The organism is Bradyrhizobium sp. McL0615 (assembly GCF_049993905.1).
In the GTDB taxonomy this organism is placed as follows: Bacteria; Pseudomonadota; Alphaproteobacteria; order Rhizobiales; family Xanthobacteraceae; genus Bradyrhizobium.
On record NZ_CP188254.1, the window covers coordinates 2,358,770 to 2,469,614 of the forward strand.

Sequence of the window (110,845 nt, forward strand, 5' to 3'; positions counted from 1 at the left end):
TAATTGCAGGTATAATCGTGTGCAATCTTGGATTTCACACTGTGTCGTTCAATTTTCAGCGATCAGACACGGCGCGCGAACAGCCGTGACCTGCGTCGGGTGGTGCGAAGGTCCGGCAGGGGACTTGCAGGAGCGTAAGGCGGCGGATCCGGCGGAACGATAGCGATACGGCGGAAGCCTCGGCTCACACCGCCCGATAGCCGCCGTCGACCATCACGATCGATCCGGAAACGTAGGCCGACAGATCGGAGGCGAGGAAGATCGCAGGTCCCACGATGTCTTCCGCGGTGCCGGCGCGCCCGAGCGGAGTGTGATCGATGAATGTCTTCACCAGCTCCGGATTGTTGGCGCGGGCGTTGGCGTTCAGCGGGGTTGCGATGAAGCCGGGGCCGATCGCGTTGACGCGGACGCCCTCCTTGCCGAGTTCGGCGGCGAGCGCCTTGGTGAAGCCGAGCACGCCGTGTTTGGAGGCGGTGTAGGCCGGCGAGCTCGGCGTGCGCACATGCACAAAGGACTGGATCGAGCCGATATTGACGATGCGTCCCTTGCTGGCGCGCAAGGCTGCGAGGAACGCATGCGTCACGTTGAAAACACCGGTGAGGTTGATCGCGATGATGTCTTCCCAATCCTTGATCACGTCATCGGCCGCGCCCAGCATGCCGTTGCGGCGGACGATGCCGGCATTGTTGACGAGGATCGAGACCTGGCCAACCTTGTCGGCGATCTGTTTCGCCATCGCGACGCAATTTTCGCGGTTCGCGACGTCGAGCGCAAAACTTTCGGCTTTGGCGCCGGCGTCGCGGATTTCCCTCGCGGCTTCCGCCGCCGCCTTCTCGTCCCTGTCGAGCAACACGACCCGCGCGCCCTCCCGTGCGTAGCCGTTCGCGATCGCGCGCCCGATGCCGGAGCCTGCACCCGTGATGACGGCGATGTGATTTTGGAGAAGGGGCATGGAGCGTTTCCTCTGCTTTTGGTTTTGGCGGAGGATAGCAAGCGTGCCCGTTAGTACAAGGTGGTAGCCATAGTTGCGTTCGTAGGATGGGTAGAGCGAAGCGAAACCCATCATTTGGTGCTGATGAGCGAAATGATGGGTTTCGCTTCGCTCTACCCATCCTACGAAATCCCGTTTGGAACGAGCAGGTTTCGCGACGAAGGCAACAATTAAAGGCGGGAACAACGGAATAGCTTAGCGAATTCCCTAAGCGTGCTACAATTTGCTAACTTCGGCAGGCGGTGATTGCGGCCATCGGGCCAAGGAGAACGTGCATGATGCAAGCAATAACCTCGTGGTGCGTGTCGCGGCGGCATGACGTCGCACTGGCCGCGCTGCTGTGCGCGTTAGCCGCGCTGTCGTTTCCATCGGACGGATCGCTGGCCGCCGCGCCGATCGCGGTGGCGGTAGCGGATTTCGATTATTTCGATACCTCCGGAGAGGTCGTGGACCAGAGCGCGGAGCATCGCGCCCGCGTGGCGTCGTTTGCAAATCTGCTGCGCGACAATCTCGCGGCGCAGGGCGATTATCGCGTGGTGACGATCGAATGCCGCGATCATCCCTGCACCGCCACCAGCATGTCGCAGGACGTGTTCGTCGCCGCCGCGCGCAAAGCCGGCGCGCGGCTCGTGGTCTATGGCGGCATCCGCAAGATGAGCACGCTGATCCAATGGGGCGAGATCCAGTTGCTTGATCTCGAAGCCGAGAAACTCCTGTTGCAGCGAACCGTGACGTTCCGCGGCGACAACGATGCCGCCTATCGCCATGCCGCGAATTTCGTCGGCGATCAACTCAAGGAAACCATGCCGAAGCCGTGAGAGGTCCGTAGGATGGGTAGAGCGCAGCGAAACCCATCAATTGACTCGCGGAAGCGATGGGTATCGCGGAGCCTGTCATCGGGCGCGCCATTCGCGCGACCCGGTGGCTCCGCCCTACGCTTTCTGAAGCTGCGCCACGCATTCGATCTCGATCAGCATTTTCGGATCGGGCAGCGCCTGCACCACGCAGGTGGTGCGGGCGGGGTAGGGCGCGGGCCCGAAGGCCGACGCATACAGCACGTTCATCGTGGCGACGTCGGAAGCGCGCGTCAGCAGCACGTTGACCTTGACGAGATCGCGAAACGTGCAGCCTGCCTCATCGAGCACGCGCTTGATGTTGGCGACGACGAAGCCGAACTGCGCCTCAAAACCATCAGCCAGCGTGCCCTTGTTGTCAAAGCCTGGAATACCCGAGACGAACAGCAGGTCGCCGGTGCGCGCGGCGAACGAGAGCGGTGGGGACTTGATGCCGGCGGGCGGCGCAAAATGCTGGATCGGGGGCATGGGACACCTTCATGAACGGTTCGGTGTTTTGAGCCTAACGCGCCGCTGCCTCGCTGGAAAGGCAGCGGCGCGGCGCTTGCGACCCGCCGATAGGATTGGAAAGCGTGATGCCGTTACGAGGATATCCCCGGATGAGGTACTAGCGCGAGATGATCGCGGCGTAGGTAATGCAGTTCACAGGAGCAATAATTTTCTTTCGCTTGTGCAGAAATCTGTCGTATCGGTATCCGACAGATCTTGATGAAATTGTGTCATGCTCGGCATCGTGCGCTGTAGCGCAGGCCATCAATACGCTTTTCCCATCCGGCTGATAAGATACAATCGTCAAATCACGACTCAATCGGCGCCACTCGCCGGCCTGCCACTTCTCCTGGAGAAAATATACATGAAGATGCCATCCACCCTTCGGGCCGCCATGTTCGCGCTTGCGGCCTTCGCGGGCGTCGCGCTGTCCTCCGCCGCGCGTGCCGACGAGGGCTTTGTGCAGCTCACGATCTACAAGGCCGGATGGATCATCGGCGGCTCCGGTGGCGGCGGCGTTTTGAACTTTCACGGGCGGCGTTATCCGCTGTCGACCGGAGGCCTGGACTACGGCCTGGTGTTCGGCGGCTCGAAGACGGTGCTGCGCGGCCGCGTCAGCAACATCTATCGCCCGTCCGACGTCGCCGGCGTCTACGGTGCTGCCGGCGCGGGCCTTGCGGTCGGCCGCGGCGCGCGCGCGATCGTGCTGACCAACCAGAAGGGCGCGGTGCTGGAATTGACCGGGCAGCAGGTCGGCTTGATGGCGAACGCCGATCTCAGCGGCTTGGCGATTACGATGCGGTAAGGCTTCGTAGGGTGGGCAAAGGCGCGCAAGCGCCGTGCCCACCATCTAACACCTCGAACCGAATGGTGGGCACGCTTCGCTTTGCCCACCCGACGGCTGATCAAAATGGCGGGCACCTGGTGATGAACCGCGAAGAGTTGGTTGCCGCCTACACGGCCTCTGGCCGCCACTACCACAACCTGACGCACATCGAAGACTGTCTCAGTGCGCTCACGCGCGTGGAAAATCTTTCACCGCTCGATCGCGAAATTCTGTCCGAGGCGATCTGGTGGCACGATGTCATCTACGACGCGACCCGCTCTGACAATGAAGAGCTCAGCGCGCGTTTGGCCGAACAGAACGTCCGCGAGAATCTTCGTCAGGAAGTCGGCCGCCTCATCCGCCTGACCAAAACGCATGACGTCCAGCCCGATGATCGGCTGGGCGCCATCCTGATCTCGATCGACCTCAGCATTTTGGGCGCGGAGCCCGCGCGCTACGACGCCTACGCCGCGGCGATCCGTCAGGAGTTCATCCATGTCCCGGGGCGGGACTATCGCGCCGGCCGCGCCAAAGTGCTCAGCCAGTTCGCCGCGCGGCCGGTCATTTTTCCCGATGCGGCGTTTGCCGCGAGATATGACCGGCCGGCCCGCGACAACCTTGCGCGCGAACTGGCTTCGTTGAGCGGATAGCGCCGTCGATTACCTCGCCCCGAGGAAATCGCGTTTGCCGATCTCCACGCCGTTGTGCCGCAAAATGCCGTGCGCGGTGGCGGCGTGAAAATAGAAGTTCGGAAACGCGAAATTGACGAGATATTGCTGGCCCTTCATCGTCATGCTGTTGCTCGGGCCGATGGGGAAGGTCACCTCGCGCGTGTCGCCGCCGTCGAACTGCGCCGGCTTGAACGATTTCACATAGTCGGCCGCTTTCGCGATCCGCTGCTGCAGCTCCTCAAAACTCTTTTCGGTATCGGGTGTGGAGGGCACCTCGCTGCCGGTGAGGCGCGCGCAGGTTTTCATGGCGAAATCGCAAGTCGTCTGCACCTGCCGCATCAGTGGATACATGTCGGGATAAAGCCGCGCGTTGAGCAGCACTTCGGGCTGGATGTTCTTTGCCTTGCAATGCGCTTCCGCCTTGGTGAGCAGGCCGGAAAGGCTGCCGAGAATCTGCAGGAAGGCGGGCACGGTGGCGTCGTGGAAAGACATGTGATGCTCTTTTCGTGATGTGGAATGGTGCCTCGGGAGGATGAGGCGCCTTCCGACATGGGGAGCTGCGAAAGGAAATACAACGCTGGGAGCATGCCGAACGCGGTCAAATATTCTCTGGCTGTCATCGCCCGGCTTGACCGGGCGATCCAGTATTCCAGAGCCGTTGCGATTGAGCCGATAGGCCGCGGCGTACTGGATTCCCCGCCTTCGCGGGGAATGACAGAGCGCAACTACCGCGCCGCCGGCATCACCATGCCGGCCGGCTGCGCCTGTGCGCTGGGCCCGCGCATCCGCGCCAGTAATTCCGCCGTCGGCCAGGAATCCGCCGGCAGGCCGTATTTCACCTGCATCGCCTTGACCGCGGTGCGGCTCAGCTGCCCCATCACGCCGTCGACCTTGCCGACACTGAAGCCCGCGCGCACCAAGTGCTGCTGCAGCTCCTTCAGCTCGTTGAGCGGCAGTTGCGCGACCGGTGTGGCCGGCTGCCGCATCGGCGGGGCGCCGGCGATGCGGCTCGCGAGATAGCCCGCGGTCGTCGAATAGATCAGCGAGTTGTTCCACTCGGTGTAGGCAGCGAAATTCGCGTAGGCCAGGAACGCCGGCCCGCTGCGGCCCATCGGCAGCAGCAGTGAGGCCGGCAGATCGTCGTTCGGCAGTGCGCGGCCGTCGGGATAGGTGACGCCGAGCTGCGCGAATTTTGCGCGCGGTAGTTTTATCGTCAGGTCAGCCTGCTCCCACGGAAAGTTTGCCGGCGCGCGCACTTCCTGCAACCACGGTTCGCCGCGCCGCCATTTCAATCCGGTGGCGATGTAGTTCGCGGTCGAGCCGATCACATCGGGCGCACTGCGCAGCAAATTGCGGTGGCCGTCGCCGTCATAGTCCACTGCATAGTTGAAATAATGCGTCGGCAGAAATTGCGTCTGGCCGAGTTCGCCGGCCCATGAGCCGATCATTTCGCTGGCCGTGAGATCGCCGCGGTCGACGATCTTCAGCGCCGCGATGGTCTCCTTCTGGAACATCTCCGAGCGGCGGCAGTCATAGGCCAGCGACACCAGCGACGGCAGCGTATGCAGCTTGCCCAGCTCGGCGCCAAAGCTGCTCTCCAGCCCCCAGAACGCGGCGATCACCGCCGGCGGCACGCCATATTCCTTTTCCGCGCGCGCGAACGCCGCCGCATGCATCTTGATTCGCGCCTGCGCATTTTTTGCCGCGCCTTCGGACGCCCGGTTTCGCGCGAATTCGGTGAACACCTGGCCGAACACGCGCTGGCCGCGGTCGCGGTTGACGATGCTTTGGTCGTAGACGAGGTAGGGCGCGGCCTCGGCGAGCGCGCGCTGCGACACGCCGTCCGCCACGGCCTGCTGTTTGAGGTCGGCGAGGAAACGGTCGAACGGCATGCCGTTGTGACAGGCTGCCGCACGGGGCGCGCGCGGAGCGGCGGCCGGTGGTTGGCCCGGCACCGGTCTCGGCGCCGCCACGGCCGGCCGGGTTGGGCGGACGGGAGCGGGGGCTGGTTGGGCTATGGCGAGGGAGGAAACGGACAGCGCCGCCGCGGCAGCAACAAGGAATCTGTAAAGCGGCATCCGCGTCCCCGGCAATCGTGAATCCGACGTCGCGTTTTAGACCGGTCGGCCGGATTAGCCAACGCCGCCAGCCCCGTCATTGCGAGCGCAGCGAAGCAATCCATCTATCCTCGCGCTGAGGCATGGATTGCTTCGCTTTCGCTCGCAATGACGGCGGATGGGCCTCTGCCCAGCTCCCGCCTCGGAGCAATCCGGCCGCGCAAGCCCCGCCGCGCGCATAGGAGCATGCCGTATCAACCTGATCTCACAGGCTGTTCCAACCGCCTCCCGCCGTGTAGGCTTGCCTCACTGCCGGGCCAGGATAAGGCCTCGTCCATATGGGGCGGGCAGACAAAATGGGAGATGGCGGAAGACCATGACGGAACTCCGATACCTGGCGCCCACCTCGCTTGATGAAGCGATCGGCGCATTTGCGAAAGCCGGCAGTGCCGCGCGTATCCTGGCCGGCGGCACCGATCTTCTGGTGCAGATGCGTTCAGGCGTGCTCAAGCCCGGCGTGATCGTCGACATCAAGAAAATCCCCGAAATGACCGCGATCGAGCAGACCGCCGATGGCGGCTTTTGCATCGGCGCCGCGGCGTCCGGCATGGCGCTCGCAGAACACAAGAGCTTTGGCAAGGTCTGGCCCGGCGTGCTCGAGGCGGTGAATCTAATCGGTTCCAAGCAGGTGCAGGGCCGCGCGTCCGCCGGCGGCAATCTCTGCAATGGCTCGCCCGCCGGCGACAGCGTGCCCGCGATGGTCGCGGCCGGTGCCATCGTCACCGTGCAGGGTCCGAACGGCCGCCGCGAGCTGAAGGTCGAGGACGTTCCCGCCGGCCCCGGCCGCACCACTTTAAAGCCCGGCGAAATCCTTGTCAGTTTTGCATTGCCGCCGCGCCCGCCCGGCTCGAGCGATGCGTATTTGCGCATGATCCCGCGCACCGAAATGGACATCGCCGTGGTCGGCGTCGGCGTCAGCCTGACGATCAAGGACGGCACCGTCACCGCGGCCCGCGTCGGCCTCGGCGCGGTGGCGCCCACAGTCCTGCTGGTCGAGGACGCCGCAAAAGCGCTGATCGGTTCGAAACTCGACGACGCCGCGCTGGCGAAAGCAGCTGCCGCGTGCTCCGCCGCCTGCCGTCCGATCGACGACAAGCGCGGCACCATCGCCTATCGCACCAAGGTGGCCGGCGTGCTGCTCAAGCGCACCGCCGCGATCGCCGCCCAACGCGCTACAGGGAAATAAGCTTCATGGCCAAAGTTCACGTCACCACGTCCATCAACGGCGAGCCGATGGAATTTCTGTGCGAGCCATCGGATACCATGCTCGATGCCCTTCGCGGTCCGCTGGCGCTCACCGGCTCCAAGGAAGGCTGCGCCTCCGGCGATTGCGGCGCCTGCTCGATCACGCTCGACGATCGCCTGATCTGCTCCTGCCTGATGCTCGCCGTCGAAGCGCAAGACCACGAGATCCGCACCATCGAGGGCATGGCGAACGGCGAGAAACTGCATCCGCTGCAGCAGAAGTTTCTGGAGATGGCCGCGCTTCAATGCGGCATCTGCACCTCGGGCATGCTGGTCGCCTCGGACGCGCTGCTGAAGAAGAATCCGCAGCCGAGCGAGGAGGAAGTCCGCTTCTGGCTCGCCGGCAACCTCTGCCGGTGCACCGGCTATGACAAGATCGTCCGCGCGGTGATGGACACCGCCGCCGAAATGCGCGCCCAATAAACGCTGGAGCAGCCCAATGAACCTCGTCACCAACAACAAGTGGATCGGCCAGCGCACCATTCGCCCTGACGGCATGGACAAGGTCACCGGCCGCGCCCAGTTCGCCGCCGACACCACCATGCCCGGCATGATCTGGGGCAAGGTGTTGCGCAGCCCGCATCCGCATGCGCGCATCAAGTCGATCGACACGTCCAAGGCCGAGAAGCTGCCGGGCGTAAAAGCCGTCGTCACCGCCAAGGACATCGTCGATTTCACGATCGAGAAGGGCGCGGTCATGCTCGGCATCCAGGACATGCGCTGGATGTGCCGCAACGTGATGGCGCGCGACAAGGCGCTGTTCCCCGGTCACCCCGTCGCAGCCGTGGCCGCGACCACGGAGGCGATCGCGGCGGAAGCCTGCCAGCTGATCGAGGTCGATTACGAGGTGCTGCCGTGGTCGATCGAGATCGACGACGCGATCAAGAGCGATGCTCCCATCCTGCACGAGTTCAACAAGTTCGAAGGCAAGCCGTCCAACATCGCCGGCCGCATCGAGCACAAGAAGGGCGACCTGGCGGAAGGCTTCAAGCGTGCTGACGTCGTCATCGAGCGCACTTTCACCACGCGTCCCGTGCATCAGGGCTATATCGAGCCGCATGCCTGCCTGATCTCCGTGGCGCCCGACGGCAAGACCACGATCTGGAGCTCCAGCCAGGGCCAGTTCATGGTGCGCGCGATGACGTCGATGCTGACGGGCATTCAGCAGAGCGACATCCGCGCCATCCCCGCCGAGATCGGCGGCGGTTTTGGCGGCAAGACCATCGTCTATCTCGAGCCGCTGGCGACCATGCTGGCGAAAAAATCCGGGCGTCCGGTGAAGATGGTGATGACGCGCGAGGAAGTGATGCGCGCCACCGGCCCCACCTCAGGCTCGAAGAGCACGGTAAAGATCGGCGCGACGAAAGACGGAAAAATCGTCGCCGCGCACGGCACTTTCTATCTGCAGGCCGGCGCCTTCCCGGGCTCGCCGATCCGCGGCGCCGCCGGCTGCAGTTTCACGCCCTACGACATCCCGAACCTGCTCTCCGAAGGTTTTGACGTCTGCTCGAACCGCTCCAAGGTCGCGGCCTATCGCGCGCCGGGCGCGCCGATCGGCGCCTACGCCGTGGAATGCGTGCTCGACGAAGTCGCCGAAGCGCTGAAGATGGACCCGCTCGACTTCCGCCTGAAGAACGCCGCGAAGGAAGGCACCAAGGCCGCGCATGGTCCGGTGTTTCCGCGCATCGGCTTTATCGAGACCGTGGAAGCGGCAAAGAATTCCGATCACTACAAGGCGCCGCTCGGCAAGTTTCAGGGCAGGGGCGTCGCTTCCGGCTTCTGGTTCAACGCCGGCGGCGAATCTTCCGCGCAAGTCAACATCACCGAGGACGGCAACGTCGTCGTCACCACCGGCCATCCTGACATCGGCGGTTCGCGCGCGGGGATCGCCAACATCTGCGCCGAATTGCTCGGCATCGACTACAGCCGCGTGTCGGTCCTGATCGGCGACACCGCGACCATCGGTTTCTCGAACCTCACCGGCGGCAGCCGCGTGCTGTTTGCTTCTTCGATCGTGGTGACACAGTCGACCGAGAAGATCATCAACACGTTGCGCGAGCGCGCGGCAAAGATCTGGGAGATCGATCCCGAAGCGGTGAAGTGGGAGCAGGGCGCCGCGCACCCGGTCAGCCCGAACGCCGGCCAGTTCGAGCCGCTGACGCTGAAAGAACTCGCCGAGAAGGCGCCCGCGATGGGCGGACCCATTGGGGCCGGCGTGCAGCTCAACACCACGGGCGCCGACGGCGGTTTTGGCACGCATGTCTGCGACGTCGAGGTCGACGTCGATCTCGGCATTGCGCGCGTCATCCGCTACACCGCCGTGCAGGACGTTGGCCGCGCCATCCACCCCGGCTATGTCGAGGGCCAGCTCCAGGGCGGCGTCGCGCAAGGCATCGGCTGGGCGTTGAACGAGGAATACATCTATACGAAGGAAGGCAAGGTCGATAACCCCGGCTTCCTCGACTATCGCATGCCGGTCTGCTCGGACCTGCCGATGCTCGACTGCATCATGGTCGAAGTGCCGAACCCGAAACACCCGCAAGGCGTCAAGGGCGTCGGCGAAGTGCCGCTGGTTCCCGTGATGGCCGCGGTCGCGAATGCCATCTACAACGCGCTCGGCAAACGCTTCTACGCGCTCCCGATGTCGCCGCCGAAGGTGCTGGAAGTGCTGGAAGCGCCGACGCAGCAGGCCGCGGAGTAGCAGCGGGATGCGTAGGGTGGGTTAGCCGCAAGGCGTAACCCACCTCCCACACACCGGCGGATTGCGCTCCGCTAATCCGCGCTACGGCATGCCATGTTGAATCACGGGCGAGTTCGTCGGCAACCCGTCATTGCGAGCGAAGCGAAGCAATCCATCGCGCCGCAAGCTGAGGCATGGATTGCTTCGTCGCTTCGCTCCTCGCAATGACGGCCCGAGAGTGCGTAGCCCGGATGAGCTAAGCGATATCCGGGACCTTCATCGTTCCCCCGCATATCGCTGCGCTCATGCGGGCTACTGGTCGGCACTACCAATGAATGACCTGCTTCCAATGAATGACCTGCTTCCCTACTGCGACATCCCGCACTTTGCAGCTCCGCCCCTCTGCCGCTACGCTCCTGCAGGAGGGGCGGGAGAGAGAGGTGACGGCGTCAATGAATGATGTGCTTCCCTACCGCACGATGGCGTACAACAACGCCTGGGCCAACCACCGGCTGCTCACCGCCTGTCTCGGGCTTTCGCCGGAAGAATTCACCGCGAAACGAACCGGCTTCTTTCCAAGCCTGCGCGCCACGCTCAACCACATCCTGATCATCGACCATTTCTACGTCGACGCGATGGAAGGCGGCACGCTCGGCCCGGCGGCCTTTGCGGATCCGGAGCCTTGTGCGACGGTCGCAGCACTGAAGGAAGCCCAGGCCGCGGTCGACCAACGTTTGCTCAAGGTCGTCGAAGCGCTCGACGGCGCGGGATTGCTGCGCATCGTCTCCGTGCATCGCGGCACCTCCATCCAGCGCGAGCGGATGGACCGCCTGCTGCTGCATCTGTTCCAGCATGACGTGCACCATCGCGGGCAGGCCCACAGTATGCTCTCGGGCACGTCGGTGAGTCCGCCGCAGCTCGACGAGTTCTTCGCGGTAGGCGAAGCGCCGTTGCGGGCTGTGGAGTTTGCGGAGCTTGGCTGGACGGAGGAGCAGATCTGGGGCGGCTCGTAGGGCGAATTAGCGCAGCGCAATCCACCGACTATTTACGAAAGGGAGGCGGATTACGCCTACGGCTAATCCGCCCCACATGAACGCCACGGACGCCTTACGCAATCAACGGCAGCCTAATTCGAAAAACCGCTCCATTCCGGTTCTCAAATTCTATCTGGCCATCGTGTGCCGTGACGATCGTGCGAGCGATCGAAAGACCCATGCCCATGCCGTGATCCTTGGTTGAAAAAAATGGTTCAAATATCTTGGTCGCGGCTTCCGGGGCCACGCCCGGTCCGGTGTCCTCCACAAGGACCTCGGCAAACCGCCGATCTCGTGTTGTCGTCACGGTCACGGTGCGCTGAGTGTGTGGCGTATCCAAAACGGCATCCATCGCATTGAGAATCACGTTGGATAGGATCTGTTGCAACTGGATCGGATCGCCATTGATGCGCAGCGGCATCTTCGTCGCTTCGATTCGCATCGTGATTTCGCCAGACTTGGCTTGCGCCGAAAGGAATTTGACCGATTCGAAAACCAGATCGTTCAGGTCGAATTCCTGCCTCTGAAAGGGAGCCTTGCTGACAAAGCTGCGCAGGCGCCGAACGACTTCGCTGGCCCTTCGATTGTCACGCCAGATATCGGCAAGAATCGCCTTCACTTCGCCGAGGTCGGGAGACGGCGACGTGAGCATAAGCCGGGCAGTTTCTGTATTGGTCAGGATCGCGCCCAGCGGTTGATTGATTTCGTGGGCGATCGATGCGGACAATTCGCCCGCCGTCGAAAAGCGATTGACATGGGCCAGTTCGATTACCCGCTCCCTAGACTCCATCTCTGCCAACTGCCGCCGCCGCCGCTCGAACAGAAGCAGCGTGATGAGGCCGCCTTGGAGCGCAAGCGCTGCGCAGGTCGTCACAATCTGCCAACGATAGGATTCCCAGGCGGTGCGCGGCCTGAAATGGATACTGCTCCCCGGCGGAAGGTCGCTCTCGCTGATTCCCCACCGCTGCATTTGCCGCCAGTCATATCTGGGCGATGCGTATTTCATCGGTGGGGTTTTGATGTCACCTGCTTTTTCACCGTCGAGGATGCGGGTCGCGACGGTCGCCGCTATTCGGCTTCCCTCAAGCACGGAGAACATTGGGCCGCCGACGATTGCTCCGTCGAAATAGGAATCATCGTAAGAGAAGATCGGCGCGTTGGCCCTGGAAGCGACCTTGTTCAGAGCATTGCCGGTCTCATGCACGACCCCGGCCGCATCGACATTCATGAGGACCGAGAAGATCGCGCTATCGGGTGGAAGACGCTCTACATCCCTTAGAATGTCTTCGAATGGAAGTTCATTGTACCATCTTAGTTCGACCCGGCCCTTCAATGGTGCGAGCCCTCGGCGTAATTCCTCCGTCCAGAACCGTTCGATTGGAGAAGCGCCAATGAGAATTGCGATGGTTTTCGTGCGGGGCAAGACGTGCAGGATATTCTCGAAAACGGCGGGAATATCGTTCGTAATTGGGACTACAGTATCGTTCTCGGTCAGTTTTTCGTATTGGACCCGGCGGTGGTCTACGGCCGTAATGACCATCGGCACCCTTGGAAAGAGCTGCTGGCGATGCTGCTGGACGAAGGTTGCTGCCGGCCCGCCGAAGGCGATGATCAGGTCGAGCGGGTGCCCGGCGTAAAGCGCGCTCAGATAGTCCACGAACGGCGCTTCTGACTGTTCATCGCTGACGCGCGCGTTCACGAGCGCGTGGTCTACAAAGTCCACGGACTTGCGCGACTGCCGGTTGATCTCCGAACGAATGGTCTCGGCGTAACTGCCCCAGGGCCTGAAGCGCGGACCAAACGAATGCAGCATCATGACGCGTCTGGACTCGCTTGCTGCCGCACCGGACGCCGTCGTTCCCAGAAAAAATGCGACGGCGAATAGATAGAGGACGGGCAACGCAAGGAACGTCAGGAGCGATAGAGCGTTTCGACGGTGGCGCATCGCGCATCTCACGGGGGATACCGGCTCGTATCCGGCCATGATGAACCCGATCGGTCGCTTATGGCAACACCGCGCGATGCCTGGAGTCATTTGCGACCCATTGGCTCATGCGGGCTGTTCGTCAAAAGATGTCGATCGGCGGTCAAGACCGCATTGACGTGATACATTCAAAGGTAGCTGTAAATAATAAAGCAGTCTTAGAGTGTATTGAACCGACATCACTTGACCGAGTTGAGTGCACGGGCAGGCGAGCGACAGGCTCTACAGAATGAGCGGTTGTTGATGCGGCGGCCGCCGTGCGACACTTGCCGATGCAAGTGGCTCAAGATCTGTCGGACAACAATCGTGAACGATCAAAACCAACCCTCCACTTCACCCTTCCAGTCCATCCGCACCATCGACTATACCGTCATCTTCGTGCGCGACATGGCGGCGATGCGCGGCTTCTATGAGGGCGTCCTGCGCTTCTCCCTGACGCGCGAACTGTCGGCGGGATGGATCGAATATCAGATCGGCGGCAACACGCTCGCGCTGTCGCGGCCGGGCCGGACGGCGAAGGATGCGCCGACGCCCACAGGCAGCGCGTCGCTGCAGCTCGCGTTCAAGGTTGCGGTTGATGACGTCGATCGCTGCGCCGACGAGCTGGCGCGGCACGGCGTCGATCTGCTCGAACCGCCGACCAACCAGCCGTTCGGCCATCGCACGCTGTTCTTCCGGGATCCCGATGGGAATCTGCTGGAGGTGTATGCGGAGATTTGATGCGGGCGATAGCCGTAGCCCGGATGAGCGAAGCGATATCCGGGGCCTTGGCGCGATCCCCGCATGTCGCTGCGCTCATGCGGGCTACGGGTGTCGTAAAAACCGGTAGGGTGGATTAGCCGAAGGCGTAATCCACCGCGGGACAGTCCGCGCGTCGAGACCTTGGTGTGTTACGCTTCGCTAACCCACCCTACGAATGCCGCGCCCTAGTTCAGCGTCAGCCACACCAGGTTGCCGTCGTGGTTGCAGGTATTGCAGTGTGCCGGCTGGTTGAAGGTGTTGGCGAGCTGCCATTCCTGCGCCTCGTTGCTCCATTGCGCGGTGGCGTGGCAGATGATGTCGTCGGAACTGCAGGCGACGCAGACCGGCGTGGCGCGGGCGGCGCAATTCGTCGCTTTCTGCTCGATCGGCTGCGGCCGGTCCTGGGGGGCGCGATCCTGGGTGCCCCAGTCCTGGGTCGTTTCAAATGGGTTGACCAGTCTGAGGCGTCGCAACATCGGTCCTGCATCCATCCGCGAGTTCTGGGAATCTCACCTTTCAAACTAGCGAATCGGCTTGGCCGTTCCATCGCAAAATTAAGGAATACCCACGTTTTAAGTGTGATCGTCACCAGCGGGACACAGAAGCAGCTTTCCGGTGAGAAGGCGGTTCATATCGCGCTGCGTCCATGACGAGAGGTATTTTTGAAGGCTCGCATCCGTGAACGCGCGCACGCAAACGGCTCTGCATCGATGCCCGGCCGCGGTGCGAGAACGTGTCAGCGCTTTCTGTCGCGATCCGCTTCGGCCGACGCAGTGGTCAACGCCCTCCGCGGCGCGCTCTCCGAATGATGGGGCCGTTGCGCCCAAACGAAAAGTTTCTCAATTATTTCAAGCTGATTTGCCCGGTCCAGCCTCGCGCGAAAAAACAATCCGCTTCGCGCGAGACCCAAATCAGTCCTAGAACTCCCGCCATCCCGGCCCGCAAGAGGGGCGTATCGCGATCGTCACGGACGTTGGGTCGGGCTGCAGTGGACGCGAGAGCGCCCGGCGCGTGATTGGAATCGCAGGGCGGGTTTCCCGTGAGCGATGCCGGCGCGCCAGACGAATGGCGCAGTTGCGTACGGCGAAGGCGTGTGGTTCTGGCACCCGTGGCTGGTGTCAAGCTGGCGGAGATTTGCCGGGCCCAACCGGGCGTCGGGGAATCGTCAATTCGTCGGCGATGGAGGCAAGAGGAATTCGTCTCCAGGGAGAGCGCGTTATAAGCCGTCAAACCATTGCGCAGGGAAGGCCGGATGCCTCGGTTGATACCTGTATGCTCGTGTGCGTTTTTGTTTGCTCATTGCACACGAGACCTCGGGTGCCAGCCAGCACCCGGTCTTCCCTGCGCCCTCTAAATTTTCGGGGGCTTGAGAATTCAAGCACAACTCGGGCGCAGCGCGTCGCGGGAATGCTTTCACTCGTCATCGTCCGCGAAGGCGGGCGATCCAGTATTCCAGAGACGCCAGTGATTGAATCGATAAGCCGCGGCGTACTGGATGCCCCGCCTTCGCGGGGCATGACGAATGGTGGTGGGGCGACTGCCCCCTCACAATTCCCGCGCATTCGAAAACGCAAACGAGCTCACCCGCCGCGTGTTCTCATCCAAAATCAGCGTCCGCGTGATCGGCGGCTCGGCGCGCTGGCTGCAGTTTTCGCGTTCGCAGAGCCGGCAGTTGACGCCGATCGGCGTGCCCTGGGCCTTCTCCAGATCCATCCCGGCGGCATAGACGAGCTTTGCGGCATGGCGGATTTCGCAGCCGAGGCCGATCGCAAAGCGCGGCTGCGGCTGCGGGTGCGGCGCCACCGGCCGGCGCACCATCTGCGCGATCGAGAAATAGCGCGTGCCGTCGGGCAGTTCGATCACCTGCTTGAGCAGGCGGTCCGGCGTATCGAAGGTCGAATGCACGTTCCACAGCGGGCAGGTGCCGCCGAATTTCGAGAACGGAAACGTACCGGAGGAAAATCGTTTCGAGACGTTGCCGGCATTGTCGACGCGCAGCAGGAAGAACGGCACGCCGCGCGCGTTCGGCCGCTGCAGCGTGGTGAGGCGATGGCAAACCTGCTCGAAGCCGGCATTGAAACGCTGTGCCAGCACGTGCACGTCGTAGTTCAGCGTTTCGGCCGCGCTGTGGAACGGTTGGTAGGGCATCATCGCGGCGGCGGCGAAGTAATTCGCCAGCGTAATCCGATAGAGCCGCCGTGGGGTGTCGTCGAGCGGACCCGCGCGGTTGACGATGGAGTCGATGGCGGCGCCGCATTCGGTAAGCCCAATCTGCAGCGCGAGCTGGAAGGCGCGGCCGGAGCCGTCCACCAGTTCGGAGATCAAAAGCTGCCGGCGATGGCGGTCGAACCGCCGCAGCGTCTCGCGCATCACGTCAACCGGCATGATACGGGTCACGATCGAATGCCTTTCGCGCAGCCGCGCCGACAGCGCAGCAAACAGCTCCTCGGCGGAAACGTTGAGTTCGTCGCGCAGGTTTTCCGCGGCCTGTTCGAGTTCCGGAAAATAATTGCGGTTGGCCTCGATCAAATCGCGCACGCGCTCGATCGGGTTGGCCTCGAAGCGGGTGCCCTCGTCGCGGTCGGCCATTTGCGCCGCCACCAGCGTCTCGCCGCGGCGGGCCTCGGTATAGGCGGCGTAAAGCCGTTGCAGGGAATGAGTCACACCGGGGCACAGTTCAGCCAGATCCCGCAGTTCCTGCTTCGGCAGGTCGATCTGCCGGAACAGCGGATCGGAGAAGATCTCGTTCAGCTCGGCGAAGAAGCGGTCCTCGTCGGCGGTGGCGAGGTCGCGCAGATCGAGGTCATAGGTCTCGGCCAGCCGAAGCAGGATCTGCGCCGTTACCGGGCGCTGATTCCGCTCTATCAGGTTGATATAGCTCGGAGAAATGCCCAGGCCCTCGGCGATCTGAGTCTGCGACAGGCCGAGCTGCTGGCGGATGCGCCGGAAGCGGGGGCCGACGAAAAGCTTCTTTCCGGAGTCGGTGGCCATTTGAGTTTCCCAGCTCTTTCAACGGGTTCGGTTAGCCTCGCCCCCTTCTTAACGGGGAGAGGTCGGCGCGCAGCGCCGGGTGAGGGGCTCCTCCGCGAGTCGACTGCGTGGAGAGAGCCCCTCACCCCGACCCTCTCCCCGCAAGAGCGGGGAGAGGGGGAACAGGCAGTTCCGCTGCCTCATTTTGTGACAAAATTGACAAAATGACATCTATGACAAGTTTAGATGTTACATGACATCACCATTCGAAATCAAGCCATCTATACGAATTACGAAGTTTAGCGTTTAGCTCTCAGCACGTTTCGCGATGCACTGTCACGAATGTCGATTGAAGGATTATGCAAATGAACTACCAGCCACGCGGGATTGACCAGGCTATCCAGGGACCCGCTTCCTATGCGAGCGCGATCAGCGCCGCCAAGGCGCTCCTTGAGACCCAACCGACCTGGAACGGCGTCACCGCCGAGGCCGTGGCGCGTATGCGTCTGCAGAACCGCTTCAAGACTGGCCTGGACATCGCCCGCTACACCGCGGCGCTGATGCGCAGCGATATGGCGGCCTATGACGCCGATCCCACCAAGTACACCCAGTCGCTGGGTTGCTGGCATGGCTTCATCGCGCAGCAGAAGCTGATTTCGGTCAAGAAGCACTTTGGCAAGACCGATCGCCGCTATCTGTATCTGTCCGGCTGGATGATCGCTGCACTGCGCTCCGAGTTCGGACCGCTGCCCGATCAGTCGATGCACGAGAAGACCTCGGTGCCGGCGCTGATCGAGGAACTCTATACGTTCCTCCGTCAGGCGGACTCCCGTGAAATGAACGACATCTTCCGCGCCATCGACGCCGCCCGCAAGGCAGGCGACAAGGCGAAGGAAAAGGAACTGATCGAAAAGATCGACAACTTCCAGACCCATGTCGTGCCCGTCATCGCCGACATCGACGCCGGCTTTGGTAATGCCGAGGCGACCTATTTGCTCGCCAAGAAGATGATCGAGGCGGGTGCGTGCGCCCTGCAGATTGAAAATCAGGTCTCCGACGAAAAGCAGTGCGGTCACCAGGATGGCAAGGTGACGGTGCCTCACGAAGTGTTCCTGGCGAAAATTCGCGCCTGCCGCCATGCGTTCCTCGAACTCGGCGTCGAAGACGGCATCGTCGTGACCCGCACCGACTCGCTCGGTGCTGGTTTGACGCAGCAGATCGCCGTCAGCCACAAGCCCGGCGACCTCGGCGACCAGTACAACAGCTTCCTGGATTGCGAGGAAGTGACCGCCGCCAATGCGAAGAACGGCGATGTCATCATCAATCGCGACGGCAAGATGATGCGTCCGAAGCGGCTTGCCAGCAACCTCTACCAGTTCCGTGCCGGAACGGGCGAAGATCGCTGCGTGCTCGACAGCATCACCTCGCTGCAGAACGGTGCCGACCTGCTGTGGATCGAGACCGAGAAGCCGCATATCGAACAGATCGCCAAGATGGTCGACCGCATTCGCGAAGTCATTCCGAACGCGAAGCTGGCCTATAACAACTCGCCCTCGTTCAACTGGACGCTCAACTTCCGTTGGCAGGTGTACGACGCGATGAAGGAAGCCGGTAAGGATGTCAGCAAGTACAACCGCGCCGACCTGATGAAGGTGGAATACGACGATACGCCGCTGGCGATTGAAGCCGACGAGCGCATCCGCACCTTCCAGGCCGATTCAGCCAAGCGTGCCGGCATCTTCCACCATCTGATCACGTTGCCGACCTATCACACGGCCGCGCTGTCGACCGACAATCTCGCCAGGGAGTATTTCGGCGACCAGGGCATGTTGGGCTATGTGAAGAATGTTCAGCGCCAGGAGATCCGTCAGGGCATCGCCTGCGCCAAGCATCAGAACATGGCCGGCTCCGATATCGGTGACGAGCACAAGGAATATTTCGCAGGTGAAGCCGCGCTGAAGGCGGGCGGCGCCCACAACACGATGAACCAGTTCGGCTAACACACAGCTGACGACAGCAGGAGACTAGTCATGACGAAGAGCAATTTCTGGGTGATTGGCGGCGAGTTCGGATCGATGAACTTCCACAAGCTCGTGGAAGGCTCCGCCCAGGTACAGGGACCCTTCAAGACCCGCGCAGAGGCCGAGGACGCCTGGCGCACGGTCTCGGAAGAGAACCGCCACAAGGCCGGCGTGCGCTTTTCGATCGTTGAAGAGCCCTCCCGCGTCTCGGCCTGATACCCTTAAGAAACGGCCCAAGGACAGGCGGCCCCATCCGGACAACCGGGTGGGGCCGCCTGCTTTCTCAAGGTGGGCATCGAGGGAGCCGGGGTGGGGTCCCGCTGCTGACCCAGAACCCGGTGGATCGCTAACCCATTGCAAATAAACAGCCATTGCGCGCGAGGTAGTTACTGATAGGTTAACGGGGCCCACCTCTCAGGATAAAGGCGGCTACCGATGGCAGAAGCGCAAAACACCGGCAACGAGGCCCGCGACATGCGACCGACGCGGCTGCGCGACGCGCTCCGTCAGGCCCGCATCGAGGCCGCCGACCGCACCGGCGTCGTGGTCGAGCTTCGCGATGCCGAAGTCGCCCGGCTCGAGATCCTGAACGAGGCGCTCGATCCGCTGTTCGCCCAGGTGCCCGAGCAGATCGACCTGTTCGATCGCGGCGTCAGCCAGGGCGAGACCCCGCGGCTGTGGATCGACGTGGTGGCGCATGTGGTGATGGGGCGCGACAAGCGCATCTATCGCTTCGTGCAGGATACCCGCTTCGGCCGCATCGTGATCGCGGAGTCGCATGACGTGCCTGTCATCGTCGATGCCGTCACCGGCTATGTCGCGCGCCGCATGATCGAGCGCGAGCATGCGATGGTGGCAACGTCGGTGGCAGCCGAGCCGGCCGTGGAGAAAAAGCCGCGCCGCCGCGGCTTCGGGGCCTTCGTGCTCGGCTTCGTGCTGGGCGCGGTGGCGCTGTTCGGATTGGCGCTGTATGCGAGCCTGAAGAATCTGTAGGGGACGGCGGCTCGGCATTCGGGGGCATCGTGGCAGCGTCAACTTCGCCGGTACCGTTCGTCATCCTGCTTGCGGCCGCGCTGTTCGGAACGTCCTGGCTCTACGGCAAGTGGCGCACGCTGCGCCGCGCCGAATTCATCCGCACCTTCCGCTGGCCGCGCGGGTTGCTCGAGCGGCTGGAGAAGCATCATTCAGGCTTTGAGCGCAAGGACAGCGCCCTGGTCTCGCGCGGCTTGCGGCAATTCTTCCTCGCCTACCTGATGAGCGGCAAGCGCCCCGTCTCGATGCCCTCGCAAGTCGCCGACGATCTCTGGCACGAATTCATCCTGTACACCCGCGACTACGACGCGTTCTGTCGCCGCGCCTTCGGCGGCTTCCTTCACCACACCCCGGCCGTTGTCCTCAGCGAGCACCGCAAGAGCAACGAGGGCCTGCGGCGTGTCTGGTGGTATTGCTGCAAATACGAGAACATCGATCCGGTCCGCCCGACGCGCCTGCCGCTGTTGTTTGCGCTCGACAGCAAGCTCAATATCGCAAACGGGTTCGTCTATCGCCCCGACTGCGAAGAACTGCGCAAGAACGGCAGCGGCGCCGCGTATTGCGGCGGCGATTTCGCGGATACGTCGTTCGACGGCAGTTCGGACGGGTTTGGCGATAGCGGCAGCGACGCAAGCGGTGATGGCGGCGGGGACGGTGGTGGTGGCGGCGACGGGGGCGGCGGCTGCGGCGGCGGGGATTGAGGACTTCGCTAGAGCAGCGTCGTCTGCTTGATCTGCTTGACGCGGAAGTCGGCGTCGATGGCGCGCACGGTCTGCACGCAGCGCCATTGGTTGCCGTCGCGCGCGATCGAAAACAGATTGTAGGCCGCGGCCGGATAATGCCGGTGCGCCAGCGCCGACGCCGACGGCACGCCAACCGCGGGGATCTGGCGGTCGGCGCCTTCGAACCACATCGTCGAATGGATGTGGTCGTGGCCGTGCAGGACCAGTTCGACGCCGCGCCGCTTCAGCACGGCGCGGAGCGCCTTCGAATCGGTCAGCCGCTTCATCCGCGAATTCGAGTGCAGGGGGTGATGAACCAGCAGCACCCGGAAGGCCTCATCGGCAGACATCTGTGCCAGATCGCGATCAAGTGCGTCGAGCTGCGCGCGGCCAAGCCGGCCGGTCGCCATCAGCGGCGGCGTCGGCACTGCCGAGGACACGCCGATCAGCGCCACCGGTCCGCGCCGGCGTACGAATGGAAACGGCGTGCCGTCCGCCGCGGCATCGCCGCGCAGATATTGCCCGAACGCGCCGGCGAAACGATGCCGCGTCGCCCGCACATAGGCGTCGTGATTGCCGGGAACGACGGTGACCCGTTGCGGCGTGCCGACGCTTTCGAGCCAGGCCTGGGCCGGGGTGAATTCCGCCTCCAGCGCAAGGTTGACGAGATCGCCAGTCACCGCGATGTGGTCCGGCCGCTGCGCCTGCATGTCGGCGACCAGTGCGTCAAGCACCTCGCGGCGGTGATATTTGTGGCGGTTGCGGGTCCAGTTGAGATAGCCCAGCGCGCGCTTGCCCGCGAGATCCCGAAGCCGTGCCTCGGGCAATGGTGGCAGATGCGGATCGGACAGATGCGCCAGCGTGAAAGGTTCGGTCATTCGCGCTCCGCCGCCTTCGCCGTGATATAGAGCCGTCGCACGATCATACCGGCGATATAAGGATCAAACGTGATAGCTGTCCATCCGAGGTTTGCGTGACGGCGCTGCAGCACTTGCGAAAACGCCTCGAACCGCAATTGCGACGGGCGTTCCACCTCTATTGGCGGATGGCCCGCGGCATGACGCTGGGCGCCCGCGGCGTCGTGCTCGACGGCGATAACAAGGTGTTTCTGGTCCGGCACAGCTATGTCGCCGGCTGGCATTTGCCGGGCGGCGGCGTCGAGGTCGGCGAGACATTCCTTGAGGCGCTGCGGCGGGAGCTTTCGGAAGAGGGACGGATCGAACTGACCGCGGAGCCGGTCCTGCACGGCCTGTTCTTCAACGGCCACGTCTCCCGCCGTGACCATGTCGCCGTCTACATCGTCAGGCATTTCCGGCAGGACCGGCTGCCGGAGCCCAACCAAGAGATCGTCGAGTGCGGATTCTACGATGCCGGCGCACTGCCGGCGGATACGACCCAAGGTACGCGGCTACGGATCGCCGAAGTGCTCGACGGCGCGGCGCCGATTGCGACGTGGCGCTAGGACCGATCGACATTCAGGATTCCCAAGTGGTTTGATCGCTGATTCATAGAGTTCCGTGATTCGACACGGAGCAGATGATGGCGGCGAAGCGATATGAGCTGACCGAGGTGCAATGGGCGAGGATCTCGCCACTGCTGCCGGGGAAAGCTGGCGACCCGGGACGTACGGCTGCGGATAATCGTCTGTTCGTCAACGGATGTCTGTGGGTTTTGCGATCGGGGGCACACTGGAGCGATCTGCCAGAGCGGTACGGCAAGTGGAAAACGGTGCACCAGCGCTTCAGTCGCTGGTGCCATGCTGGCGTCTGGGAGCGCGTATTCGCTGCTCTGACCGCCGATCGCGACAACCATTACCTGATGATCGACAGCACCATCATTCGCGCCCACCAGCAGGCGGCGAGCGGAAAAGGGGGGCCAAAGATCAGGCGCTGGGGCGTTCCCGAGGCGGACTGACTACCAAGATCCACATGCTGGCCGATGCCCTGGGCCGTCCGCTCCGCTTTATCGTCACGGCTGGGCAGGTCAATGACATCACCCAGGCGCCCGCCCTGCTGAATGGCCAGAGCGGCGATGCCGTGCTCGCCGACAAAGCCTATGACAGCAATGCCCTGCGTGCGATCATCGCGGAAATCGGCGCAACAGCGGTGATCCCGTCAAACCGCACCCGCAGGATCATCATTCCGCACGACGCCGACGCCTACAAACAGCGCAACCGTATCGAGCGCTGCTTCTGCCAACTCAAACACTTCCGACGCTTGGCAACCCGTTACGACAGGCGAGCCACCAACTTTACCGGCTTCATCCATCTCGCTGCCGCAATAATCTGGATGCAATGAATGTCGATCGGTCCTAGGGTCTGCTCGTGCTAGTAAATCCAACAGCGCAGATGTCAGATGCCGGGGGGCGGCCAGACAAGAATGCAAATTCTGAAGATCCTGTGCGCAATCGGCTTCCTCACCGTGGTGGCCAGCAACATCTGGTGGATATCCGGCTGGATCGAGGCCCGCGGAGTCTATGACGATATCTGCTATCTTCGCCAGGCGCATTTGTTCGAGAGGTTCGGTCTCCGTGGCATCGACACCAATATTGTCCTGGATGACGATCAGTATTTCGTCGGCAAGCTGAAGGCGATCGGCTTTCCGGAATGGAAAGACGTGAAGCGATTTCCCTGCCACACTTGGATTCCGGGCACCGAAAAATATGTGCTGCAATATCCGCCGGGGACGGGCTTTATCCTCTCGCTGTTTCCCGCTGGATTCCAGGTTATCCCGCTCTACGTACTGACGTCGGTCGCCGCCGTTGCCTTTTCGTTGATTGCGCTGGCCTATGCGGCTACTTTCTACCGCCTGCTGCTGGTGACCGCATTCGGCGACAGCGCGATCTATCTGATGATCAATCCGACGAAGGCGAGCTACTCGGTGGCGCCCACGATGATGGTTTGCGCGCTCGCGGGTTTTCTGACGGCGAAGTTGTTCAAGGCCGAGCCGCGGAATCAGGTCTTGCTATGGGCGCTGCTGGGACTCTTGATCGGCCTCTCCGTCAATTTTCGCCTGCCCAATTTGTTTCTGGCGGCGGGCTATTGCCTGTATCTTGCCGGCGCATTCCTGCTGGCGCGCAGCAAGGAGACTTTCCTGCACGGGGTATCGTTCGGCATCGCCTTCCTGATCGGGATCACGCCGACATTGATCGCGAATGCGATCAATGCGGGTAGTCCGTTCTCGACCACCTATGGCGGCGTCGACCTCGCGCCGCCCGAGCTGAATCCGACCGTACTGTTAAGCTACCTCGTTGACGTTCAATTCACCTTGCTGGCGATCTCGGTCGCCTGGACCGCCTTGCTCTGGCGCTTCGGTCGGGGCTACGCCCGACCGGTTGCCCTCCTGGTCGCCGTAAACCTCGCGGTAAACCTGATTTTCTTCATGACCCATCCGATATTTACGCCATATTATATCATTCCGATCGACATGCTCTCGCTCTGGACTTTGCTGTTCGCAACGCTCGATCTGCGCGGCGAACGGGCCGCGGACAGTGCGGCCTTCCCCCAACCGGCCAACGCCTGATTGCGGTATGACGCGCCATGGACGGATTTAATTCGGTGAGCCGGCGATGACGACACCAGCGCTGCGGATTGCGGTTCTGGTGCCGTGCTTCAACGAGGAGGCGGCGGTAACGACCGTGGTCTCCGACTTCCGCAAGGCACTGCCGACTGCCGAGATTTTCGTCTACGACAATAACTCCAAGGACCGCACCATCGAGGTAGCGCGCGCGGCAGGCGCCATCGTGCGCAGCGAGCGTCGCCAGGGTAAGGGGCACGTGGTGCGGCGCATGTTCGCCGATGTCGATGCCGACATCTATGTGCTGGTCGATGGCGATGCGACCTATGACGCGCCGAGCGCCCCGCGCATGATCGATGCGCTGGTCGGCGACCATCTCGATATGGTGGTGGGCTTTCGCGTCGACCAGTCGGTCACCGCCTACCGGCCCGGCCACCGCACCGGCAACTGGATGCTGACGAGCTTCCTCTCGGCGGTGTTCGGCCAGGCGTTCAAGGATATCCTTTCCGGTTACCGCGTGTTCTCGCGCCGCTTCGTCAAATCCTTTCCGGTGCTGTCGGATGGTTTCGAGATCGAAACCGAGCTCAGCGTGCACGCGCTCGAACTGGCGCTACCGGTGGTGGAAATCGAGACGCCATATTTTGCCCGTCCCGAGGGCTCGTTCAGCAAGCTGAACACCTGGCGCGACGGTTTTCGGATTCTCGGCACCATCCTGAAGCTGTACCGGTCGGAAAAGCCGCTGCGGTTCTTCACGGTCATCGGCGTGTTCCTGATGCTGGTCTCGATCGGCCTCGCGATTCCCGTGATCATCACCTATCTCGAGGAAGGTATCGTGCCGCGGCTCCCCACCGCCGTACTGTCGATGGGCCTGATGATTGTGGCGGTGCTGTCGGTAACCTCGGGGCTGGTGCTCGATACGGTAACGCGCGGCCGCCGCGAGATGAAACTGTTGGCCTATCTGTCCCAGCCGGCCATCAAAAGGGACTAAGGCAATTCGGGGATTGCCGCCTCCGGCGGTGGACCGCGCCGCCGCCAGATGCTATCTGGCGCCCCATCATGAGCGAACTTGACGTCACCATCCTGGCCGAAACACCCAAGGACGCGCAGGCGATCGAACGCCTGCACGAACGCACATTCGGTCCTGGCCGTTTCGTGCTGAGCGCGTACCGCCTGCGCGAGCATGTCGATCATCTGCTCGACCTCTCGTTCACGGCGCGGATCGGCACGTTGCTGGTCGGCTCGGTGCGACAGTTGCCGATCTGCATCGGCGATACACCGGCCCTGATGCTCGGGCCGTTGACGGTCGAGCCGCCATTCCGCAGCCGCGGCGTCGGCCGCATGCTGCTCGATCGCTCGCTGCAGGACGCCAAGGCCAAGGGCCATCGCCTCGTCATTCTGGTCGGCGACGAACCTTATTACGGCCGCGTCGGCTTCAACGTCATACCGAAGGGGCGGGCGATCATGCCGGGTCCCGTCGATTACAGCCGACTTCTGGTGGCGGAGCTGGTCGAAGGCGCGTTCGAGGGCGTCTCCGGCGATATCCGGCCGGACTGGAGCAAGGCGCGGTAGCGTAGCGCACCGGCCCGTACGGTCGGGCCGCCCGTCGTCGTTCGCAGGTCAGTGAGACGATTTCCTTCGGACGCCGGTTGTCTCTCCGGCAGGCCGGGTACCTCCCGCGGCCTGCTGCAATTCGTGCCGGAATTCCTCGCGCTTTTCGTGGATGGAGGCGACGACCAGCCCCATGGCCACGCCGAGGCCGATCAGGGCTGCTTCCGACAACAACAAGCTTGCTTCGATGGTCTCGGGAACGGCGTCGGTGACGCCGATCTGATAGAGATGCCGCGCATGGTCGGCGTCGCGGGCGCGCGACACCACCAGCATGTCCTGCCTGAGCGCGCGGACCTGCGCGACAATTTCGTCGATGCCTTTGGCCTCGCCGATGGTGACGATGACGGCCTCGGCCTGCATGAGGCCGCAACTCTTCAGGAATTCCGGATTGGTCGCGTCACCGTAATAGACGGTGCGTCCCTGCCTGCGCTGCTCCGGCACGGCCGCGGCGTCATTGTCGACGGCGATGTATTGGAACTGGTGCCGATCGAGCATCGCGCAGACCACCTGTCCGACCCGGCCGTGTCCGATGACGATGGCATGACCAGCGCTCGCGCTGGGTGCGACGGCAAGTTCGGGGTCGAGCGGCTTGTCTTCGCGCACCATTGGCGCGAGCCGCCGCGCGACATGGGAAAGTGCGGGAATGAACACCATGGTCAGCGACGTCAGCGCGACCGTGAAGCTCGACACCTTGGCGTCGATCAGGCCGAGCGTCGTCGCCATGCCGATAGCGACAAAGGCGAACTCGCCGCCCGGGCCGAGCAGGAGGCCCGTTTCGATCGACGCGCGCCAGGACAGGCGAAACAGCCGGGCGAGGGCGGTGAGGATGATGGATTTCACGGCAACAAGCCCGATGGCGCTTCCAAGCAGCCAAACAGGATCGCGGGCCAGTTCGCGGAAATCGATGTTCATGCCGACTGTAAAAAAGAACAGGCCGAGCAGGAGACCTTTGAAAGGATCGATGGCGGTCTCGATCGCCTTGCGAAATTCGGTCTCGGTGAGCAGCAGGCCGGCGACGAAGGCGCCAAGCGCCATGGAGAAGCCGGCCACCGCGGCGGCCACCCCGGTTGCGACGATTACGAACAGCGTGGTGGCCACGAACAGGTCGCTCATGCCCACGGATGCGACCAGACGGAACAGCGGCCGCATCACCACGCGGCCGACGATGACGATCACGCCGAGCGCGATGACGGCGTTGGCGATCGCCAGCATGAGCGCGCCGGCAACCGAACCGGTTTCGCCGGCGCCGAAAATCGAGATGAACAGCAGCAGCGGCGCCACCGCCAGGTCCTGCGCCAGCAGGATCGCGAAACTGGCGCGGCCCGCGCTCGTGTTCAGCCGTCCCTGCCTGGAAAGCACGTCGATGACGATGGCAGTCGACGACAGCGCCAGGCAGGCACCGACGATGAGCGGCACCGGCGGCTTGCCGCCCGCAAGGATCACGACTGCGCCGATTGCGGTGGCGGAGAACACGATCTGCAGGCTGCCCAGTCCAAAAACCAGGCGGCGCATCGTCTTCAACCGCTCATAGGACAGTTCCATGCCGATCAGGAACAGCAGGAACACGATGCCGAGGTCTGCGAGACCTGCGACGTTCTTGGCGTCGACCACGGTGAACCAGTACAGGAACGGGAATTGGCCGATAAACGAACCGAGCCCCAGGGGACCGAGGATCGCGCCCGCCCCGAGATAGCCGAGGACGGGATTGAAGCCGAACCGGCGCACCAATGGAATGACGATGCCCGCAGTGCCGAGCAGGACGAGGGCATCGCTGTAGACCGCAATGTTGATCGGCGAGGGCATCTATCCGTGTTCGTCAGCGCGCGTCGGGCAAGGCATGTCGTGAGCGGTGCGATATCCTGGTCCGGTATCCACCGTCATCAATGCCGACGTTAGCTGGTACCACCAGCCAACGCCACCCGTCGGCGCCAGCTCTAGAACTTCAGATTGGCGAACGCGCGCACGCCGATGCCTGGCATCAGAACCTGGTCCTTGGTGTAGGACACAGAATTGCGGATGTTCTCGTTCAGCAAATTGTTGCCGACGAGGCCGACCGTCATTTCCCGCGCGCCGAACCAGGACGGATCGAGCTTCGTCCTGTAGCTGACCTCCGCCTTCAGCAGATTATAGCCCGCGGTCGGCGTCTCGCCGATCGGGGCGATATCGTTCTGCGCAAACGCGTGCAGCAGGTTGATCCGCGTCAGCCAGTTGGCGTCGCGCCAGAAAAATCCGCCGCCGACACGCACCGGCGGGATGCGCGGGACGTTGGTGCCGTCGCTGAAGGTCGCGCGCACCACATCGAACTGGTTCTCGATGCCCCAGATGCCGCCGTTGAGCGGGCCGATATCCAACTGGCTCTGGAATTCGCCGCCGCGGAAGGTGGCGTCGCGCTGCGAATAGATCGCCTGATTCAATTCGAGCGGAGCGGCCGGATTGGCGGGGCTGACACAGGCGACATCCTCGCAGGTGTTGCCGGTGAGGCGGCGGTAAATGAAGCCGTTGAATTTGGTGTAATAGGCGGTCGCTTCGAACCTGAAAGGCCCTGTCGCCTTGCGCAATCCAACCTCGATCGTCTTGGCGGTTTCGATGCCGAGGTTGGGGTTGCCGATATCGAAGGTGCCGGTGGCGTCGTGTGCCCCGCGCGAGAACAATTCCGCGGGCTTTGGCGCGCGCTCGACATATTGAGCGGTGATGCTGGCAACCAGTTGGCCCGGCAGATTCTGAATCATGCCGATGCTCGCGCTCTTCGGTGTGAAGTTCAGGTTGCGTGCGGTTGGTGGACCAATGGCGGCGGGGTCGACGTTGAGGTCGAACAGGTCAGGAATGAACGCCGGCGTCGTGCCACTGAGGCTGACATGCTCGATACGGCCGGCGATCTGCGCCTTGGTGGTGTCGGTGAACTTGAGTTCGTTGAAGACGTAACCGGCGACCTTGGTGTTCCTGTTCGGGTCCCACAATCCGTTGAGCGGGCTACCGGGATCGTCCGGGCTCGGCGCCGTCAGTTGCTGGTGGCTGGCCTGCAATCCGAGCGCGGTGGTAACGGCGGCGAAGCGCGCGTTGAACGGCGCCATCTGTACTTCGACGCGGCCTTCCTGCTCCTTGTTGGTAAAAGTCTGCCGCACGCCCAATGACGAGAGGTCGGCGGGATCGGCGAGGCCGATCTCGTTGTGCTTGTAGTCGGTCGCGCTGGCCCAGAACCTGACGGCATCGATCGCCGCCGCGTCCGGCCGGTATTCGCCCCTGGCCGAGAACTTGGTCTGGTGTGCCTCGATCCGGGTCTGGTGATCGGCTCCGTCGATGCCGGGGATGCGATACAGCGCGTCGTTCTGCGTGATCGCGGCGCCGATGAAGCCGCCATGGAAGATGTAGGAGCCGCCGACGGACGCACCGTCGGCCTGCGCGGCCGAGTTCGGTTGCCTGCCGTTCACCGGCCGCGTCTGGTCGAACAGATAGGGGTAGCCGGGAATGGAGTAGTCGCCGGCCTTGCGGCCATAGGCATCGGCGTGGACGGCAAAATTGCCGCCACCGGCATCGAGCAAAATGCCGCCTTCAACGCCGCGATCGACCGAACTGACGGCCGTGCGGGTTTCGACGGTGACGCATGATGCTGATTGCGCATCCGCCAGCGGCGCCTTGACCGGCAGCCCGTAGCTCTGGAACGGCGCGGCGGGGCAGGAGGGCAGGGCCTCCGGAATGCGGTTGTTGGTGGCGCTGACGACGCCGCCGATCGAGGTCGAGCCGTAGCGCAACGCTGCGGGTCCGCGCACGACTTCGACCTGATTGGTGGCCAGGGGATCAATCGGAACGAAATGATCCTCGCCGAGGTCGGAGACGCCGCCGCCGCCGGTACCGTTCTCGACGATGCCGACGCGGTTGCCGTCGAGGCCCCGGATGATCGGCCGGCTGGAGGCGCCCGGCGCGAAGCTGGAGCCGGTGATGCCGGGTTTTGAAAACAGGAGATCGCCAAGCGTCGCGCCGCCGGAGCTGCGGATTTCCTCGTTCGGCACAACGGTCACGGTCGCGAACGGATCGGTCACGACGGGCAGCACGCCTTGTTGGGGCGCGGCGGCGACGGGCGCGGGTTGTGGTTCTGCTGCGCGTTCGCGATTCTGGCTGGGCGCCGCGCGCGCGACCCGCGAGGGTGTGCGTGAAGGCACCACCGGTTTGCGCCGCACGATCGGGCTTGGCGCCGTCACGGTGATTTCAGGCAGTTGTGTCGATGCGGATGGCGCTGCCGCGTCCTGCGCCAGTGCACCGTCGGCCATCGCGCATAGCAATAGCCCGCTTGCTCCACCGAAATGGAACGCTCGTTTCTTCTTCGATGTCATTGTTCCGATCCTGATCCCGTCGATGTGCGACGGGTCGATTCCGATTTTCCCTCGGCGGATCGGCCGCATGTGCGGCGATCCCCTCAGGGTGCATCAATCAATCGAGGTCAGGAGACGGGAGGCGCGCGGGACTGGAACGCGCGATGGAGCGAGCCGAGATGCGTGAACTCGGCGCCAGTGGTCAGGTGCAGAAGCTCGACCGCCTGCGGCAACTCCAGCAGCGGCGGTGTGGCGAACAGGAAATTGTTGGCCAGCGAGATGACGGCGCAGATCGCGCAGTCGGAGGTTGGCTGATCGGTGTCGTGGCCGGAAGGCTGCTGTGCGGAGCGCGCCTCTTGCGCGGCCAGCGCCGCCGAAATGGCGAGGTCCGTATCGGCCAACCCGGCCTGAAATGCCGGGGCGGCGCGGGCGATCTCCCCATGGAAATGCCCGAACGACAGCGCAAACTGGATCGCGAGCGCAAACAGCGCCAGCCGCGAGCCGTGCTTGAGGTGTTTCCGGAACCAGTTCACGACGAATTGCGCCTTCCCCGAACGGCCAAGGTGCGTTTCAAGCTCCCTTGGCCGCCAATGTTATATTATAACATCGGAAGGATCGGGCGATGTCAACCGTAGGTCAGGCGGGCGCCGTGAAATCGGTTGATGCTGTGGGATTGGCGCAACGGCGGAGCAAGCATTCCGTCAAAACTCTTGCTGTCATCCATCGTTCGCATCGTCATGAACCGAAGTCCGATTGCGGTTACTCCGGTAGGCCGTCCAAGAACGGATCGTTGAGTAGGCGCCTACGAGCGAGCCTAGCGATAAGAGCACCGCACCATCCGTTCGCCCCGCAAAATAACAGGCCAATGCGAAACAGAGTGCGGCGAAGCAGAGGCCTGCCTGAGATGTCACATAATCCCACTGCAACTCAGACGGCGTCGAAGGACTGAGGAGGATCACGCCAAATGCATGCCGCGAGATATCGCCGCGTTGGAATTCAGGGGGCATTGAAGAGATCAACGTCGCATAAGCCGTCTGGTGTTTAAAGATTGACCAGATCGTGGCCAAAGCGCCGGCAAATACGAGAACCCCAACCACGCCTCTCTCCCAATCGGCAGTGCCGTTCGTCTTGTGCAACGAAAGATAGTAAAACTATCACCGTCAGAAAGGGCTACGTCTAAGAAAGTTAGAGCCGCCTACCGCCCCTCGCGCACCCAGGTCGCCGCGAACGCGCCGAGCAGCAACAGCAGCCCGACCAGACCGGCGAACATCGGCAGCACGCCCACGCCCTTGACGACGCTGGCGTCGCGCATCTTGACGCCCATCCAGCCGTCGCCGTGGAAGATGCCGGAGGCGCGCACCGGCACCACGCGGGGCAGGTCGATGCTGGTGCCATCGACCACGCGGCGCGCATCGCCGCCGGTTGCCTGCGCCAGCGGCTTCAGCATGTCGGTGGTCGAGGTGACTTCGGAAAATTCCTTGGGGTTGGTCGGCCCGACATTGATCAGGGCTTTCAGCGTGCCGTCGGTTGCCTGCCACAGCCCGAGTTCGTTGGCGGGAAGGGTGGAGCGCCAGGTACCGGGCTCGCTTGCGGTCAGCTCAAGCTCCTTGGTGGCGCCACTCGGCGACGTCACGGTCACCGGCGGCACGGTGTCGGCCATGGTCTGGCGCAGCACCACGAGATCCTTGCCCTGGATCTGCAGGCGCAATGCCTCTTCGTCGAGGTCAGGCTGCTTCATCAGCCAATGCGACATCCGCCGCAGCAAATCGAGATGCGGGCCGCCGCCTTCATAGCCGCGCGCCCATAGCCAGATATGATCCGACAGCAGTAAGGCGACCCGGCCTTCGCCGACCCGCGACAGCAACAACAGCGGCTTGCCGTCGGCGCCGGTCATGACAGGCGCGCCGGTCGCGTTGCGCGTGTCCACGGTGCGGAAGAAGCGGCTCCAGCGCGGCGGCTCGCTGGCGGAGCCTTCGAGGCCACGCGTCACCGGGTGGCGTTTGCCGGCGTCGCTCAGATGCGCATAGAACGGTTTTTCAGTGACGCCGACCGGTTCTGCCGGCAGCACCGTGTCGAGCGGCGTGCGCCAGATGCTGGTGGTGGAGGCGTAGTCGGGGCCGGCTGACACCAGCACCGCGCCGCCGGCGCGGACGTAGCGCGCCATGTTTTCGAAATAGGGGATCGGCAGCACGCCCTGACGGGCGTAGCGGTCGAAGATGATCAACTGGAATTCGTTGATCCTCTGCTGGAACAATTCGCGCGTCGGAAACGCGATCAGCGACAATTCGTTGATCGGCGTGCCGTCCTGCTTCTCCGGCGGGCGCAGAATCGTGAAATGCACGAGGTCGATGCTGGCATCGGACTTCAAGAGATTGCGCCAGGTGCGTTCGCCGGAATGCGGCTCGCCGGATACCAGCAGCACGCGCAGCCTGTCGCGCACGCCTTCGATCGCGACCACGGCGCGATTGTTCACCAATGTCAGCTCGTTCTCGAGCGGCGAGGCCTCGATCTCGACGATGTTCGACCCGGCATGCTTGATGTCGACCTCGACATTGGAGGTCTGGCCGCTCACGAGCGTGCGCTCGCTGATTACCTCGCCGTCGCGGCGGATCACGATCCTGGCGCGCTGGCTGCTAACGCCCTGGTCGTCGAGCCGGTAGGTGATGGTCTGGGGCTGTCCGACGATGCCGAAACGCGGCGCCGCTGAAATCGCGATACGGCGGTCGCGCTCGTCCTTGAGACCGGTGACGAGTGCGTGCACCGGCGCCTGGAAACCGAGCGCGCCGGCGTTGGCCGGAATGTCGTGCACCCGGCCATCCGTGATCAGGAACGCGCCGGCGACGCGGTCGACCGGGACGTCCGACAGCACCGAGGACAGTGCGCCGAACAGTTTGGTGCCGTCGGTTTCGCCGTCGGCCTGGCCGGCCTCGACGACGCGCACTTCGAGCCCCTTGATCTTCTTCAGTGTATCGACCAGCGCCTCCTGCGCCTTGGCCGTCTCCTGGTTGCGCGTGCCAAAATTCTGGCTCGGGCTCTTGTCGATCACAACAGCCGCGACCGAGGACAACGGTTCGCGGTCCTCGCGCGTGAACGAGGGATTGGCGAGCGCCAGCAGGATCAGCGCCAGCGCCGCGACGCGCACAGCGGCGCCACGCGACCGCCCGAGCAGCAACAGCGCGGCGATCACGACGATCGCGGCCAGTGCGACCCACAGCACGATTGTCGGAACGAGGGGGGTGAACGCGATGCCGTACTGCATGGCCTATTGCCCCAACCGTTCGATCAGGGCCGGCGCATGGACCTGATCCGCCTTGTAGTTGCCGGTCAGGGTGTACATCACGATGTTGACGCCGGAGCGGAAGGCGAATTCGCGCTGGCGCGGCTCGCCCGGCGTCAGCGGCAACATCGGCTGTCCGTCCGGGCGGTGCGCCCACGCACCTGCGAGATCATTCGAGGTGATGATGATGGGCGAGACGCCGTCGCCGCCGCGCGCAGGCCGCGAGGCCGCTTCGTCGTCATCCTCGCGCGGCAGTGTCTCGACCCAGGTCTGGCCCGTGTTGAAGCGGCCGGGAAAGTCGCGCAGCAGGTAGAACGTCTTGGTCAGCACATGCTCGCGCGGCACCGGCTCGAGTTCGGGCACGTCGAGGGAGGAGAGAATTTCGCGCAAGGTGCGCATGCCCGGCGTTTGCGCCGCGCCGTTCTCGCCGGGCGGCGCCTCGATGGCGTCGCGGGTATCGAACAGCACCGTGCCGCCCTGTTTCATGTAGGCGTCGATACGGTTGATGGCATCCTGCGGCGGCTTCGGCGCACCCGGCACGATCGGCCAGTAGATCAGCGGAAAGAACGCCAGTTCGTCGCGCGCGGGATCGACGCCGACGGGATCGCCCGCTTCCAGCGCCGTGCGCTGCGCCAGGAACAGCGTCAGCCCCGCCATGCCGGCCTTGACGATGGAATCGACGTCGGCATTTCCCGTGACGACATAGGCAAGGCGTGTCTGCGACACCGACTTGATCGCGAAATCGTCGTTGCCTTGATTATTCCCTTGGGCGCGCGTCGGCGAAGGCGCAATCGTGCTCGCTGCCAGGATCATCGCCAGCAGAACGGCCGCCGTCGCCGTGCGCCGCCGCCACAGGGCGGCGAGCCCCGCGCCCAGCATCGCGACCACGATCGCATCGATCAGGAACAGCACCAGCGACGACGACAGCAGAATGCCGCGCAAGTCGCGCGGTTCGGCGTTGGTGTAGCTGGCGCGTTGCGCGCGCAGGGATGATGTGTCGAGCGACGCGATGCGATCGGCCGCGGCCATCGTGTTGACCGCGATCGGGCCATCGGCCGGGCCGTAGAAGCCCGGCGGGTGATCCGCCGTGGCGCGGTCGCGATAATCCGCCGGCATCGGCTTGGCGGTCGAGGGCGGCGGTCCGAATGCGCCGAAGCCGTCGAGGGTGCGCAGCGGCGCCACGGTCTCGACGTTGGTCGTCTCGCTTGCAACGCCCGCGCCGGGCTTCGAAGTGTAGCCGGACATATCGACCATCCGTCGCAGCATCTCAACGAAGCTGCCGGACATCGGCAGGTCCGACCAGCGCGAGTCGGCGCCGACATGGAACAGGCTGACGATGCCCTTGCCGCGATGCTCGCCGGTTACCAGCGGCGTGCCGTCTTCCAGCGACGCCCAGGTCTTGGTCGCGAGCACGGCGTCCGGCTCGGCCAGCACCTGCCGGTTCACGGTGATGTCCTTGGGCACGGAAAGGCCCGCGAACGGACCGTCGGCGGCGAAGGAGGCCAGATGCTGCGGCTTTTCCCAGGTCAGGCTGCCGCCGAGGGTGCGGCCGCCGCGACGCAGTTTTACCGGCACCAGATCGTCATCGCCCTGCGCCAGACGGGGGCCTGCGAAACGCAGCAGCACGCCGCCCTGATCGATCCATGCGTTCAGCCGTTCGCGGATTTCCGGCGACAGCGTGCCGACATCGGCGAGCACGATCATCGGCAGCCGCTGATCGAGGAATTGCGCGATCACCTGCTGCGCCGCGCCGCGGTCGCCCAGCCGGATGTCGGCGAATGGCGACAAGGCGCGGGTGAGATAGAAGGTCGACGCCAACAGCGGCTGGGCGGTGTCGCTGGTCGCGCCGGTGACGACGCCGACCGCGCGCCGCCGCCATCTCTTGTCGAGCAGTTGCACCGCGCCGGCTGATCGTTCGCCCGATATTTCCAGCCGCGAAATGTCGTTGCGCAGTTCGACGGGCAGATCGAACGCCGCTTCGCTCTCGCGATCCTGCATGCCGAAAGCGTAGCGCGCCTCGCCGATCGGCGAGCCCTTGGCATCGATCGCGCGAACCACACCCGCGGCGACGCCGCCGGTGGTGCGCAGCACCTTGACCGTCATCTTGGCCGCGGCGTTTTCGGCGGCGACCAGCGCCTGTGCCGGGGCCGCGCCGCCCTCGAACACCGTCAGCTTGCGGTCGCCGATGGTCTTGGAAAGATTCTCGACGAATTCAGTGCCGCGCCCGGTGTCGACGCCGTCGGACAGCCACGCGATCTCGGCATCGCCGGTCGACTTCAGGAAGCGGTCGAGCGCGCCAAGCGTGTCGACTCGGTCGACCGAATAGGGTTTTGGCGAAATCTGACGCAGCGCGACCCGCGCGGTGCCGGCCGGCATCAGCGTGACGTCGCGTGCGGTCTCGGAGAGCGGAACCAGCGCCACGCCGCGGCGGTCATTGTCGGCGTTGGCGATCAGTTCGTCCGCGGCCTTGACCCGCGTGTCCCAGCTTGCCGCGGCGCTCCAGCCGTCGTCGAGCAGGATCACCAATGGCGCGTTGCTGCCGCCGACCCCGCTCTGTGGATTCCAGATCGGGCCTGCGGCGGCAAAAATCACGAGAGCGGCGGCGGCGAGGCGCAGCAGCGTCAGCCACCACGGCGTGCGCGAGGGGGTTTCTTCCCTGGGCCGGATGTCGAACAACAACCGCGTCGGCGGAAACTCGATCCGCCTCGGCCGCGGCGGCATGACGCGCAGCAGCCACCACAGCACCGGCAGGCTCAACAGGCCCAGCAGAAGCAGCGGTTGCGCGAAGGTAAGGGGAAGCCCCGCTATCATGCGCTGCGCCCCGCCTTGACGGTTGAGCCGCGCGCGCTTCCCTTGGCTGCCATCATGCCCGAATGCAGGAACAGCAGGAGTTCGGCGGCGGAACGGCTGGTGGTGTGGGTTGAGAACAACCAGTCTAGGCGGTTGGTCTCGCTGCGGATCTCGTCGCGATGCAGGGCGACGCGGGCGACATAGTCGCTGGCCCAGCTCTCGGCGCGGCCGGCGGTGACGACGCCAAATCCTTCCGGCTCGACGAATTCGACCCGGCCGGAATAGGGAAAGGTTTCTTCGGCGGGATCGACCACCTGGATCAGCGAACCATGGGCGCCCGAGGCCGAAAGCCCGGCAAGCATCAGCCTGATCTCGCTCATCGGCGACCACAAATCGGACAGCACGACAATTTCGGCCAGCGCCGACGGCACAAAGGACGGCGGCAGGCTCGCGCGCGCCGCATCGTCATGCAGCATCGCCTGCGCCATCTTGTCGATCACGTTGCGGCTGGCGGTCGGGTTCATCAAACCGGGAATGCCGACGCGTTCGCCGCCCGAAACCAGCAATTCGGCGAGTGCAAACGTCACGATCAGGCCGCGCTCCAGCTTGGAGTCGCGCGCGCCCTTCGAAGCAAACGCCATCGACAGCGAACGGTCGGGCCACAGCCACACGGTATGGGCAGCCTCCCATTCCTGCTCGCGGACATAGAGATGATCGTCGCGCGCCGAGCGGCGCCAGTCGACGTTCTGCGACGGCTCGCCGGAAACGAAGCGGCGATATTGCCAAAAGCTCTCGCCGGCGCCGGCGCGGCGCCTGCCATGCAGGCCATGGATGACGTTGGCGGCGATCCGGCGGGCTTCGAGCACGAGACGGGGGAGCGAAGCGGCGAGCGTTCGGCTTTCGCCATCGGCACGTCGGATTGCTAAAATCTCCCTGGTCTCGTGGCTGGTCTCTGCGGCCATCAACCGATCCGCGTCTTCAATTGTTTGATCACGTCGGGAATGGTGCGGCCTTCCGCGCGCGCCGAGAAGGTCAGCGCCATGCGGTGCTTGAGAATCGGTTCGGCGAGATCGAGCACGTCGTCGATCGAGGGCGCGAGGCGGCCGTCGAGCAGCGCGCGGGCGCGCACCGCCAGCATCAGCGACTGGCTGGCGCGCGGGCCCGGGCCCCAGGCGATCAGCTTGTCGCCGCCATCCGGATCGGGCCGCGCGGCGCGCACCAGCGACAGGATCGCCTCGACCACGCTGTCGCCGACCGGCAGGCGCCGCACCAGGCGTTGTGCCGCGATCAGGATCTCGGCGTTCATCGAGGCCTTGGCGAGCGTCTCATCCGCGCCGGTTGTCTCGAACAGGATGCGGCGTTCGGCGTCGCGATCGGGATAATCGACGTCGATCTCCATCAGGAAGCGGTCGAGCTGCGCTTCGGGCAGCGGATAGGTGCCTTCCTGCTCCAGCGGATTTTGCGTGGCGAGCACGTGGAAGGGTTTTGGGAGATCATGCCGCGCGCCTGCAACGGTGATGTGCTGTTCCTGCATGGCTTGCAGCAGCGCCGATTGCGTACGCGGGCTGGCGCGGTTGATTTCGTCGGCCATCAGGAGCTGCGCGAACACCGGTCCGGAGATGAAGCGGAACGACCGCTTGCCGGAATTGCTCTCGTCCAGCACCTCGGCGCCCAGAATATCCGACGGCATCAGGTCCGGCGTGAACTGGATGCGCTTAGCGTCCAGCCCGAGCGTGATGCCGAGCGTTTCAACGAGCTTGGTCTTGGCGAGGCCGGGAACCCCGATCAGGAGCGCGTGGCCGCCGGACAGGATCGTCACCAGGGTGTTTTCGATCACCCGTTCCTGGCCGAAGATGACGGTGGAGATCGCCTCCTTTGCGGCGCGAATCTGACCGGCGACCTGTTCGGCCGAACGGACGATCGCGTCCTCGAGTTTCTCGACACCGTCTGCACTCGCCATGTCTTTCTCCTTCAGCCGTCTAACCGCTTCATGACACCGCCGGTCGCGTCGTCATGCCACGAGCCTCATGCTAAACCTGTGCAAAGGCCATGTATTCGTTGAATTAAACTATCCCCACATTATCGGCGTTTCGGGGTATGAACGGCATCACGATATGGCGACCTTGATCCGCAATAATACGGACCCGAATCGTCCGGACAGTTCCGAACACGTGCACCAATCGTGCCAGATGAGGCGATGACACTCAGGGCAAACAATGGCGAAGCAAGGGCAAACCGGCGCTGAAGGCCTCGAAGGACTAACTGTCGCTGCGAGGGAAGCCGCCAACGCCACCCCGGCGGGCAAGGGATTGCCTCCGGTACATTTGTGGAATCCGCCGTTCTGCGGCGATCTCGACATGCGAATCGCCGGTGACGGTACGTGGTTCTACATGGGCACGCCGATCGGGCGGCCGGCGCTGGTGCGCCTGTTCTCAACCATCCTGAAGCGCGAGGACGGCAAGCACTTTCTCGTGACCCCGGTCGAGAAGGTCGGCATTCGAGTCGATGACGCGCCTTTCCTCGCGGTGGAGATGCAAAAGGAGGCCGATGATCGCGGGCGGCTATTGCGCTTTCGCACCAATGTCGACGATTGGGTGCCATGCGATTCCGGACACCGCCTGCGATTCGAGATGGCCGCCGATGGTGGGCTGACGCCCTACCTTCACGTCCGCGCCGATCTGTGGGCAAAGGTGACCCGCGCGCTCTATTACGATCTGGTTGACATGGGGGAAGAGCGGGTGGTCGATGGTCAGCCGATGTTCGGCATCGAGTCCGGCGGCGAGTTCTTTACGATGGCGGACGCGAAGCAGGTGAGGGACGCGGTTTGAACGAGCCGATGCTGAAAAAAATGCAGGCCGCTCCGATCAACTCGGCGGAGTTCTTCGCGCGGAGCCAGGCCAGGCTGAATTTCGACGTGCCTCCCGGCCTGGTCGATCCCGATATCATTCCGAAAACCGGCGATGCGGGCAACGACCACATGCTCGAGATCGTGGCGCGCGAGCAGCCGGTGCGTCCGGCGGCGGTGCTGATCGCGGTGGTCGATCACCAGGAGCCCACCGTGTTGCTGACGCAGCGCTCGCCGCATCTGTCCAGCCACGCCGGGCAGATTTCCTTTCCGGGCGGCAAGATCGACGCAACCGACGCTTCCCCGCTCGACGCAGCCTTGCGCGAGGCGGAGGAGGAGGTCGGCCTCCAGCGCGACTTCATCGAGCCGATCGGCTATCTCGACCTCTATGGAACCGCCTTCGGGTTTCGCATCCTGCCGACGGTGGCGCGGGTCAAACCCGGCTTCAAGCTGACGATCAACGAAGGCGAGGTGGTCGACGCCTTCGAGGTGCCGCTGGCATTCCTGATGAACCCCGAGAACCATCAGGTCCATTCCAAGGAATTCCGCGGCATGGAGCGCTCCTATTATGCGATGCCGTTCGCCGAGCGTTACATCTGGGGCGCGACGGCAGGAATCCTGCGCGTGCTGTATGAACGGATTTATCTCGCATGATCCGTCCGGTTCTGACCGAAGTCGGAATTTTCCTGATCCCGTTCGCGGTCTATGCGGTGTTTCTGATTGCCACCCGTTCCGGCGTGCTGGTGTCGTCCTCCTGGCCCGTGCATCTGGTCGCCAAACTGGTGCTGGGATCGCTGCTGCTGGTCGTGATCAGCTTCGTCCTGCTCGCGCAATTCTCCGGCGCGCCGCCGGATTCGACCTACGTTCCCGCGCATATCGAAAACGGCAAGCTGATTCCCGGAGTCGAGAAATGAGCGAGGCGCGCGTGCTGTCGGACGCGCCCTGGCTCAGATCGGGTCCGGCTGCACGCGTGCTCGCATTGCTCAATGGCGATGGTGAGGAAGCCCGCGTGATCGGCGGCGCCGTGCGCAATGCGCTTCTGAAAATTCCTCTCGGCGACATCGACATCGCGACCACGGCGCTGCCCGACGAAGTCGCCCGCCGCGCCAAGGCGGCCGGCATCAAATGCGTGCCGACCGGCATCGACCACGGCACGGTCACGCTGGTCGTCGAAGCACATCCGTTCGAGGTCACGACCTTGCGCGAGGATACCGAGACCTTTGGCCGCAAGGCCCGGGTTGCGTTCGGGCGCGACTGGGTTCGCGATGCGGAACGGCGCGACTTCACCATCAACGGGCTTTCCGTCGATGCCGACGGCATCGTGCACGACCATGTCGGCGGGCTTGCCGATATCGAAGCCAGACGCGTGCGCTTCATCGGCGACGCCAGCCAGCGCATCGCCGAGGATTATCTGCGCATCCTGCGCTTCTTTCGCATGCATGCCGCCTACGGGGCGGGTGAGCCCGACCGTGCCGGGTATCTCGCCTGCATCGACGGCCGTGCGGGGCTTTCGAGCCTTTCCGCCGAGCGCGTGCGCATGGAAATGTTGAAGCTGTTGATCGCGGAAGGCGCTGCGGTCGCGGTGCAGGCCATGGCCGATGCCGGGCTGCTGCTGCCGATCTTCGGTGGCGTCGGCTATATCGGCGCGTTCGCGGCGATGATCGTAGTCGAACGCGCGCTGGGGCTGCCGCCGAACGCGGTGCGCCGGCTTGCCGCGCTTAACGTCGCCGTCACCGAGGACGCCAAGCGCGTCTCGGCGCGACTTCGGCTTTCCAACGCGGAAACCAAGGCGCTGGACTCGATGGGCCATCGCTGGTGGCGGCTCGCCAGCAAGGACGACGCACGGGCGCGGCAGCTTCTCTATAGGCTCGGCGAGGATCCTTACCGCGACCGGCTGATGCTGGCATGGGCGCGAGCAGGTGGCGTCAGTGATGGCGCTGCGCGCTGGCACGATCTCGCGACGTTGCCGCAGCGCTGGAGCGCGCCGAAATTTCCGCTGCGGGCGGCCGATTTCATCTCCCGCGGCATTGCCGAGGGCCCGGCGCTCGGGCACGTGCTGACTCTGGCAGAGGACGCCTGGCTGGCCGCGGATTTTCCGCTTGAATCATCCGTGCTTGCCGCGATCGCCGACCAGACCGCCGCCCGTTTCACCCGCGATCACCGTCTGTGAGCATTCTCGCCGGCTTCGCCGACATTTCGCTCGGCCAGCTCGTGCTGGTTGGCGGCATGGCGCTGCTGGCCTCCATCGTCGGCGGTCTTGCCGGCTATGGCACCGGCGCCTTGATGCCGCTGGTGCTGGTACCGCTGATCGGGGCCGAGCCGGTGGTGCCGATCATCGCGATATCGGCGATCATCACCAATATCAGTCGCTTCGTGGCCTATTTCCGTTACGCCGACCGGCGGCGCGCGCTGATCGTGATGGCGGCGGCAGCGTTGACCACCGCGCTCGGCGCCTACGGCTATACGCGGCTCACCGGCACCGGCGCGGCGCTGGTGATCGGCAGCATGCTGATGCTGAGCGTGCCGCTGCGCCGGTTGGCCAAGAAGCGCGATGTCAGGATTGGCGATACCGGCCTTGGTGTGAGCGCGGTGGGCTATGGCGTGCTGGTCGGGGGCACATCGGGCTCCGGCGTGATCCTGTTGTCGTTGTTAATGGCGTCGGGGCTCGAGGGAGCGGCGGTGATTGCCACCGACGCCGTGATCTCGGTCATGACCGGCCTGATCAAGATTTCGGTATTCGGCCTGGCTGGCGTTGTCACCGCGCAGGTGCTGGCCTTTGCGCTCCTGATCGGCGCGATCGCGATTCCCGGCGCGTTCCTCGCAAAAGCCTTCGTCGAGCGCATGCCGGTGCATATCCACACCGCGATCCTCGACGCCGCCGTGATGGTTGGCGGCGTGGTCATGATCACGGCGGCGCTGCGGCATTGAGCGAGGTCATCGCATCAGCGAGGCCGTGCGGATCGGGAAGCAGTTTACGCTTGGTATGTTGCGGACGAGCGGCACGCTGCACAAAAAGCCGACCGGACGATATTTCACCCGGATTCGCTCCATCTGATGCAGCGCCAGGCTGCTGAATGCATTGACCCGCCCAGCCAGATCATCCAGTTGGGCGTTGATCTCTTTCTCGCGCTCGACGATTTCCTTTTCCTTCGCGGCGTCCCGGTCGCTCCGGGAGGCCCATTGCCGCGCCGCCGCCAGCCTGTTGTGCGTGGCCTCGAAGCAGTAGTGCATCGTCAGGACGTGGTGCTTGGCGCTGTACCAATAGATCCGCTTGGCGTCCTTGTCGTTGGGGCCGGCGCAGATCCGGACGAATGCATCTTTCGGCTTGGTCTTATCGTCAACGCCCCGTTTCTCGGCGATTGCGCAATATTCGTTGTCGGCAATTTCCTTTGCGGGCGTGTCGTCGTCCTCGAGGTTCACGTTTCCGAACGCTGGAAAATTGTACTTGTCGGAACAGTCGAAGGCGTAGTCGCGCAGCACCTGCCGTGACAGCGGATCGCCATCGACATTACGTTTGTCGGCCGGATCGCGCCAGGTGTCGCTCGCCCAGTCGATATAGACTTCCGCCTTTCGCGTCAGCACATCGATATTTTCGCGCAGCGCGATCCGCGCCTTTTCATAACGTTCGGAAATCGCGCGCGCGTTCTTGGTGGCGAGTGACTGGTCGCTCTCGTCCGACCTGTCGCGGACGGCGCGGGTGAAATCGGAATACAGGGTTTGCTGCAGGGCCTGCGCTTCGGAGAATTCGTGCGAGATCTCCGTGAACGTGGCGGTCGCCGCCGCCATGTCTTCCTTGGCCTGGCTGCTGACCTTGTCCTGATAGGCGTTGAGGTACTGAAGATAGCCGATCGCAAGGCTGCTCAGCACGGTAACCGCCGACAGTCCTTTGACGATGTCGAGCCCGTGATTGAACTTCCAGAGCCACCTCAGCGGGGCGGATTTCGGTGCAATGTCGTCCACCTCTGGCGGCTTCTGCGTGTCGTCGCTCGGCATCGGTGAACTCCCCAACCCATGGACTTCAACCTTGAACCAACGTCGACACAGTCAGGGATTGCAGGCTTCCGCACTGTGAGGCAGCTCACATTACAGGTGATCGTGCGATGGCGTGGCGAATGGAACCTCAGCCGCCCGATCAGCGCTCGCGGGGCAGCAGTTCTGTCAGCGAGCGGATGATGCGATCGGGCTTCACGGTGGAGGCAGGGGGCAGGCCGTCGCCGTGCACGTCGATCCAGATGGCGTAGATGCCGAGCCGCTGCGGCGCTACGACTTCCCATTCCAGATTGTCGCCGATCATCCAGGTCTCGGATGCAGTGACGCCCAGCGTCTGCATGGCGTGCAGATAGGCGCGCTCGTCCGGCTTGCCGAAACCGTGCTCGCCCTCGATCTGGATGTGATCGAAACGATCCGACAGCGCAAAACGTTCGACCTTGGCGCGCTGGGTGCCGGCGGCGCCATTGGTCACCAGCGCCAGCTTGACGCCGCGCGCCTTCAATTCGTCGATGGCGTCATGCGCGCCGGGGAAGACGAACATTTCCTCTTCGCGGTAGGCGGTGAAGCGATTGGCGAGCCGTACCGCAAGATCCTCTGATAGCGCGTGGCCGCCTGCGGCAAGGCCGGCAAATCCGCCTGTGACGGTGATGCGCCGCGCCTCATCCAGCTTCAGCCGCCATTCGGCGCCCGCGACCGCCCAGAATTTGCGCGCGGAATCCAGAACGGCGGTGGCAACCTGTTGCGAGGTGAACGGCCCGAACTCGCCGGCGAATTCCGCCGCCACGTTGTGCCAGGCGATCTCGGGGCGTCCATAGGCCGACAGGATGGTATCGTCCATGTCGATCAGCATGGCGCGGGGGAGTTCAGTCATCGTCTTACGGCCATTGTGCTCTCGGCGCTGTCGACCGCGGACAATCGCGGCCGATCTGCCGCGAATATCAGATCCTCCGCATGGGGTCCAATTCCGAGAAACGACGCCGCCGGGCTGTGGATGCCGGGCGACGCCGAAATTCGCTCAACCTTTCTTGCCGGCGTCCTCGTCCTCTTCCTCTTCCTCTTCGTCGTCATCGTCTTCTTCGTCTTCCTCTTCGTCATCCGTATCGTGCTCGGCGAGTTCAAGCACCGCCAACGGCAGCGTCTCGCGAAAGAGATCGCCTTCATTGCCCATCCACACGCACGCGACTTTGCCGTCGTTGACTTCCACCACGCTAAGCGGATGGCCGCCGGACTTCAGAATGACGACATCGCCTGGTTTCAAATCCATGATCTGCTCCTTGGTAATGCATGACGCGATTCGCACCCTAGCGACCGGTCATGACAAGCCGATCATGACAGTCCAATCATGGCCACTTTACCTCCGGTGGCATCGACGAGAGGATCGAATCCACATTGCCGCCGGTTTTCAGCCCAAAGATTGTGCCGCGGTCGTAGAGCAGGTTGAACTCGACGTATCGTCCGCGCCGGATCAATTGCTCCTCGCGGTCGGCGGCATTCCAGGGATGCGCGAAATTGCGCCGGACGAGGTCGGGATAGATTTTCAGGAAGGCGCGGCCGACGTCCTGCGTGAAGGCGAGGTCGGCGTCCCAGTCGCCGGAATCGTGCCAGTCGTAGAAAATCCCGCCGATGCCGCGCGCTTCCTTGCGATGCGACAGATGAAAATATTCGTCGCACCATTTTTTGTATTTGTCGTAGTCGGCAACGCTGTTCGGTCCCCCGCAGGCTTCCTTCATCGCCTGATGGAAGGCCAGCGTGTCCGGGTCCTCCTGGGTGCGCCGCCGGTCCAGCACCGGCGTCAGGTCGGCGCCGCCGCCGAACCACGCCTTGGTGGTGACGACGAAGCGGGTGTTCATGTGCACGGCCGGAACGTGCGGGTTCCGCAGGTGGGCGATCAGCGAAATGCCCGACGCCCAGAACCTGGGATCGTCGGCCGCGCCCGGAATCTGCGCACGGAATTCGGGCGCGAACTCGCCGTGCACGGTGGAACAGTGCACGCCGACTTTCTCGAACAGCCGCCCGCGCATCATCGACATCACGCCGCCGCCGCCGGGCTTGCCGGTATGGTCGGTGCGGTCCCAGGGCGTTCGTGCAAAGCGTCCGGCGTCGCCGGGATAGAGCGAGGAGGGGGCATCGTCTTCCAGCCGCTCGAAGGCCGCGCAGATGTCGTTGCGCAACGCTTCGAACCAGGCCGTCGCGCGCGTCTTGCGATCTTCGATCAAGGACATGTCCATGTGCGATTCCGAAATTTTCTGTCGTCATTGCGAGCGAAGCGAAGCAATCCATCGTGCCACGAAAAAGAACTGGATTGCTTCGTCGCTTCGCTCCTCGCAATGACGGTGGAAGTTACCTAGCCCTGTGGTCCGAAATAAGTGCAGCTCTCGTTGCAGCTGTCGCGGTGAACGCTGACGCGGGTGATCCTGCCCGCGTGCTGGACCCGCTCGAAGATGTAGCGCGAGATATTTTCCAGCGTCGGCGTGCCAAGCGCCTCGATCTTGTTCAGGAACTTGTGGTCGAGGGTCTTGCGGACCTCTTCCATGCTGCGTTCGAGCAGGCCGAGATCCAGCACCATGCCGGTTACAGGATCTGGCGTGCCGCGCACGCTCACCTCGGCGCGGAACGAGTGGCCGTGGATTTCCTCGCTGGCCGCGCCGAAGGTCGTCCCCTTCAGCGAATGCGCGGCCTCGAAGCGAAATGATTTCGTCAGTTCCCACATCTTGAAAATCTGGTTCCTATCTGATGCCGAGCTACCTGATGCCAAGTGCTTATCTGATACCAAGCGTCTTGTGTGTCTGCAGGCTGAGCCGCCACTGCGGATGGCGCAGGCAGTAGTCGACCGTGCGCGCGGTGTTTTCGATCAATTCGGGCCCGTCCATCGGCTGCAGCGAAAACCGCTCGAAATCCAGCCCCGCAAAATCTTCCGGCGCGGCGCCGGCTTGCGGATACACCAGCTTCAATTCATGGCCGCGGCGCACCACCAGTTCGGCGCCGGCTTTCGGGCTGACGCAGACCCAGTCCATCCCGCCGGGCGGTTCGATCGTCCCGTTGGTCTCGATGCCGATGGCGAAGCCGCGCGCATGCAGCGCATCGATGAAGGGGGTATCGACCTGCAGCAGGGGCTCGCCGCCGGTCAGGACCACATAGCGGTTGGTATTCTCGCCGGTCCATTGCCCGGCGATGGTTTCGGCGAGTTCATCGGCCGTGGCATAGCGGCCGCCGAGCGTGCCGTCGGTGCCGACAAAGTCGGTATCGCAGAACTGGCAGGTGGCGCCGGCGCGGTCCTGTTCGCGGCCGCTCCAGAGGTTGCAGCCGGAAAAACGGCAAAACACCGCCGCGCGGCCGGCATGCGCGCCTTCGCCCTGCAAGGTCAGGAATATCTCTTTGACCGCGTAGCTCACACCTTCTCCCTGGAACCGGTCTCGCCCGCCACCGGGTGATCCGTCTGCCGCAGCGCCTCGCCCAATGCCATGGCGGCCGCCATGGCCACATTGAGCGAACGCAAGCCCGGCCTGATCGGGATCGCCAGCCGCGCATCGGCCGCGGCGGCGACTTCGGCGGTGACCCCTGCGGATTCCCGCCCGAACAGCAGGACATCGTCCCGCCTGTAGCTGAAATCCAGATAGGAACCGGCGCCCTTGGTCGTAAACAGCACCAGCCGGAAACCCGCCTCGTTACGCCATTGCTCGAATTTTTGCCATGAGTCGTGGCGGGTCAGGGCGACGTGATCCAGGTAGTCCATTCCCGCCCGCCGGAAATGCCGGTCCGAGATCGGAAAGCCGGCCGGCTCGATAATGTGGGCGGCCGCGCCCAGGCACGCGCAGAGGCGCAGAATCGTCCCGGTGTTCTGGGGGATATCCGGCTGGAAGAGCGCAATCTGCATGGTGTCGGCTTCGGAAGTATGGGTGAGATGTATTGAATAAATCACGGCCGGGCGCGGATTTAGTGCATTGCACGATTGCGAGCCGATAGCGGGCTTGCGCTCTTACGGCAAGGGTGCCAATAGAACGATTCTGGACTGCTTGTTCCGCCGGATTGGGGGAGGAAAAGTGGTTTTTCTGCCGCCGCGGGGGCCGCGGGCGCCGGCAGCCTCTTCAGGTCGCGTGTTCAGCGTGTCCGGGGCGGTTCCGCCGGCTGCAGACAAGAAAGGGCTTGGAATCGTGACGACAGCGTCTTCGGCGGACCATCCAACACGCCGTGATTTCCTTTTTGTTGCAACGGGAGCCGTCGCCGCCGTAGGCGCAGCTGCCACCGTGTGGCCGCTGGTTTCCCAGATGAACCCGGATGCCTCGACGATCGCGGCCGGTGCGCCGATTGAGGTCGACCTGACCCCGATCGCCCAGGGACAGGACATCAAGGTGTTCTGGCGCGGCAAGCCGATCTACATCATGAACCGCACCAAGAAGCAGATCGACGAGGCCCGCGCGGTGCCGGTCGCGAGCCTGCCTGATCCGCAGACCGACGAGGCGCGCGTCAAGGCGGGCCATGACCAGTGGCTGGTCGTGATCGGCATCTGCACCCATCTCGGCTGTATTCCGATCGCCCATGAGGGCAATTACGACGGCTTCTTCTGTCCCTGCCACGGCTCGCAATACGATAGCTCGGGCCGCGTCCGCCAGGGACCTGCCCCGGCAAACCTGCCGATTCCGCCCTACGCATTCGTTTCCGACACCAAAATCCAGATCGGCTAAGGGCTCGGACGCCAGTCCGAGACCCCTCAACCCGTCGCGTCGTTTTACTTCCTCAGGATCGCATCAATGAGCGGACCATCCGATTTCCAGCCGACCAATCCCGCCTTGAAGTGGATCGAACGGCGCCTCCCGATTATGGGACTTATGCATTCGTCGTTCGTGGCGTATCCGACGCCGCGTAACCTGAACTACTGGTGGACCTTCGGCGCCATCCTTTCGATGATGCTGGGCGTGCAGATCCTGACCGGCGTGATCCTGGCGATGCACTACACGCCGCACGCCGATCTCGCGTTCAAATCGGTCGAGCTGATCGTCCGCGACGTCAATTACGGCTGGCTGCTGCGCAACGTCCACGCCAGCGGCGCTTCGATGTTCTTCTTCGCCGTCTACATCCACATGTTCCGCGGCCTTTATTACGGATCGTACAAGGAGCCGCGCGAAGTGCTGTGGATCCTCGGCGTCATCATCTACCTCCTGATGATGGCGACCGGCTTCATGGGCTACGTGCTGCCGTGGGGCCAGATGAGCTTCTGGGGCGCGACCGTCATCACCAACCTGTTCTCGGCCGTGCCCTATGTCGGCGACAGCATCGTGACGCTGCTGTGGGGTGGCTATTCGGTCGGTAATCCGACGCTGAACCGCTTCTTCTCGCTGCATTACCTGCTGCCGTTCGTGATCGCGGGCGTGGTGGTGCTGCACATCTGGGCGCTGCACGTGGCGGGCCAGAACAATCCGGCCGGCGTCGAGGCGAAGACCGAAAAGGACACCGTGCCGTTCACGCCTTACGCGACGATCAAGGATGCGTTCGGCGTCTCCTGCTTCATGCTGTTCTTCGCATGGTTCATCTTCTACATGCCGAACTATCTCGGCGATGCCGACAACTACATCCCGGCCAATCCCGGCGTGACGCCCGCACACATCGTGCCGGAATGGTACTACCTGCCGTTCTACGCGATCCTGCGCTCGATCCCGAACAAGCTCGCCGGCGTCATCGGGATGTTCGGGGCGATCGTCATCCTGGCGTTCCTGCCCTGGCTCGACAACGCCAGGACGCGCTCGTCGAAATATCGGCCGCTGGCCAAGCAGTTCTTCTGGATGTTCGTCGTCGTCTGCATCGGCCTCGGCTATCTCGGCGCCCAGCCGCCGGAAGGCATCTATGTGATCGTCGGCCGCATCCTGACCGTGTGCTACTTCGCCTATTTCCTGATCCTGCTGCCGCTGCTGTCCCGGATCGAGAAGCCGCGTCCGGTGCCGAATTCGATCGCCGATGACGTGCTGGCAAAGTCCGGCGGCAAGAGCGCGACCATGGCTTCGGCGGTGATTGCACTGCTCGTCGCGGGCGGTTTGTTCGCCGGCAGCGTTCAGGACGCGCGCGCCGAGGATCATGGCACCTCGCCGCCCGGACAGAAGTGGTCGTTCTCCGGTCCGGTCGGCACGTTCGATCGCGGCGCATTGCAGCGCGGTCTCAAGGTCTACAAGGAAGTCTGCTCCGCCTGCCACGCTTTGTCCTATGTTGCTTTCCGCAACCTCGCCGATGCCGGCGGCCCCGGCTATTCGGTGGCGCAGGCTGCGGCGTTCGCCTCCGACTACAAGATCAAGGACGGCCCGAACGACCAGGGCGAGATGTTCGAGCGGCCGGGCCGGCCGGCGGATTATTTCCCGTCGCCGTTCCCGAACGAGCAGGCGGCCCGCGCGGCCAATGGCGGGGCGGCACCGCCCGACCTGTCGCTGATCACCAAGGCGCGTTCCTATAAGCGCGGCTTCCCGTGGTTCCTGTTCGACTTCTTCACCCAGTATCAGGAGCAGGGCCCGGACTACGTCGCCGCAGTGCTGCAGGGCTATGAGGACAAGCCGCCCGCCGGCTTCTCGCTGCCGGAAGGGGCCTACTACAACCACTATTTCCCCGGCCACGCCATCAAGATGCCGAAGCCGCTGAACGACGGCCAGGTCACCTTTGACGACGGCTCGCCGGCGACCGTCGCGCAATACGCCAAGGACGTCACCACGTTCCTGATGTGGACCGCGGAGCCGCACATGGAAGCGCGCAAGGCGCTCGGCCTGCAGGTGTTCGTGTTCCTGATCCTGCTCACCGTGCTGCTGTACTTCACCAAGAAGAAGGTCTGGGCTAACGCCCACTGATCGCCTCTTCATCGCGAATTTCGGAAAAGCCCCTGCGGGGGCTTTTTTGTTGCCCGCAACATGGCTTTGGCTGCCTTGCTCCTCGCAATGACGGGATTGCGCCCCATCTCTACTGCGGACAAAATGGCCGCCAATCAGTCAGAAATCTTTCGGAGGAGCCCCATGGGTACCAGCATCACTTTCAAGCGGCCGGACGGCAAGGATGCCGGCGGCTATCTCGCCAACGCCGCACGCGGCAATGCGCCGGGCGTGGTCGTGATCCAGGAATGGTGGGGCCTGCAGGACCAGATCAAGGGCCTGTGCGACCGCTTCGCGGTTGCGGGCTTCGACGCGCTGGCGCCCGATCTCTACAAGGGCACGGTGGTGCCGTATCACGACACGGACGCGGCCGGCAAAGAGATGAACTCGCTGGATTTCATGGACGCCACCACGCAGACCGTGCGCGGCGCCGCGCAATATCTGTCGCGCAACGGCGCCAAGGTCGGCTTGACCGGCTTCTGCCTCGGCGGCGCGGTGACGATCATCGGCGCCACCAAGATTCCGGAGCTTGCCGCCGGCGTGGTGTTCTACGGCATTCCGCCGGAGCAGGCGGCAAAGCCTGCGGACGTGAAAATTCCGCTGCAGGCGCACTTCGCCAACAAGGACGACTGGTGCACGCCGCAGGTGGTCGATGCGTTCGAGCAGGGCATGAAGGCCGCCGGCAAGTCGCTCGAGCTTTTTCGGTATGACGCCGAGCATGCCTTCGTCAACGAGCAGCGGCAATCCGTCCATGACCGTCAGGCCGCCGAACTGGCCTGGGGCAGGGCGACGGAGTTTTTCAGGAAGCATCTCGGGTGAGATGTCCGGCTTGACCGACGCCGCGGTGGATTAATCGATGCCGACCGGAATCAACACTCCCGGTCTCGGCTATACCACCTTTTGCGCGATCAAATTCGCTGGTTACACGGCCGCCGCGCATTTCCTGTCGATGAGTTACAACCGCGACGACCTCGCTTCCTGGAAGGTCGGCGCGGTTCGGACCCTGATCGGAATGGTCGCAGGCGCCGCTTATTTCGGGCTGTGGTTCCTGATCGATCCCTCCGCCCGTCAGCCGGGCGGCCCGTTATCCGGTTTTCCATACCTCTATCTCGCCGGCCTGCTGCCGGTCCGGATTGCCGAATGGTGGCTTCTGATCTGGCTGTTCTATGATCGCAAGCTGCGCCAGCCGGCCAAGGGCTGGCGCATGGTGGGGCTCGGCACGATGTGGTCTTATGTTCTGGATGCACCGGCCATCGTCGGCTTCATCGCGACGGCAGGCTTCTGGGTTTGCTGACAATTCGCCGCACGGCATGACCGACTGAGGAATGGGAATGAAAATCTTCTGCACGGGCGCGTCGGGCTATATCGGCGGATCGGTGGCGGCGCATCTCATGGCCGCCGGACATCAGGTGACGGGCTTGGTGCGCTCGCCTGAAAAGGCCGAGGCGGTTCGCGCGCGGGGCATCCAGCCCGTGTTGGGAACGCTCGACGACGGAGAAATTCTGGCGCAGGCGGCGCGGGCCGCCGACGTCGTCGTCAATGCGGCGAGCGCCGATCACAAGGGGGCCGTCGTCGCGCTGCTCGATGCTCTTGCCGGAAGCGGCAAGCCGTTCATCCACACATCGGGATCGAGCATTGTCGGCACGCGTGCCAAGGGTGAGCGGTCAGATGCGATCTTCGACGAAGACACGCCGATCACGCCATCGCCCGCGCGCGCGGCACGGGTCGCGCTGAACGAGTTCATTCTCGCTCATCGCGACAAGGGCTGCCATCCCGTCATCGTCTGTCCGAGCCTGATCTACGGCGCAGGCCTGGGCGCCAATCCGAACAGCGTGCAGGTGCCGCTGCTGATCAGGCTGGCCAAAAAACGCGGCAACGCGGCGCATGCCGGGCCCGGCGAGAACGTCTGGTCGAATGTGCATATCGACGATCTCGTGACCCTCTACGCGCTTGCCATCGAGAAGTCGCCGGCCGGCGGCTTCTACTACGCCGAGAACGGCGAGCACTCGATGCACGAGGCCTGCGTATCGATCAACCGCATGCTCGGCTTTGCGGGGCCGCCGACGGCGATGTCGATGGCCGAAGCCGCCGCCGAATGGAGCGAGGGCACGACGGAAGATACGATGGCCTCCAACAGCCGCGTCCGCGCCAAGCGCGCGCGGCAGCTAGGCTGGAAGCCGCAGGCGCGCGGCTTGATCGAAGAGATCGAGCAGGGGTGTTACCGGGAGTAAATCTCTCTGTCGTCCCTGCGAACGCAGGGACCCATACGCTGCGGCCTATCGCTTTGGGAAATGCTGTTCGACGACTTCGCCCAACAACAACTTCCTGTGGTTATGGGTCCCTGCGTGCGCAGGGACGACGCGGGTCGCTGGGCGACACTTCCGACCGCCTAACTCTTTCCGCTCACCCCGTCCCACCACGCGCACGTTCCCGACATCAGCTTGTAATTCCCCTCCATCACCTGCACCGGCGCGCGCAATCCCGACGCCGCCGCGCGCAGGCGCATCTCGCGGGCGACGACGCGGTCTTCCGGCGGCAGCCAGACGCGCTCGTGGCCCCACAGGCTCGGGCCGTCATGCATCTCGACCGGCTGCCACGTCGCGGGATCGATCTCGCGGCCACCCCAGCCGCATTCGATCATGAAGGACGACGGCGTCTTGGCGTAGAACGAGGTCATGAAATCGTTGGTGTGGCGGCCGAGCGTGACGCCGACGCGGTCCCCCTCGGTCATCGCGATATCGTAGCACTGGCCGACATCGTCGAGCGAGAACAGCTCCACCATCAGATGATGCATGCCGTTCCGCCCCGTTTCGATCAGGGCGAGGCTGTGATGCCGCGCGTTGACGTGGAAGAAATAGGCGCGGAACGGCTTTGTGATGTAGTCGGACAATCCGAAGCCGAGCACGTCGACATAGAAGGCCATGACCGGCTCGATATTCTCGACCGTCAGCACGGCATGCCCGAGCCCGAGCGGGCCGGTGCGGAATCCCGAGATCGATCGTCCCGGCGCGAACGGCGTGTCGTCGATCTCGGGGCCGTAAAACGCCTCCAGCCGGTTGCCCGCCGGATCGTGAAACGAAATCAGGCTGCGGACGCGCCGGGCATCGGCCAAGGTCTGCGGTTCGGCGGTGACATTCACGCCGGCTTTTTCCAGCCGCGCCGCCAGCGCATCCAGCGCCACGCTGTCTGCGACCTCCCAGCCGAAAAAGCGTGTGCCTTCGCCCATCGCGCGGTCGATCACGATGCGTTGCTTGCGGTCGTCCATCCGGAATGCAAGCAGCGAATTGCCGCGCTCGACCGCCTGCAGCCCGACCAGGCCGGTCCCGAACTGCCGCCAATCCTCGAGGTTATCAGCTCCGAACCCGGCATATCCCAGACCCAGCAATGCCATCGCCCGCCTCCTTCATTTGCAATCTTCGCGCATTGGATGCGCCGCTGCTTGCTCAAATCCTACGCAAGTTTTCCGCGTTCCGACACCCCAAGATGGGGCCGGGAAGGGGCTTCCCGGCCGGTCCAGTCCCTTGACATCATCAGCGGCGGATGTGATTAGGCTCTCATGAACACCGTTGTCAGCCCATCCCGTCTCTGGTGGCGCACCTCTTAAAGAGGTGGCCGGTGCGATTTCATTTTTCAATCGTCGAAGGTCGCCATCGCAGTGCGACGGTCCCTTCGTTTGTCCTGTGTGGCGCTCCCTCCCGAAGTTTCGTAAGAGGATCACATGAACAGGACAGCCTTCTCACTGCCCGAGCATAGCGAGTACCGGACCAGCGGCGGCCTCGCGATTTCGCGTGCCGTCGAGCAGTTCACCGGCAATGCCAAGCGCCTCGATGACCTGATCGAGCTGCTCGACCGCCGCCGCGGCGTCGTGCTGTCGTCCGGCACCACGGTGCCGGGGCGCTACGAGAGTTTCGACCTCGGCTTTGCCGATCCGCCGCTGGTGCTGGAAACGGTCGGTTCCGACTTTTCGCTCTCTGCGCTGAATGCACGCGGCGAGGTGCTGATCGCGTTTCTGGCCGATGTGCTGCGCGAGCCTTGCGTCGTCATCTCCAAGAAAAGCCCGGCGCGGCTGGCCGGCCACATCATTCGCGGCGCAGCTCCAGTCGAGGAAGACCAGCGCACGCGACGGGCCAGCGTGATGTCGCTGGTGCGCGATCTCGTCGCCGCCCTGTCGGCCAATGATGATCCGCTGCTTGGCCTGTTCGGCGCGTTCGCCTACGACCTCGTGTTCCAGATCGAAGACCTCGTGCAGAAGCGGGCGCGTGAGAGCGACCAGCGCGACATCGTGCTGTACGTGCCGGATCGCCTCTTGGCCTATGACCGCGCCACCGGCCGCGGCGTGGTGCTGAGCTATGACTTCACCTGGAAAGAAAAATCCACCAAGGGTCTGCCGCGCGATACCGCCGAGAGCGTTTACGCCAAAACGCCGCGGCAGGGCTTTGCCGACCACGCGTCCGGCGAATATCAGGCCACCGTCGAGGTCGCGCGCGCGGCATTCGCGCGCGGTGACCTGTTCGAGGCCGTGCCGGGGCAGCTCTTCGCCGAGTCCTGCGAGCGTTCGCCGGCCGAAGTGTTCCAGCGGCTCTGTCGCATCAACCCGTCGCCCTATGGCGCGTTGATGAACCTTGGCGAGGGTGAGTTTCTGGTGTCCGCCTCGCCGGAAATGTTCGTGCGCTCCGACGGCCGCCGGGTCGAGACCTGTCCGATCTCGGGCACGATTGCGCGCGGCGTCGATGCGATCGGCGATGCCGAGCAGATCAGGCAGCTGCTGAACTCGGAAAAGGACGAGTTCGAACTCAACATGTGCACCGACGTCGACCGCAACGACAAGGCGCGCGTCTGCGTGCCCGGCACCATCAAGGTGCTGGCGCGTCGGCAGATCGAGACCTATTCAAAATTGTTCCATACCGTCGACCATGTCGAAGGCATGCTGCGCCCGGGCTTCGATGCGCTCGACGCCTTTCTGACCCATGCCTGGGCGGTTACCGTGACCGGCGCCCCGAAATTATGGGCGATGCAGTTCGTCGAGGACAATGAGCGTTCGTCGCGGCGCTGGTACGCCGGCGCGATCGGCGCGGTGAATTTCGACGGCAGCATCAATACCGGGCTGACCATCCGCACCATCCGCATGAAGGATGGCCTCGCTGAAGTGCGCGTCGGCGCCACCTGTCTGTTCGATTCGGATCCCGCGGCGGAAGACCGCGAGTGCCAGGTCAAGGCGGCGGCGCTGTTCCAGGCGCTGCGCGGCGACGCGCCGAAACCGCTGTCGGCATTTGCGCCCGATGCCACCGGCTCGGGCCGCAAGGTGCTCCTGATCGACCATGACGACAGTTTCGTGCACATGCTGGCGGATTATTTCCGGCAGGTCGGCGCCAGCGTCACCGTGGTCCGGCATGTCCATGCCCAGGAGATGCTGAAGAAGAACTGGGACCTGCTGGTGCTGTCACCGGGCCCGGGCCGGCCGGAGGATTTCGGAATCTCGAAAACCATCCGGACCGCGCTCGACAGAAAACTGCCGATCTTCGGCGTCTGCCTCGGCGTCCAGGCCATCGGCGAATATTTTGGCGGCCAACTCGGCCAGCTCACCCACCCCGCGCACGGGCGGCCGTCGCGGGTTCAGGTCCGCGGTGGACGGCTGATGCACAATCTGCCCAATGAAATCGTGATCGGCCGCTATCATTCGCTCTTTGTCGAGCGCGACAGCGTTCCCGAAGTTCTGGAGGTCACCGCGACCACCGAGGATGGTGTCGCGATGGCGATCGAACACAAAACCCTGCCGGTCGGCGGCGTGCAGTTTCACCCGGAATCGCTGATGTCGCTCGGCGGTGAAGTGGGACTGCGCATCGTCGAGAACGCCTTTCGGTTGGGAGCCGTCAATTGATGATGCCCGTCATTGCGAGGAGCGAAGCGACGAAGCAATCCACACTTGCTTTGCCGCACAATGGATTGCTTCGCGGAGCCTGTCATCGGGCGGCGCTTTGCGCCGACCCGTTGGCTCGCAATGACGGCAGAGAAACCTTCGAGATGAGAAACCCATGACATTCGATCACGATCTGAAGGCCACCGTCCGCACCATTCCGGATTACCCGAAGCCGGGCATCCTGTTCCGCGACATCACGACCCTGCTGGCGGATGCGCGCGCGTTCCGCCGCGCGGTCGACGAACTGGTGCAGCCCTGGGCGGGATTGAAGATCGACAAGGTCGCCGGCATCGAGGCGAGGGGATTCATTCTCGGCGGCGCGGTGGCGCATCAGGTCTCCGCCGGCTTCGTGCCGATCCGCAAGAAAGGCAAGCTGCCGCACACCACGGTGCGCATCGCCTACTCGCTGGAATACGGCCTCGATGAAATGGAAATGCATGTCGATGCGATCCAGCCCGGCGAGCGCGTCATCCTGGTCGACGATCTCATCGCCACCGGCGGCACCGCGGAGGGCGCGGTGAAGCTACTGCGCCAGATCGGCGCCAACGTGCTCGCGGCCTGCTTCATCATCGATCTGCCGGATTTGGGCGGCGCCGACAAATTGCGCGCGATGGATGTTCCGGTGCGGACGCTGATGACGTTCGAGGGGCATTGAGTTTTTTCGATCGAGAACATGCCGCGTGTCGTCCCTGCGAACGCAGGGATCCATAGCCACCGTCGGTGGTCGTTTGAGCAGGCTACCGACATCTCTTCTCAACCCCGAGCACAATGCGGTATGGGTCCCTGCGTTCGCAGGGACGACAGTGGATTACACCGCCTCTGCATTCAGCTCCGACCGCCAATACACCGCGCGCTCCTTCAGCAGCGCGTCGCGGATATAGGGCGTATCTTCGTCTTCCAGACGTTCGCATTCCCCAAACGTCAGGCTGTCGGGCCCATGCGCCGTCCATGCCGCCTGCAGGGTGCGGCAGGTGTGGCTGCCCTGGCGCAGCGTGAACCAGATCCGGTTCTGGATCTTCTCCAGGTTGGGCGTCTGGCCGACCCATGTCTCGGACGAGGCCTTGCAGCGGATGACGAAAACCCCTGCGAAGGTCTTCCGCTCCTTGTAGGCAGCGATCGCCGTCTTTCTGTCTGATGTCACCGGGGTGGCCTCGCAGTTGGGGTCAGGCCGAGGCGATACCTGACGAGGCGGGTGACGTCAATATTACCCGGATAATATTTCGACTTGTCGAACCGGCCGGGAGGGGCTCACGATTTCTGCGCGAGCAGGCTGAACTCAAGCTCGCGTAAGCCGGTGTAGTTCCTGCGGATCCACTGGTGCAGCTCGGTCGATGAGTCCCTCTCGTTGCGCAGGTAGTCGGTGAAGGAAAAGGTCTGCCGGTCGACATAGGTTTTCAGAAACGAGGGCAGGGCCGTTATTCGCAGCACCCGCCCCAGGCCCATCCCCTCGGGCAGTTCGCCGCGCACCACATATTCATTGTCGATCGTAATCAGCGCATTCAGCGGGATCTGCTCCCGTAACGTCGGATAGGCGCGCGCGGATACGCGGTCGGTATCGGCCACGAACAGGATGATCGGCGCGACGCTGCGCCGCGTGGCCTCTTTCAGGAAGCCGATCTGGTTGGTCATCTTGAAGAACTCGTCGAACGCATGAAAGCCGAGGTCGACCACCTTGGCGACGCCGTCATGGGCGATCAGGCGGTCCATCAGCTGCATCTTGCCGAAGGTGTCCGCGATGTCGGCCGTCTCGGTCACGCGCGGCAGATATTCCAGCAGCGACGGTTCCTTCAGGTTGATGTCGAAGCCGGACACTGCGCCGTCTTTCAGAAGCAGGAACTCGCTCAAGAGCCGCGCGAGCAGCGTCTTGCCGACCAGCGGCCGCGGCGAGCAGATGATGTAGACGGGCGTGGGGTTCATCACCCGCTATATCAAAGGAATTTTTCGCCTAATCCAGCCCCCATCGCGGCGGGGCTCCGACTATTTTTCACCACCGCGCACGCCAGGCTTGGCGCCGACGAGATCGGTCAGCTTGATGCGGTCGAACTCGCTCCAGACGTTGGCGAGCCAGTGCCGGACATAGCCGCGCAGCACGAACGAATAGTTCGCGGCTTCGTCGTCCTTGCCCTTGTTGGCGACGAATTTGAGGAACGGCACCGAGGACACCTCGACCTGCTCATAGGCCATTTCGTTGAGCTTGGGGATGACGAGGTCGGTGGCGTCCTTGATGCGGTGAAAGTAGGAGTTGTAGGTCGCCTGGTCCCACTGGAAGAACTGGGTGTCGTTGATGAAGTTCTTTACCAGGAAGTATTTGGCGCCCTGCATGAAACCAGCGGTCTCGGCGATTTCGTCCAGCGAGGCGATCGAGGGGCCCAGGATGTGGAACACGGCGAAGGTGATCTGGCCGGCCTTGGCGGCATCCAGAAAGCCGATGTCGCGCAACGAGGCCAGCGCCGGCGACAGCAGTCCGGCGCGGACGTCGATCACGGTGACGGACGGGCTGGCCGCGTTCAGCGTGTCGAAAATCTTCATCTGGTCCGTGGTCGTCGTCATGTCGACGATCTCGGTGATGTCGGGGTGGAAGCGCTTCAGGGTGCCGCGCGGGGATTCGGTGTCGAATGCCCGGGTCGGCACATTATTGGCGCTGAAATAGTCCAGAAGCGTCCGCGACACGGTCGTTTTGCCGACCCCGCCCTTGTCCGCGCCCACCACAATCACGACTGGCTTTGCCATGGAATTCCTTTGAACAACGTCCTCGACCGCGGGAGCGATCGGTAGGCCCCATTCCCTGCTTTGGGCGCGAACATGGCAGAAACAAGGGAGAATTCAATTCCTTAGACAGCCACTGCCATGATTCATACGGAATTTGTTAATCTGCCAGATTAGCGGCGGCAAGGGCTCAGCTGTGCCGGCCCCAAGGTCCTTGCGACGGTCCGGGACGTGGGTCCGGAACGCCGGCAGGCTCGCCGGCGTTGCTCCACGGGCCGCGCGGAACCGGTGGTTGCCCGGTCTCCGATTCTTTCGGCTCATCGGAGGCCTCCGCCGCATCAGACGGCAGGGCGAGCGGGCCGGGGTCATGACCGCCGGCAAACTGCACCAGCGCCTTGACGCGCGAATCCACCGACGGATGGGTCGCGAACAGGTCGGCAAATCCCTCGCGCGGATTGTCGACGCACAGCTCCATGACCGCAGACGTTGCGCCGGGAAGCTCGCCGCGGTTCTCGATCTTGCGCAGCGCCGTGATCATGGCATCGGGATTCTTGGTCAGTTCGACCGAGCCGGCGTCGGCCAGCAATTCGCGCGACCGCGACAACGCCAGCTTGACGACCTGCGACAACAGCCAGGCCAGCAGGATCAGGGCGATTGCAATAATCACAACGATGATTGCGCCACCGCCGGAGCCCTTGCTGTCGCTGTCCGAAGAGGATGACGAACGCGAGGACGACGATGACCAGCCGCTGCCGCTCGAATTCCACGAAAGGTTGGTGAACATGCGAAAGAACAATTCGCCGAAGAAGCCGACCACGCCGGCGATGATGACCGCGATCACCATCAACTGCACGTCGCCGTTGCGGATATGGGTCAGCTCATGGCCCAGCACGGCCTCGATTTCCTGGTCGTTCAATGCCTGCAGCAAACCGGTCGTGACCGTGACGGAGTATTGCCGCCGGTTGAGGCCGCTCGCGAACGCGTTCAGCGCCGGGCTATCCATCACCTTCAGCTTCGGCATCGGGATGCCGCGCGAGATGCAGAGATTTTCCAGCAGATTGTATAGCCGCGGCTGTTGTTGCCGTGTCACGTCCTCGCCGCCGGTGACGGCGTCGATCATGTTTTGATGGAAGAAATATGCGATGACGATCCACAGCGCGGCCACGCCTGTCGCATAGGGAAAGGCCGTCACCAGATCGCGTGCCGCGGCCCGCAAATAATAGTCGACCGGGGCGTCGCTGCGGATCAGCACTTCCGCGAGCAATGCGCCGGCAAAGACCAGCACATAGATCAGGAGAAACAGGCCGCCGAGCAGCAGCATCGAACGAAACTTGTTCGATGCGATATGCGTGTAGAGACCGTACGCGGCCATGATGCGCTGCTGCTCTGCCGGAGTGTTCGAAGCTTAGAACTTCACGGTCGGCACGGTCTCGACTTCGGTGCGGCTGGCGCCGAGGTCGAAGAAATCCTTGCGGGTAAAGCCGAACATGCCGGCGAACAGCGCCGCAGGCAGTTGCTGGATGCCAGTGTTGTATTCCTGAACCGCATTGTTGAAGAAGCGGCGGCTGGCCGCGATCTTGTTTTCGAGGTCGGACAGTTCGCCCGCAAGCTGCTGGAAATTGGCATTGGCCTTGAGATCCGGATAGGCCTCCGACAGCGCGATCAGGCGCCCGAGCGCGCCGCTCAACTGGTTCTCGGCGGCGCCGACTTGCGCCGGTCCCTGTGCCGACATCGCCGAATTGCGCGCCTTGATCACGTCGTCGAGCGTGCCGCGCTCATGTGAGGCATAGCCTTTCACGGTCTCCACGAGGTTTGGAATCAGATCGTGGCGCTGCTTGAGCTGGACGTCGATGTCGGCAAAGGCCTGACCGACGCGCTGGCTGAGCGCGATCAGGCGGTTATACGCCCCGAACGCAAACAGCACGATGATGACGATGACGCCGAGAACGATCCAGCCGGTCGACATGACGGACAACTCCTGTGGGACGAAGAGGCAGGGAAACTAGACGAAAAATCGGGCGCGCGGCAGCCCGCCCGCGGTTGGGGGCATGGCTTTAGTCGGATGTAAGGCGGGATAAGTTCACGCGGGGTGTCGTCCCGGCCAGGAAGGCTGCCTGGTAGAGCGGGATGAGCCCCCATGGGACTGATCATTCGGTCAAAATCTGGTGTCGACCCGCTGTATTCCGGTTGCGGCCGACAATTGCGATGCAACCCTCGCTGCCTCGGCGAAACCGGAATTCGTCAGCGGGATCGCGTGTCGCTTGCCGTTTGTCAATTGTACGTACACGCCGTATGTGATGTGGCCATCTGTGTTGTATTCGATCGTTCCGAAAGCAATGCATTCATCAAGAGAACAATCGACAATAGCCTTTGTCCATCGGCCGAAAGATCGCCGAGATATCTTGAGCCGTCGCGCAATCAGTTCAATCTCGGCGATCCATTGCCGGGTGACGACATGGAAGAAAATGCATGCAAAGAACAGAAGAGCGATGAAGATACCTGCGTTCTCTGGCAGAGAAGGTGTCGTCGTGCTCCCCGCAGCCAAGGCGTAGACGTGGATCCCAACGACAAGGGTTGCACAGAAGATCAGTAACCCGAGCGAGCCGACCGAATTGAACATGGGTTCGCGCGAAGCAAAAACGAGTTTTTGGCCTGGTCGCTCGATGTGAGGATAGCTTTCGGCCATGTACCCGATCCAGATCAAGGTGCAATCCTTGATAATAGATCGATATCACCATGGTCAAATAGTTGAAGACTTCCTCAGTTAGTCTCCCTGGTGCCGGTTTCGGACGTTTCGCCCCAACGTTGCTTGCGCGCCCGGTGATAGGCGGCTTTGTCGCGACGCGGAACGGTTGCAAAGACAAGTCCGTCGGTCGTGCATAATTTCGTTACGACCTCGGCTTTCGTCACTTCAGGCTGCGCCAATACCCGGGCCGGACGTTTTTCTATTCGTGCGCGGGTCAGTGCGACATAGGAGAACCTTTCGTCCTCGAACGGCACTTCCGCGCCTTTGACCTGCATGTGCGCGCGGGAGCGTTGCAGCCGCTGGCTGAAGTGGCACCAGTCGGGCGGTTCAAGCGGGCATTTGCCATCATGCGGGCAGGGGGCGACGACGTGCGCGCCCTTTGCGATCAGCCGCTCACGCAACGCGATAATCCGGGCATAGCCGGCAGGCGTGCCGGGTTCGACCACGAGCAGCGTGTCGCGCGTTTTTTCCCACATCAGTCCGGCCAGCGCGCGTTGTTCGGCATCGCCGATCTCGCCGATCATGTAGCTCGCCATGACGAGGTCAGCGGCATCCGCCTTCGCCAGCGCGCCGCGGGCTTCGCCGCGTTCGTAGCTGACGTCGCGCAGGCGAAAGCTGTCGGTGACGAGGCCGAGCGCCAGCGCGCGTAATGCGTCGTTGGCGTCGAGCAGCGTAAAGCGCTGCAGAGACGGGAAGGTTTCGGCCGCCGCCCAGGTCGCGGTGCCCGGCCCGGCGCCGACATCGAGCAGGTTTTCTGGCGAAAAGTCCGGCCTGATCTCGACCAGCGCGTTCAGGCTGGCCGTGACCGCGGCATAGGTCGCCGGCATCCGCGTCAACGCATAGGCCAGCGCATCGGCTTCCGAGCGGATGGCGCCGGAGCCGCCGCCGTCGCGATAGGTTTTCGAGATCGTAGCGGAGCGGCTGGCGGCATCGTTGCGCGAAAAACCGCGCAGCTTGCCGTCGAGCGCGGCCTTCAGTTCAGCGGGAAGGTCGGGTGAGGTCATCTCTCAGTCGTCATGCCCCGCGACGGCGGGGCATCCAGTACTCCGAGGCAGTCGATATTCCCCGACGGCGCGCGGCGTACTGGATCATCCGCCTTCGCGGATGATGACGTCAACCTTTGTGGTGACGGAAGCGTGACGTCACGCCACGTTCTGGTCGAGGATCTTCACGGCGTCGTCGAGGCCGACGGAGACCAATTGCGAGACGCCGCGCTCGGCCATGGTGACGCCGAACAGCCGGTTCATCCGCGCCATCGTGATCGGATTATGCGTGATGATGATGAAGCGGGTTTCGGTCGACGAGGTCATTTCGTGCAGCAGGTTGCAGAACCGCTCCACGTTATGGTCGTCAAGCGGCGCGTCGACCTCGTCCAGCACGCAGATCGGCGACGGGTTGGTGAGGAACACCGCAAAAATCAGCGCCAGCGCCGTCAGCGCCTGCTCGCCGCCTGACAGCAGCGACAGCGTCTGCGGCTTCTTGCCGGGCGGTTTTGCGATGATTTCCAGACCGGCTTCCAGCGGATCGTCGCTTTCGATCAAATGAAGTGCGGCTTCGCCGCCGCCGAACAGCTCGACGAACAGCCGCTTGAAGTGCTCGTTGACGGTCTCGAACGAGGTCAGCAGCCGCTCGCGGGCTTCCTTGTTGAGGCTCTGGATGCCCTGGCGCAGCCGCTTGATGGCTTCGACCAGATCGTCGCGCTCAGTGGTCAGCGCGGTGTGCTGGGTCTCGACCTCGCGCAGTTCTTCCTCGGCGCGCAGATTGACGGCACCCAGGCGCTCGCGGTCGCGGCGCAGCTTTTCGAGGTTCTCCTCGATTTCGGCGAGCGGCGGTAGTTCCGCGCCCGGCTCGATCTCGGCGAGCCCCGCTACGGCATGCGGCTCGACTTCGAGCATGTCGTGGATTTCCCGCTCGATGTCGGAGAGCCGGCGCTTGGTGCCCTCCATGCGCTCCTCGGCGCGGGCGCAGGCCTCGCGGGCGGAGGAGAGCGCTTCGAGCGATGCCTTGGCTTCGCGGTCGGTCTGCGCCATCACGCTCTCGGCAGCGGCGAGCGCGTCGGCGGCGACGCGGCGGGCGCTTTCGGCGGATTCGATCTCGTTGATCAGCGCGCGGCGCTTTTCGGCAAAGACGGCCGGTGCATTGTCAAGCTCGGCGCGCTCGGCCGTCACTTCGGTGATGCGCGCCTCGACGGTCGCGACCTGGGAGGCCGAGCTTTGCTTGCGGTTCTGCCATTCGGTGCGCTCGGCCGTGATCGCCTGCACGCGCTTGTCGGCCAGTTCGGCTTCGCGCGCCAGCGCCTGGGCTTCGGCCCGCACCTGCGCGGCAAGGCGGCGGTGCCCCTCAATCTCGCTGCGAACCGCCGCAAGCCGCGTCTCGGTGTCGAGTGTCGGCGGCAACTCGGCCAGCGCGGCGTTGGCGCTCTCATGCGCGGCTTCCGCTTCGCTGCGATCGGCGGCGAGACGGGTATGGGCTTCGGTCAGCGCGGATTTGCGCGCGGCGTGCCGGTTGATCTCGCGCTCGGTCGCGGCATGGCGCTCGCGCGCCGCATCGGCCTCGCGCTGTGCGGCCCGCCAGGCCTCGCGAGCGGCGGTTTCGGCGGCGGAGGCCGCCTTCAGTTCGGCCTCAGCGTCTTCCAGCGACTGCCGCTTGTTGGCGGCGTCGGTCCGGGCCTGCTCCAGCTCGTGTTCGATATCGACCAGGCGTGCACGCTCGGCGAGGCGCCGCGCGGCGCCGGTCGGCGCGTGAGCCGACGCGACAAAACCGTCCCAGCGCCAGACGTCGCCTTCCAGCGACACCAGCCGCTGGCCGGTCTTCAATTGCGACACCAGTTCCGCGCCGCGCTCCTTCGCCACGACACCGATCTGCGCCAGGCGGCGCGCCAGCTCGGCCGGCGCCTCGACATGGGCTGCAAGCGGGTCGACGCCTGATGGCAGCGACGGATCGTCGAAGCTTGCGCCCGCATTGGTCCAGCGCATCGGCGCTGATGGGTCGACGGGGGCGTCGAGATCGTCGCCGAGCACGGCGCCGAGCGCCTTTTCATAACCTTTGGTGACGGTGACGCCGTCGATGATCGGCGGCCACAAATTCTTGGTTTCGCCGTTGACGAGTTTTGAGATCGTCCGCGCTTCGGTCTCCAGCCGCTGCACACGCTTGTCGGCCTCGGTGAGCGGCGCGCGGGAGGATTCGAGCTTCTGCCGCGCGGCGATGTGGCCGGTCTCGCTGGCTTGGGCTGCGGCTTCGGAGGCGGCCAGCGTCTCCTGCGCGGTCTCCATGGCGCCCGCGAGCGCGTCGAGGTCGCCGAGATTGCCGGTCTCGTTGCTGAGTTTCTGCTCGTCGGCCTGGACGCTGGCGATTTCCTGATCGAGCCGGGCCAACCGGTCGCGGTGGGTGCGGACGCCGGCCTCGAGCTGGTTGCGCTTGGCGGTGAGGTCGGCCAGCGCAGTGGTCAGTTCGCCAAACATGCGCTCGGCGGCGGAAAGCGTTGCTTCCGCTTCGGAAACCCGTTCATCAATGCCGGAGCGCTGTTCGACGCGCGACTTGATCTCTTCCTTTAACTCGGCGTCTTCGGTGTCGAGCCGCTGCAGTGCCACTTCGGCATCGGAGGCCTGCTGCTGCTCGCGGGCGATGTCGGCGGTGAATTGGGTCAGCCGCCGGTCAAGCTCGGCGACACGCTCCCTGGCGCGCTCTTCCTCACGGTCGAGCTGTTCGCGCGCATTGGTGAGCCGCTGCAGCCCGGCCGCGGCGCGGGCCTCGCCTTCGCGCAAGGCAGGAAGTTCGGAGGCACGGATCGCCTGGATGCGTGCGGCCTCGGCCTGCTCGCGGGTACGCTCGGCCATTTCGCGAACGTTGATGTCGTGGGTATGCCCGGCTTCCGCGACGTCGGCATTGGCCTCCAGCCAGCGCAGATGGAACAGCGTGGCCTCGGCCTTGCGTACCTTGGCGGCGACTTCGCGGAAGCGAATGGCCTGCCGCGCCTGCTTCTTCAGCCCGTCGATCTGGCCGGACAATTGCCCGATCACGTCCTCGACGCGGGTGAGGTTGGTTTCGGCTGCCCTCAGCCGCAGCTCGGCTTCGTGGCGCCGGGCGTGAAGTCCGGCGACGCCGGCGGCGTCTTCCAGCACGCGGCGGCGCTGTTCGGGTTTCGCCTGAATGATCTCGCCGATCTTGCCCTGGTGGACCAGCGCCGGCGAACGCGCGCCGGTGGCGGCATCCGCAAACAGGATCTGCACGTCGCGGGCGCGGACGTCGCGGCCGTTGATGCGGTAGACCGAGCCCGCTTCGCGCTCGATGCGGCGGGAGATTTCCAAAACCTGGCTGTCATTCATGGCGGCCGGCGCCGTGCGATCGGCATTGTCGATCGTCATGGTCACTTCGGCGTGGTTGCGCGCCGGACGGTTGCCCGACCCGGCGAAGATCACCGCATCCATGTCGGCGGCGCGCAGCGATTTGTGCGAGGTTTCGCCCATCGCCCAGCGCAGCGCCTCGACGAGATTCGACTTGCCGCAGCCGTTCGGACCGACCACGCCGGTGAGGCCGGGTTCGATCATGAAATCAGTGGCTTCAACGAACGACTTGAAACCGTGGAGGCGGAGGCGCGTGAGTTTCATGGAACACAGATCTCTGTTGGCCGGGCGCGAATCTCCCTGCCGCGACAATACCATAGAAGGCAATGCCGGTACGGATGGATAGCCCTTTGCGGCGCTTAATGAGCGGCGACAATGGCGAGGCCGGGGCCGGAGGGCAACGGTCCCGGAAGGCTTTTCCCAAGGGATTTGAGGCGCTTGTGTGGCGTCTTTTGCTGGACTTATCGGCGCGGATGAATCTGCAGGTGCCGAATCAGCTCTTCAGCATCGAATTGATGCGCTTTGAGAACTCCTCGAAGCTCTGCTCGCCCTTCAGCATCTCGCCGTTGATGAAGAAGGTCGGTGTCGACTGCACCTTCAGCACGTCGGCGGCATATTTCTGGTCGGCCGCGATCTTGTCGAGCAAGGCCTGATCCTTCAGGCAGTCCTCGACCTGCGCCTGGGTCAGGCCGGCCTGCTTGCCGATCCGGGTCAGCGTCTCCGTGGTGTTCTTCACCACCCACGCTTCCTGCTGCTTGAACAGGAGGTCGATGACGGCGAAATATTTCGGGGCGTCGTCCTTGGCAATGCAGCGCGCCAGCATCGAGCCCGCGGCGGCCTTGATGTCGAGCGGGAATTCGCGGAACACGAAGCGGATCTTGCCGGTATCGATGAACTCCGTCTTGATCTTCGGAAACACTTTTTCGGTGAACGCCGCGCAATGCGGGCAGGTCATCGAGGCAAATTCGGTGATCGTGACCGTGGCATTGGCCGGACCGATTGCCATGTCGGGCAACGACACCGGCTTCGCGACGTCGGTGGCGGACTGTGCCATCGCGTCGGTGATCAGCCGCAGCGGCGAGAACCCGGCGAGCAGGCTAAGCCCGGTCAGCGACAGGGCGGCGGTGAAGGCGCGGCGCGTGATCATCAAGGTCTGCTCCCGAATGGCGCGTTCACGCCCGAAAGAAGTAAGAAAAGAAGCCTTCGCTAGCTTGAAACGCCAGTTGTGGCAATGGCGGGTTGCAGCGGTGGCGCTGCGCAAAAGGCTCAATTTCGCTTGATCGCGGCGCCGAGCCGGGCCAGCGCGGCGCGCAGTTCCTCATCCTCGACCGCCAACAGGGTTTCGGCGACCTGGGCCACCGATTTCGGGTCCGGCGCGCGGCTGGGCGCGGGGCCTTTCCGGCGCGACAGCGGCGCCTGCCGCAGCGCCAGCCGGCCGACCGCGCTCCAGCCGAAGAAGCGGTTGACCCGCTGCAGGATGACGTCGGAGGAATGCTGGATCTCCAGCGCCGCCGGGCCCTCCACCCGCAATATCAGCGTGGCCGGTTCCTGCGGCTGCCCCTCCACCGGCCGCGGCCATTGGATCTTCAGCGGCTCGGAATGGCGAGCGATCTCGGCGCCGGCGATTTCGGCCCAGCGCGTCACCAGTTCGCGCGCGGCAAAGCCTTGTTTGGCAAAGGCGTCGGAAAACACGTCGCCGAGCAGGACGGAAAGCGGCTTTGCGGAGATCGGACCGGGTTTGGACATCCGGGGATTATAGCGGCGGTGGTCGGGGTTACGCCACTTGCAAATGAGCCTGTCGAACTGCGTCGACCTCGAACGGCCGTACCATCGCGTGCATCGTCCGTGCGCCAATGTCTCCTGATCGATGGCGACCATATGGCCGGCAACATCCGTCAGCAGGGTCGATGGGATTCCGCGTGGCGGATGACGCCCTAGCGTACATCTCAAGCCGTTCTCAAGAATTTCTGCAAGCATCTCACATCGATTTGCTCCATGTCGGAGATGGGGTTGTGAAACCACTCACAAGCCCTTGCGCCGCCCGCTGACAGTTTACCCGCGTGCGAAACATCGATTGACGGCAGCCCGCTGCTTACAACAATGGAGACGGATCAATGACCACAAGCAACTCGACGCCTGAGCAGGTTCAGAACGGCGTCAACGTAGCTGCTCTGCTCGGCGCGCGCGAAGCGTTGGAGAAGACGCCGGAAGCCGCGCAATTCAAATGGCGCGCCAGTTGCGAGTGGTTGAATGGCACCCACAGCCGCTCCACGATAGGAAAGTTCTTCGGGCTCGGCGCCGAGCAGTCCCGAGACAAGACGTTCACCGTCGAGGCTGACCATCCCAAGATTTTTGCCTCCGAGGACCATGCTCCGACGCCGGTCGAACTGGTTCTGTCCGGCCTGGCGAGCTGTTTGACCGCGGGCGTTGCCGCGATCGCCCAGCGCCGCGGCATCCAGCTTCATTCGGTCAAGGCGACGCTCGAGGCCGACATGGACATTCAAGGCATTCTCGGCATCGACGATGACGTGCGCAACGGTTTCGGCGCCATCCGCGTCCACTTCGACATCCGTGCCGACGCCGACGAAGACGACATCAAGGCGCTGGTCGCGCAATCGCAGAAGCGGTCCGCCGTCTTCGACATCATCACCAATCCGACCGCCGTCTTCGTCACGGTCAACTGATGGCGGGTCAGGAACGAGTGTCGTGAGATCAGTGACCGCGATCATCATCGGCGCCGGCCACTCCGGTCTGGCCATGAGCTGGCATCTGGCAGCCCGTTCGATCGACCACGTGGTCCTCGAACGCGGCGAGGTCGCCAATTCATGGCGGACGGAGCGGTGGGACTCGCTTCGCCTCCTGACGCCGAACTGGCAAAGCCGCCTGCCGGGCCACGCCTATGCCGGCGGGGATCGGGACGGCTTCATGACCATGTCGGAGGTCGTGCACTTCCTGCAGCACTATGCCGGACTTTCGCGCGCACCCATCATGCCGGGTGTGCGCGTTACGCGGGTGAGGCGCGATGGAGAGGGTTACGAACTGTCGACAAGCCAGGGTGCGTGGCGCTGCCGCCAACTGGTGATCGCGAGTGGGGCGTGCAACCTGGCTTCGGTCCCGCCAATGAGCGCGGGCCTGCCCGCCACCGTGGCCAGTCTTACACCCATGCAGTACCGGCGCCCCGACCTCCTGCCGGATGGCGGGGTCATGATCGTGGGCGCCTCCGCGAGCGGCGTCCAGCTCGCGCGTGAGATCCAGGCCGCCGGTCGCCGCGTCGTGCTTTCCGTGGGCGAGCATGTCCGGATGCCGCGAACCTATCGTGGCCGGGATATCCAGTGGTGGATGGACGTCATCGGCGCGATGGATCTCGGATACGACGCCGCGGAGAACATCGAAAGGGCGCGGCGGCTGCCGTCGCCCCAACTCGTCGGAACGCCCGAGCGCGCGACGGTCGATCTCAACGGCCTGCGTCAGGCCGGCGTCGAACTCGTGGGTCGACTTGCCGGGCTTCGTGACGGCAGGGCGCAATTCTCGGGCTCGCTTGCCAACGTCTGCGCCCTGGCCGATCTGAAGATGAACCGCCTGCTGACCGGCATCGATGCGTGGGTGACCGGGAACGGACTCGAAGTGCAGTTTGCGGCTCCCCATCGCGACGCACCGACCGTGGTAGGCGCCGAGACGAAACTCAGCCTGGACTTGATTGCGGCCGGCATCGGGACGGTGATCTGGGCGACAGGCTATCGGCCGGATTATTCCTGGCTCGATGTGCCCGTGCTCGACCGCCACGGACGCCTTCGGCACGACGGCGGTGTCGTGGCCGCCCCGGGCATGTACGTGATGGGCTTGCCGTTCATGCGCCGGCGCAAATCATCCTTCATTGATGGAGCCGCGGGTGACGCCGCGGACCTCGCGGCGCATCTGCACCGGAGCCTTGATCGTGCCGCGGCTTGAGAGGCAATGGCGATGACGCAAGTCCTGGATGCGCAGCACGACGCGGCGCGCGGCATCGGCGCATGGGTGGCCGCTTGTCGTGGCACGCTTGTTGTCGTGGCCGCGACCCTTGTCGTCGCCATGGGATTCGGCGGGCTGGGATTGATCACGGTCTTCATGGGACCGATGGAAGCCGAACTCGGTTGGTCGCGGTCGGACACGAGCCTGGCATATGTCTTCTCCACGGTGGGAATGGCGATCGGAGGTTTGTGGTGGGGACGGCTGTCCGATCGCGTGGACGTGCGGCTGCTGCTCGCGCTGGGTGCCGCCGGTATGGTGGGATCATTGCTGGCGATGTCCGCGCTGCGTTCGTTGCCGCTGTTTTACTTCGCCCACCTGATTTACGGCGGGCTGGGTTTTTCCGTGCTGTACTCGCCTCTGTTGTCGACAAGCGGGGAGTGGTTTCCGGAGCGGCGTGGGCTGGTGATGGGTATCGTCACCGCGGGCGGCGCGGCCGGGCAGGGCCTTCTGCCGTTCTTCGCCAGCCTCGCCACCAAGGCTTTCGGCTGGCGATGGGCGTTTGTCGAAATCGGCTGCGCCATGCTTGTTGCGCTCGCGCTCACCCTGCCGTGGCTGCGATGGCCGCAGGGTTTTCGGCCTCCCGCAGGCATTGCCGCCGATGCACCCGCCACGTCGCGGGCCGAAACCACCACGGTGGCGATGTTGGCGATCGCCGCCTTCTTTTGCTGCATGTGCATGGGCGTGCCGGTGGTGCACCTGGCAGGCTTTGTCAGCGCGGTCTGCGGCTCCGCCAGCGCCGGCGCCACCAGCATGCTCGTCGCGATGGTCTCGGGCGCGGTCGGCCGCGTCTTTTTCGGTTCGATTGCCGACCGCATAGGCCCTCTGAAGGCCTATGCCGCCGCATCGTTCGTGCAGACCGCCTGCGTGGTGGTCTTTCCGGTGCTCCAGGAAGGATGGTCCCTGATGGCGCTTTCCGCCCTTTTCGGACTGGGGTTTGCCGGCAACATGACGTGCCTGTCGCTTTGCGTGCGCGACGTCGTTCCGGCAAGCCGGTTTGGCGGGGCGATGGGGGCGGTCATGATGGTCGCGTGGGCGGGAATGGCGGCCGGCGGTTATGCGGGGGGCGTGCTGTTCGACCTGTCGCTGAGCTACACGCCGTCGTTTGTCGTCGCGGGCGTGGCCGGTGCGCTGAACCTTGCGGTTCTGGCGGCCCTTCAGCTTTGGAGGGGCGCCAATGGCCGGTCGGGGGAACCAGATGGATACGTTGCAGGAAATGGCGTCGTCCGATAGGCCGCGCTCCATCCCGCAAGCCCGGAACTGTCGCGAACAGGCTTTGCCGGAACGCGGATTTTGGAGAAAACATGCGCGCGGTCATGGCGCAAGATGACGACGCGCTTCCAGGCTTGGCAATGGCCGTCTTCCAATTCTAAAGTGGAGCATGCACTCCATCGTCGCGACGCAGAAGCCGGCCGCCGCCCGCGGTGCCTCACGCCCCGCGCTGCTGCTCGACTGGTACGACCGCCACCGCCGCCGGCTGCCGTGGCGGCCGCCGGCGGGCGAGCGGCCCGATCCATATCGGGTCTGGCTGTCGGAGATCATGCTGCAGCAGACCGGCGTCAAAACCGTCGGGCCATATTTCGAAAAATTTCTGGCGCGCTGGCCGGATGTCGCCGCGCTCGGCCGCGCCTCGCAGGATGACGTGCTGCGGATGTGGGCCGGGCTCGGCTATTATTCGCGCGCGCGCAATCTGCATGCCTGTGCCGTCGCGGTGCTGCGCGACCATGGCGGGGTGTTTCCCGATACCGAGGAAGGCCTGCGCCAATTGCCGGGCATCGGCCCCTACACGGCAGCCGCGATCGGCGCAATCGCCTTCGATATCAGAACCATGCCGGTCGACGGCAATATCGAGCGCGTGGTGTCGCGGCTCTACGCGGTCGAGGAACCGCTGCCGCAGGCCAAGCCGCGCATCCAGGAACTGGCCGCGACATTGCTCGGCCCATCTCGCGCCGGCGACAGCGCGCAAGCGCTGATGGACCTCGGCTCCTCGATCTGCACGCCGAAGAAGCCAGCCTGCGCGCTGTGTCCGCTGAACGCGGATTGCGCGGCGCGCGCACGCGGCGACCAGGAGACCTTTCCGCGCAAGGCGCCGAAGAAGACCGGTACGCTACGCCGCGGCGCGGCGTTCATCGTCACGCGCGGCGACGAACTGCTGGTTCGAACCCGCCCCGAAAAAGGCCTGCTCGGCGGCATGACCGAAGTGCCGGGCTCTCAATGGCTGGCCGAACAGGACGACAAGTCGGCGCTGGGCCAGGCGCCGGTGCTCAAGGGGATCACGCGCTGGCACCGCAAGGCCGGCGTCGTCACCCATGTGTTCACGCATTTCCCGCTCGAACTCGTGGTCTACACGGCTAACGTCCCCGCGCGTACGCGTGCGCTGGAAGGCATGCGCTGGGTGCCGGTCGCAACGCTGGCCGACGAGGCGCTGCCCAACGTGATGCGTAAGGCGATCGCGCACGGGCTGGACTGATCTCGGAGGTGCCACAAAATACGATGTCCGGACAAACGTGCAACGTTCGCTACGTGAATGACCCCTTAGACCCGAAGCGGACCGCTTCATCATTTCTTCATGGGCCGAGCGCGAATGATACGTCTTTTCCGGTGATTCCATGATGCGACCGTCGCTACATATCGCTTTGCAACTTCCTGATATTACCAACGTGCGCGCAACTCCCCGGACGTACGACCCAGAAACGGAAGATATAAGATCGATCCTTTCGGATCTGTGCAGAACTGTTGCGAAGGAGGGGAAATTTGTCGTTGCCGGATTTGGTCAAGATCGTTGGCCTGTCGATGTGGGCACCGATCTTGCAATTCTTTTAGAGCAGCTACCGGATGTCTTACGGGCGGTAAAAGCTGGCGCGGCAACCGAGATTGACTTCTATGAGCAAGGTATTGAGCGCAAGATAGAATTCTCTCCCGCAGGAAACGCATACAATGCGACGTGCATATCCCAGACGGAGTGGCAGCCGAACCCGGCAGTCGAGCAAGTGGGCCGCGCAGTTCTAGAGGGAATGTTAGTGGGCGTGCAAGAGGAAGTGGTGAGGCTCATAGAGGAGATCGCTCCCGATCTTGCTGAGCATGACTGGGTGCGCAGATGGCGGGATGCGCCTATTGAGCGCTGATGCTTCAGACCTCCACCTACCCGCGTTTGATGCCTACTGCGCATGCGCTCGGCTGAGGTCGGGGCCGTCGCTCAGTTTACCTGCGATGTCAGGAAAGTAGCGCGGTTCCGGCCGCGCCTCAACAGCCCCGACAAACGCCTCTGATCTTGCGATCGACGATCGCGTCCTCGGGATCGATGTGCACATTGGCCGATACGGGAACGTCGACTGCGCGTGGCTGGCGATGGCCAACCGGCGCCGACCACGGCCTGGTTGCCGTCTCGTTCATGGCGTAGGTGCCGGCGTCGCGGACGATGTCATGTGCAAACGCCGGGGTTGCCATTGCCACGACGACGAGAACAAGCAGTGGGAACCTGATCATAGGGCCCTCCATGCAGTATCGGCTGCGCTTCAACAGCGAGACTGCTTTCGGGGCCAGGATATTCCCGGCTTAGGCTCTTAATCGATGTCAGGCGAATGCCCGGACCAGCTTGGAGCCATGACAAGAACGCCCAAGCTAACTCAACCCGGCAGCCCGAAACCCTTCCAGATAATGCTGCCTGTCGATATCGCTCTCCCACGGCATCTGTTCGTCAATCCAACTCAGCGAGATCCCAGGTTGCGCCAGGCGAAGATCTGCCAGCGCTGATTTCGCGATATCGGCTTGTCCGGCCAGAGCCGCGGCTGCGGTGAGCACGCGATGGGCACCGACGAAATCGCTGCGCTGCCTCAGCGCCTCGCGGGACATGCGCATCGCCTCTCCATATTGGCCGCCGACATATTGGCAGTAGGCGGCAACGCCGCAGTAGATCGCGGCGAACGGGTCTCGCGGGCTGAACCTCAGCGCCTCACGTGCGGCGTAGTCACCTTCCTCCCAACGCCCCCGATACGCGAGGGCCAGACCATAAAAGCCGCGTGCCGGCGAAAAATTCGGATTCAACTCCAGCGCCAGCTCGAATTCGGCAATGCAATCATCGAACCGCTTCTCGAACAGATAGACCGAGGCTAGCGCATAGTGCGCCCAGGCATCTTCGCTGTCGGCGCGGATCGCCGCGAGCGCGGCACGTTCAGCCACATTGATGGAAGAAGCCATTTCTTCCCAACCCATGTGAGCCGCAAAGGCATGGCAGGCAGCCAGCAGGCTCAGCGCCTGGCCATAACCAGGAGAGACGTCAATGGCTTTCTCCAGCAGTGCCTGTGCCACGAGATTGTCCTGCCGGGTAACGCGCCAGTAGTGCTGAAGCGCACGCATGACGAGGTCCCAGGCTGCCATATTGTCCGGCGTCTTGCGATGACTCCGGAAATTCTCCGCTGCATATAGCTGCGGCTCAATCGCGGCGACGACGGCGTGCGTGATGTCATCCTGCACGGCAAATACGTCCTCCAGGTCGCGGTCATAGCGTTCGGCCCAGAGATGGCGGTCGGTAGCTATTTCGCACAATTGGGCGGCGATGCGCACGTGATTGCCTTCCTTCCGCACGCTTCCCTCGACAATATAATCGACGCCGAGATCCTGGCCCAACTGCTTCAGTACGAATGCCTTGTTCTTGTAAGTGAACGACGAATTACGCGCGATGACATGAAACCAGCGGAGCCTGGACAGAGCGGTGATGATGTCCTCGCTGATGCCATCGGCAAAATAGTCCTGTTCGATTTCGCCGGAAAGGTTGACGAACGGCAACACGGCTATGGCCGGGCGGGAGAATGCCGGCCCTTCGAAGGGGGCCGCAGGCGGTGCGGTTTCCAACTGCAGCAGCTCGCCGTGCGGTTCCTTCCGGGCGATCGCGGATAAGTTGACGTCTCCGACGAAGCGAAAGCCTTTTCGCGCAATGGTGCGGATGACAGCCTGATCCTTGCCGCTGTCGCCAACCGCTCTGCGCGCGGCGTTGATGCGGCTCGTCAGCGTCGATTCAGAGACGATGCGGCCGTCCCAGACAGCCTCCATGAGATCGTCCTTGCTGACCACACGATTTCGATTTTCGACCAGGTAGACCAATAAGTCGAACACTTGCGGCTCGACGCCGACATTCTCACCGGCCCGGGTCAGCTCGCGCAGCCGCGCATCCAGCACGTGGTCGGAAAAGTGGAACTGCATATGTTGCTCCGTAAACCCGCGCACAGCCGTTTTTGAAAAGGGGGCCGGGACCGGTCGTCGGGGACCGTCGCACATGCCCTTCCGCGGAGATTACTTGCAAGAAGCCAGGAGATAAGGCAAATTTTGTATTGATATCATTTTGATAAGGAAATCTTTGAGTGCGGAGCCTTAGCCTGGACCAGTTGCGGACTCTCCTCGAAGTGGTCGAGTGCGGCAGTTTTTCTGCGGCCGCGCGTCGGCTCCACCTGACGCAGCCAGCGATCAGCTTGCAGATACGTGAACTTGAACGGCGATTTGGTCTGAAGCTGATCGAGCGTCTGGGAAAGCAAGCACACGCCACGGTTCCGGGTCGTGAGCTCATCGAAGCCGCACGGCGCGTTTTTCGCGAGTGCGACTCTATCGATGCGGCGATGCGGCGATTTCGCGAAGGGTGGATCGGACGCGTGCGGATCAGCATGACCCTGACCTCTATGGTCTACAAATTGCCGCCGATCCTGCGCCAGATAAGACTCGATCATCCCGGTATTGATTTGGTCATCACCAATACGCCAACGCCCACCAGTGTTGACAACATCATCCATAACCGGATCGATTTAGCGCTCGTGAATCTCCCGGTTCAGAAGAAGCAGCTCAAAATCACCCCGCTCTGCGCAGAGAATATGTTCGCGATATTTCCAGCAGGAACGCGCAATCTTCCAGACGTGATTACGCCTGGCGATGTAGCGAAGCATCATCTGTTGGTGGAGCAGCAAACCAGCGCGGCTTATGCGCTCGTTATTGGATGGCTCGCCGGGCACGGTCCCCAGACCCGGCAGCCCATGCCCCTTGGAACGGTTGAGGCGTTAACGAGCGCCGTTGCATCCAATCTCGGCATGGCGATCGTGCCGGAGGTAGCAATCGCAGCGCATAGTTCCGACTTCGTCGTCCGGCCATTGCGGCCGGCACTATCGCGCACACTTGCGTTGATCGAGCACCGCAATAAGCCGAACGAACCGGCGCTCGAACTCGTCCGCAATGCACTACTCGTATTGCGCGAAAGTGGCCCTAGTCAGTCTGGAAGCGTTTCGGTGGCGGGACCTCGGACTTCATCAATGCGCAAGAAGAAACGGAATCGGACAGAGAGGCGCCCAAATTAGTCGAGCTTTGGTCGAAGGCGGACGTGGAGGACACGTCGACGGCACGAAGGCGAGAGCACTCAACGAAGTCAGGCGGCGCGGGCGTCCTGTTCTTTGGACGCCGGCGTCAGGACGGTGCGATTGCGGCCGGTCTTCTTGGCGATATAGAGGCCCTGATCGGCGCGTTCGATCATGTCCTGCACGTCGCGGTCACCTTCCGCGTTGATCGCAACGCCAATCGAGACGGTCGCTGGAATACTCGTCTCGCCATGCTTGATCGTGGTTTGCTCGATCGAGCGCCGGATCCGCTCCGCGAGCAGCAGGGCGGTCTCCTGGTCGATCTCGCGCAACAGCACCACGAACTCCTCGCCACCGAAGCGGGCAGCCTTGTCGGTGGTGCGGATCGACTGATCGATGATTTCCGCGATCCGCTTGATCGCGTCATCGCCGGCGGCATGGCCGTGGGTGTCGTTGATCTTCTTGAAATGATCGATGTCGATCATCAAGGTCGCCATGCCGCCAGCATGGTCGGGCCCGACGTGCGCCCGATCCGGTCGGCTTCCTGCGTGATGGAAATGATCGGCCGTGCGATGCGCCGGGAAATGACCATCGCCAGTCCGAGCCCGATCAGCGCGGTGATCACGCCAATGCCCAGGATGATTTTTGCCGAGGAGATCGCCGCTGCGAGCGCCAGCCCTCAAATCTGGAAGCTGTCAAAATCGGCAACCGGCGTCTGACAGGCAACGTGCGCAGCTTGCTGACACCACGGTGGCAGCAGGCCCGCGGTAGATCAATGCCTCACGGAGGTTGCCATGATCAGCACCGCGCTCGACAATATCCCCATGCCGCCGTCTTCAAAACTGCTCGGCTGGCACGTGCTCGACGCGCGGCCGAAGGAGGGGTGGATCCGCATTGGCTTCGACGGCAAACCGGATTTCTGCAACCCGGCCGGCTTCGTGCAGGGCGGCATTCTCTCGGCGATGCTCGACGACACCATGGGGCCGGCGGTGTTCACCATGACGGACGGAAAACTCTACACGGCGACCATCACCATGACGGTGAATTTTCTCAGCCCCGCCAAGCCGGGGCCGATCACCGGCGAGGCCAGAGTCACCCAGCTCGGCAGGACCGTTGCCTTTGTGGAAGGGCGGTTGACGGCCGCGGATGGCACGCTGCTGGCGACCGCCACGACCAGCGCGCGGCTGGTCGAGACGGCGAAGGCGATCGGCCCGTCGGTTAGCTCGCGGCCCGCGGCGCTTCCCGCGTGAGCTGGACGATCGGCGGCTTGGCGTTGAGCCCCTCGACCTGGAAGCCGGCGACGCGCTTGTAGTTGGCGGCGATGTCTTCCAGCTCTTTCAACGACAGCACGTCGGTGACGACGTTGTAGCCGTCGGGCGCGCGCTCTTCGACCATCTGCATCACCTGCTCCGGGCCGTTGCGGCGGTTGAGCATCACGAGGTCGGTCGTAGCTGGCCGGCGCTCGGCTTCGTACGCCACGAGCGCGGCATTGGTCGGGCCATGCGCCAGGATTTCGCGGGTGATGACGCGGGCGTCCAAAATCGCCTGCGACGCGCCGTTGGACCCGATCGGGTACATCGGATGGGCGGCGTCGCCCATCAGCGTGACGCGGCCGAAGGTCCATTGCGCGACGGGATCGCGATCGACGAGTGGATACTCGTAGGCGTGCGGGCAGTTCTCGATCAAGCCGGGCACGTCGAGCCAGTCGAATTTCCAGTCCTTGAACCAGGGCAGGAATTCTTCGAGGTCAGCAGTTCGGTTATAGTCCTCGCGCCGCCACTGATAGGTCGGCGGCATGTGCCGTTCGGCCACCCAGTTGATCCTGAATTTGCCGGCGCTGTCGGCCTGTTTCGAAATCGGATAGCAGACGAATTTCAGGATCTCGTGGCCGGCCATGATCATGGTGCGGCCGGACAGGAAGGCGTCGCTGTCGGTTATGCCGCGCCACAGGATGCGGCCGTTCCAGATCGGCGGGCCTTCGCCGGGATAGAGCTTTTCGCGGACCGCCGAATGGATGCCGTCGGCCGCGATCAGCAGCACGCCATCGTGGCTGCCTTGCGATTTGCCGGTCGCCTTGTCGATGAATTCGGCGCGGACGCCGTTCTCCGTCTCGGTCCAGCCGGAGAGGTGATGGCTGGTCAGAATGTTCTCTTTGCCCAGCCGTTTGATCACAGCGTCGAGCAAAATCTGCTGCAGCGTGCCACGATGGATCGAAAACTGCGGCCATTTGTACCCGGCCTCGATGCCGCGCGGCTCACTCCATATCGGCTTGCCGTGCTTGGAGAAATACGCGAGTTCCTTGGTGCGGACGCCAGCCGCGTCGAGCGCGTCATGCAGGCCGAGCTCGATCAATTCGCGCACCGCGTGCGGCAGCACGTTGATGCCGACGCCGAGCGGCCGCAGCTCTGGCACGCTTTCAAAGACCCTGACGGGCACGCCGATCTGGTGCAGGCTGAGGGCCAGTGTCAGCCCGCCAATGCCGCCGCCCGCGATGAGAACAGTCATGTTACGCCCCTCTTACTGTCTGGGCGTCATGACATGAGAGACGGCAAGGGGGCAACTGCGAAGGTTGCCGGCGGCCGGGCTCACGGCTTCGGACGATTTAACCAAGCGGTGGCGGAGCACCGAAGAAGCCGACGATTTTGACCAGCCGGCCGTCGGGACCGATCTCGCCAAAATCGATCGAGGTGTCGCCGGGCGTCCCGTCCGCCCGCACCAGGCGCCAGAGAAACCGGACAACGTTGTGATGCACGTCGATGCCGCTCATGAACTCCAGCCGCGCGCCGGGTCGGGTGGCCCGAACCTTGGCGATGTAACGGCCCAGGGCCTCACGTCCGGTCAGCGAAACGTTCGGATCGAGATAGACGCCGCTGTCGCTCCAGCACTGTTCCAGCAGCGTGTCTCTGCCCGCAGCCTCACGCTCGTTCCATGCCTCCATGTACCGTGTCACTGCCGTCGTGATCGCGTTGCCGTCCATGGAGATGATCCTCGCCGACCCCGGTTTTCCTGCACGATTGAAATGTCCGTCACGCAGGGACTGCCTGTTCAACTCTTGCAGCAAAATGGCGGATCGTCACTTACATCCGAGGTAATTGCTCTTCCGCCACCATGGTCTAGATTACCGGGCATGGATGCGCCAAACCAGAATGCGCCATTTGTCCCGGCCGGGCATTTCAGCAGCTTGCTGAAGCACTGGCGAAAGGTGCGCCGCCTTACCCAGATCGAACTGGCGGTGGATGCCAATGTCTCCGCCAAACACCTGTGCTTTCTGGAAACCGGCCGCTCGCAACCGAGCCGCGAGATGGTGCAACTGCTCTGCAGCGCGCTCGATCTGCCGCTCGAAGAAAGAAATGTCTTGCATGTCGCGGCAGGCTTCGTGCCGCCCTACAGCGACAAGGGACTGGCCGCCGATCATCTGCAGCCGGTGCGGCAGGCGCTGGATTTCATCCTGCGCCAGCAGGAGCCGTATCCGGGGATTGTCGTCGACGGCCGCTGGGACGTCCGCATGCGCAACCAGGGCTCGGCGCGCCTGCTGAAGCCGTTTCGCGATTCGTACGAGATGGAGGCCAGGGTGGCCGACAACGCGATGCACGTCGCCTTCCATCCGAAGGGGTTGCGGCAGTTCATCGTGAACTGGGACGAGTTCGCCGGCCAGCTGATCCAGATCCTTCATCGCGACGTCGCGCAAGGAAGCCGCGCTGCGGCGCAGTTGCTCGATGAAATCATGGCCTATCCCGGTCTGTCGGCCGAATGGAGGCTTCCGCGACAAGTGTCGGCGTCGTCACCGGTGATGACCATGCATCTCGCCAAGGGCGACTATCGTCTCGCCTTCTTCTCCACCTTTACGACGCTGGCGATGCCGATGGACGCCGTGCTGCAACAGATCAAGATCGAATGTTTCTTCCCGGCGGACGAGGTGACCGCCGCGAAGGCGCGCCAACTCGCCCCCTGACGAAACCTGAAGGAGATGGAAATGCAACTTGCTCCGAGCCGTCATCAATCGACCGAGACGATGAACGAACTTCGGGCGCTGAACGCCCGCTTCATCCATAATTTCGTGACCAACGACGTGGCTTCGCACGACGCCATTCTTCATCCCGCCTTCATCAACATCTGGCCCACGGGCCAGCGCTGGGATCGCGCGACCTATTTGAAATACTGGGCAACGGCCTTCGACCCTGATGTCATCGTGTACTGGGACGTCCGCGATGAACTCATTACCGTCATCGGAGACGTGGCGCTGGTGCGTTCCACCAACAAAGCCACACGCCGCCGCGATGGAAACGAAGTAACCGGCATGACCACTTATACCGATACCTACCTGTTCGAGAACGGCGCGTGGAAATGCATTCAGGCCCAGATCACGGCGGTCGCGCCCGAGCATTATCCCGCCGATGACACGATCGTCAGCGTCTACATCAAGGGAGAGCTTCAGCGTCGCGCGGCGTGAACGCCTTTCTGGCACGCGCAGGCTGGCTGCACGCCAGGGTATGCGTGGGTGCAGAGCGCTGCAACGCTGCGGGGATGGACGGCAGGCAGACGCGCGGTTAACCTCCTGGGTCCCACCGAGAGGATCAACATGTTCAAGCTCTATTATGCCCCCGGCACCTGCGCGCTGGCGTCCCACATCGCTTTGGAAGAGGCGGGCGCCTCCTACACGGCGGAGCGGCTCGACTTCAAGAACAGCCAGCAGACCAGCCCGCAATATCTTGCGATCAATCCGAAGGGGCGGGTGCCGGCGCTGGTGACGGAGCGTGGCACCTTGACCGAAACGCCGGCGATCCTCGCCTACATTGCGCAAGGCTTTCCGCAGGCCAGGTTGATGCCCGATGACGCGTTCGCGTTTGCACAGGCGCAGTCCTTCAACAGTTATCTCTGTTCCACGGTGCACATCAATCACGCGCACAAGATGCGCGGCTATCGCTGGGCGGTCGAGGAGACCTCGTTCGCGGACATGAAGCGCAAGGTGCCGGAGACGATGGCCGCAGCGTTCGCGCTGATCGAGCGCGACATGCTGAAGGGACCGTGGGTGATGGGCGAGCAGTACACGGTCTGCGATCCCTATCTGTATACGATTGCGCTCTGGCTGGAAGGCGACGGCGTCGACCTTGCGCCGCTGCCGAAGGTCGCTGCGCACCGCAAGCGGATGTCGGAACGGCCCGCAGTGCAGAAGGTGCTCGCCGAGGCGAAGGCCTGAGCGCTTAGCTTGTAGGGTGGGCAAAGCGCAGCGTGCCCACCATCTCTCCATTCGCGCTTGTGACGGTGGGCACGCTTCGCTTTGCCCACCCTATTTGACTACGCAGCTACCATGCGGGTGGTGGGGCCCGATATGGAACGTAGTCCTCAAATTCCCACTTTCCGAGACGAGCCAGCTTTTCCGCCAAAGCACTCCAGGTCGGGGCTTCGCCGCAGCCTTCACAATATTCCTGAACGAATTTTTTCAACTGCATGTAATCGAAGTCTCGAACGAACAGGTGATGCCTTCCGATCTTGAAGTCTTCGCGGATATTGGAAGCAAACCAATCGGGTGTGCAGAGCATAAAATCGAATGACTCCTGGCCTCCTTGGCCAGCAGGTCCGATCATTGCCATAACTAATATGCCGAATGGCCCGGTTGGCGCAAAATCCTTCAACGGATCGGCATCGGGACTGAAGAGGGACTTCAATTCAGCTCGCATTTGCTTTTTCCATTATGCTGATCGCGGTGTGGGCCGCTTGCCGCGCTCCATCTCGCGGCCGATGCCGAGCATGATGTTGCGCAGCCAGACCGAGCCGGGGTCCATCTGGGCACGGGTCGGGTAGAACATGAACTGCTCGTCGATTCCCGGATCGAGCGGCGGCGCGATCGTGGTCAGCGATAATTGCTTCGACAGCGCCCCGATCAGGCGGCGCGGCACGAAGGCGACGAGATCGGTGCGCGCGGTTACGTGCAACGCCTCGATATAGCCGGGCACGACCAGCGCGATCCGCCGCTCGATGCCCTTGGGGCGCAACCAGCTGTCGATCAGGTCTTCGTTCTGGCCGCGGATCACGACGGCGACGTGGCGCGCGTCGAGAAAGGTTTCGGTCCGCTTCAGCCGCGCGCCGGCGGGGTGGCCGCGCCGCACCGCCAGCGCGTCGCTGTCGGTGTAAAGCCGTTGCCGGTGAAACCCCGTGAAGGCATTGCCGATCGAGATCACCATGTCGATGGTGCGGGCGAACTCAGCCGTGAAGATCGCCGGCCGCCGCCACGGCACCACGTCGATCCGGACGTTCGGGGCCAGCTTCGTGATCTTCTCCATCAGCGGCGGCATCAAAAGCTCGACCGCGAGATCAGGCATCATCAGGCGAAACTGGCGCTCACTCCGCGCGGCGTCGAAATCGTCGGTAATGAACAGGGAGCGCACCTGATCGAGTGCCTGCGCCAGCGGTGAGCGCAGCGCCTGCGCCCGCGGCGTCAGTTCCATCCGCGCCCCCGTCCGCACCAGCAGCGGGTCGCCGATCAGGTCGCGCAACCGCTGCAGCGCATGGCTGGCGGCGGGTTGCGACAGCCCGATCCGCATCGCGGCGCGGCTGACATTGGCTTCCCTGAGCAGCGCGTCGAGCGCGACCAGCAGATTGAGGTCAAGCGAATTCAAATTCATGAAATGAATATATATCATATTCACTATCGATTGGAAGAATGGGCGGTCGAGGCGGAGGATGGTGACATCCGAAACATCGAGGCCCGCCCTTATGACCGCACGACTGGAGCCGGCCGCTCCGCCCTATCCCGACAAGGTTCAGGCCGCGTTCGATCGCATGCCGCGATCCTGGATGCCGCCCTTTCGCCTGTTCACGACGCTTGCGCGCCATCCCGAACTGTTCGAGCGCTTCATTCGCGGCGCGCCGAGCTATCTTCCCGGAACAAGGCTCAGCATCCGGCAGCGCGAGGTTCTGCTGCATCGCGTGACGGCGCGTTGCGGCTGCGAATATGAATGGGGCATGCGCGTGCACTATTTTGCCGGCGAGGCGGGACTGACCGCAGCGCAAGTCAGCGCCACCGTGCATGGCAATGCCGACAGCGCCTGCTGGGAGGCCAACGATGCGGTGCTGATCCGCCTCGCCGACGAACTACACGACAGCTGCGACATCAGCGACGAACTGTGGCCGGTGTTGCGAGCGGCGTTCGGAGATGAAGCAATCCTCGAGCTGCTGCTGCTCGCCGGTTACTACCGGACGGTCGGCTATCTCGCCAACGGCCTGCGTATGCCGCTCGAGCCCGATGTCAGCCGGCCGTTTCCGGCGGCCTGATGTTCATCAACCGCGGAGAACGCGGTCCTTTCTCAACAACGGAGACAATCAATGAGCTCAGCCGACAACAAGAAACTGGTGCAGCAGATCTACACGGACTCTGCAAATCGCAGCGGAACAACCTTTATCGACAATCTCGCCGAGGATGTCACCTGGATCGTCACCGGGCAATATTCCTGGTCTGGCGAATTCAGGGGTCGCGAGGCCATCAATAACGGCCTGCTGGGTCATCTGCGATCACAGCTCGCCGCCGGACGGCCGCGCACGGAGGCGTTCAACTTCATCGCCGAGGGCGACTATGTCGTGGTCGAAGCCCGCGGCGACAACGTCACCAAGTCCGGGGAGCGTTACGACAATCAATACTGCATGGTCTGGCGGATCGAGAACGGCAAGATCAAGGAGATCAAGGAGTACTGCGATTCCGCGCTGGTCGTGCGGGTGCTCGGTCCATTCCCGGCAGAGCGGAAGCTCGCGGTCGCGGTTTGAGACACACTGTAGCTTCGTAGGGTGGGCAGAGCGAAGCGTGCCCACCATTCTCCGGGCTACGGAGATGCATCGGAAAAGAAAAAGGTGGGCACGTCGCTTGCGCTCCTTTGCCCACCCTACGACTTATCGGCATTGATCCGTTCAGGCGGCCTTGATTCCGAGATGCTTGAACATGTTGCCGCGGGCCTCGTCGTCCATCTCGGCCTTGAACTTGAAGCTGTCCTTCAGCGCGATCGCCTTGGCCGCCGCAGGACGTGCCATGATCTCGTCGACCAGCCGCTTGACGTTGGGATATTTCGCGACCGCATCGTCGCCGAGCACGAAGGGGAGCATGCGGGCCCAGCCCCAGACGTCCATGTCGACGATGGTATAGGTGTCGCCGACCATGTAGCGGCGGCCGGCGAGGTGGTCGTTGAGAATGCCGAAATGCCGCTGCGCCTCGAACTGGTAGCGGTTATGGGCATAGTCGATTTTCTCCGGCGCAAAATGCTTGAAGTGGACGGCCTGGCCGGAATAGGGGCCGACGCCCGTGGCCGCGAACATCAGCCATGACAGCAACTCGCCGCGGTTGGCCGGCGTGTTGGCAGGGAGAAACTTGCCGGTCTTTTCGGCGAGATAGAGCAGGATGGCGTTGCTGTCGAACACCTTGACGCCATCGTCGTCGATCGCCGGCACCTTGGCGTTCGGATTGATGGCGAGATATTCCGGCTTGAACTGGTCGCCCTTGCGGGTGTCGACGGCCACCGCCTCATAGGCGAGGCCGGCTTCCTCCAGGAAGAGGGCGACCTTGGTCGGGTTAGGCGATCCATTGAAGTAGAATTTGAGCATTTGGAATTTTCCCCCATTGCTTCTTGCAAGGACAATTTGTTGCGGCAGGTGGCGGCATTGCCGCCGTGTGTCACGTCCATGCTCAAATTTTACGGGGTGCGCAAGCGACGAGTTTGTGACCGGGGTGGTGTCCGGACGGTCGATACGAGCGAAACCGGCTCCTACGACAGCGCCAGACCGCCGATGCCCGCGGCCGCAAGGCCGGCACCGGCCGCGATCATCACGGATGCGAAGCGCATTTCCGAACGCAGCGCCGTTCGTTGCCCGGCGCGTTCCGTTCCTTTGGCATAACCGTGGACGATGATCTGTTCGCTGAAGGTGCCGCTGGCGTCCAGAATGTCGGTCAAGCCCGCGCTGGCGACCAGGATACCGAGGATGATCAGTCCGGCGGGGCCCAGCAAACTCAACAGCAGCATTGGAAACAAGCCGATCAGGAAAATCGGCAGCAGCGGCAGTACAATGAGCGACTCGGAGCCTCGCGTGCGCATGGCCGTAATCTCAACCGGGATGATGTATGTCGCAACTATGCACCTAAACGAGGACGAAAAGGCGCATGGCTAGCTGCGCGCCGAACACGGCAGCCATGCCGGTTGATCGGGGGTAGTTGCGCTGGCGATGGGCAGGCCGCATTTCGCGGCACAGCGGTCGAGGTTTTTGCACGCTGTCGTGCTTTGGCGTGCCCTAATGCAACGCGCCTGCAAATGTCCGGTGATGCCCCCGGTCGTGCGGCTCAGCCCGCCGCCATTCCGGAGCGGATTTCGGCGCGTAGCTCGTCGATCAGCCTCAGGCCGTTCTTGGTCTCGACGTGCCAGAAGGTCCAGCCGTTGCAGGCGGGCGAGCCCTGGGCCACCGCACCGATGCGGTGGATCGAGCCGACCTTGTCGCCGAGCATGATGGCGCCGTCGGCGCGAACCAGCGCGCCGTGGCGCTTCTGGGAATCCACCAGCTTGGTGCCGGGCGGAATCATGCCGCGCTCGATCAGTTCGGAGAATGCCACGCGGGGAGCGTCGCGCGCGGTCATGAATGGCGCCAGCGTCGCCTCGGGCAGCGGTTCGACCGCCGCGATGCGCTCTTCGGCCGCTTTCGCATAGGTCTTGTCGCGCTCGAAACCGATGTAGCGGCGGCCGAGACGTTTTGCCACGGCGCCGGTCGTGCCGGTGCCGTTGAAGGGATCGATCACGAGGTCGCCGGGCTTCGACGACGACAGCAGCACGCGCGCCAGCAGGCCCTCTGGCTTCTGGGTTGGGTGCACTTTCTTGCCGTCGGCGCCCTTGAGGCGTTCTTCGCCGGTGCAGAGCGGGATCAGCCAGTCGGAACGCGCCTGCACGTCCTCGTTGGCGGCCTTCAGCGCTTCATAATTGAACGTATACCCCTTGGCCTTTTCGTCGCGCGCGGCCCAGATCATGGTTTCATGGGCATTGGTGAAGCGGCGGCCGCGGAAATTCGGCATCGGATTGGTCTTGCGCCAGACGATGTCGTTGAGAACCCAGAAGCCGAGGTCCTGCATGATCGAGCCGACGCGAAAAATGTTGTGGTAGGAGCCGATCACCCACAGTGTCGCCGACGGTTTCATGATCCGGCGGCAGGCGAGCAGCCAGGCGCGGGTAAAATCGTCATAGGCGGCAAAGGATGAGAACTTGTCCCAGTCGTTGTTGACGGCATCGACATGGGATTCATCGGGGCGCTTGAGGTCGCCCTTCAGCTGCAGGTTATACGGCGGATCTGCAAACACCAGATCGACCGAACCGGCCGGCAGCTTCGACATCTCGGCGACGCAATCGCCGACGACGATGCGAGCGCTGGAGTCATACTCGAATTTAGTGCGGGGCGCCCTTGCAGACGCCCCGCGACGCGACACTACCATGACTCAATTACTCTGACTCAGGCGACGCTGTCGGCGACGCGGGACTAAACAACCGACTGGCGGTACATTGACCCGGCAAAGTAAAAATCGACTTAATCGGTATAGTTGCTGAGAAGAGATTGCCGAGAGAAATTGCGGGGTTGGTCGCACTAGGCAATATTTGCCCGGCAGGTTATTGATTAATGGAATGGAAATTTTACGTGATTGCCGCGTTGGGTATTCGAGCAAACACCCCGGGGATGAGGAAACAGCGCCATGCGTTACGATGATTTCCGCCGCAGTGACGACATTGACGACCGTCGCGACGACAGCGGCGGCGGCGGAATGGGTGGCGGCGGCGGTTTTGGCCTGCCGATGGGCGGCGGCGGGCTCGGCATCGGCACCATCATCGTGCTCGGCCTGGTCGGCTACGCCTTCGGCATCGACCCGCGCATCCTGATCGGCGGTGCCGAAATCCTGACCGGTGGCAACCAGGCGCCGACCTACCAGACCGACCGCAAGTCGGGGCCGGCCAAGACCGGCGCGCCGAAGGACGAAGTCGGCAGCATGATCGCGGGCATCCTCGGCGAGATCGACGATCGCTGGAGCGAGATTTTTCAGTCCAGCGGACAGAATTACACCGGGCCGCGCATCGTGCTGTTTAAGAATGCCACCAATGGCGGCCGCTGCGGCATGGCGCAGTCGGCGATGGGACCGTTCTACTGCCCGCCGGACAAGCAGATCTTCCTCGACACCAGCTTCTTCCGCGAAGTCGAGACGCGCTTTAAGGGGTGTTCGGGCAGTGCGTGCAAGTTCACGACGGCCTATATCATCGCGCATGAAGCGGGACATCACATCCAGAACCTGCTCGGCATCCTGCCGCGCGTGAACCGGCTGCAACAGCAGGCCGGCAGCAAGGCGGAAGCCAATGCGCTGCAGGTCAAGGTCGAGCTGCAGGCGGATTGCCTGTCCGGCGTCTGGGTCAACCGCGAAGAGAAGAAGCGTCCGGGCTTCATCGAGCCCGGCGATATCGATGCGGCACTGAGGACGGCAACTGCGATCGGCGACGATACGCTGCAACGACAGTCGACGGGCAGGGTGGTGCCCGACAGTTTCACCCACGGCTCCGCGGCGCAGCGCAAGCAGTGGTTCATGACCGGCTACCAGCAAGGCACGGTGCAGGCTTGCAACACGTTTGCCCAAGGCGCTTTATAGTTTGAAGACGCTTTATAGTTGAAGGCGCGTTGTAGCTTGAAGACGAGGATGCCCGGCGCAAGGCCGGGCATGACGGGAAGAAGCGGTCATGTCCTCCATCGATGAAGCAAAACAATTCGTGCCGCTCAACATCGCGGTGCTGACGGTCTCCGACACGCGGACGCTCGCGGATGACAAGTCGGGCACCACGCTGGCGGAGCGGCTGACGGCCGCCGGCCATCAGCTTGCCGCGCGCGAGATCATCGTCGACGACGTCGATGCGATCCGCATCATCATCAAGCGATGGATCGCCGACGAGAGCATCGATGCGATCATCACGACCGGCGGAACCGGTTTCACCGGCCGCGACGTGACGCCGGAGGCGATCGAGCCATTGTTCGAAAAGCGGATGGACGGCTTTTCGATCGCCTTCCACATGCTGAGCCACGCCAAGATCGGCACCTCGACGGTGCAGAGCCGCGCCACCGCGGGCGTGGCGGGCGCGACCTTCATCTTCTGCCTGCCGGGATCGCCGGGCGCCTGCCGCGATGCATGGGACGGCATCCTCGCCGCCCAGCTCGATTACCGCACGCGGCCCTGCAATTTCGTCGAGATCATGCCGCGGCTCGACGAGCACCTGCGGCGGCCTAAAGCCCAAGGCGCGTCGGCCTGACCGGCTGCTTCGTAGGATGGGTAGAGCGAAGCGAAACCCATCATCTCTCCGCGCGTGGGATTGATGGGTTTCGCTTCGCTCTACCCATCCTACAACTGGCGAACCACGCCGATATCGTGCGCCACATGCCGCGATACCATTCTTCGCGCAACGCATGGGCGCGCTTGATGTAAAAATCGAGAAGGTCCGGCGTGACGCGCCGCGGGGTATCGCGACGCCCCGGCTTCAAAGTTCGAGTTCCCAGGTTTCGCCGACCAGGTCTTGGCCGAAGCTGCGGTGGGACTCGGTGGCGACCAGTTTGAACTCAGCCTCCTGATAGATTTTGCGGGCGGCCACGAGGATGCTCTGGGTCCACAGCGTGATCCGGTGATAGCCGCAGGCCTTCGCGAACGCGATGCATTCGCCGACCAGCCGTTGACCCAATCCCTGTCCACGCCCGGCTGGATCGACCAGCAGCAGTCGCAGCTTGGCGACATCGTCGGTGTGCCGCACCAGGAATATCGAACCGACCTGCGCGCCTTCGATATCGGCGATCCAGCAACGCTCTCGCGACACGTCGAATGAAGCGATGAATTTCGCCGCGATCTCGGCGACGAGACCTTCGAAAGAGGAATCGAAGCCGTATTCGCGCGCATAGAGCGCGCCGTGGCTCTGCACCACCCATCCCATGTCGCCGGGGCGCGGCTCGCGTAACGTCGCCGGTCGTGGTGCGGCACTGCCATCGCCGAGCAGTCGCTCGATGTCGGCCATTGCCCCGATCAGGCGCTCCCGGCTGCCGTTCGGCAGCGAGCCAAGCATCGCCGCGACGTCGTCCTTTGAACTGCGCTCGAGTTTTGCGAACGCCTGCCGCCCCTTGGCCGTCAATGCGAGCTGGTATTGCCGACGGTCGGACGGCAGCGGTTCGCGGGTGATCAACCCGGCTTCATCGAAATTCTGCACGATCCGGCTGAGATAGCCGGCATCGAGACCCAGTTCGGCGCCGATCTCCTTGGCCGAGAGATCCTGGCGGTGGGCGAGTTCGTACAGCACCCGCGCCTCGCTCAGCGAGTACGGGCTCTTCAGGAGCTGCTGGTCCAGCACGCCGAGCTTGCGGGTGTAGAAGCGGTTGAAGGCGCGGACGGCCGCGACTTCCTGTTCGGAATCCGGTTGGGGCATGGCATTACCTCGATAATTGCCATTGTCAAATATATAGTTGCCTTTGGCAAGTATATTCTGATGGCATGCATCCGGCGAGGCGGTCAGGCCCGTCCTACTTTGCATGGGGTTGTTTTGCGATTTTTGGATCTGCGCCGCGCTAGGCGACGACAATGATCCGGCTACGCAACTGGGTGCGCGAGGCGCGGCCGAGCTGGCGCAACAGCCGCGTCTCGGAACGGCGGGAATCCGGCCGGTAGCCGCCAAGCCGCTCATAATGATCGCGCGCGATCAGCAGCCCCTGTTCCGCCGACGGCCCGGTAATCATGCGGGCGACGAACTTGAAGCCGTCGCGCAGCCGCGCGTCGGAATAGGGCGAGCGGGCGTAGCGAAACACCCCCGCGCGCGGCCGGTCGCTGCTCGATACGTTCTGGATGAATTGCGTGGTCTCTTCGATCCACCCGTTGTCGAGCACCGCGCCGGCATGCAGGAACATCAGCCATGGCGAGCGCGCCGCCCGCGCGCCGGCGGCCAATGCCGCGGCGCGTGTTCCTTCAAACGCCAGAAAGCTGCAGCCGGCGACGTCGGCCACCCGTTCGATGACGCCGTTGGCGGCCCTGTCGACCAACAGTACCTCGCGGATGACGCCGGCGGCGGCGCCCGGCACCAGCGCCGCCAGCGTTGCGACGGCGGGCTGCTCGACCCCTTCGGTTGGAATGATCACGCTCAACATGAATGAGGCTTCGGTGGCTCAAACGGGGAAAAACGCTGCACTGTTATCACCTTGTCATAATCAAAGCAGCCGTTGGCGTGCAGTTTTTTGCGGCATCTGGCGCGAATGCCATTCCGACATCTGCGCCTCGCTGTGAATTGTTGTTGATGATGTTCTTGATTTGTTCCTTTGACGTGCTATGTTCGCTCCATGAGCCGAGCATCCTCTCATGCCCTCAAGCACCCGCCGGTCACGGCGCCCTCCGAACCGGCGGGTGCGACACCTTTTGCCGAGCTTGCGGTCGCGATCGAGAGCAAGCGGCGGCGCGGACGCGGTGCGCAGTCCAACGCGAGCGGCCGGTTCGAGGCCGAAGCGCGGGTCGCCTTCGACGATGGCTGGCAAAGCCTGGACGAACTGCCGCCGTTCAAGACCACGGTGACGCTCGATACCTCGCGCAAGGTCATCACCCGCAACGAGTCGCCCGACATCGGCTTCGACCGTTCGATCAATCCCTATCGCGGCTGTGAACATGGCTGCGTCTATTGCTTCGCGCGGCCGACGCATGCGTTTCTCGGACTGTCGCCCGGGCTCGATTTCGAATCCAAGCTGCTGATCAAGCCCGACGCGCCGGAATTGCTCGAGAAGGAATTGGCTGCCTCGGGTTACGAGCCGCGCATGATCGCGATCGGTACCAACACCGATCCCTACCAGCCGATCGAACGCGAGCACAAAATCATGCGCGGGATTCTCGAAGTGCTTGATAGAGCCGGCCATCCCGTCGGCATCGTCACCAAATCGGCGCTGGTGACGCGTGACATCGATATTCTGCAGCGGATGGCGAAGCGAAATCTGGTCAAGGTCGCGATTTCAGTGACCACGCTCGATCCCAAGCTGGCGCGCACCATGGAGCCACGCGCCTCGACGCCGCCGAAGCGGCTGGAGGCGCTGCGGCAATTGTCGGAGGCCGGCATTCCCGCGACCGTCATGGTCGCGCCGATTATCCCGGCGCTGAACGATTCCGAGATCGAACGCATTCTCGATGCCGCAGCCCATGCCGGCGTCAAGGAAGCAAGCTACGTGCTGCTGCGGCTGCCGCTGGAAGTACGCGATCTGTTTCGCGAATGGCTGATGGCGAACTATCCCGACCGTTATCGTCACGTCTTCGCCCTGATCCGCGACATGCGCGGCGGGCGTGACTACGACTCGCAATGGGGAACGCGGATGAAGGGCACCGGCCCGATGGCCTGGATGATCGGGCGGCGCTTCGAGATCGCCTGCGAAAAGCTCGGCCTCAACAAGCGCCGCTCGAAACTGACCACCGATCATTTCGTCAAGCCGAAGCGCAGCGGACAGCAACTGAGTTTGTTCTGATCGTCATTGCGAGCGAAGCGAAGCAATCCATCTATCCGTCATGCTGCGACATGGATTGCTTCGCTGCGCTCGCAATGACGCGGAGGGAGTAGCATGAGTACAAAATTGCAGGCGCCAACCCCGCGGTTCACGATTATCACCCTCGGCGTCAATGACATCCGCGCCAGCATCGCTTTTTACGAGGCGCTTGGTTTTGTCAGGAAAATGCGCGCGACCGGCGAGGCGGTCGCCTTCTTCGATACCGGCGGCACGGTGATCGGGCTTTTCCCGTGGGATCAACTCGCCGCCGACGCCACGCTGCCGGATCAGCCGCGGCCGAAAGCCTTTCGCGGAGCGACGCTCGCCTGGAATTGCGGCTCCGTCGAAGAGGTCGATACGGTGCTGGATTTCGCAATCTCCTGCGGCGCCTCGCTGTTGAAGCCCGCGCACAAGACCGATTACGGCGGTTACTCCGGCTATTTCAGCGATCCCGATGGTCACCCCTGGGAAGTCGTGGTCGCGCCCGGCATCGAAGTCGGCGCCGACCGGCGGGTTCACCTGCCGGATTAGAGCCCGCGATGGTATGGCCTGCCGCTTCTCTCTGCCGGTGAATTGCCGTATTGCGGCGTGATGGACCAGAAGCCCGCATTGGTATCGGAACAGCAGCCGCTCGTCATCTTGACGACGCCGCGCCTGATTCTGCGCGCAGCGGTCGAAGAGGACATATCGATCCTGCAAGATCTGGTCTTCGGCGACGGCGAGGTGATGCGCTTTGCATTTTCCGGGACGCCGATGGCCGGGGACGCCGCCGAAGATTTCATCCGAAGATTTTTCACCTTCGGCAGCAGCCCCACGGGGTTTGCGGTCCTGACGGAAAAGCCTGCGGGCGACATCATCGGCTTTGCCGGCCTGGCCCCCTGCGGCGCACTGGGAGCCGACGATTTTGAAATCGGGTTTGTCCTGGCGCGCCGGGCATGGGGCAGGGGGATCGCAACCGAAATCGGCGAGGCGCAGCTGGTTTTTGGGTTTGAGCAACTCAAATGCGGCAGGTTGCTCGGGCTGGTCGATCCGCGAAATGCACCTTCCATTCATGCGCTCGAGAAGCTCGGCATGCGCCATCTGGAGACGATTGCGGACCCCAGGCGCGGAAGTCGGGGCGTTTATGTGATTGAGGCCGCGGCGTGGCGACGGCGGCGCGCTGAATAACGGGAATTGCGCCGGGTTTCCAGTTGCGCGGTGCTGCGCGCTTGCGCACGATCCCGGCCATGATTCGGGACAAGTCCGCCAAGAAGATCGAGAAGAAAGCCGGCAAGGAACAAGCCAGGCCGCTCAAGGGCGTCATCGCGGTCGCGCCGCCGAGCTTTCGCCGCGAACGGACGCTGATCAAGCGCGGCGTCTGGCCGGTCGCCGGCTGCGACGAGGCCGGGCGCGGTCCGCTGGCGGGTCCGGTGGTCGCCGCCGCCGTCGTGCTGGACCCGACGCGAATCCCCAAGGGGATCGACGATTCCAAGCGGCTGACCGCCGAGCGCCGCGAGGAATTGTTCGAGGAGATCTGCGCGACGTCGTCCTTTGCGGTCGCCTTTGCTTCGCCGGCGCGGATCGATCGCGACAATATCCTGCGCGCCTCGCTCTGGGCGCTGGCCCGCGCGGTCCGCGCGCTGCCCGAGATGCCGCAGCATGTGTTCGTCGACGGCCGCGACAAGATCGACGTACCCTTCGACTGCGATGCGGTGATCGGCGGCGACGGCATTGTCATGTCGATCGCCGCCGCCTCGATCATCGCCAAGGTAACGCGCGACCGCCTGATGAGCGCATTGGCGCTGGATTGTCCGGGCTATGGCTTCGAGAAACATAAGGGCTATGCCGTGCCGGAACATCGCGAGGCCCTGGACCGGTTGGGCCCCAGCATCCACCACCGCCGATTTTTCGCCCCGGTCATTGCCGCGCGGCAGAAACATTACCCTGAAACAGTCGAAGAGACGGTCGAGCCCGATCTTTTTACCGTGGATGGTGAGATTACTTCCGAGATCTCAGCCACGATCTGAGGCCGGTTGCCTCGGCGGCGCGTGCGCTCTATCAAACGTCTTGGGGACAGGGTCGCTCGGCCCGTGCATTCGGACGTTTCATGCGCTTCACCTCGCTGGTTGTCGAACTGATCCGCGCGCGGCCGCGGCTGGTGGTCTGGATCGTGGTGCTGGTCCAGGCCGGCCTTTGGCTGTTCCTGCCGATGCTGCTCTACCGCAGCCCGCCCGGCGACCTTGCGACCGTGCTGGCGTTCGGCCGGGAATACCAGGTCGGAACCTGGCTCGGTCCGCCGCTGGCGTTCTGGCTCGCCGACATCTCCTTCCGCACCGCCGGCAACACCATGTTCGGCGTTTATCTGCTGGCGCAATCGTGCGCCGTCGTCACCTTCTGGATCTATTATCAACTGGCCCGCGCGATTGTCGGCGGGCAGCAGGCGGTGCTCGCGGTCCTGCTCTCGCTGACGGTGGTGGCATTCAGCTCGCCCGGTGTCGAGTTCGGCCCGCTGGTGCTGGCGCGTCCGCTATGGGCGCTGCTGCTGCTGCATTCCTGGCAATTGATCGGGCAGAACCGGCGCAACGCGTGGTTCGCCTGGTCGATCGAGGCCGGGCTGTTGCTGCTCACGACGTCAGCCGCGCCCATATTGCTGCTGCTGCTTGCCGGATTTGCCGCTGCCACCGAGCGTGGACGGCGTGTGGTGACGTCGCTCGATCCGCTCTATGCGCTGCTCGTGATCGTCGTGCTGGTGTTGCCCTATCTGATCTGGCTGCTCCGCGCCGACGCATTCGCGATGCCGCCATGGCCCGCGATCTCCGATCTCGGTGCGCGCGCCATGCAATGGGGCTGGCTGCTTGCAAGCCTGGTGCTCGCGATGTCTGCCATCGTGCTGCTGGTGATCCTCAATTCCGGCTGGTTTGCCCGCGATGCCGGGGAAGCGCCGATCATCTATCGGCCGCCGGTCGATCCGCTGGCGCGCGACTTCGTCTACTTCTTCGCCATCGCGCCGGCGCTGCTCGGCAGTTTCCTGGCCGGGCTGTTCAATTTCGACCACGTCGTGGGCGGCGCAGGCGTTGCGCTGCTGATGTCCGGGCTTGCCGTGATCGTGGCGACCGGCGATCTGCTCCACCTGCGGCGCCAGCGTGTGCTGCGTACGATTTGGGCCGCGGCGCTCGCCGCTCCCGCCCTCGCGGTGATCGCAACCACACTGTTTCTGCCGTGGACCGGATCTGCCGAAGTGCCGACCTCGCTGCCGGCGAAAGCGATTGCCGCATTCTTCGGCGACAATTTCGAACGGCGAACCAACCAGCGGCTGCGCGCCGTGGCCGGCGATCCGCAGCTGGCAAGTTTCATCGCGATGAGCCGCGGGCGCCCGCATCTGCTGCTCGATGCCACGCCGGAACGAACGCCGTGGCTATCGGTCGCGAAATTCAACCAGACCGGCGGCGTCGTGGTCTGGCGCGCCTCCGACACCTCGGGCACGCCACCTCCCGAGATCGCGCAACGCTTTCCGGGCCTGGTGCCGGAAGTGCCGCGCGCCTTCGAATGGATCGTGAACGGTCGTCAGCCGCTGTTGCGAATCGGCTGGGCCATCGTGCGGCCGAAGGCGCCGTAGCACTGGGAATGTAGGGCGAGACATGGAATTGAATCCGCCTGCCGGTTCGCAGATTTCGATCAATCGCAATGACCTCGATCCGACCATCATCATTCCGGCGGCCGCCAGCTCGACGCGCTATTTCGGCGGCATTTTCCTGCTATTTTGGCTGGGCGGATGGGTCATGGGCGAGACGTCCGCCATCACCCAACTGATGTCCGGGAAGGGCGGTGCCTTCATCATCTTCTGGCTCGGTGGCTGGACCGTCGGCGGAATCCTCGCAGCGCTTACGGCCTACCAGATATTTCGGCCGACCGTGCCCGAGACGCTGCAGCTGAAGCGCGGCAGCGTAGCCTACGATTCCGGGCTTCCGCCATTCGAACTCAATTCGCATACCCGGAACAAAAGCTTCCGGGACTACTGGAGCTCGCTCCTTTCAAGGCGGGTCCGCACTGATCTTGATCGGCAGAAGTTGCAAACCCTACGCCTGCGCGAGACCGACACTGGCAACCGCCTGACCATCGACCTCGGCGCGCAACGTCTGGAGCTGGCGTCTCAGGCCAGCGAGGTCGAGCGCGAATGGCTGGCTCGTCTGCTGGCGAAGCGTTACGGCCTGACACAAGCGTTGCCGGGCCGCGAGGTCGCGGATGCTTGAATAAATCCGTAGGGTGGGCAAAGCGAAGCGTGCCCACCATCACGAGCACGGACCGGATGGTGGGCACGCTTCGCTTTGCCCACCCTACGAAGCTGACCAGCGCAGCTAGTTACCGAGCGCCTTCGCGATCGCGCGCAAATCCAGCCACGACATCCGCTTGTAGGACGGCGAGCGCAGCAAATACGCCGGATGAAATGTCGCCATGGCGCGGATGGTGCGGGTGCCAGTGTCGTAGTCGAACCATTTGCCGCGGGTCTTCATGATGCCATCGCGGGTCGACAGCAGCGTTTGCGTCGACGGATTGCCGAGCGTCACCAGCACGTCCGGGTTCACGAGTTCGATCTGCCGCTGGATGAACGGCAGACAGATTTGCGTTTCCTGCGGCGTCGGCGTCCGGTTGCCGGGCGGGCGCCACGGGATCACGTTGGCGATGTAGGCCTTGCTGCGGTCGAGCCCGATGGCCGCGATCATCCGGTCGAGCAACTTGCCGGAGCGGCCGACGAACGGCAAGCCCTCGATGTCCTCGTCGCGCCCGGGCGCTTCGCCGACGAACATGATGCGCGCTTGCGGATTGCCGTCGGCAAACACCAGCCGCGTCGCGGTGTTTTTCAGCGCGCAGCCGTCGAAATTTTCCAGCAGCGCCCGTAGTTCTTCCAGCGTCGGCGCCGTTCGCGCCGCTTCGCGCGCAATCGCGATGGCCGCTTCCGGCAGCGGCGCTATTTCGCTGCGCGGAACTGCCGGCGCTGCTGTGGGCGTTTCCCGCAACGTGCGGGGTGGCGCCGTCTCGCGGACCGGGACGGGGGCGGCAGGGGCGTCGGGCTCGCTCAGCCGATCGACCGGCTCCTCCGCCAACGCGCAATCGACCCCGGCCTCCAGATAAAAGGCCAGCAATTGCCTGACATTAGGCGCGGGTTCAGGGATCAAATCCATTATGCCAATGTAATATGGATCGCGTCGGCGTGAAACGCCTCGCATTGCATTTCCATGGTTGTCCTCTCGCTAAAAATCGGAAACAACGAGCCTTTAGAGCCGTTCTCAATCGGGCTGAGATCAGATCATGAGTGCAGAAGAACTTCCTCCCCGCGAATCCATGGAATTCGACGTCGTGATCGTCGGCGCCGGGCCGTCGGGCCTGGCTGCTGCGATCCGGCTGAAGCAACTCAATGCCGATCTTAGCATCGTCGTGGTGGAGAAGGGGTCCGAGGTCGGCGCGCATATCCTGTCGGGCGCCGTGATCGATCCGGTCTCGCTCGACAAGCTGATCCCGGACTGGCGCGAGGACGCCGATTGCCCGCTGAAGACGCAGGTCAACGACGACCGGTTCTACTGGACCACGGCGGCCAGCGCGATCCGGCTGCCGGGCTTCGCCATGCCACCGCTGATGAGCAACCATCACTGCTATATCGGCTCGCTTGGCGATGTCTGCCGCTGGCTGGGACCGAAAGCGGAGGCGCTCGGCGTCGAAATCTATCCGGGCTTTGCCGCGGCCGAAGTGCTGTACGACGACAATGGGGCGGTCCGTGGCATTGCGACCGGCGACATGGGCGTCGGCAGGGACGGCAAACCAAAGGATTCCTTCACCCGCGGCATGGAGCTGCTCGGAAAATACACGCTGTTCGCCGAAGGCGCGCGCGGCAGCCTCAGCAAGCAGCTGATCTCGAAATACTCGCTCGACGCCAACAGCGAACCGGCGAAATTCGGCATCGGATTGAAGGAAGTCTGGGAGATCGATCCCGCCAAGCACCAGAAGGGCCTGATCCAGCATTCGTTCGGCTGGCCCTTGAACAATTCGACCGGCGGCGGCTCGTTCCTCTACCATTACGACGACAACAAGGTGGCGGTCGGTTTTGTCGTGCATCTCAATTACGACGATCCCTATCTGTCGCCGTTCGACGAATTCCAGCGCTTCAAGACGCATCCTGCCATTCGCACGGTATTCGAGGGCGGCAAGCGGATTTCCTATGGCGCGCGCGCGATCACCGAGGGCGGTTATCAGTCGGTGCCACGCTTGAGTTTCCCGGGCGGCGCGCTGATCGGCTGTGCGGCGGGATTTGTGAACGTGCCGCGCATCAAGGGCGTGCACAATGCGATGGGTAGCGCCATGCTCGCCGCCGAACATGTCGCCGCAGCGCTCGGTGCCGGCCGCGCCAATGACGAACTGGCCGAATACGAAAACGCCTGGCGGGATTCCGCCGTCGGTAAAGACCTGCACCGGGTCCGTAACGTCAAGCCGCTATGGTCCAAGTTCGGCACCATCATCGGCGTGGCGCTCGGCGGCTTCGACATGTGGTGCAACACACTGGGCTTCTCGCTGTTCGGGACCCAGTCGCACGCCAAGCCCGACCGCAAGACGCTGGATGCGGCGAAGACGCACACCCCGATCGCCTATCCCAAGCCGGACGGCAAGCTGAGTTTCGACAAGCTGTCCTCGGTGTTCCTCTCCAACACCAACCATGAAGAGGACCAGCCGGTTCACCTCAAGGTCGCCGACATGAACCTGCAGAAGACGTCCGAGCACGACGTCTACGCCGGTCCGTCGAACCGCTATTGCCCGGCCGGCGTCTATGAATGGGTCGAGGAGACCGCAGGCCCGCGCTTCCAGATCAACGCGCAGAACTGTGTCCACTGCAAAACCTGCGACGTGAAGGACCCCAACGGCAATATCACCTGGGTTCCGCCGGAGGGCGGCGGCGGGCCCAACTATCAGGGCATGTAGAGAGGCCGGATCAACCACGATTGCGTGAGGTGGAGGAGGGTGATACCGCCTCCGGTCACGATACCGCCATAGTAAAAGCGTTTCCGGGTTAGGCTGGCTAAATCGGAGCCCTAAGGGCTTAATCTGCCAATCGATTCGCCAACCCCTATCCTTGCGGTTGAGGGCCAAAAGCGGCATTGTCGCTGACCGAGATGCCGCCGCTTGGGTTTGCATTCGAGACTGATCGTAACGATCCTGCCATACATCCTGGAGCTAGGCGAACCGTGATGCTTTCCACTCGTATGAACCGTTGGACGATCGCTGCAGTTACTCTCGCCGCACTGGCCGCGCCGGCTGCGGTTTTGGCCCAGACGCCCGAACACACGGGCGATAACTCCGCGCAATTCCCCAGCAAGGTCGATCTGAAATCGCTGACCACGTCCGGCAGCTATCTGGCTGCGCGGCACGCCAGCGTCGAGCGCGACGCAGCTTCGGCGGCGGCGTTCTATCGCTCCGCGCTGCGCACCGATCCGAAGAACAACGAACTGCTGGACCGCGCCTTTATCTCCTCGCTGGCCGACGGCGACATCGATGAAGCGGTGAAGCTCGCCGATCGCATCCTGACGATGGACAAGGCGAACCGCGTCGCGCGGCTCGTGGTCGGCGTCCGTGACCTCAAGCAGAAGAAATATCCGGCGGCACAGCTCAACATCAACCAGTCGATCCGCGGACCGATCACCGACCTGGTGGCGACGCTGCTGTCGGGCTGGGCGAGCTACGGCGCGGGCGATGCCAAGGCGGCGGTTGCCGGTATCGACAAGCTGACCGGCCCCGAATGGTATCCGATCTTCAAGGATCTCCACACCGGCATGATCCTCGAGATCTCGGGCAAGGACAAGGACGCCGGCACGCGGTTCGAGCGCGCCTACAAGCTCGACGATTCGATGCTGCGCGTGTCCGACGCCTATGCGCGCTGGTTGTCGCGCAACAAGGACAGCGCGGCGGCGACCGCCATTTACGAAGCATTCGACAAGAAGCTGCCGCGGCATCCGCTGGTGCAGGAAGGGCTGCGCGACACCAAGGCCGGCAAGAAGCTGCCGCCGCTGGTCGATTCGGCGCAGGCCGGCGCGGCCGAGGCGCTGTATGGCATCGGCGCCACGCTAACCCGCCGCGGCGGCGAGGATCTGGCGCTGGTCTATTTGCAGCTCGCGCTCTATTTGCAGCCCAATCATCCGCTGGCGCTGCTGTCGCTCGCCGATCTCTATGAGTCGGTGAAGAAGCCTCAGATGGCGATCAAGGTCTACGAGCGCATGCCGGCCAGCTCGCCGCTCAAGCGCAACGCGCAGATCCAGCTCGCCACCAATCTCGACGCCGCCGACCGTAGCGACGAGGCGATCAAGATCCTGAAAGGCGTCACCGCCGAAGCGCCAAAGGACATCGAGGCCATCATGGCGCTCGGCAACATCGAGCGCGGCCGCAAGAAGTTCAGCGATTGCGCCGCGACCTATACGCAGGCGATCGATGCGACGCCCGGGGTGACTGACAAGAATACCTGGGTCACCTATTATTATCGCGGCATTTGCGAGGAACGTTCCAAGCAGTGGAACAAGGCCGAAGTCGACATGCGCAAGGCGCTGGAGCTGCAGCCCGAGCAGCCGCATGTGCTGAACTATCTCGGCTATTCCTGGATCGACCAGGGCATCAACCTCGACGAAGGCATGAAGATGATCAAGCGTGCCGTCGATCAGCGCCCCGACGACGGCTACATCGTCGATTCATTGGGCTGGGCGTTTTACCGAATCGGTAACTTCGAGGACGCGGTGAAGAATCTCGAACGCGCGATCGATCTCAAGCCCGAGGATCCGACCATCAACGACCATCTCGGCGATGCCTATTGGCGCGTCGGGCGAACGCTGGAAGCCAAATTCCAGTGGGCCCATGCCCGCGACCTCAAGCCCGAGGCGGAGGAATTGCCGAAGATCGAAGCCAAGATTACCAACGGTCTGCCCGAGGACACCTCTTCTGCGGCTTCCGCCGACAAGAAGAAGGAAGACGGCAAGGGCGGCTGAGGCAAGGATTTCAGGGGCTGTTCGGCAATGCCGGTATTGAGTGATGATGCTTGCGCCAAGGTCAACCTGACCTTGCGGGTGAACGGCCGGCGTGCGGATGGCTATCACGATCTCGAAAGCGTGGTGGCGTTTGCCGACTGCGCCGACCGGCTGACGCTGACGCCGGGCTCCGATTTGAATTTGAAGACGACGGGACCGCTGGCGGAGGCTTGCGGCGATACGTCGGACAATCTGGTGCTCAAGGCCGCGCGCCTGTTGGCCGAGCGCGTACCCGGCATGAAGGCCGGCAGTTTCTCGCTCGACAAGGTCTTGCCCGTGGCGGCCGGAATCGGCGGCGGGTCGGCCGATGCCGCAGCCGCCCTGCGGCTGCTTTCGCAGTTGAACGGGCTTGCGCTCGACGATCCCCGCATCATCGAAGTGGCGCAGCTGACCGGCGCCGACGTGCCGGTCTGCGTCAATTCACGCGGCTGCGTCATGACCGGCGTCGGCGAAACGCTGCAGCCGCTCAGCCTGCCCAAAATGCCCTGCGTGATGGTCAATCCCGGCGTTCCCGTCGCGACCAAGGACGTTTTCAAGGCGCTCGGCCTGCGCAATGGCGAATTGCTGGTCGGCGCCACCGACGTGTTGCTGCGGGACCGGTCGTGGCCTGATGAGGACGCATCGCTCGAAGACTGGGTTGAAGCGCTCGCCGCCAGTTCCAACGATCTGGAAGCGCCCGCCATGCGCGTCCAGCCCGTGATCTCTGAGGTCATTGCGGCGCTCAACGCCACCAACGGCGCCTGGCTGGCGCGGATGTCCGGATCGGGCGCCACCTGCTTTGCGATCTACGAAAATACCGCCGAAGCCGGCCGCGCGGCGGAAAAACTCCGGCGCGATCACCCCAAATGGTGGGTGCATGCTGGAACGTTGAGCTAAGCCGATTTCGTAGGGTGGGCAAAGGAGCGTCAGCGACGTGCCCACCATCTATCCCAATGACGCGTGAATGGTGGGCACGCTTCGCTTTGCGCACCCTACGCGCTAACTCGCCAGCCGCCGCGCGAACGCCAGCGAAACGCCGAGGCCGGCGATGAACAGCCCCGAGCCCTGCCGCAATCGTTGAAGCAAATTCGGGTTGCGCGTGAGACCGCGGCGCGCCGTCGCGGCCATCATCACCACGACGACATCTGCCAGCGTGTTGAGCGCCACCGAGATCAGGCCGAGTGTGATGAACTGAAGTGCGACGTAGCCGCCGGCCGGGTCGACGAATTGCGGAATGAAGGCCAGAAAGAACGCCGCGGTCTTCGGGTTCAGCGCTTCGACCAGCACGCCTTCCCGAAACACCCGCGGTGTACCCGCAGTCATAGCCTGTCGCGGCAGCAGATCGCGCGCCTCGCGAAACGTCTTGAGGCCAAGCCAGACCAGATAGAGCGCGCCGGCGAATTTGAGCGCGGTGAACAGTTCGGCACTGGCAAGGATGATCGCCGAGACGCCAAGCCCGCCCGCGATCACATGCACCAGTCCGCCAAGCGCCGTTCCAAATGTCGATGCGATGCCGGCGCGTTTTCCGCCCGACAGCGTCCGTGCCGCGACGTAGAAGATGCCGGGGCCGGGCACGGCGGCGATCACAATCGCGGCCAGGAGAAACAATGTGAAACTGGTGCCGCTCAATGCGATCCCTCTTGTAGGATGGGTAGAGCGAAGCGAAACCCATCAATTGTCGCCAAGGGGATAGATTGATGGGTTTCGCTACGCTCTACCCATCCTACGGACTGCAATCCAATCAATGCGACCGCGCCAAACAAAACGCCACGACTTGCTCCAGCGCGGTCTTCATCGGCGAGGCCGGGAACAGCGCCAGCGCGTCGACGGCCATTGCGCCGTAATGCTGGGCGCGGCTGATCGTGTCTTCCAGCGCGCGGTGCTTGGTCATCAGGCCGATGGCATGATCGAGGTCGCTGTCGCCGATCTCGCCGCGCTCCAGCGCCTTGATCCAGAACTTGCGCTCGCTGTCGTTGCCGCGGCGGAATGCCAGCACCACGGGCAGCGTGATCTTGCCCTCGCGGAAATCGTCGCCGATGTTCTTGCCGAGCTTGGCGGCCTTGCCACCATAATCCAGCACGTCGTCGACGAGCTGGAACGCGATGCCGAGATTCATGCCGACCGAGCGGCACGCGGTCTGTTCGGCCTTCGGCCGGTTGGCGATCACGGGTCCGACTTCGCAGGCGGCGGCGAACAGTTCGGCCGTCTTGCCCCTGATCACGGCGAGGTATTCGTCTTCGGTGGTCGCGGTGTTCTTGGCCGCCGCAAGCTGCATCACTTCGCCTTCGGCGATGGTGGCCGCGGCGGAGGAGAGAATGTCGAGTGCGCGCAGCGAGCCGACCTCGACCATCATACGAAATGCCTGGCCGAGCAGGAAGTCGCCGACCAGCACGCTTGCCTCATTGCCCCACAGCATCCGCGCCGACAGCTTGCCGCGGCGCAGTTCGCTCTCGTCGACCACGTCGTCATGCAACAGGGTAGCGGTGTGCATGAACTCGACGGAAGCCGCGAGCTTGATATGGCCGTCGCCGGAATAGCCGGTGAGGTTGGCCATCGCCAGGGTCAGCATCGGGCGGAGACGCTTGCCACCGGATGAGATCAGGTGGTTGGCGACTTCCGGAATCATGGTGACTTCAGACCCCGTCCGCGACAGGATCGTGGCGTTGACCCGCTCCATGTCGGCGGCAACAAGCCCAACCAGCGCATCTATCGAAGCGTTCGACGGGCTTTCGAAGGGTACAATAACCGCCACGCGGGTCTCCAATTTTGGCCAATTCGCACTATCCTTGTTCTACAATAGAAAGTGCCGGCTGAGGCGGCAAGGGCAGGTAGCGGTTGACAGACCCTGCGCCGCCGTCGCACCCCGGCGAAAAGGAGAGCGTCACGTGCGGGAATTGGTCAGGACCAACGATATCGTGCTGGTTTCCGCCGTCGGTGCGCTGCTCGACGGCGCCAATATCCATCATTTGGTGCTGGACCAGAACATGAGCGTCATCGAGGGATCGCTCGGCATCCTGCCGCGCCGAATCCTGGTTCACGAGGACGACAATCGCGAGGCCCGCCAGTTGCTGGCCGAGGCGGGCCTGGCTCACGAATTGCGCCCCGATGACTGACCCCGTCCTTGAACTCACCGAGGATGCGTTTCTCGGCGGGCAATTACGCGTGAGGCAACTGAAGTCGGGACATCGCGCCGGTCACGATGCGGTGTTGCTGGCTGCGGCGACCGCAGCCCGTTCGGGCGACCGCGTGGCCGATCTCGGCGCCGGGGTCGGAGTCGCAGGCTTGGCGGTAGCCAGGCGCGTGGCAGGCATCGATCTGGTTCTGGTCGAGATCGATGCGGCGCTCGCCGGCCTTGCGCGCGCCAATGCGGATGCCAATGCGATCGCCGCTGACGTGATCGTGATCGATGTGGAAGCTGACGCCACAGCTTTTGCCGCTGCCGGATTGGCTCCGGATAGCGTCGATGCGGTGCTGATGAATCCGCCCTTTAACGATCCCGCGCGGCATCGCGTTTCGCCGGACACCGCGCGCGGGATCGCGCATATGGCGACCGCAACGACGCTCGCGAAATGGGTTCACGCGGCGCGGCGCATTCTCAAATCGAAGGGAGTGCTGACGCTGATCTGGCGCGCCGATGGGATTGCCGAGGTGCTCTCGGCGCTAGATTACGGTTTCGGGAGCTTGCAGGTCCTGCCGGTTCATGGCGAGGCGCGGGGGCCTGCCAACCGCATCCTGGTGCGCGCCACCAAGGGGGGGCGAGCACCAACGCAGATCCATTCTGCCCTAATGCTCAATGATGAGTCAGGCGTGCCCAATAAAAGGGTGCAGGAGATTTTAGCCGGGAAGGGGAGCTTGCCGCTCGCGAACCCGTAAAGGCGGGTCGCACACCCAGTTCCAGGCCCAGGACGCTATTGCGGAAGCGTCTCTGACTGTTGTTTGGGCGCCGACGTAAAGTGGATCGCTGCCAGAAGGCTGCCGATGAGCATGATCAGCAGGTAGATTTTCATGTCAGTCTCCGCTGCGCCATTGCAGCTTTAACGTCTGCAATGCAAAAGGCGTTCCGGCCCAAAAAAGTGTTCCGGCCTTTGCATGACAGTGGCGCGATAAAAAATGGTTAATTCGAGGTAACGGCATGAGTGAACAAATAAGTGATCGAGCGGGATTGCCGAACCTCATTGACAGGGTGAAGCAACTCATTCCGGCAAAATTCCGGCGCGATGCCGCGATCGTTCCGGTGGTGCGTTTGTCGGGCGTCATCGGCGCGGTGACGCCGTTGCGGCCGGGCCTGACGCTGGCGGGCATCGCCAAGACGCTCGAACGCGCATTCGCGACCAAACATGCCAAGGCGGTGGCGCTGGTGATCAATTCGCCCGGCGGCTCGCCGGTGCAGTCGCGGCAGATCTATCTGCGGATCAGGCAATTGGCCGTGGAAAAGAAACTGCCGGTGCTGGTGTTCGTCGAGGACGTCGCGGCGTCGGGCGGCTATATGATCGCCTGCGCCGGCGACGAGATTTTTTGCGATCCGTCCTCGATCCTCGGCTCGATCGGCGTGGTCGGCGGCGGTTTTGGTTTTCAGGACTTGATCAAGCGTATCGGCGTCGAGCGGCGGCTTTATACGGCAGGCAAGCACAAGGCGATGCTCGACCCGTTCCTGCCAGAAGATCCCCACGACGTGGCGCGGCTGAAGGCGCTTCAGCGCGAGATCCACGCCATCTTCATCGCACTGGTCAAGGACAGCCGCGGCGCGCGCCTCAAGGGCTCCGAGGACATGCTGTTCACCGGCGAGTATTGGGCGGGCGAGACGTCGGTGTCGCTGGGCCTTGCCGACCAGATCGGCGACATCCGCTCGACGCTGCGGGAGCGCTATGGCGAGAAGGTGCTGACGCCCGTGATCGCGCCCGCGAGCGGGATGTTCGCAGGGCTGCTCGGCCGGCGGTCACCGGGGGCGGGCGCGCTCGCCGCTCTCGACGGTATCGGGGGATTGCCGGACGATCTGATTTCGGCGCTGGAGACACGGGCGATCTGGGCCAAGTTCGGATTTTAGAAATCAAATTGAAGTCAACGGGCCGCGCCATTTAGTCCCAAAAGCGGAATTGCGGCGCGGGCCGGCTTGGGAGAGAATACGCGCCATTGGGGGCTGACACGTGAACGACAAGGATCGACAGATGCCGCCGCTGATCGCATTCGCGGGTGCCCTGGGTGGGCTCGCCGTGGTCCGATGGGCCTACAAGACTGCCGTCCGCATCAACAGGGAACTGGAAGAGGCGCGCATGGCCCGCGTCGCCGAGGCGCAGACGGGCGATATTCCGACGCTGCGCCGCGACCCGGTCACCGGCGCTTATCGGCCGGGTTAGGAGAAGCCCGCCTAGCAACCAATTGGGCGGTGCCATACCACCGGCACCGCCTTGATTCCCCGGCCCCGCGTCGATACGGTCCCGCGCTCTTAAACCCCCCTCGCGAGACCGATTCTGCCGATGGACGCACTTCCTGCCCATATGCGCCCGGAACGTTCGTTCCAGGGCTTCATCCTCGCCCTGCAACGGTTCTGGGCGGAGCAGGGCTGCGTGATCCTGCAGCCCTACGACATGGAAATGGGCGCCGGCACCTTCCATCCCGCGACGACGCTGCGCGCGCTCGGGCCGAAGCGCTGGAACGCGGCCTATGTGCAGCCCTCGCGACGGCCGAAGGACGGCCGCTATGGCGAGAATCCCAACCGGATGCAGCACTATTATCAGTTTCAGGTGATCATGAAGCCGTCGCCGCCGAACCTTCAGGACCTGTACCTGAAGTCGCTGGCCGCGATCGGCATCGATTCCAGCCTGCACGACATCCGCTTCGTCGAGGACGATTGGGAGAGCCCGACGCTCGGCGCGTGGGGGCTGGGCTGGGAGTGCTGGTGCGACGGCATGGAAGTCAGCCAGTTCACCTACTTCCAGCAGGTCGCGGGCGTCGAATGCGCGCCGGTAGCGGGCGAACTCACCTATGGGCTCGAGCGGCTGGCGATGTATGTGCAGGGCGTCGACCGCGTCTACGATCTCAATTTCAATGGCCGTGACGGCGCCGACAAGGTCACCTATGGCGATGTGTTCCTGCAGGCCGAGCAGGAATATTCCCGGCACAATTTCGAATATGCCGACACCACGATGCTGTTCGAGCAATTCAAGATGGCCGAGGACGCCTGCCGGAAATATCTCGCGGCCGGCTGGAAAGAGGGCGGCAATCAGAAGGAGCATCTGATGGCGCTGCCGGCCTATGACCAGTGCATCAAGGCAAGCCACGTCTTCAACCTGCTCGACGCCCGCGGCGTGATCTCGGTGACTGAAAGACAGAGTTATATCATGCGGGTGCGCGAACTGGCTAAGGCTTGCGGTGAAGCCTGGGTTCACACCGAAGCGGGCAGGGCGGTCTGATGCCTGATCTTCTGCTGGAACTGTTTTCCGAGGAAATCCCCGCGCGCATGCAGGCGAAGGCGGCGGACGATCTGCGCCGCATGGTCACCGACAAGCTCGTCGCCGAGGGATTGGTCTACGAAGGCGCGAAGGCGTTCGCCACGCCGCGCCGGCTGGCGCTCACCGTGCATGGCATTCCCGCGCGGCAGCCTGATTTGAAGACCGAACGCCGCGGACCGAAAATGGGCGCACCCGATGCGGCCGTGCAGGGTTTTTTGAAAGCGACCGGCCTCAAATCGCTCGATGAAGCAAAGATTCAACGCGATCCAAAGGGCGATTTCTACATCGCGCTGATCGAAAAGCCCGGCAGCGCCGCGATCGACGTGATCGCTGAGATTCTGCCGGTTATCATCCGCACCTTCCCCTGGCCGAAGTCGATGCGCTGGGGCGAGCGCTCGGCCAAATCGGGTTCGCTGTCCTGGGTGCGGCCGCTGCATTCGATCATCGCGACTTTTGGGCCCGAGACCGAAGAGCCCGACGTCGTGAAATTTTCCGTCGACGGCATCGAGACCGGCCAGACCACTTTCGGCCACCGCTTCATGGCGCCGGCCGCGATCTCTGTCCGCCGCTTCGAGGATTACGAAGCAAAGCTGAAGGCCGCAAAGGTCGTGCTCGACCCGCAGGCGCGCAAGGACATCATCCTCGCCGACGCCAAGCAATTGGCGTTCGCGCAAGGTTTTGAACTGGTCGAGGACCAGGTGCTGCTGGACGAGGTCGCCGGCCTCGTCGAATGGCCGGTCGCGCTGATGGGATCGTTCGACGAGGAGTATCTCACGATCCCGGATGAAGTGATCCGCGCCACCATCAGAAACAACCAGAAATGCTTTGTGGTCAGCGATCCCAAGACCGGCAAGCTGACCAACAAGTTCATCCTCACCGCCAACATCGAAGCTACCGACGGCGGCAAAACCATCATTGGCGGCAACGAGCGCGTGATCCGTGCGCGTCTAAGCGACGCAAAGTTCTTCTACGAGACCGACCTGAAGACGAAGCTGGAAGCGCGCTTGCCGAAATTCGAACAGATCGTGTTCCACGAGAAGCTCGGCACGCAGGCCGAGCGTATCAAGCGGATCGAACGGCTGGTGGCCGAGATCGCGCCACTGGTCGGCGCTGACGTCGAAAAGACCAAGCGTGCTGCGCATCTGGCGAAAGCCGATTTGCTCACCGAAGTCGTCGGCGAGTTCCCAGAGCTGCAAGGTTTGATGGGAAAATACTACGCGCTGGCGCAGGGCGAAGACGCCTCCGTCGCCGCCGCGAGCGAGGAGCATTACAAGCCGCAAGGGCCCGCCGATCGCGTACCGACCGATTCGGTAAGCGTCGCGGTCGCCTTGGCCGACAAGATCGACACGCTGGTCGGATTCTGGGCGATCGATGAAAAGCCGACGGGTAGCAAAGATCCATATGCGTTGCGGCGCGCGGCGCTGGGTGTCATCAGGCTGATCGTCGAGAATACGCTTCGGCTGCCGATCCTAAGTGTAGCGAAGTCGACCATAGCTGGTCTGCCGGCAAAGGGCGACGCTCAGAAACTTCCGGGCGATCTCCTCTCCTTCTTCGCCGATCGCCTGAAAGTCCAGCTCCGCGACCAGGGCGCGCGTCACGATCTCGTGGATGCCGTGTTCTCGCTCGGCGGCCAGGACGATCTGCTGTTGGTGGTCAGCCGGGTCGAGGCGCTTGGAAAGTTCCTTGACACCGACGACGGCAAGAACCTGCTTGCAGGGACCAAGCGGGCGAGTAACATCCTCTCGATCGAGGAGAAAAAGGACAAGCGCACGTTCGACGGCGCGCCCGATGCCGGGCTATACAAGCTGTCTGAGGAAAAGGCGCTCGCGAAGGCAATCGATCAGGTCAAGAGCGAGGCCGGTGCCGCCGTGCAGAGGGAAGATTTCGCCACCGCGATGGCTGCGATGGCAAAGCTGCGTCCGGCAGTCGATGCGTTCTTTGACAAGGTCAAGGTCAATGACGATGAACCCACGGTGCGCGAGAACCGACTAAAACTCCTGAACGAGATCCGCGCGGCGACCCGCGCGGTTGCGGATTTTTCGAAGATCGAAGGCTAGATCATGGACCGTCAGACGCTCGCCGCTTACGACCTGGATGCGGCGGCGTTCGCGAAGGATTGGCTCGGTCAACCGTCGCCCGTCGACCTGCAGGAAGTCGTGGAGCGATTTTTTGTGCGCGGCGGCAATTCGGCAGATATCGGCTGCGGCTGCGGCCGCGAGGTCGCCTGGCTTCACGCGAACGGATTTTCGGCCGTAGGCTTCGATGCCTCGGAAGGCCTGCTCACGGAGGCGCGCCGGCGTTACCCCTCCTTCAAGTTCGCGCAGGCCGAATTGCCCGAGCTGCGCGGGGTCGGCAGCTTCGATAACGTGCTGTGCGAAACCGTGATCATGCATCTCGACCGCAAGCAGATTGCGGCATCGGTTCGCCGTCTGCTCGATATCGTCAAGCCGAGCGGCATTCTCTATCTGAGCTGGCGCGTTACCGAGGGCGCCGACCAGCGCGACGCGCAGGGACGGCTTTACGCGGCGTTCGATCCGGCGGTGGTGCTGACGGAACTGAAGGGAACCACGGTATTGCTCGACGAAGAGGCGGTCAGCGCCTCATCGGGGAAGAAGATTCACCGGCTCGTGGTGAAGAAGCCGGGATTGGAAATTCGCGAGTAGCCCGTAGGGTGGGCAAAGCGCAGCGTGCCCACCAACGCTCTCACCTCACCAGCGATTTCAAGAACACAAGCCGATGTAATGGTGGGCACGGCGCGAAGAGCGCCTTTGCCCACCCTACGGCACTTCGCGCGTCCCGAAGGATGAGTGGCACCAGTGGGGCCACATGGTTCGAGACGGCGCTGCGCGCCTCCTCACCATGAGGGTTGAACGATTACAAGGCAGCCAATCACACAAACAAAACCCCGCCCGGAGGGGACGCCGGGCGGGGCTTCTGTCCGGTCGAATCTCGCGCACATCCGCTTGCGCGGCGCCCGGACCAATCGTTCAGGCTACTGAGGTCAATCGACCACCTGAACGATGCGACGCGAGCGCGGTTCGACCAGCACCGTCTGGCCGTTCACGACCGTGTAGCGATAGGGCGTCATCCCGAACGTTTGCGGCACGTCGTAATAGGTGACGCCGGATTCCGGCAGCACCCCGCCGACGATCACGCGCTCGGAGATCGTGTAGTTCGGCACGCGTTCACGCACGATGTATTCGCGGAAGGCCGGGCGCTGCTCGGCAACGATGCCTTCATGTTCGCCGACGACGACCGTGCTGCCGCCGGCTGTGCCTGTCGTGATCGTGGTCTGCGCCTGAGCCGCGATCGGGGCAGCGATCGCGCCGGCGATCGCTGCAATTGCAAATAGTCTGTTCCGCATGGTCAACTCCTTCGCGAGAAAGAGCGCCGGCTTTCGCCAGCGCACGACGCGGGGCCAATTCATCGCGCACGGCATTGTTCCGGAAAAGTGCGGCCTCATACGGGGCATTTCTGGGGAATTGTTGCGGAGCCTGGAACCCGTTGAAGCCGTGAGCGTCTTGCTATTCCGAAACCGCGCCAGCGGCTAAGTTGCCCCCCTCGATTCGATTCCCCCTCATCAGCTGGAGATTTCAATGACCATCACTGCTGCGCACATTTCCCCGATCGTCGCCCTGATCGCGGGAGTCTTGATTCTGATTATGCCGCGGTTCCTGAATTTCATCGTCGCCATCTACTTGATCGTCGTCGGCCTGGCCGGCCTCGGCGTGTTCAAGATGTTGAAGTTCTAGCGCGGGAAAGCACGGTTTCGCGGCTTGCGCGGAACCCCTCAAAATGGTGTAAGGCGCGCAATCTTCTCACCTTTTTTAGATAGTTGGAATCCATGGCCAAAGCCGTCGCGAAGTCCAAAAAAGCTGCAGCGAAGGCCGCAGTGAAATCTGCAGTGAAATCAAAGCCATCGGCCCGGCCCAAGGCCGTTACCGCGGCCCCTTCCGCCCGCAAGGCGCTGAAGAAGGCCGCCGCCAAGCCGGTCGCCAAGGTCGCGGCCAAGAAGGCCGTGGTCCGCAAGCCGGCCGTTGAGGCGGTAAAATCCGGCAAGTGGGTCTATACTTTCGGGGACGGTAAGGCAGAGGGCAAAGCAGGCCTGCGCGACCTCTTGGGCGGCAAGGGCGCCAACCTCGCCGAAATGGCCAATCTCGGCCTGCCGGTGCCTCCGGGCTTCACGATTCCGACCTCCGTCTGCACCTATTTCTACGCGCACGACAAATCCTATCCCGCCGCACTGAAGGCACAGGT

110 protein-coding genes and 1 pseudogene (1 of these 111 only partly in view) are annotated in these 110,845 nt (G+C 63.4%); 61 read left to right on the plus strand and 50 right to left on the minus strand.

Annotated elements, in window-relative coordinates; translation table 11 throughout:
• Positions 1 to 184 precede the first annotated feature (184 nt).
• Positions 185 to 952 (minus strand): SDR family NAD(P)-dependent oxidoreductase, encoded by a 768-nt coding sequence (locus ACPPVP_RS11320; RefSeq protein WP_426534109.1) that lies wholly within the window; start codon positions 950 to 952, stop codon positions 185 to 187.
• Between the two features lie 314 nt (positions 953 to 1,266).
• On the opposite strand from ACPPVP_RS11320, the gene ACPPVP_RS11325 reads away from it, so the two are divergent.
• Positions 1,267 to 1,809, plus strand: a complete 543-nt coding sequence (locus tag ACPPVP_RS11325) for a DUF2380 domain-containing protein (RefSeq protein WP_426534111.1) — start codon at positions 1,267 to 1,269, stop codon at positions 1,807 to 1,809.
• Positions 1,810 to 1,923: 114 nt separating this feature from the next.
• On the opposite strand, the gene ACPPVP_RS11330 is transcribed toward ACPPVP_RS11325, so the two are convergent.
• The gene (locus tag ACPPVP_RS11330; RefSeq protein ID WP_426534113.1) at positions 1,924 to 2,313 is read right to left on the minus strand and encodes a RidA family protein; all 390 of its coding nucleotides are present in this window, start codon (positions 2,311 to 2,313) and stop codon (positions 1,924 to 1,926) included.
• A 385-nt stretch (positions 2,314 to 2,698) separates the two neighbouring features.
• On the opposite strand from ACPPVP_RS11330, the gene ACPPVP_RS11335 reads away from it, so the two are divergent.
• A complete protein-coding gene (locus ACPPVP_RS11335) occupies positions 2,699 to 3,139 on the plus strand; it encodes a hypothetical protein (protein ID WP_426534115.1) in 441 nt (146 codons plus the stop codon).
• Between the two features lie 11 nt (positions 3,140 to 3,150).
• Entirely contained in the window at positions 3,151 to 3,810 is a 660-nt protein-coding gene (locus tag ACPPVP_RS11340) for an HD domain-containing protein (protein ID WP_426534117.1), read from the plus strand.
• 9 nt (positions 3,811 to 3,819) lie between these two features.
• Here ACPPVP_RS11340 and ACPPVP_RS11345 read toward each other — a convergent pair whose 3' ends face one another.
• Together ACPPVP_RS11345 and ACPPVP_RS11350 are read right to left on the minus strand one after the other, a co-directional pair.
• Positions 3,820 to 4,323, minus strand: a complete 504-nt coding sequence (locus tag ACPPVP_RS11345; RefSeq protein WP_426534119.1) for a DUF1993 domain-containing protein — start codon at positions 4,321 to 4,323, stop codon at positions 3,820 to 3,822.
• Between the two features lie 233 nt (positions 4,324 to 4,556).
• Complete coding sequence (locus ACPPVP_RS11350) at positions 4,557 to 5,909, minus strand: lytic murein transglycosylase (protein WP_426534121.1); 1,353 nt, start codon at positions 5,907 to 5,909, stop codon at positions 4,557 to 4,559.
• A 355-nt stretch (positions 5,910 to 6,264) separates the two neighbouring features.
• Here ACPPVP_RS11350 and ACPPVP_RS11355 point away from each other — a divergent pair, with 355 nt between their 5' ends.
• The 4 genes from ACPPVP_RS11355 to ACPPVP_RS11370 all read left to right on the plus strand — a co-directional run bounded on the left by ACPPVP_RS11355 (position 6,265) and on the right by ACPPVP_RS11370 (position 10,886).
• Complete coding sequence (locus ACPPVP_RS11355; RefSeq protein ID WP_426534123.1) at positions 6,265 to 7,134, plus strand: FAD binding domain-containing protein; 870 nt, start codon at positions 6,265 to 6,267, stop codon at positions 7,132 to 7,134.
• A gap of 5 nt (positions 7,135 to 7,139) precedes the next feature.
• Complete coding sequence (locus ACPPVP_RS11360) at positions 7,140 to 7,616, plus strand: (2Fe-2S)-binding protein (protein ID WP_426534125.1); 477 nt, start codon at positions 7,140 to 7,142, stop codon at positions 7,614 to 7,616.
• Positions 7,617 to 7,632: 16 nt separating this feature from the next.
• Positions 7,633 to 9,894 carry a xanthine dehydrogenase family protein molybdopterin-binding subunit gene (locus tag ACPPVP_RS11365; RefSeq protein ID WP_426534127.1) on the plus strand — a complete coding sequence of 754 codons (2,262 nt, stop codon included), beginning with the start codon at positions 7,633 to 7,635 and terminating at the stop codon, positions 9,892 to 9,894.
• 431 nt (positions 9,895 to 10,325) lie between these two features.
• Positions 10,326 to 10,886 carry a DinB family protein gene (locus ACPPVP_RS11370; protein ID WP_426537800.1) on the plus strand — a complete coding sequence of 187 codons (561 nt, stop codon included), beginning with the start codon at positions 10,326 to 10,328 and terminating at the stop codon, positions 10,884 to 10,886.
• A gap of 94 nt (positions 10,887 to 10,980) precedes the next feature.
• Here the strand turns inward: ACPPVP_RS11370 and ACPPVP_RS11375 are convergent, their stop codons facing one another.
• Positions 10,981 to 12,852, minus strand: a complete 1,872-nt coding sequence (locus ACPPVP_RS11375) for a sensor histidine kinase (RefSeq protein ID WP_426534129.1) — start codon at positions 12,850 to 12,852, stop codon at positions 10,981 to 10,983.
• Between the two features lie 345 nt (positions 12,853 to 13,197).
• On the opposite strand from ACPPVP_RS11375, the gene ACPPVP_RS11380 reads away from it, so the two are divergent.
• Positions 13,198 to 13,611 (plus strand): VOC family protein, encoded by a 414-nt coding sequence (locus ACPPVP_RS11380; RefSeq protein WP_426534131.1) that lies wholly within the window; start codon positions 13,198 to 13,200, stop codon positions 13,609 to 13,611.
• A gap of 206 nt (positions 13,612 to 13,817) precedes the next feature.
• Here the strand turns inward: ACPPVP_RS11380 and ACPPVP_RS11385 are convergent, their stop codons facing one another.
• Together ACPPVP_RS11385 and ACPPVP_RS11390 are read right to left on the minus strand one after the other, a co-directional pair.
• A complete protein-coding gene (locus ACPPVP_RS11385) occupies positions 13,818 to 14,108 on the minus strand; it encodes a hypothetical protein (protein ID WP_426534133.1) in 291 nt (96 codons plus the stop codon).
• 1,069 nt (positions 14,109 to 15,177) lie between these two features.
• Positions 15,178 to 16,623, minus strand: coding sequence for a helix-turn-helix domain-containing protein (locus ACPPVP_RS11390; RefSeq protein ID WP_426534135.1), 1,446 nt, complete (start codon positions 16,621 to 16,623; stop codon positions 15,178 to 15,180).
• A 344-nt stretch (positions 16,624 to 16,967) separates the two neighbouring features.
• Between ACPPVP_RS11390 and ACPPVP_RS11395 the strand changes: the two genes are divergently transcribed.
• The 4 genes from ACPPVP_RS11395 to ACPPVP_RS11410 all read left to right on the plus strand — a co-directional run bounded on the left by ACPPVP_RS11395 (position 16,968) and on the right by ACPPVP_RS11410 (position 20,356).
• Positions 16,968 to 18,602, plus strand: a complete 1,635-nt coding sequence (locus ACPPVP_RS11395; protein ID WP_426534137.1) for an isocitrate lyase — start codon at positions 16,968 to 16,970, stop codon at positions 18,600 to 18,602.
• A 30-nt stretch (positions 18,603 to 18,632) separates the two neighbouring features.
• Positions 18,633 to 18,839 (plus strand): DUF4170 domain-containing protein, encoded by a 207-nt coding sequence (locus ACPPVP_RS11400; protein WP_426534139.1) that lies wholly within the window; start codon positions 18,633 to 18,635, stop codon positions 18,837 to 18,839.
• A gap of 219 nt (positions 18,840 to 19,058) precedes the next feature.
• Positions 19,059 to 19,616, plus strand: coding sequence for a hypothetical protein (locus ACPPVP_RS11405; RefSeq protein ID WP_426534141.1), 558 nt, complete (start codon positions 19,059 to 19,061; stop codon positions 19,614 to 19,616).
• Positions 19,617 to 19,645: 29 nt separating this feature from the next.
• Complete coding sequence (locus tag ACPPVP_RS11410; RefSeq protein ID WP_426534143.1) at positions 19,646 to 20,356, plus strand: glycine-rich domain-containing protein; 711 nt, start codon at positions 19,646 to 19,648, stop codon at positions 20,354 to 20,356.
• A gap of 8 nt (positions 20,357 to 20,364) precedes the next feature.
• On the opposite strand, the gene ACPPVP_RS11415 is transcribed toward ACPPVP_RS11410, so the two are convergent.
• On the minus strand, positions 20,365 to 21,255 hold the full coding sequence (locus tag ACPPVP_RS11415; protein WP_426534145.1) for a metallophosphoesterase family protein: 891 nt from the start codon (positions 21,253 to 21,255) through the stop codon (positions 20,365 to 20,367).
• Positions 21,256 to 21,350: 95 nt separating this feature from the next.
• Between ACPPVP_RS11415 and ACPPVP_RS11420 the strand changes: the two genes are divergently transcribed.
• The 5 genes and pseudogenes from ACPPVP_RS11420 to ACPPVP_RS11440 all read left to right on the plus strand — a co-directional run bounded on the left by ACPPVP_RS11420 (position 21,351) and on the right by ACPPVP_RS11440 (position 25,461).
• Positions 21,351 to 21,839: an NUDIX domain-containing protein gene (locus ACPPVP_RS11420; protein WP_426534147.1), complete on the plus strand. Its 489-nt coding sequence runs from the start codon at positions 21,351 to 21,353 to the stop codon at positions 21,837 to 21,839.
• A gap of 77 nt (positions 21,840 to 21,916) precedes the next feature.
• A pseudogene (locus ACPPVP_RS11425) lies at positions 21,917 to 22,674 on the plus strand (IS5 family transposase).
• Positions 22,675 to 22,755: 81 nt separating this feature from the next.
• Complete coding sequence (locus ACPPVP_RS11430) at positions 22,756 to 23,898, plus strand: hypothetical protein (protein WP_426534149.1); 1,143 nt, start codon at positions 22,756 to 22,758, stop codon at positions 23,896 to 23,898.
• Between the two features lie 46 nt (positions 23,899 to 23,944).
• On the plus strand, positions 23,945 to 24,880 hold the full coding sequence (locus ACPPVP_RS11435) for a glycosyltransferase family 2 protein (RefSeq protein WP_426534151.1): 936 nt from the start codon (positions 23,945 to 23,947) through the stop codon (positions 24,878 to 24,880).
• Positions 24,881 to 24,948: 68 nt separating this feature from the next.
• Positions 24,949 to 25,461, plus strand: coding sequence for a GNAT family N-acetyltransferase (locus ACPPVP_RS11440; protein WP_426534153.1), 513 nt, complete (start codon positions 24,949 to 24,951; stop codon positions 25,459 to 25,461).
• Positions 25,462 to 25,509: 48 nt separating this feature from the next.
• Here the strand turns inward: ACPPVP_RS11440 and ACPPVP_RS11445 are convergent, their stop codons facing one another.
• The 7 genes from ACPPVP_RS11445 to ACPPVP_RS11475 all read right to left on the minus strand — a co-directional run bounded on the left by ACPPVP_RS11445 (position 25,510) and on the right by ACPPVP_RS11475 (position 37,834).
• The gene (locus ACPPVP_RS11445) at positions 25,510 to 27,303 is read right to left on the minus strand and encodes a cation:proton antiporter (protein WP_426534155.1); all 1,794 of its coding nucleotides are present in this window, start codon (positions 27,301 to 27,303) and stop codon (positions 25,510 to 25,512) included.
• 131 nt (positions 27,304 to 27,434) lie between these two features.
• Complete coding sequence (locus ACPPVP_RS11450) at positions 27,435 to 29,828, minus strand: TonB-dependent receptor (protein WP_426534157.1); 2,394 nt, start codon at positions 29,826 to 29,828, stop codon at positions 27,435 to 27,437.
• 107 nt (positions 29,829 to 29,935) lie between these two features.
• On the minus strand, positions 29,936 to 30,340 hold the full coding sequence (locus ACPPVP_RS11455; RefSeq protein WP_426534159.1) for a DUF2946 family protein: 405 nt from the start codon (positions 30,338 to 30,340) through the stop codon (positions 29,936 to 29,938).
• Positions 30,341 to 31,002: 662 nt separating this feature from the next.
• Positions 31,003 to 33,066, minus strand: coding sequence for a hypothetical protein (locus tag ACPPVP_RS11460; protein WP_426534161.1), 2,064 nt, complete (start codon positions 33,064 to 33,066; stop codon positions 31,003 to 31,005).
• 3 nt (positions 33,067 to 33,069) lie between these two features.
• Positions 33,070 to 35,892, minus strand: coding sequence for a DUF4159 domain-containing protein (locus ACPPVP_RS11465; RefSeq protein ID WP_426537802.1), 2,823 nt, complete (start codon positions 35,890 to 35,892; stop codon positions 33,070 to 33,072).
• A complete protein-coding gene (locus ACPPVP_RS11470; protein ID WP_426534163.1) occupies positions 35,892 to 36,836 on the minus strand; it encodes a DUF58 domain-containing protein in 945 nt (314 codons plus the stop codon). Before ACPPVP_RS11470 ends, ACPPVP_RS11465 begins: the two co-directional genes overlap by 1 nt.
• A complete protein-coding gene (locus ACPPVP_RS11475) occupies positions 36,836 to 37,834 on the minus strand; it encodes an AAA family ATPase (RefSeq protein ID WP_426534165.1) in 999 nt (332 codons plus the stop codon). The genes ACPPVP_RS11470 and ACPPVP_RS11475 overlap by 1 nt, the downstream gene beginning before the upstream one ends.
• Before the next feature lie 256 nt (positions 37,835 to 38,090).
• Between ACPPVP_RS11475 and ACPPVP_RS11480 the strand changes: the two genes are divergently transcribed.
• The 5 genes from ACPPVP_RS11480 to ACPPVP_RS11500 are packed head-to-tail and all read left to right on the plus strand — an operon-like array spanning position 38,091 to position 41,647.
• A complete protein-coding gene (locus tag ACPPVP_RS11480; protein ID WP_426534167.1) occupies positions 38,091 to 38,702 on the plus strand; it encodes a DUF1285 domain-containing protein in 612 nt (203 codons plus the stop codon).
• An 8-nt stretch (positions 38,703 to 38,710) separates the two neighbouring features.
• Entirely contained in the window at positions 38,711 to 39,373 is a 663-nt protein-coding gene (locus ACPPVP_RS11485) for a CoA pyrophosphatase (protein WP_426534169.1), read from the plus strand.
• Positions 39,370 to 39,633: a DUF6111 family protein gene (locus tag ACPPVP_RS11490; protein ID WP_426534171.1), complete on the plus strand. Its 264-nt coding sequence runs from the start codon at positions 39,370 to 39,372 to the stop codon at positions 39,631 to 39,633. Before ACPPVP_RS11485 ends, ACPPVP_RS11490 begins: the two co-directional genes overlap by 4 nt.
• Positions 39,630 to 40,889, plus strand: coding sequence for a CCA tRNA nucleotidyltransferase (locus ACPPVP_RS11495; protein ID WP_426534173.1), 1,260 nt, complete (start codon positions 39,630 to 39,632; stop codon positions 40,887 to 40,889). Before ACPPVP_RS11490 ends, ACPPVP_RS11495 begins: the two co-directional genes overlap by 4 nt.
• Positions 40,886 to 41,647 carry a TSUP family transporter gene (locus ACPPVP_RS11500; RefSeq protein ID WP_426534175.1) on the plus strand — a complete coding sequence of 254 codons (762 nt, stop codon included), beginning with the start codon at positions 40,886 to 40,888 and terminating at the stop codon, positions 41,645 to 41,647. The genes ACPPVP_RS11495 and ACPPVP_RS11500 overlap by 4 nt, the downstream gene beginning before the upstream one ends.
• Before the next feature lie 6 nt (positions 41,648 to 41,653).
• Here the strand turns inward: ACPPVP_RS11500 and ACPPVP_RS11505 are convergent, their stop codons facing one another.
• The 7 genes from ACPPVP_RS11505 to ACPPVP_RS11535 form a co-directional block, all read right to left on the minus strand.
• Positions 41,654 to 42,712, minus strand: a complete 1,059-nt coding sequence (locus ACPPVP_RS11505; protein ID WP_426534177.1) for a hypothetical protein — start codon at positions 42,710 to 42,712, stop codon at positions 41,654 to 41,656.
• A 139-nt stretch (positions 42,713 to 42,851) separates the two neighbouring features.
• Positions 42,852 to 43,580, minus strand: coding sequence for an HAD family hydrolase (locus tag ACPPVP_RS11510; protein ID WP_426534179.1), 729 nt, complete (start codon positions 43,578 to 43,580; stop codon positions 42,852 to 42,854).
• A gap of 144 nt (positions 43,581 to 43,724) precedes the next feature.
• The gene (locus ACPPVP_RS11515) at positions 43,725 to 43,973 is read right to left on the minus strand and encodes a DUF2158 domain-containing protein (protein ID WP_426534181.1); all 249 of its coding nucleotides are present in this window, start codon (positions 43,971 to 43,973) and stop codon (positions 43,725 to 43,727) included.
• A gap of 76 nt (positions 43,974 to 44,049) precedes the next feature.
• Positions 44,050 to 44,937, minus strand: a complete 888-nt coding sequence (gene hemF, locus ACPPVP_RS11520; protein WP_426534183.1) for an oxygen-dependent coproporphyrinogen oxidase — start codon at positions 44,935 to 44,937, stop codon at positions 44,050 to 44,052.
• 116 nt (positions 44,938 to 45,053) lie between these two features.
• Positions 45,054 to 45,419, minus strand: a complete 366-nt coding sequence (locus ACPPVP_RS11525) for a 6-carboxytetrahydropterin synthase (protein ID WP_426534185.1) — start codon at positions 45,417 to 45,419, stop codon at positions 45,054 to 45,056.
• Positions 45,420 to 45,468: 49 nt separating this feature from the next.
• A complete protein-coding gene (queE, locus tag ACPPVP_RS11530) occupies positions 45,469 to 46,101 on the minus strand; it encodes a 7-carboxy-7-deazaguanine synthase (protein ID WP_426534187.1) in 633 nt (210 codons plus the stop codon).
• Positions 46,098 to 46,583, minus strand: coding sequence for a tRNA (cytidine(34)-2'-O)-methyltransferase (locus ACPPVP_RS11535; RefSeq protein ID WP_426534189.1), 486 nt, complete (start codon positions 46,581 to 46,583; stop codon positions 46,098 to 46,100). Before ACPPVP_RS11535 ends, queE begins: the two co-directional genes overlap by 4 nt.
• A 277-nt stretch (positions 46,584 to 46,860) precedes the next feature.
• Here ACPPVP_RS11535 and petA point away from each other — a divergent pair, with 277 nt between their 5' ends.
• From petA to ACPPVP_RS11560, 5 genes are all read left to right on the plus strand, one after another.
• Positions 46,861 to 47,391: a ubiquinol-cytochrome c reductase iron-sulfur subunit gene (gene petA / locus ACPPVP_RS11540; RefSeq protein ID WP_426534191.1), complete on the plus strand. Its 531-nt coding sequence runs from the start codon at positions 46,861 to 46,863 to the stop codon at positions 47,389 to 47,391.
• A 66-nt stretch (positions 47,392 to 47,457) separates the two neighbouring features.
• A complete protein-coding gene (locus ACPPVP_RS11545; RefSeq protein ID WP_426534193.1) occupies positions 47,458 to 49,530 on the plus strand; it encodes a cytochrome c1 in 2,073 nt (690 codons plus the stop codon).
• Between the two features lie 162 nt (positions 49,531 to 49,692).
• Complete coding sequence (locus ACPPVP_RS11550) at positions 49,693 to 50,367, plus strand: dienelactone hydrolase family protein (RefSeq protein ID WP_426534195.1); 675 nt, start codon at positions 49,693 to 49,695, stop codon at positions 50,365 to 50,367.
• 37 nt (positions 50,368 to 50,404) lie between these two features.
• Positions 50,405 to 50,842 (plus strand): hypothetical protein, encoded by a 438-nt coding sequence (locus tag ACPPVP_RS11555; RefSeq protein WP_426534197.1) that lies wholly within the window; start codon positions 50,405 to 50,407, stop codon positions 50,840 to 50,842.
• A 37-nt stretch (positions 50,843 to 50,879) separates the two neighbouring features.
• Positions 50,880 to 51,779, plus strand: coding sequence for an NAD-dependent epimerase/dehydratase family protein (locus ACPPVP_RS11560; protein WP_426534199.1), 900 nt, complete (start codon positions 50,880 to 50,882; stop codon positions 51,777 to 51,779).
• Between the two features lie 158 nt (positions 51,780 to 51,937).
• Here ACPPVP_RS11560 and ACPPVP_RS11565 read toward each other — a convergent pair whose 3' ends face one another.
• Positions 51,938 to 52,939, minus strand: a complete 1,002-nt coding sequence (locus tag ACPPVP_RS11565; protein WP_426534201.1) for a VOC family protein — start codon at positions 52,937 to 52,939, stop codon at positions 51,938 to 51,940.
• A gap of 327 nt (positions 52,940 to 53,266) precedes the next feature.
• Here ACPPVP_RS11565 and ACPPVP_RS11570 point away from each other — a divergent pair, with 327 nt between their 5' ends.
• Positions 53,267 to 55,426, plus strand: a complete 2,160-nt coding sequence (locus tag ACPPVP_RS11570) for an anthranilate synthase component I (RefSeq protein ID WP_426534203.1) — start codon at positions 53,267 to 53,269, stop codon at positions 55,424 to 55,426.
• Positions 55,427 to 55,580: 154 nt separating this feature from the next.
• On the plus strand, positions 55,581 to 56,120 hold the full coding sequence (locus ACPPVP_RS11575) for an adenine phosphoribosyltransferase (RefSeq protein ID WP_426534205.1): 540 nt from the start codon (positions 55,581 to 55,583) through the stop codon (positions 56,118 to 56,120).
• A gap of 153 nt (positions 56,121 to 56,273) precedes the next feature.
• On the opposite strand, the gene ACPPVP_RS11580 is transcribed toward ACPPVP_RS11575, so the two are convergent.
• The 10 genes from ACPPVP_RS11580 to ACPPVP_RS11625 form a co-directional block, all read right to left on the minus strand.
• Positions 56,274 to 56,606 (minus strand): GIY-YIG nuclease family protein, encoded by a 333-nt coding sequence (locus ACPPVP_RS11580; RefSeq protein WP_426534207.1) that lies wholly within the window; start codon positions 56,604 to 56,606, stop codon positions 56,274 to 56,276.
• Between the two features lie 107 nt (positions 56,607 to 56,713).
• Positions 56,714 to 57,382, minus strand: a complete 669-nt coding sequence (locus ACPPVP_RS11585) for a hypothetical protein (protein ID WP_426534209.1) — start codon at positions 57,380 to 57,382, stop codon at positions 56,714 to 56,716.
• A 60-nt stretch (positions 57,383 to 57,442) separates the two neighbouring features.
• Entirely contained in the window at positions 57,443 to 58,195 is a 753-nt protein-coding gene (locus tag ACPPVP_RS11590; RefSeq protein WP_426534211.1) for a hypothetical protein, read from the minus strand.
• A 166-nt stretch (positions 58,196 to 58,361) separates the two neighbouring features.
• The gene (locus tag ACPPVP_RS11595) at positions 58,362 to 59,543 is read right to left on the minus strand and encodes a M48 family metallopeptidase (RefSeq protein ID WP_426534213.1); all 1,182 of its coding nucleotides are present in this window, start codon (positions 59,541 to 59,543) and stop codon (positions 58,362 to 58,364) included.
• A gap of 33 nt (positions 59,544 to 59,576) precedes the next feature.
• On the minus strand, positions 59,577 to 60,137 hold the full coding sequence (locus tag ACPPVP_RS11600) for a LemA family protein (protein WP_426534215.1): 561 nt from the start codon (positions 60,135 to 60,137) through the stop codon (positions 59,577 to 59,579).
• A 189-nt stretch (positions 60,138 to 60,326) separates the two neighbouring features.
• Positions 60,327 to 60,857: a hypothetical protein gene (locus ACPPVP_RS11605; RefSeq protein ID WP_426534217.1), complete on the minus strand. Its 531-nt coding sequence runs from the start codon at positions 60,855 to 60,857 to the stop codon at positions 60,327 to 60,329.
• Positions 60,858 to 60,931: 74 nt separating this feature from the next.
• Positions 60,932 to 61,921, minus strand: coding sequence for a small ribosomal subunit Rsm22 family protein (locus ACPPVP_RS11610; protein WP_426534219.1), 990 nt, complete (start codon positions 61,919 to 61,921; stop codon positions 60,932 to 60,934).
• Positions 61,922 to 62,059: 138 nt separating this feature from the next.
• Positions 62,060 to 65,524 (minus strand): chromosome segregation protein SMC, encoded by a 3,465-nt coding sequence (gene smc / locus ACPPVP_RS11615; protein ID WP_426534221.1) that lies wholly within the window; start codon positions 65,522 to 65,524, stop codon positions 62,060 to 62,062.
• A gap of 229 nt (positions 65,525 to 65,753) precedes the next feature.
• Complete coding sequence (locus ACPPVP_RS11620) at positions 65,754 to 66,410, minus strand: DsbA family protein (RefSeq protein ID WP_426534223.1); 657 nt, start codon at positions 66,408 to 66,410, stop codon at positions 65,754 to 65,756.
• A gap of 116 nt (positions 66,411 to 66,526) precedes the next feature.
• Positions 66,527 to 67,006, minus strand: coding sequence for a DUF721 domain-containing protein (locus tag ACPPVP_RS11625; protein WP_426534225.1), 480 nt, complete (start codon positions 67,004 to 67,006; stop codon positions 66,527 to 66,529).
• 368 nt (positions 67,007 to 67,374) lie between these two features.
• On the opposite strand from ACPPVP_RS11625, the gene ACPPVP_RS11630 reads away from it, so the two are divergent.
• From ACPPVP_RS11630 to ACPPVP_RS11650, 5 genes are all read left to right on the plus strand, one after another.
• Positions 67,375 to 67,944: an OsmC family protein gene (locus tag ACPPVP_RS11630; protein WP_426534227.1), complete on the plus strand. Its 570-nt coding sequence runs from the start codon at positions 67,375 to 67,377 to the stop codon at positions 67,942 to 67,944.
• A 22-nt stretch (positions 67,945 to 67,966) separates the two neighbouring features.
• Positions 67,967 to 69,208, plus strand: coding sequence for an NAD(P)-binding domain-containing protein (locus ACPPVP_RS11635; RefSeq protein ID WP_426534229.1), 1,242 nt, complete (start codon positions 67,967 to 67,969; stop codon positions 69,206 to 69,208).
• A 6-nt stretch (positions 69,209 to 69,214) separates the two neighbouring features.
• On the plus strand, positions 69,215 to 70,498 hold the full coding sequence (locus tag ACPPVP_RS11640; RefSeq protein WP_426534231.1) for an MFS transporter: 1,284 nt from the start codon (positions 69,215 to 69,217) through the stop codon (positions 70,496 to 70,498).
• A gap of 148 nt (positions 70,499 to 70,646) precedes the next feature.
• On the plus strand, positions 70,647 to 71,735 hold the full coding sequence (gene mutY / locus ACPPVP_RS11645; RefSeq protein ID WP_426534233.1) for an A/G-specific adenine glycosylase: 1,089 nt from the start codon (positions 70,647 to 70,649) through the stop codon (positions 71,733 to 71,735).
• A gap of 139 nt (positions 71,736 to 71,874) precedes the next feature.
• On the plus strand, positions 71,875 to 72,390 hold the full coding sequence (locus ACPPVP_RS11650; RefSeq protein ID WP_426534235.1) for a hypothetical protein: 516 nt from the start codon (positions 71,875 to 71,877) through the stop codon (positions 72,388 to 72,390).
• 118 nt (positions 72,391 to 72,508) lie between these two features.
• Here ACPPVP_RS11650 and ACPPVP_RS11655 read toward each other — a convergent pair whose 3' ends face one another.
• Both ACPPVP_RS11655 and ACPPVP_RS11660 read right to left on the minus strand, forming a co-directional pair.
• On the minus strand, positions 72,509 to 72,751 hold the full coding sequence (locus ACPPVP_RS11655; RefSeq protein ID WP_426534237.1) for a hypothetical protein: 243 nt from the start codon (positions 72,749 to 72,751) through the stop codon (positions 72,509 to 72,511).
• A gap of 135 nt (positions 72,752 to 72,886) precedes the next feature.
• The gene (locus ACPPVP_RS11660) at positions 72,887 to 74,464 is read right to left on the minus strand and encodes a winged helix-turn-helix domain-containing tetratricopeptide repeat protein (RefSeq protein ID WP_426534239.1); all 1,578 of its coding nucleotides are present in this window, start codon (positions 74,462 to 74,464) and stop codon (positions 72,887 to 72,889) included.
• Between the two features lie 158 nt (positions 74,465 to 74,622).
• On the opposite strand from ACPPVP_RS11660, the gene ACPPVP_RS11665 reads away from it, so the two are divergent.
• Positions 74,623 to 75,600 carry a LysR family transcriptional regulator gene (locus ACPPVP_RS11665; RefSeq protein WP_426534241.1) on the plus strand — a complete coding sequence of 326 codons (978 nt, stop codon included), beginning with the start codon at positions 74,623 to 74,625 and terminating at the stop codon, positions 75,598 to 75,600.
• Between the two features lie 68 nt (positions 75,601 to 75,668).
• On the opposite strand, the gene ACPPVP_RS11670 is transcribed toward ACPPVP_RS11665, so the two are convergent.
• Complete coding sequence (locus tag ACPPVP_RS11670) at positions 75,669 to 76,082, minus strand: GGDEF domain-containing protein (protein WP_426534243.1); 414 nt, start codon at positions 76,080 to 76,082, stop codon at positions 75,669 to 75,671.
• Entirely contained in the window at positions 76,082 to 76,222 is a 141-nt protein-coding gene (locus ACPPVP_RS11675; protein WP_426534245.1) for a hypothetical protein, read from the minus strand. Before ACPPVP_RS11675 ends, ACPPVP_RS11670 begins: the two co-directional genes overlap by 1 nt.
• Before the next feature lie 169 nt (positions 76,223 to 76,391).
• Between ACPPVP_RS11675 and ACPPVP_RS11680 the strand changes: the two genes are divergently transcribed.
• The gene (locus tag ACPPVP_RS11680; protein ID WP_426534247.1) at positions 76,392 to 76,847 is read left to right on the plus strand and encodes a PaaI family thioesterase; all 456 of its coding nucleotides are present in this window, start codon (positions 76,392 to 76,394) and stop codon (positions 76,845 to 76,847) included.
• Here ACPPVP_RS11680 and ACPPVP_RS11685 read toward each other — a convergent pair.
• Positions 76,816 to 78,102: a flavin-dependent oxidoreductase gene (locus ACPPVP_RS11685; RefSeq protein WP_426534249.1), complete on the minus strand. Its 1,287-nt coding sequence runs from the start codon at positions 78,100 to 78,102 to the stop codon at positions 76,816 to 76,818. The two genes, ACPPVP_RS11680 and ACPPVP_RS11685, sit on opposite strands and share 32 nt — an antisense overlap.
• Positions 78,103 to 78,199: 97 nt before the next feature.
• Positions 78,200 to 78,574: a nuclear transport factor 2 family protein gene (locus ACPPVP_RS11690; RefSeq protein ID WP_426534251.1), complete on the minus strand. Its 375-nt coding sequence runs from the start codon at positions 78,572 to 78,574 to the stop codon at positions 78,200 to 78,202.
• Between the two features lie 150 nt (positions 78,575 to 78,724).
• Here ACPPVP_RS11690 and ACPPVP_RS11695 point away from each other — a divergent pair, with 150 nt between their 5' ends.
• From ACPPVP_RS11695 to ACPPVP_RS11705, 3 genes are all read left to right on the plus strand, one after another.
• Positions 78,725 to 79,549: a helix-turn-helix domain-containing protein gene (locus ACPPVP_RS11695; RefSeq protein ID WP_426534253.1), complete on the plus strand. Its 825-nt coding sequence runs from the start codon at positions 78,725 to 78,727 to the stop codon at positions 79,547 to 79,549.
• A 21-nt stretch (positions 79,550 to 79,570) separates the two neighbouring features.
• The gene (locus ACPPVP_RS11700) at positions 79,571 to 80,047 is read left to right on the plus strand and encodes a nuclear transport factor 2 family protein (RefSeq protein WP_426534255.1); all 477 of its coding nucleotides are present in this window, start codon (positions 79,571 to 79,573) and stop codon (positions 80,045 to 80,047) included.
• A 129-nt stretch (positions 80,048 to 80,176) separates the two neighbouring features.
• Positions 80,177 to 80,794, plus strand: a complete 618-nt coding sequence (locus ACPPVP_RS11705) for a glutathione S-transferase family protein (RefSeq protein ID WP_426534257.1) — start codon at positions 80,177 to 80,179, stop codon at positions 80,792 to 80,794.
• Positions 80,795 to 80,900: 106 nt separating this feature from the next.
• Here ACPPVP_RS11705 and ACPPVP_RS11710 read toward each other — a convergent pair whose 3' ends face one another.
• Together ACPPVP_RS11710 and ACPPVP_RS11715 are read right to left on the minus strand one after the other, a co-directional pair.
• Positions 80,901 to 81,275 carry an immunity 8 family protein gene (locus tag ACPPVP_RS11710; RefSeq protein WP_426534259.1) on the minus strand — a complete coding sequence of 125 codons (375 nt, stop codon included), beginning with the start codon at positions 81,273 to 81,275 and terminating at the stop codon, positions 80,901 to 80,903.
• A 12-nt stretch (positions 81,276 to 81,287) separates the two neighbouring features.
• A complete protein-coding gene (locus ACPPVP_RS11715; protein ID WP_426534261.1) occupies positions 81,288 to 82,220 on the minus strand; it encodes a LysR family transcriptional regulator in 933 nt (310 codons plus the stop codon).
• Between the two features lie 91 nt (positions 82,221 to 82,311).
• On the opposite strand from ACPPVP_RS11715, the gene ACPPVP_RS11720 reads away from it, so the two are divergent.
• Together ACPPVP_RS11720 and ACPPVP_RS11725 are read left to right on the plus strand one after the other, a co-directional pair.
• A complete protein-coding gene (locus ACPPVP_RS11720) occupies positions 82,312 to 82,869 on the plus strand; it encodes a carboxymuconolactone decarboxylase family protein (protein WP_426534263.1) in 558 nt (185 codons plus the stop codon).
• A gap of 51 nt (positions 82,870 to 82,920) precedes the next feature.
• Positions 82,921 to 83,355 carry a nuclear transport factor 2 family protein gene (locus ACPPVP_RS11725; RefSeq protein ID WP_426534265.1) on the plus strand — a complete coding sequence of 145 codons (435 nt, stop codon included), beginning with the start codon at positions 82,921 to 82,923 and terminating at the stop codon, positions 83,353 to 83,355.
• A gap of 141 nt (positions 83,356 to 83,496) precedes the next feature.
• On the opposite strand, the gene ACPPVP_RS11730 is transcribed toward ACPPVP_RS11725, so the two are convergent.
• From ACPPVP_RS11730 to ACPPVP_RS11740, 3 genes are all read right to left on the minus strand, one after another.
• Complete coding sequence (locus tag ACPPVP_RS11730; RefSeq protein ID WP_426534267.1) at positions 83,497 to 84,183, minus strand: glutathione S-transferase family protein; 687 nt, start codon at positions 84,181 to 84,183, stop codon at positions 83,497 to 83,499.
• Between the two features lie 161 nt (positions 84,184 to 84,344).
• Positions 84,345 to 84,671 carry a hypothetical protein gene (locus ACPPVP_RS11735; protein WP_426534269.1) on the minus strand — a complete coding sequence of 109 codons (327 nt, stop codon included), beginning with the start codon at positions 84,669 to 84,671 and terminating at the stop codon, positions 84,345 to 84,347.
• A 242-nt stretch (positions 84,672 to 84,913) separates the two neighbouring features.
• A complete protein-coding gene (locus tag ACPPVP_RS11740; protein WP_426534271.1) occupies positions 84,914 to 86,047 on the minus strand; it encodes a site-specific DNA-methyltransferase in 1,134 nt (377 codons plus the stop codon).
• Between the two features lie 255 nt (positions 86,048 to 86,302).
• On the opposite strand from ACPPVP_RS11740, the gene ypfJ reads away from it, so the two are divergent.
• Together ypfJ and moaB are read left to right on the plus strand one after the other, a co-directional pair.
• Complete coding sequence (gene ypfJ / locus ACPPVP_RS11745) at positions 86,303 to 87,241, plus strand: KPN_02809 family neutral zinc metallopeptidase (RefSeq protein ID WP_426534273.1); 939 nt, start codon at positions 86,303 to 86,305, stop codon at positions 87,239 to 87,241.
• An 88-nt stretch (positions 87,242 to 87,329) separates the two neighbouring features.
• A complete protein-coding gene (moaB, locus tag ACPPVP_RS11750; protein ID WP_426534275.1) occupies positions 87,330 to 87,893 on the plus strand; it encodes a molybdenum cofactor biosynthesis protein B in 564 nt (187 codons plus the stop codon).
• Between the two features lie 225 nt (positions 87,894 to 88,118).
• Here moaB and ACPPVP_RS11755 read toward each other — a convergent pair whose 3' ends face one another.
• Together ACPPVP_RS11755 and ACPPVP_RS11760 are read right to left on the minus strand one after the other, a co-directional pair.
• On the minus strand, positions 88,119 to 89,048 hold the full coding sequence (locus ACPPVP_RS11755; RefSeq protein WP_426534277.1) for a bifunctional helix-turn-helix transcriptional regulator/GNAT family N-acetyltransferase: 930 nt from the start codon (positions 89,046 to 89,048) through the stop codon (positions 88,119 to 88,121).
• Between the two features lie 139 nt (positions 89,049 to 89,187).
• Positions 89,188 to 89,760, minus strand: a complete 573-nt coding sequence (locus ACPPVP_RS11760) for a glycosyl transferase (RefSeq protein WP_426534279.1) — start codon at positions 89,758 to 89,760, stop codon at positions 89,188 to 89,190.
• A 189-nt stretch (positions 89,761 to 89,949) separates the two neighbouring features.
• Between ACPPVP_RS11760 and ACPPVP_RS11765 the strand changes: the two genes are divergently transcribed.
• The 6 genes from ACPPVP_RS11765 (at position 89,950) to ACPPVP_RS11790 (ending at position 95,357) form a co-directional block, all read left to right on the plus strand.
• Positions 89,950 to 91,110 carry a PA0069 family radical SAM protein gene (locus ACPPVP_RS11765; RefSeq protein WP_426534281.1) on the plus strand — a complete coding sequence of 387 codons (1,161 nt, stop codon included), beginning with the start codon at positions 89,950 to 89,952 and terminating at the stop codon, positions 91,108 to 91,110.
• A 93-nt stretch (positions 91,111 to 91,203) separates the two neighbouring features.
• Complete coding sequence (locus tag ACPPVP_RS11770) at positions 91,204 to 91,659, plus strand: VOC family protein (protein WP_426534283.1); 456 nt, start codon at positions 91,204 to 91,206, stop codon at positions 91,657 to 91,659.
• 108 nt (positions 91,660 to 91,767) lie between these two features.
• Positions 91,768 to 92,295, plus strand: a complete 528-nt coding sequence (locus tag ACPPVP_RS11775) for a GNAT family N-acetyltransferase (RefSeq protein WP_426534285.1) — start codon at positions 91,768 to 91,770, stop codon at positions 92,293 to 92,295.
• A gap of 59 nt (positions 92,296 to 92,354) precedes the next feature.
• A complete protein-coding gene (locus ACPPVP_RS11780; RefSeq protein ID WP_426534287.1) occupies positions 92,355 to 93,134 on the plus strand; it encodes a ribonuclease HII in 780 nt (259 codons plus the stop codon).
• Between the two features lie 80 nt (positions 93,135 to 93,214).
• Positions 93,215 to 94,723, plus strand: a complete 1,509-nt coding sequence (locus ACPPVP_RS11785) for a glycosyltransferase family 39 protein (protein ID WP_426534289.1) — start codon at positions 93,215 to 93,217, stop codon at positions 94,721 to 94,723.
• A gap of 22 nt (positions 94,724 to 94,745) precedes the next feature.
• Positions 94,746 to 95,357, plus strand: coding sequence for a hypothetical protein (locus ACPPVP_RS11790; RefSeq protein ID WP_426534291.1), 612 nt, complete (start codon positions 94,746 to 94,748; stop codon positions 95,355 to 95,357).
• Positions 95,358 to 95,462: 105 nt separating this feature from the next.
• On the opposite strand, the gene ACPPVP_RS11795 is transcribed toward ACPPVP_RS11790, so the two are convergent.
• On the minus strand, positions 95,463 to 96,281 hold the full coding sequence (locus ACPPVP_RS11795) for a uracil-DNA glycosylase (RefSeq protein WP_426534293.1): 819 nt from the start codon (positions 96,279 to 96,281) through the stop codon (positions 95,463 to 95,465).
• A 133-nt stretch (positions 96,282 to 96,414) separates the two neighbouring features.
• On the opposite strand from ACPPVP_RS11795, the gene ACPPVP_RS11800 reads away from it, so the two are divergent.
• The 3 genes from ACPPVP_RS11800 (at position 96,415) to ACPPVP_RS11810 (ending at position 101,036) form a co-directional block, all read left to right on the plus strand.
• The gene (locus ACPPVP_RS11800; protein WP_426534295.1) at positions 96,415 to 98,073 is read left to right on the plus strand and encodes an electron transfer flavoprotein-ubiquinone oxidoreductase; all 1,659 of its coding nucleotides are present in this window, start codon (positions 96,415 to 96,417) and stop codon (positions 98,071 to 98,073) included.
• A gap of 266 nt (positions 98,074 to 98,339) precedes the next feature.
• Positions 98,340 to 100,121 carry a tetratricopeptide repeat protein gene (locus ACPPVP_RS11805; protein WP_426534297.1) on the plus strand — a complete coding sequence of 594 codons (1,782 nt, stop codon included), beginning with the start codon at positions 98,340 to 98,342 and terminating at the stop codon, positions 100,119 to 100,121.
• A gap of 27 nt (positions 100,122 to 100,148) precedes the next feature.
• Positions 100,149 to 101,036: a 4-(cytidine 5'-diphospho)-2-C-methyl-D-erythritol kinase gene (locus tag ACPPVP_RS11810; protein WP_426534299.1), complete on the plus strand. Its 888-nt coding sequence runs from the start codon at positions 100,149 to 100,151 to the stop codon at positions 101,034 to 101,036.
• A 102-nt stretch (positions 101,037 to 101,138) separates the two neighbouring features.
• Here the strand turns inward: ACPPVP_RS11810 and ACPPVP_RS11815 are convergent, their stop codons facing one another.
• Together ACPPVP_RS11815 and ACPPVP_RS11820 are read right to left on the minus strand one after the other, a co-directional pair.
• Entirely contained in the window at positions 101,139 to 101,768 is a 630-nt protein-coding gene (locus ACPPVP_RS11815) for a LysE family translocator (protein ID WP_426534301.1), read from the minus strand.
• 112 nt (positions 101,769 to 101,880) lie between these two features.
• The gene (locus tag ACPPVP_RS11820) at positions 101,881 to 102,891 is read right to left on the minus strand and encodes a polyprenyl synthetase family protein (RefSeq protein ID WP_426534303.1); all 1,011 of its coding nucleotides are present in this window, start codon (positions 102,889 to 102,891) and stop codon (positions 101,881 to 101,883) included.
• Between the two features lie 133 nt (positions 102,892 to 103,024).
• On the opposite strand from ACPPVP_RS11820, the gene ACPPVP_RS11825 reads away from it, so the two are divergent.
• From ACPPVP_RS11825 to ACPPVP_RS11855, 7 genes are all read left to right on the plus strand, one after another.
• Positions 103,025 to 103,252: a DUF2007 domain-containing protein gene (locus tag ACPPVP_RS11825; RefSeq protein ID WP_426534305.1), complete on the plus strand. Its 228-nt coding sequence runs from the start codon at positions 103,025 to 103,027 to the stop codon at positions 103,250 to 103,252.
• Positions 103,245 to 104,012 (plus strand): tRNA1(Val) (adenine(37)-N6)-methyltransferase, encoded by a 768-nt coding sequence (locus ACPPVP_RS11830; protein ID WP_426534307.1) that lies wholly within the window; start codon positions 103,245 to 103,247, stop codon positions 104,010 to 104,012. The genes ACPPVP_RS11825 and ACPPVP_RS11830 overlap by 8 nt, the downstream gene beginning before the upstream one ends.
• Before the next feature lie 259 nt (positions 104,013 to 104,271).
• Entirely contained in the window at positions 104,272 to 105,183 is a 912-nt protein-coding gene (locus tag ACPPVP_RS11835) for a S49 family peptidase (RefSeq protein WP_426534309.1), read from the plus strand.
• A gap of 121 nt (positions 105,184 to 105,304) precedes the next feature.
• On the plus strand, positions 105,305 to 105,493 hold the full coding sequence (locus ACPPVP_RS11840) for a hypothetical protein (protein ID WP_426537804.1): 189 nt from the start codon (positions 105,305 to 105,307) through the stop codon (positions 105,491 to 105,493).
• A 120-nt stretch (positions 105,494 to 105,613) separates the two neighbouring features.
• A complete protein-coding gene (locus tag ACPPVP_RS11845; protein ID WP_426534311.1) occupies positions 105,614 to 106,549 on the plus strand; it encodes a glycine--tRNA ligase subunit alpha in 936 nt (311 codons plus the stop codon).
• Positions 106,549 to 108,645 (plus strand): glycine--tRNA ligase subunit beta, encoded by a 2,097-nt coding sequence (glyS, locus tag ACPPVP_RS11850; RefSeq protein WP_426534313.1) that lies wholly within the window; start codon positions 106,549 to 106,551, stop codon positions 108,643 to 108,645. The genes ACPPVP_RS11845 and glyS overlap by 1 nt, the downstream gene beginning before the upstream one ends.
• Before the next feature lie 3 nt (positions 108,646 to 108,648).
• A complete protein-coding gene (locus ACPPVP_RS11855; protein WP_426534315.1) occupies positions 108,649 to 109,251 on the plus strand; it encodes a class I SAM-dependent methyltransferase in 603 nt (200 codons plus the stop codon).
• 338 nt (positions 109,252 to 109,589) lie between these two features.
• Here ACPPVP_RS11855 and ACPPVP_RS11860 read toward each other — a convergent pair whose 3' ends face one another.
• On the minus strand, positions 109,590 to 109,952 hold the full coding sequence (locus ACPPVP_RS11860; RefSeq protein WP_426534317.1) for a DUF1236 domain-containing protein: 363 nt from the start codon (positions 109,950 to 109,952) through the stop codon (positions 109,590 to 109,592).
• Positions 109,953 to 110,184: 232 nt separating this feature from the next.
• Here ACPPVP_RS11860 and ACPPVP_RS11865 point away from each other — a divergent pair, with 232 nt between their 5' ends.
• Together ACPPVP_RS11865 and ppdK are read left to right on the plus strand one after the other, a co-directional pair.
• Positions 110,185 to 110,340, plus strand: coding sequence for a DUF3096 domain-containing protein (locus tag ACPPVP_RS11865; protein WP_324420301.1), 156 nt, complete (start codon positions 110,185 to 110,187; stop codon positions 110,338 to 110,340).
• 92 nt (positions 110,341 to 110,432) lie between these two features.
• Positions 110,433 to 110,845: the 5' end (the start) of a pyruvate, phosphate dikinase gene (gene ppdK / locus ACPPVP_RS11870; protein ID WP_426534320.1), read on the plus strand. 2,473 nt of this gene lie beyond the right edge of the window; the window shows 413 of its 2,886 coding nt (coding positions 1-413); the start codon lies at positions 110,433 to 110,435; the stop codon falls past the right edge of the window.

What these genes read in the sequence shown, in the direction of transcription:
- ACPPVP_RS11505 (WP_426534177.1), bottom strand. Translation starts at nt 42,712, where the DNA reads ATGCCGAGCGACGACACGCAGAAGCCGCCAGAGGTGGACGACATTGCA.
- ACPPVP_RS11460 (WP_426534161.1), bottom strand. Translation starts at nt 33,066, where the DNA reads ATGCAGTACGGCATCGCGTTCACCCCCCTCGTTCCGACAATCGTGCTG.
- ACPPVP_RS11710 (WP_426534259.1), bottom strand. Translation starts at nt 81,275, where the DNA reads ATGCGAGCTGAATTGAAGTCCCTCTTCAGTCCCGATGCCGATCCGTTG.
- ACPPVP_RS11445 (WP_426534155.1), bottom strand. Translation starts at nt 27,303, where the DNA reads ATGCCCTCGCCGATCAACATTGCGGTCTACAGCGATGCCCTCGTCCTG.
- ACPPVP_RS11660 (WP_426534239.1), bottom strand. Translation starts at nt 74,464, where the DNA reads ATGCAGTTCCACTTTTCCGACCACGTGCTGGATGCGCGGCTGCGCGAG.
- ACPPVP_RS11810 (WP_426534299.1), top strand. Translation starts at nt 100,149, where the DNA reads ATGCCGGTATTGAGTGATGATGCTTGCGCCAAGGTCAACCTGACCTTG.
- ACPPVP_RS11755 (WP_426534277.1), bottom strand. Translation starts at nt 89,048, where the DNA reads ATGCCCCAACCGGATTCCGAACAGGAAGTCGCGGCCGTCCGCGCCTTC.
- ACPPVP_RS11330 (WP_426534113.1), bottom strand. Translation starts at nt 2,313, where the DNA reads ATGCCCCCGATCCAGCATTTTGCGCCGCCCGCCGGCATCAAGTCCCCA.
- ACPPVP_RS11600 (WP_426534215.1), bottom strand. Translation starts at nt 60,137, where the DNA reads ATGTCGACCGGCTGGATCGTTCTCGGCGTCATCGTCATCATCGTGCTG.
- ACPPVP_RS11550 (WP_426534195.1), top strand. Translation starts at nt 49,693, where the DNA reads ATGGGTACCAGCATCACTTTCAAGCGGCCGGACGGCAAGGATGCCGGC.
- ACPPVP_RS11470 (WP_426534163.1), bottom strand. Translation starts at nt 36,836, where the DNA reads ATGGCCGCAGAGACCAGCCACGAGACCAGGGAGATTTTAGCAATCCGA.
- ACPPVP_RS11640 (WP_426534231.1), top strand. Translation starts at nt 69,215, where the DNA reads ATGGCGATGACGCAAGTCCTGGATGCGCAGCACGACGCGGCGCGCGGC.
- ACPPVP_RS11360 (WP_426534125.1), top strand. Translation starts at nt 7,140, where the DNA reads ATGGCCAAAGTTCACGTCACCACGTCCATCAACGGCGAGCCGATGGAA.
- ACPPVP_RS11760 (WP_426534279.1), bottom strand. Translation starts at nt 89,760, where the DNA reads ATGTTGAGCGTGATCATTCCAACCGAAGGGGTCGAGCAGCCCGCCGTC.
- glyS (WP_426534313.1), top strand. Translation starts at nt 106,549, where the DNA reads ATGCCTGATCTTCTGCTGGAACTGTTTTCCGAGGAAATCCCCGCGCGC.
- ACPPVP_RS11355 (WP_426534123.1), top strand. Translation starts at nt 6,265, where the DNA reads ATGACGGAACTCCGATACCTGGCGCCCACCTCGCTTGATGAAGCGATC.
- hemF (WP_426534183.1), bottom strand. Translation starts at nt 44,937, where the DNA reads ATGGACATGTCCTTGATCGAAGATCGCAAGACGCGCGCGACGGCCTGG.
- ACPPVP_RS11475 (WP_426534165.1), bottom strand. Translation starts at nt 37,834, where the DNA reads ATGGCGAGTGCAGACGGTGTCGAGAAACTCGAGGACGCGATCGTCCGT.
- ACPPVP_RS11605 (WP_426534217.1), bottom strand. Translation starts at nt 60,857, where the DNA reads ATGGCCGAAAGCTATCCTCACATCGAGCGACCAGGCCAAAAACTCGTT.
- ACPPVP_RS11570 (WP_426534203.1), top strand. Translation starts at nt 53,267, where the DNA reads ATGAACAGGACAGCCTTCTCACTGCCCGAGCATAGCGAGTACCGGACC.
- ACPPVP_RS11840 (WP_426537804.1), top strand. Translation starts at nt 105,305, where the DNA reads ATGCCGCCGCTGATCGCATTCGCGGGTGCCCTGGGTGGGCTCGCCGTG.
- ACPPVP_RS11375 (WP_426534129.1), bottom strand. Translation starts at nt 12,852, where the DNA reads ATGCGCCACCGTCGAAACGCTCTATCGCTCCTGACGTTCCTTGCGTTG.
- ACPPVP_RS11515 (WP_426534181.1), bottom strand. Translation starts at nt 43,973, where the DNA reads ATGGATTTGAAACCAGGCGATGTCGTCATTCTGAAGTCCGGCGGCCAT.
- ACPPVP_RS11545 (WP_426534193.1), top strand. Translation starts at nt 47,458, where the DNA reads ATGAGCGGACCATCCGATTTCCAGCCGACCAATCCCGCCTTGAAGTGG.
- ACPPVP_RS11440 (WP_426534153.1), top strand. Translation starts at nt 24,949, where the DNA reads ATGAGCGAACTTGACGTCACCATCCTGGCCGAAACACCCAAGGACGCG.
- ACPPVP_RS11765 (WP_426534281.1), top strand. Translation starts at nt 89,950, where the DNA reads ATGAGCCGAGCATCCTCTCATGCCCTCAAGCACCCGCCGGTCACGGCG.
- ACPPVP_RS11730 (WP_426534267.1), bottom strand. Translation starts at nt 84,183, where the DNA reads ATGCTCAAATTCTACTTCAATGGATCGCCTAACCCGACCAAGGTCGCC.
- ACPPVP_RS11725 (WP_426534265.1), top strand. Translation starts at nt 82,921, where the DNA reads ATGAGCTCAGCCGACAACAAGAAACTGGTGCAGCAGATCTACACGGAC.
- ACPPVP_RS11800 (WP_426534295.1), top strand. Translation starts at nt 96,415, where the DNA reads ATGAGTGCAGAAGAACTTCCTCCCCGCGAATCCATGGAATTCGACGTC.
- ACPPVP_RS11350 (WP_426534121.1), bottom strand. Translation starts at nt 5,909, where the DNA reads ATGCCGCTTTACAGATTCCTTGTTGCTGCCGCGGCGGCGCTGTCCGTT.
- ACPPVP_RS11865 (WP_324420301.1), top strand. Translation starts at nt 110,185, where the DNA reads ATGACCATCACTGCTGCGCACATTTCCCCGATCGTCGCCCTGATCGCG.
- ypfJ (WP_426534273.1), top strand. Translation starts at nt 86,303, where the DNA reads ATGCGTTACGATGATTTCCGCCGCAGTGACGACATTGACGACCGTCGC.
- ACPPVP_RS11495 (WP_426534173.1), top strand. Translation starts at nt 39,630, where the DNA reads ATGAGCGAGGCGCGCGTGCTGTCGGACGCGCCCTGGCTCAGATCGGGT.
- ACPPVP_RS11670 (WP_426534243.1), bottom strand. Translation starts at nt 76,082, where the DNA reads ATGATCGACATCGATCATTTCAAGAAGATCAACGACACCCACGGCCAT.
- ACPPVP_RS11535 (WP_426534189.1), bottom strand. Translation starts at nt 46,583, where the DNA reads ATGCAGATTGCGCTCTTCCAGCCGGATATCCCCCAGAACACCGGGACG.
- ACPPVP_RS11370 (WP_426537800.1), top strand. Translation starts at nt 10,326, where the DNA reads ATGAATGATGTGCTTCCCTACCGCACGATGGCGTACAACAACGCCTGG.
- ACPPVP_RS11385 (WP_426534133.1), bottom strand. Translation starts at nt 14,108, where the DNA reads ATGTTGCGACGCCTCAGACTGGTCAACCCATTTGAAACGACCCAGGAC.
- ACPPVP_RS11560 (WP_426534199.1), top strand. Translation starts at nt 50,880, where the DNA reads ATGAAAATCTTCTGCACGGGCGCGTCGGGCTATATCGGCGGATCGGTG.
- ACPPVP_RS11630 (WP_426534227.1), top strand. Translation starts at nt 67,375, where the DNA reads ATGACCACAAGCAACTCGACGCCTGAGCAGGTTCAGAACGGCGTCAAC.
- ACPPVP_RS11400 (WP_426534139.1), top strand. Translation starts at nt 18,633, where the DNA reads ATGACGAAGAGCAATTTCTGGGTGATTGGCGGCGAGTTCGGATCGATG.
- ACPPVP_RS11860 (WP_426534317.1), bottom strand. Translation starts at nt 109,952, where the DNA reads ATGCGGAACAGACTATTTGCAATTGCAGCGATCGCCGGCGCGATCGCT.
- smc (WP_426534221.1), bottom strand. Translation starts at nt 65,524, where the DNA reads ATGAAACTCACGCGCCTCCGCCTCCACGGTTTCAAGTCGTTCGTTGAA.
- ACPPVP_RS11430 (WP_426534149.1), top strand. Translation starts at nt 22,756, where the DNA reads ATGCAAATTCTGAAGATCCTGTGCGCAATCGGCTTCCTCACCGTGGTG.
- ACPPVP_RS11780 (WP_426534287.1), top strand. Translation starts at nt 92,355, where the DNA reads ATGATTCGGGACAAGTCCGCCAAGAAGATCGAGAAGAAAGCCGGCAAG.
- ACPPVP_RS11335 (WP_426534115.1), top strand. Translation starts at nt 2,699, where the DNA reads ATGAAGATGCCATCCACCCTTCGGGCCGCCATGTTCGCGCTTGCGGCC.
- ACPPVP_RS11855 (WP_426534315.1), top strand. Translation starts at nt 108,649, where the DNA reads ATGGACCGTCAGACGCTCGCCGCTTACGACCTGGATGCGGCGGCGTTC.
- ACPPVP_RS11595 (WP_426534213.1), bottom strand. Translation starts at nt 59,543, where the DNA reads ATGGCCGCGTACGGTCTCTACACGCATATCGCATCGAACAAGTTTCGT.
- ACPPVP_RS11715 (WP_426534261.1), bottom strand. Translation starts at nt 82,220, where the DNA reads ATGAATTTGAATTCGCTTGACCTCAATCTGCTGGTCGCGCTCGACGCG.
- ACPPVP_RS11625 (WP_426534225.1), bottom strand. Translation starts at nt 67,006, where the DNA reads ATGTCCAAACCCGGTCCGATCTCCGCAAAGCCGCTTTCCGTCCTGCTC.
- ACPPVP_RS11450 (WP_426534157.1), bottom strand. Translation starts at nt 29,828, where the DNA reads ATGACATCGAAGAAGAAACGAGCGTTCCATTTCGGTGGAGCAAGCGGG.
- ACPPVP_RS11415 (WP_426534145.1), bottom strand. Translation starts at nt 21,255, where the DNA reads ATGACCGAACCTTTCACGCTGGCGCATCTGTCCGATCCGCATCTGCCA.
- ACPPVP_RS11405 (WP_426534141.1), top strand. Translation starts at nt 19,059, where the DNA reads ATGGCAGAAGCGCAAAACACCGGCAACGAGGCCCGCGACATGCGACCG.
- ACPPVP_RS11770 (WP_426534283.1), top strand. Translation starts at nt 91,204, where the DNA reads ATGAGTACAAAATTGCAGGCGCCAACCCCGCGGTTCACGATTATCACC.
- ACPPVP_RS11735 (WP_426534269.1), bottom strand. Translation starts at nt 84,671, where the DNA reads ATGCGCACGCGAGGCTCCGAGTCGCTCATTGTACTGCCGCTGCTGCCG.
- ACPPVP_RS11785 (WP_426534289.1), top strand. Translation starts at nt 93,215, where the DNA reads ATGCGCTTCACCTCGCTGGTTGTCGAACTGATCCGCGCGCGGCCGCGG.
- ACPPVP_RS11555 (WP_426534197.1), top strand. Translation starts at nt 50,405, where the DNA reads ATGCCGACCGGAATCAACACTCCCGGTCTCGGCTATACCACCTTTTGC.
- ACPPVP_RS11325 (WP_426534111.1), top strand. Translation starts at nt 1,267, where the DNA reads ATGATGCAAGCAATAACCTCGTGGTGCGTGTCGCGGCGGCATGACGTC.
- ACPPVP_RS11565 (WP_426534201.1), bottom strand. Translation starts at nt 52,939, where the DNA reads ATGGCATTGCTGGGTCTGGGATATGCCGGGTTCGGAGCTGATAACCTC.
- ACPPVP_RS11320 (WP_426534109.1), bottom strand. Translation starts at nt 952, where the DNA reads ATGCCCCTTCTCCAAAATCACATCGCCGTCATCACGGGTGCAGGCTCC.
- ACPPVP_RS11590 (WP_426534211.1), bottom strand. Translation starts at nt 58,195, where the DNA reads ATGGCAAAGCCAGTCGTGATTGTGGTGGGCGCGGACAAGGGCGGGGTC.
- ACPPVP_RS11835 (WP_426534309.1), top strand. Translation starts at nt 104,272, where the DNA reads ATGAGTGAACAAATAAGTGATCGAGCGGGATTGCCGAACCTCATTGAC.
- ACPPVP_RS11485 (WP_426534169.1), top strand. Translation starts at nt 38,711, where the DNA reads ATGCTGAAAAAAATGCAGGCCGCTCCGATCAACTCGGCGGAGTTCTTC.
- ACPPVP_RS11790 (WP_426534291.1), top strand. Translation starts at nt 94,746, where the DNA reads ATGGAATTGAATCCGCCTGCCGGTTCGCAGATTTCGATCAATCGCAAT.
- ACPPVP_RS11395 (WP_426534137.1), top strand. Translation starts at nt 16,968, where the DNA reads ATGAACTACCAGCCACGCGGGATTGACCAGGCTATCCAGGGACCCGCT.
- ACPPVP_RS11525 (WP_426534185.1), bottom strand. Translation starts at nt 45,419, where the DNA reads ATGTGGGAACTGACGAAATCATTTCGCTTCGAGGCCGCGCATTCGCTG.
- ACPPVP_RS11695 (WP_426534253.1), top strand. Translation starts at nt 78,725, where the DNA reads ATGGATGCGCCAAACCAGAATGCGCCATTTGTCCCGGCCGGGCATTTC.
- ACPPVP_RS11740 (WP_426534271.1), bottom strand. Translation starts at nt 86,047, where the DNA reads ATGGTAGTGTCGCGTCGCGGGGCGTCTGCAAGGGCGCCCCGCACTAAA.
- ACPPVP_RS11845 (WP_426534311.1), top strand. Translation starts at nt 105,614, where the DNA reads ATGGACGCACTTCCTGCCCATATGCGCCCGGAACGTTCGTTCCAGGGC.
- ACPPVP_RS11650 (WP_426534235.1), top strand. Translation starts at nt 71,875, where the DNA reads ATGATGCGACCGTCGCTACATATCGCTTTGCAACTTCCTGATATTACC.
- ACPPVP_RS11575 (WP_426534205.1), top strand. Translation starts at nt 55,581, where the DNA reads ATGACATTCGATCACGATCTGAAGGCCACCGTCCGCACCATTCCGGAT.
- ACPPVP_RS11390 (WP_426534135.1), bottom strand. Translation starts at nt 16,623, where the DNA reads ATGGCCACCGACTCCGGAAAGAAGCTTTTCGTCGGCCCCCGCTTCCGG.
- ACPPVP_RS11510 (WP_426534179.1), bottom strand. Translation starts at nt 43,580, where the DNA reads ATGACTGAACTCCCCCGCGCCATGCTGATCGACATGGACGATACCATC.
- ACPPVP_RS11585 (WP_426534209.1), bottom strand. Translation starts at nt 57,382, where the DNA reads ATGAACCCCACGCCCGTCTACATCATCTGCTCGCCGCGGCCGCTGGTC.
- ACPPVP_RS11705 (WP_426534257.1), top strand. Translation starts at nt 80,177, where the DNA reads ATGTTCAAGCTCTATTATGCCCCCGGCACCTGCGCGCTGGCGTCCCAC.
- ACPPVP_RS11365 (WP_426534127.1), top strand. Translation starts at nt 7,633, where the DNA reads ATGAACCTCGTCACCAACAACAAGTGGATCGGCCAGCGCACCATTCGC.
- ACPPVP_RS11720 (WP_426534263.1), top strand. Translation starts at nt 82,312, where the DNA reads ATGACCGCACGACTGGAGCCGGCCGCTCCGCCCTATCCCGACAAGGTT.
- ACPPVP_RS11345 (WP_426534119.1), bottom strand. Translation starts at nt 4,323, where the DNA reads ATGTCTTTCCACGACGCCACCGTGCCCGCCTTCCTGCAGATTCTCGGC.
- ACPPVP_RS11690 (WP_426534251.1), bottom strand. Translation starts at nt 78,574, where the DNA reads ATGGACGGCAACGCGATCACGACGGCAGTGACACGGTACATGGAGGCA.
- ACPPVP_RS11830 (WP_426534307.1), top strand. Translation starts at nt 103,245, where the DNA reads ATGACTGACCCCGTCCTTGAACTCACCGAGGATGCGTTTCTCGGCGGG.
- ACPPVP_RS11435 (WP_426534151.1), top strand. Translation starts at nt 23,945, where the DNA reads ATGACGACACCAGCGCTGCGGATTGCGGTTCTGGTGCCGTGCTTCAAC.
- ACPPVP_RS11655 (WP_426534237.1), bottom strand. Translation starts at nt 72,751, where the DNA reads ATGATCAGGTTCCCACTGCTTGTTCTCGTCGTCGTGGCAATGGCAACC.
- ACPPVP_RS11805 (WP_426534297.1), top strand. Translation starts at nt 98,340, where the DNA reads ATGCTTTCCACTCGTATGAACCGTTGGACGATCGCTGCAGTTACTCTC.
- ACPPVP_RS11685 (WP_426534249.1), bottom strand. Translation starts at nt 78,102, where the DNA reads ATGACTGTTCTCATCGCGGGCGGCGGCATTGGCGGGCTGACACTGGCC.
- ACPPVP_RS11480 (WP_426534167.1), top strand. Translation starts at nt 38,091, where the DNA reads ATGGCGAAGCAAGGGCAAACCGGCGCTGAAGGCCTCGAAGGACTAACT.
- ACPPVP_RS11680 (WP_426534247.1), top strand. Translation starts at nt 76,392, where the DNA reads ATGATCAGCACCGCGCTCGACAATATCCCCATGCCGCCGTCTTCAAAA.
- ACPPVP_RS11700 (WP_426534255.1), top strand. Translation starts at nt 79,571, where the DNA reads ATGCAACTTGCTCCGAGCCGTCATCAATCGACCGAGACGATGAACGAA.
- moaB (WP_426534275.1), top strand. Translation starts at nt 87,330, where the DNA reads ATGTCCTCCATCGATGAAGCAAAACAATTCGTGCCGCTCAACATCGCG.
- mutY (WP_426534233.1), top strand. Translation starts at nt 70,647, where the DNA reads ATGCACTCCATCGTCGCGACGCAGAAGCCGGCCGCCGCCCGCGGTGCC.
- ACPPVP_RS11490 (WP_426534171.1), top strand. Translation starts at nt 39,370, where the DNA reads ATGATCCGTCCGGTTCTGACCGAAGTCGGAATTTTCCTGATCCCGTTC.
- ACPPVP_RS11610 (WP_426534219.1), bottom strand. Translation starts at nt 61,921, where the DNA reads ATGACCTCACCCGACCTTCCCGCTGAACTGAAGGCCGCGCTCGACGGC.